Origin of the sequence: Alkalihalobacillus sp. R86527, from assembly GCF_042466185.1 — a bacterium.
Lineage (GTDB): Bacteria > Bacillota > Bacilli > Bacillales > Guptibacillaceae > Guptibacillus.
On record NZ_JAXHBW010000001.1, the window covers coordinates 2129402 to 2244744 of the forward strand.

Consider the following 115343-nt stretch of genomic DNA (forward strand, 5'->3'; position numbering starts at 1 on the left):
CTTTAGAGTTTACTATTATTTCACTGTAACGGTGGACATTACCTTATTATAAGGGGTTGTACGTATTTAAGCAATATGACTGTATGATGAAAAGAAATGAGGATGCACGTTACATCAATCGCCTCTTATCTCAAAACTGCTTCAGATCGACTTTCTACTACAGATTCAAGGTCAAATTCATTGATTTCTTCATCATCATAGAAAAACAGACTGCCGAGTTCGACAGTCTGAGACTCATTATAGAATGCCTATTTCTTTCGCTGATTTTTCAAACGCATCAAGTGCTTGTTGAAGCTCTTCTTTAGAGTGTTGAGCAGTTACGATCGTTCTTACTCGCGCTTTGCCCTTTTGAACTGTTGGGAATGCGATTCCTTGAGCGAATACTCCATTTTCAAACAACTGATCTGAGAACTTGTGCGTAAGAGCTTCGTCTCCAATAATTACTGGCGTTACAGGTGTTTCACTGATACCAGTATCGAACCCTAACTTCTCAAGCCCATCTTTGAAGAATTTCGTATTATCCCAAAGCTTTTCAATGAGCTCTGGCTCTTCAACGAGAACATCGATTGCTGCTGAGCACGCAGCTGTAACTGCTGGTGGGTGAGAAGTACTGAATAAGAATGGGCGTCCCTTATGAATAAGGTAATCACGAAGCGTTTTCGTACTCGCGATGTAACCACCCAACACACCGATTGCTTTACTCAATGTACCTACCTGAATATGAACTCGGCCGTTCAAATCAAAGTGATCAACAGTTCCACGACCATTGCTGCCAAGCACGCCACTTGCATGTGCGTCATCTACCATTACAAGTGCATCGTATTTCTCACATAGCTCTACAATTTCAGGAAGAGGCGCAATGTTGCCATCCATCGAGAAGACACCATCAGTAACAACTAGACGTGTGCGGTATTCTTGCGTTTCTTTCAACGCTTTTTCAAGATCTTCCATATTTGTATGTTTGTAAATACGGCGTCCAGCTTTTGTTAAGCGAATGCCATCGATGATTGAAGCGTGATTGAGCTCATCAGAAATGACGACATCTTCCTTTGTTAAGATTGCTGAAAGAACAGCCTGGTTCGTCGCAAAGCCAGATTGTAACACTAAAGCAGCTTCCGTATGTTTGAATTCAGCAAGTTTTTGCTCGAACTCTTCATGCATGGATAGTGTCCCTGCGATTGTACGAACAGAACCTGTCCCAGCACCATACTTCTCGACAGCTTCGATTGCCGCTTGCTTCATTTTCGGATGATCTGTCAATCCAAGGTAGTTATTTGATGAAAGCTGGATAACTTCCTTTCCTTTGATCTCAACGCGAGATCCTTGAGCGGATTCAAGAGGAATAAGATTGCGAAAGACACCCTCCTCTTGCATTTGATCAAGTTCTTCTTGGAGATATTCAAAACCTTTCATATGACCTGCCTCCTTCTAATTATGTAAAAGCTCAAATGAGCTTTATGGATGTAATACTACCTTACCACATTTTCCTTCAAGCATTAATTCAAAGCCTTTTTCAAACTCTTCTAATGGGAAATGGTGCGTAATCATCGGTTCAACATCGACTTGCCCTGACTGGAGTAAGCCAGAAACCTGACGCCATGTTTCGAACATTTTTCTTCCAGTTATCCCTTGCACGGTGATTCCTTTGAAGACAATATCGTTTGTTACATCGATTTCAACTGGGCGTACTGGTAAGCTTAAAATCGATACGCGTCCACCGTTTGTAACCATTTTGAAGCCCTGGTTCATTGCGATTGGGTGACCTGACATTTCGCACACGATATCTACGCCATGCCCGTTCGTCAATTCTTTCACTTTATCAAGCGGGTCTTCCTGACGGGAGTTCACAAGGCTAGTCGCCCCCATCTTTTCTGCAAGGTCTAGTCTGTAATTATTCAAGTCGAATGCGATGACTTGTGAAGCACCGGCTGCCTTCGCCACACCTACAGCCATGATTCCGATTGGCCCACAACCGATGATTGCAACAGTCTTACCCGCTACATCACCAGCAAGCACTGTATGCACTGCATTTCCCATCGGTTCTTGCACGGAAGCAACATCAAATGAAAGAGACTCTGGATTCTTCCAAATGTTTTGAGATGGTAGCGCAACATACTCAGCAAAACAACCGTTTGTGTCTACACCAATAATCTTTGTATTTTCACAAATATGGAACTGTCCTGTTAAGCATTGAGGGCATTGATTACATACGATGTGTGTTTCTGCAGAAACGTGATCTCCAACTTCTACGTTCGTTACTCGTTCGCCTTTTTCAACAACAACACCTGCGAATTCATGACCAAACACATATGGAGGATTCACTCGACTTTGAGACCACTCATCCCAAGCATAAATATGTACATCCGTTCCACAGATGGAAGTAGCTTTTACCTGAATTAGAACTTCATTCTCATCAATTTGTGGAATATCAACTGTTTGAAGCTGCGCACCTTTTGCACGCTCATGCTTAACAATCGCTTTCATCTTTCCTTCCACGACAAACACCTCTCTTTTTTCAAGCCTTCTCTAAACACTATTACCACAATCATAGTACCATTTTTCAGATTTATCGTAAAGAAAAAATGTCCACTATACGCGGACATTCATAGTTTTATTTCTGGACTATATCCTATCATAGTTTCAAAAGAAAAAATCCCCCGTTTTAAAAACAGGGGACATTCACCATTACATGAATTCTGACATCAATTCTGTAAACTTCTCTTCAGATAGCGTGAGGTTCTGCTTAGATAGAGGAGATTCACTATACCCTGACACAGATTCTTGATAAGAGGGCTTCTTTGGGTTGTGATAGATTAACCCTTTCACGAGTCCATTATGTTCCATGAGTGTTTGCATGGCGCTCATTCGATTCGTAGGATCATAGTTTTCGATATCTTTTAAGCTGATCAAATTCTCTTTAAACCAATCATACGTGTTTATTTTGTTGAATGTCACACAGGGGCTAAACACATTGATCAAAGAGAAACCTTTATGCTGGATACCTTGTTCGATAAGAGCAACAAGATCTTTTAAATCTGTTGAGAAACTTTGTGCTACAAACCCACAACCACTTGATAGCGCTAATTCCATTATCGATAAAGACGATTCGATGGAACCAGAAGGTGTACTCTTCGTTTTGAACCCTTCCGCACTCGTCGGCGATGTCTGGCCTTTTGTCAGTCCATAGATCTGGTTATCCATGACGATGTAGGTGATATCGATATTTCGTCGCATAGCATGAATCGTATGCCCCATGCCGATCGCAAAACCGTCACCGTCTCCTCCTGATGCAATAACAGTCAGATCTCTGTTAGCCATCTTTACGCCTTGAGCGATCGGTAGAGAACGACCGTGAATTCCATGAAAGCCGTATGCGTTAATGTATCCACTGATTCTCCCTGAACAGCCTATTCCTGAAACAACCGCTAAATCATCTGGCTCTAAACCAACGTTAGCTGCTGCACGTTGAATAGCAGCCTGCACGGAAAAGTCTCCACATCCTGGGCACCAGTTTGGCTTAACCTGATTTCGAAAATCTTTAAATGTTGCCATGGGTTAACAGCTCCTTGCATTGTTGATGAATATCACCTGGTAAGAATGGATTGCCATCGTATTTTAGGAGACTTTCAATCTTATCCGCATATCCTGCATTCATTTTCACTAAGCTAGCAAGCTGACCTGTTGCATTGTGCTCAACTATTACAACTTTTTTGGCAGCATCTAACATCGATTTAAGCTCATCGGTTGGAAATGGATGCACGAGTCGAATTTGAGCATGGTTTACTTTGTATCCATCTCCTTCTAAGCGAGGGATAACTTCTTCGATCGAGCCTCTAGTTGAGTTGAATCCAACCAATAGAACATCCGGTTCTTTATGCTTCTCATTCTTATAGACGGGTGTGTTGAACGATAACCCACTAACCTTTCTAAGGCGTTTCTCCATCTGATCTTTCCGGTTTTGTGGAACTTCCGATGGTTTACCAGTCTCGTCATGCTCTACGCCCGTCACGTGAAAAATACCATTTTTGGTGCCTGGTATAACGCGTGTTGAGACACCGTCTTCCGTTACTTCAAATCGCTTGAAATAGGATTTATCTTCTCTTTCAGCGATATCCTGAACGGATAACTTCCCTCTTCGAATCTGGATTTTCTCATAATCGAGAGGTTCTACCGTTTGTTTTCCGAGAGATAATTGAAGGTCCGAGAGCAAAATGACCGGACATTGGTATTCTTCCGCTAGATTAAAAGCTTCAATCGCGTCGTAGAATGCTTCTTCTACAGTGCTCGGTGCAATGACGATCTTTGGTATTTCACCATGCGTTCCATAAATCATCGCTAGAAGATCGGACTGTTCTTGCTTCGTTGGAAGCCCTGTACTAGGGCCACCACGTTGCGTATCTACAATCACGAGGGGTGTTTCAGTAATCCCTGACAGTCCGATGGATTCCATCATTAAGGAGAGACCTGGTCCTGCTGATGCAGTAAGGGTACGAACCCCTGCATAATTAGAGCCGATCGCCATGGTGGCGGCTGCTATTTCGTCTTCAGTTTGAATGACTGTCCCACCGAAATCAGGGAGTTTTTTGATTAAATACTCCATGATTTCCGAAGCTGGCGTGATTGGATACGCAGCCATCAACCTCGCTCCGCCAGCAATCGCGCCAAGGGCGATTGCGTCGTTTCCAATCATAAACATCCGGTTCTTTCCGTCAGCTTTTTTCAAAGAAAGCGTCTGAGGGTTAGCGCCTGTTGCTTCCTGAAACGCTTCCGCGCCCCGTTGAATCGCTTCCATATTACTGTTTACGACTTTATCACCTTTACGTCCAAATATCTCATCTACAACTGCCTTATATGTTTCAGTATCGATTCCAAGGGCTGCACTCGTAGCTCCAATCGCTACCATGTTCTTCATTAACGATGTACCGAGCTCTGTTGCAATTGCAGTAAAAGGAACAATGACGAGTGTTGCTTTGCAGTCTTCTGGTTTCACAGGCTTAAACTTCGCGTCGGCAATTATAATACCATCACTATGCAGTTCGTGGCCGTTCACATCGATTGTCTCTTGATCAAAAGCAATAAGCATGTCCAGGTCATCTGAAACAGCGCGCACTTCTTTTGTACTAACACGTATCTTATTATTCGTATGTCCACCTTTAATACGGGAAGAAAAGTGTCGATACCCGTATAAATAATACCCCATACGATTAAGTGCTATCGCAAAAATTTCCCCTGTGCTGTCTATTCCTTCCCCCTGCTGTCCGCCAACTTTCCATGAAAGTTGTTCGATCATAATGCCTCACCCTTTCTAGTCTAGTGAGAGAAACACTTGCATATATTACTAGTTCGAAATAGGAATGGAATTCCCTGCTCCCTAGTGCTCTAATTGCTAAATTCTACCTTTAGAAGGGATTCGTTCTAGCAAGTTCCTCCATAAAAAGCCTTCCACTTCCTTATTCGAATAACGACGCTCTAATTCCTCTATCAACTTTGGGTAATCTTCATAACTTCTTAAATTAGAAGGTACGTGATCGATTCCATCAAAATCAGATCCAAGTGCGATATTGCTTATTCCTCCGAGGGATGAAATATAGTCAATATGCTCAATAATATCTGCAATACTTGCATTTCGATCATTTCTAAGAAACTTCGGTACAAATGTGACACCGATCACAGCGTCCTTTTTGATGAGTGCTTTCAATTGATCGTCATCAAGGTTTCGTGGATGCGCACAAATCTTCTTCACATTGGAATGTGTTGCGATAACATGGTTGGCATGGTCCATCACGTCCCAAAAAGCCTTGACCGACAAATGTGAAACATCCGTCCATATATCATATTCATTATGTACATCCACAATCCGTTTTCCAAAGTCCGAAAGCCCACTACCTCGTGACTCCAGTATGCCATCACATGCAGCATTCCCATAATTCCACGTAAGTCCTACAGAGCGAACACCTAGTCTGATTAGCGCCTTCAATCTTGTAATCTCTCTACCTATCGCATCACAGCCTTCTAAGGTAAGCATCGCTCCGATTTTACCAGCTGGAAGCCTTTCTATATCTTCCTTTGAATACACCGCTATTACATCGTCATATGGTTTTACAATCCGTTCATAAAAGATTTCCACCATCTCTAGAGCGCAATCAAACTTTGCTGAATCCGGAACTCTTTCTGGTATATATATAGCAAACAGCTGCAATCCAGCTCCTGCACTTCTCATTTGCTTTAGATTGGTATGTAGATCCGCTCCATCGAGAAAAGAGAGAGTAGGATCATTCCACATCTTACTTAGGACATCACAGTGTGCATCGTATATTTTCATAGGTAGCCTCCAATTACTATTCATATGTATTTATCCAAAACGTATAAAAAAACCTGTTTGTAAAAACAAACAGGTTAACTTAACGGAATCACTTAACGCGGTTCAACTATTAACTTGATAGCCGTTCGTTCTTCGCCATCAATTTGAATATCGGTAAAAGCAGGGATACAAATGAGATCAACGCCGCTCGGTGCTACAAATCCTCGTGCAATTGCTACAGCCTTCACTGCTTGGTTAAGCGCTCCTGCTCCAATTGCTTGAATCTCAGCGTTACCTCTCTCTCGCAGGACGCCAGCGAGTGCACCAGCTACAGAATTTGGATTGGATTTTGCTGAAACTTTTAAGATTTCCATTTTGAAAGCCCCTCCTTAATTTGAGCATCCATTGCCACTCTAGACTATATTCCTTGTCATAAGCTTGTATTCCTGCTGATTCCGTTATTTTTTCAGGCCATCAAACCTATTCGTAGAATGGATGATCATCATTGATTGCGATGCGCTCAATATGTTTAGCTGTTCCAGTTTTTGGGTCAATTGTTAAAAAGACCCCACTAAGTTGTTCCCGACCTTTCGTGACTTCAAACCTTACAGGCATCGTTGTCAGAAATTTTTTGATAACGGCTTCTCGTTCCATTCCAAGGATGCCATCATACGGTCCTGTCATTCCTGCATCGGTTAAGTAAGCTGTTCCTTGAGGTAATACTCGCTCGTCAGCAGTTTGAACGTGTGTGTGCGTTCCGACAACTGCTGATACTCTTCCATCGAGATACCAGCCCATCGCTTGCTTCTCACTGGTTGTTTCAGCATGAAAATCCACGAAAATCACAGGGGTACGCTTTCTCATTTCATCTACAAGCTCATCCGCTTTTTTGAATGGATCATCGATAGCAGGTAGGAATGTTCTACCCTGTAAATTAATAACGCCTACTTCAGTTCCATTTATATTAACGATCGTAGAGCCATTTCCCGGTGTACCTTCAGGGAAGTTAGCTGGCCTAACAAGCTTTGGTGCACGATTAATGAATTCGAAGATCTCACGATTATCCCATGTATGATTTCCCATGGTGATTACTTGGGCACCTGACTCTAAGAAGTTACGATAAATCTTTTCTGTAATGCCTCGTCCTCCTGCAGCGTTCTCCCCATTTACAATAGTAAAGGTTGGTTTATACTTCCGTTTTAGGCGAGGTAAATAATGAGACACCATGTCTCGTCCCGGCGATCCTACTACATCTCCAATAAATAATATTTTCATAATACAACTCCATTCTGTCTCTACTCATTCTTACTTAGTTTATCAAATGCTCTGTCGCTTTTTAAGTGTAATAGAAATAAATAAAGCGATGCACGAGGCATCGCTTTATTATTTCGCATACTCTACTGCCCTAGTTTCACGAATGACCGTGACTTTAATATGTCCTGGGTAGTCGAGTTCATTTTCGATTTTCTTGGTGATTTCTCTTGCGAGTCTGTAAGATGTAACGTCATCTACGATGTCCGGCTTAACCATGATTCGAATCTCACGACCAGCCTGAATCGCAAATGATTTCTCAACACCATCAAATGACTCAGAAATTTCTTCAAGCTTTTCAAGGCGTCTGATGTACGTCTCGAGTGTCTCACGACGTGCACCTGGACGAGCTGCAGAAAGTGCATCTGCTGCTGCCACGAGTGTAGCGATAACAGAAGTTGCTTCTGTATCACCGTGGTGTGAAGCAATCGCATTGATTACGACCGGATGCTCTTTGTACTTCGTTGCAAGCTCAACGCCTATTTCAACGTGACTTCCTTCTACTTCATGATCAATTGCTTTCCCTAAATCATGTAGGAGACCTGCACGTCTAGCAAGCTGGACGTCTTCACCTAGCTCAGCTGCCATCAGTCCAGTTAAATATGCAACTTCCATAGAATGCTTCAATACGTTCTGACCATAACTTGTACGGAACTTCAAACGACCCAAGATCTTGATAAGGTCAGGGTGTAGCCCGTGTACGCCAATTTCAAACGTGGACTGCTCTCCGACTTCTCGAATGTATTCATCCACTTCCCTGCGAGATTTCTCGACCATTTCTTCAATTCGCGCTGGGTGGATTCTTCCATCCTGTACGAGCTTGTCCAGAGCATTTCGTGCGATCTCTCTTCGAATCGGATCAAAACCGGAAAGTATAACTGCTTCCGGAGTATCATCGATAATAAGATCGATCCCAGTCAGCGTTTCAAGAGTTCGAATGTTTCGGCCTTCACGACCAATGATTCGTCCCTTCATCTCATCATTTGGCAGGTTCACAACGGATACCGTTGTTTCTGCTACGTGATCTGCTGCACATCGCTGAATCGCAAGGGAAAGGACCTCTCTTGCTTTCTTATCAGCTTCTTCTTTCGCATTGTACTCACGCTCTTTCACCATCTGCGCCAGTTCATGCTCAAGTTCCTGCTCACTTTCACGCATGATGATCTGCTTCGCTTCTTCCCTTGTTAAACCGGAAATTCGCTGCAATTCACGCTGCTGCTCTTGAAGCATCTCCTCCACTTTGCTTTCCATCTCTTCAATATGTCGTTGTTTTTTGGCGAGAGCGTCCTCTCTTCTTTCAAGGGAATCCTCTTTTTTGTCTAGAGTCTCACTTTTTCGCTCAAGGACCTCTTCTTTTTGTACCAAACGATTCTCTTGTTTTTGTAACTCATTTCTGCGTTCACGAATTTCACGCTCAGCTTCTACACGAAGATTATGATTCTCGTCCTTCGCTTCAAGCAAAGCTTCCTTCTTCATAGCTTCCGCATCGTTTTTACCTTCTCTGATAATCCGTTGCGCTTCTAATTCTGCACTGGAGATCTTCGCTTCAGCAATCGTTTTGCGAACAAGAAATCCAACAACTGCTCCGACGATTACAGAGACAAGCACAGTGGAGATGATGATTGTTATATCCATCGAACTCACCTCCTCCTGCTATTAACTTGTTGGTTTGCTGTCATGTTAGTTCTTTGTACCACTTGCAAGATTTCAATCCAGCACATTTCATTTGTTAAAAGTAAAGTTATAATTTTGCTAGAAAATTATAATTATACACTTAATATTGTAGCTTTCACCATTGAGGTTGTCAAGAGAGTGTAAGAAGCCACTATTGCTTCAAATCCCTCTTTGTTACTCAATTTTTCGTTATCTTTTCCTGCTGTTTAGAAAGATAAGGTGATTCCTAGTATTGACAAAATCGGCATTTACTAGACATTAATTACTAGTTTTATTACGCATAATGAGTATAGGTTATTCAAATAACTCTAGCATCAATAAAGAGCCGATCGAATCCGATCGGCTCAAGCTATCTATTTCTCATCTTCAAGAAGAGAATCTTTTCCGGCAGCTGTTTCATTCACCTGCTTATCAGCATCTAAATTATGATGCGCACGAACGCGCGTGTTAATTTCATCCTGAATTGCCGGGTTTTCTTTCAAGAATTGTTTTGCATTCTCACGTCCCTGTCCAAGGCGTTCGCCTTCGAACGAGAACCATGCTCCGCTTTTCTGAACGATTTCAAGGTTAGATCCGATATCAAGGATTTCACCTTGCATAGAAATTCCTTCACCGTACATGATATCCACTTCTGCTTGCTTGAATGGAGGAGCTACTTTGTTTTTTACAACTTTGATACGGGTTTTGTTACCAACCATATCATTTCCTTGCTTAAGCGTTTCTGCACGACGTACTTCAAGACGTACTGAAGAATAGAACTTAAGTGCTCTACCACCAGGAGTTGTTTCAGGGTTACCGAACATAACGCCGACTTTTTCACGAATCTGGTTGATAAAGATAGCCGTCGTCTTAGACTTACTGATTGCACCAGAAAGCTTACGAAGCGCTTGGGACATCAAACGAGCTTGAAGACCAACGTGAGCGTCTCCCATTTCCCCTTCGATCTCAGCTTTAGGAACAAGAGCTGCTACCGAGTCAACAACGACCATGTCTACTGCTCCACTTCTTACAAGTGCCTCAGCGATTTCAAGTGCTTGCTCACCTGTATCAGGTTGAGAAAGCAATAGTTCATCTATATTCACACCTAGCTTTTCTGCATATACCGGGTCAAGCGCGTGCTCAGCATCTATAAATGCAGCCTGTCCGCCACCACGCTGAACTTCTGCAATTGCATGAAGGGCAACAGTTGTTTTACCTGAAGATTCAGGACCATAAACTTCGATAATACGACCTCTCGGATATCCGCCCACTCCAAGAGCAATATCAAGAGCAAGCGATCCACTGGATACAGTAGAAACACGCTGCTCAGCCTGTTCGCCAAGCTTCATAATGGAACCTTTACCGAATTGTTTTTCTATTTGTCTCAATGCCATATCTAAGGCAGCTTTGCGATCACTCACGAAAAATTCCTCCTCGTTATTAAACTATCACTATCATATCTCTTTTTGAACGTTTTGCCAATAGAAAACCGAACATTTATTCGTCTTTTTTTTATTTCACATACATTCAACAAAAAAATGTTCGTTCACATCTTATCACAGGGCTAAAAAAATGAAGAACGATCAGCTCTATTAAAATCGAGCTGATCGTGTGTTTTTATACTCTGCTTTTTTGAGGTTTAGCAGGTTCAAGATGAATCGACTTGCCGCTGACCCCTCCTGCTCGCAATGCTTCATATACGAACGGTGCTACGTCTTCTGGTACTTCAAAGAAAGAGAACTTTTCAAAGATATCGATTCGCCCTACTGACGTTGTATCAACTCCTGCAAGCGTAGAAAGTTCTTCAAGAAGCTTTTTCGGATGCAGATCAATGTTTCTACCAACGTTCAAGAAGAAACGAACCATACCATTTTGTCCACCCGTTTCACCAAAGTTATACTCTGAAGGTGTTGTGTTTTGTTTTTCTTCGATTGCGTTCTCAAGAAGTGACTGAACAACGCTGCGTGCTTCGTACTTAGAAAGAAGCAAGTCTGCTATTTCACTAGCTGTAGAGTCTGCCTTTTGAGTTTTAATTTGTTTTTCAACAGATTTAACGATGTTTTCAAGGTCGACCGACTCATCCTGCAGCGGCTCTGCTGAAAGGTTCAACTTAATTTTCGACTCGATCGACTGTAAGAAACGCATATCTTTTGGTGTAACGAGCGTTAGTGCAACCCCTTTGTTACCAGCTCGCCCAGTACGTCCGATACGATGAACATAACGTTCTGGATCTTCTGGGATATCGTAGTTGATAACATGACTCACATGCGCTACATCGATTCCTCGCGCTGCAATATCAGTAGCAACTAAGAAATTAAGTTGCGAGCGTCTGAACTGATTCATCACACGCGTACGCTGTTGCTGAGTAAGATCGCCATGTAACTCTTCAGCACGGTAACCACGCTTTTTTAGAGACTCAGTCAACTGAGATGCGCCTTTTTTCGTTTTCGTGAAGATAATACCAAGGCGAACCTGGTCATTTTTAATAACACGACAAAGCGTATCGAACTTCTCACTATCAAATGTTCTGTAATAAACTTGCTCGACCGTATCCGCCGTCACATCCCCTTTTGACACGGAAATCGTCAGTGGATCTTTCAAATACTTCCCGGAAAGCTTACGAATCGGTGCTGGGATTGTAGCTGAAAACAGGAGAGATTGACGTTTTTCCGGTAGTTGCTTAAGTATTAGTTCAATATCTTCGATGAATCCCATATCCAACATTTCATCAGCTTCATCAAGGATAGCTGTATGAACGTGATCGGTTCTTAAGGTTTTCCGCTTCAAGTGGTCGAGCATACGTCCTGGCGTTCCAACCACAATGTTAACGCCTTTCTTAAGGGCACGAATTTGATGATAGATCGGTTCCCCACCGTAAACAGCAAGAACATTTAACCCTTTATGACGAGAGATTTTCTGGAGCTCAATCGCAACCTGCATAGCAAGCTCTCTCGTTGGTGTTAGGATAATTGCTTCTGGTCCGCCTCTTTTGGACACTTTTTCAATAAGTGGGATGCCGAACGCAGCTGTTTTACCAGTTCCTGTTTGAGCCTGGCCAATCATATCCCTACCTTCTAAAATAGGTTCAAGAGCCTTTTCCTGAATAGGAGTAGCCTCCTTGAAACCCATTTCTAGAACCGCTTTTCTTACTTCTGGTGATAAATCAAAGTCTTCAAAATTCTTCATATGTCCGTAATTCACCTTTCTAACTTCAATAATGTATTAAATCCATATTTTACTGTTCGTTTTCGGATGGCATCTCGATTACCAGCAAGCTTTAAACAAATGACTTTCTCTCCTCGAGGAGATACCATTCCAATAAAAACAGTGCCGGCTTCCTTTCCTTCGATCGAATCCGGTCCGGCCACGCCGGTGAAACTAATGCCGATATCAGTTTTGTACGTATTCTTAATGCTTCTTGCTAGTTCTATCGCACATTCTTCACTTACAGCGCCATGAGAAGATAGCGTTTCAGATGACACGCCCACCTTCTGTTTTACTTCGTTAGAGTAACACACAATCCCCCCATAAAAAAGCGATGAAGCTCCCGGAATGCTCGTAAATTCTTGACTGAACATACCGCCTGTAAGACTTTCAGCAACTGAAATCGTCCAATTTTGCTTTTCTAGTAAAGAGAACGCTTCAACGGAGAGCGAGGTTTGGCCGTAACCGTAAAAATAGTCCCCTACACGCTTTTGTATGTCTTTCTCGGTTGAATCGATCAGCTTACTCGCTTCTTCTTCAGAAGCTGCTCTTGCTGTAAGCCTTAAAGTCACTTCCCAATCCCCTGCGAGCGGAGCAATCGTTGGATTAGTTTGTTGGTCGATCAGATCTTCAAGCTCCGTTTCAAGGCTCGATTCACCGATCCCAAAGAAACGAAGGACGCGTGAAATTATCCGCTCCTCCAGCTTCATTTCTTTTAGTAAAAATGGTTCTGCATACTTCGTAAACATTGGATAAAGCTCTTTCGGTGGACCAGGGAACAGCAAGTATGTACACCCATTGTTCGTGAATGCCATTCCAGGAGCCATTCCATTGTCGTTAGGAAGAACAGTAGATCCTTCGATAACTAGAGCCTGTTTTCGATTATTCTCAGACATGGTGCGACCGGTTTTTTTATAGTATGCTTCAATATTATCCATAGCTTCCTGATTGTAGACAAGCTGCTTGGAAAGCGCTTTTGCGATCGTTTCTTTCGTAAGATCGTCTTTCGTAGGACCGAGTCCTCCAGTGAACACCAATAAGTCTGAACGATTCTCTGCAACTTCGATCACTTGTTTAAGGCGATTGCTGTTATCTCCGACAGCCGTATGGTAAAAAACATTTATACCGAGATCAGCAAGTCGTCTCGATATAAATTGAGCATTCGTGTTAGCGATCTGTCCTAGTAATAGTTCTGAGCCAATTCCGATAATTTCTGCATTCATTAGCTAACGCTCCTTCTCAAAACTTTGCCATATATCTTTTATATGTTAATGGAGACAAAAAGGAACAGAATAGTCTGTTCCCTTTTTTCATCAACGAGACTTGAGTAGAATCTCTTTGTTCTTATTAAAATAATCCCAACCTGAGTATACCGTGATGATTAACGCAGCCCATAAGGAGATTGTAGCAAACGGAAGACCAAACGCTTCAAATGGAATATTATTGAGCAATAGTGCAGAAATAGCTACGATTTGAATCCACGTTTTGAGCTTTCCAAGGTTGCTGGCCGCTAGTACTTCGCCTTCAGATGCCGCTACGAGTCTTAATCCTGTCACCGCAAATTCACGGCTTAGAATAAAGACAACGATCCATGCGGGCGCTGAGCCGAGCTCGACAAGTGATACGAACGCTGACGTAACAAGCAGCTTATCTGCAAGCGGGTCAAGAAACTTCCCGAGATTTGTCACGAGGTCATGCTTTCTCGCAATATACCCATCGATCCAATCTGTTACGGAAGCTACAATAAAAATAAGAGCAGCAATCAACTGGGCGTTTAAAATGGTTGCTCCTGCAATCTCTGTTTCTCCAAGCGGTAATGGCGCGAGCAGAAAGAGAAGAAAAACAGGGATCAAAAATATTCGAGATACTGTAATTTTGTTAGGCAAGTTCACTTATGTTCCTCCTAGAGTTCATTTAGCACAATCGTTTTCTATTCTATCATTGTTCCCTTCCACCAAAAAGGAAAACCTATCCAGGTTGTTATGAATAGAAGCAGGGGCCATCTCGACTAAGATGCCCCCTAACTGCTACTCTGCTTTTTTGTAATTAAAGGTGACATTCTGGACTACTGGTTCATTTGGGATATCAATCTTCTCACCGTTTACAAGAACGGTAATGTTTGGCGAACTGCCAATCCGTAAAGAAGCAGAGGCTTCCTTTGTTAGGTCATGGGTTACTTTTTTGTCTTTCTTCAAGCTTTCATAAATATATTTCTTGTTATTTCCGCCAGTTAACCCAACCCAGCTACTTCCTTTTGTTTCTACAGTAATCTCAAACTTCTCGGCATTTGTAATTTCATAAGTGGAATTTGATGCATTGCCTTTTGTTTTTTTGATTTCCATTTTAGGAGCAGGCTTCTCTTCTGGCTCTTTTGTTTCTTCTGGTTCTTTTTCTTCATCTGAAGAAGCTGAATTCTCTTTGTCTTCCTCTTTAGAAGAATCATCTTTAGGTTTGTCAGAAACTTCATCTGAAGCAGGAGCATTCCCGCTGTTTTCATCGCTTGATACTTGTTCTTCAGCTTGATTCGATGTACTGTCTTTACTTGTTGTTGCATCCTTACCCTGTACAACGAACCAGATAATGCACGCCACCCCTATAATCAATAAGATAACAAGAACGGAAGGAAATACGGATGACCACCTATTCGGTTTACTTGGAACAGTTGGTCTCGTACGCCTAGGGGGGAGATTTTCTGGTACATCTGAATTTGTTTTTGGTATTTCTGAGGCATACTCCTCCAGCAGTTCTTCACCGTGAAGGCCAACTGCTTCCGCATAGTTTTTAATGAAAGCACGCGTATAAAAATTACCTGGAAGCAGTTCGTAGTTCCCTTCTTCTATTGCAAGAAGATAACGTTTTTGAATTTTTGTAATGGATTGAATTTCATCGAGCGATAAATCTTTATCGTTTCGAGCACTCTTCAATCGTTGACCTAGCTCTGTCAATGGAAAACACCTACCAATTAGTTAAAGTCAAAACCACCTGAAAATCCAGAAGCCTGATTTTCGATAACCTGATATGTAATCTCTTGCTCTGGATCGTCACGCAATTCAATTATATAATCAAAATCATTCATCGTATACTCTGTTTCTCTAACAAAAATATCTGGATGCTCTACAACTTTTGTTGCAGGTAACCTCATCATATCACGGAGCAATTGCCAATGCTTCTCAGAAGATCTTTTTGCAGATACAATTCCGTCGATAATAAAAATATGATCACTGTTCATTTCATCATCGGCGATTTGTTGGCGAACCGTTTGCTTTAACATTGTTGAAGAAAGAAATACCCATCTTCTATTCGCACAAACACTCGAAGCTACAATTGATTCTGTCTTTCCAACTCGAGGCATACCTCTTATCCCAACAAGCTTGTGCCCATCTTGCTTAAAGATTTCTGCAAGAAAATCAACAAGCAATCCGAGCTCGTCACGAATAAACCGAAACGTCTTCTTGTCATCTGCATCACGCTGTATGTATCGTCCGTGTCGGACTGCAAGACGATCACGAAGTTTTGGTTCGCGAAGCTTGGTTACTGTAATATTGTCCATCGTATTCAAAATCGATTCTAGCCGCTCGATCTGCTCAATTTGTTCCACGAGCAAAAGCATCCCTCTTCGCTGATCATCAACACCATTGATCGTGATGATGTTAATTCCGAGCATTCCTAATAGTGATGCGATGTCACCTAGAAGACCCGGTCTATTTTTGTGTATTTCGTATTCCAGGTACCATTCCTTTTTCTCCATATAGCAACTCCTTACGCTTTCACAATTTACCCATGTTTATTTAATCATAAATGATTTTTGTAAAGGTTAAAAGAGATGATTAAGGATTTTGTTTACTTTTCTTGTCTGTATTGGTAAATAAATTAAAAAAGAAGGGTGTCAACACCCCTCTTGCACCGCATTATTTATTTTGACCTTGAACAAGCTTCACCATCATGTTAGCAATTGCATGCTGTTCTTCTTCATCAGCAACATGCCATAGATCAGCTAGTAACTGTTCTTCTTCATTCTTTGCTTTTACACCGTCGGCTAAATAACCACCGATTTGATAAGCAACATCAGAGATTACTTCGTGAGAAAGTCCCTGCTGTTCGCCTTGAGATAAACGATCGTGCAGAAAACCTTTCCAGCTATCAAAGTTATCAAGTACAGACATCTTTGTCCCTCCTTTATTAGGTCATCACCTATATGTTGTCTAGAAGGGATTCTAATTATGCACCGATATCGTTAAATCCACGCACCGTCTACTGAAATAACTTGGCCGCTTATGTAAGAAGACTTCTCTGAATCGAGGAAAGAAATAACATGTGCCACTTCTTCTGGAGTGCCTGGGCGACCAAGAGGAATTTCACCAACCAATTCCCGTTCTTCCTCATCAGATAACGTCGCATTCATGTTTGTTGCGATATATCCTGGCGCCACAGCATTCACACGAATACCGCTTGGACCAAGCTCTTTCGCAAAGCTTTTAACAAATGCATTTAAACCGCCCTTAACTGTTGAATAAACCACTTCACACGAAGCTCCAGTATCGCCCCAAACAGAGGAAACCACGATGATACTCCCGCGCTTCTGCTTCACCATCCATTTTGAGAAATGTCTAGCGAGCTTCACTGAAGAGGACACGTGCAGAGTAATCATCTCATCGATGTGATCGTCATCCATATCGGTCAGAAGCCCAATAAAACTTGTACCAGCATTTAGAATCAACGTATCCACTTTTGCAGCAATTTGATAGATCTTCTGCAAGGCTTCTTTGTTTGTTAGATCAGCTTGAACCGGAATGACTTCTGCATCAGGAAAGGCATAAGATAATTCTTTTATGCTCTGATCATTGGAATGGTAATGAGCAAAGACTCGATCACCATTTTGTAAATACTCTTTCATGATCGCTTGGCCAATTCCACCACTCGCACCGGTTATTAAGACATTCTTCATTGTAAGCCTCCTTTCTCTTTAACATAAAGGAAAAAGCACCCCACGGGTGCTTTTATTACTTCGGAACAACCTGGCAAACTGTAAATGACTCTTCTTTAAAGTGACCTTTCACGGCACCTTCAACATCTTTTGCGGTAAGTTCTTCTAAAACCGGAACAACTTCAAACAAATCCATATCATTGAAACGATAACGTGTGAACTGGTTTGCTATAAATTCAGGAGAATTTAATGCCCTGAGGAAGCTACCGATCTTCTTCTTTCTAATGCGCTCAAGCTGATTCTCATCGATTGGATTCTTCGAGAACTCTTCTACCATAGAATATAACCGATCAGCTAGCTCATCAGGTGAACTCGTGTTACTTCCCATTACTGAAAAACCAAAATTCTCTTCTTCCGTAAAATCATAGGAAAAGCTCTGATCAATAAGACCTTCGTTGTACAATGTTTCATAATTCTCTGAGCTTTGACCGAACATGAGATCAAGAGCAAGATTAATTGAGAGTTCATGCTTAAGTAAATCCCTACCTTGACGTCCAGGATTAGGTTCTTTAAAACCAACAAGACATTTCGCAACTTGAACGGACATTGGTAGTACTTTCTTCTTCTCTGCAACGCTTTGTGACTCTTTATCAAAGAAACGTTCGATAGGTGGCTGATCTTTGTATGATTTGCCTGCCTGATTACTTTCCACAAACGACATGATTTCTTCTGGCTCTACATTACCCACTACGAAAAGCACCATGTTCGAAGGATGATAGAACGTCTCATAACATGTATATAGAGATTCTTTTGTAATCTTAGCAATTGACTCTACTGTTCCAGCGATATCGATTTTGACTGGATGTTTATGGAACATATTTTCAATTACGCCGAAATAAGCACGCCAGTCAGAGTTATCATTGTACATTTCAATTTCCTGACCGATAATGCCCTTCTCTTTTTCTACACTCTCGTCGCTAAAATATGGCGCCTGTACGAAATCCACAAGCGTCTCAAGGTTTTGCATAACATTTTGAGTAGTCGAAAACAGGTAAGCTGTCCTCGTAAAGGATGTAAAGGCGTTAGATGACGCCCCTTGTTTACTGAAATCTTGGAAAACGTCACGATCTTCTTTTTCAAATAATTTATGCTCTAGAAAGTGAGCAATCCCATCTGGGACCTTTACATCCTCTGATCCATTTAACGGCACGAAATGGTTATCGACAGAACCATATTTCGTAGTAAACGTAGCATAGGTTTTGTTGAAGCCTTTCTTCGGGAGCACATATACGTCAAGGCCATTGTCCATCGTCTGATGATAAAGTGTTTCTTGCAGCTGATTAAACGGGATTGTTCTCATCATTCAGCTCCCTCCCCTTTTAAGAAGTATACGGTGTCCAGCTTCACTTGATCTGCTACCTTTTTGACATCCTCTATTGTAACGGCCTCGACTCCATCCAACCATTCTTCTAGAGAACGAAGTTTTTGTGAAACAACACCATGATAAAGCAGTTCTACCATGCCTCTCGCATCGTCAACAGTCTCAAGTAGCTGATTTCGAATCATTGTTTTCGTCTGGTTCATCTCTTCATCATTAAAATCACCATTCTGCATTGCAGTTAACTGTTCTTTAATGATGTCTACTGTTTTATTGTAATTCTTGAATTCGATTCCTGACATCACGATGATCAAGCCTTTATGGCTTTCATATCTAGACGCTGCGTAGTAAGCAAGACTTTCCTTCTCTCGAACATTTCTAAAAAGCTTAGAGTGGGAAAATCCGCCAAACATACCGTTAAAAACCTGTAGCGCATAATAAGCATCATCAGCGTAGCTAACTCCTGAGCGGAACCCTATATGCAGCTTACCTTGTTTAATCTCTTGCTCTTCCTGCACTTCTCTTTCCTTCACTTCTAATGGCGCTTTTTCTGTAATATCTGATGAAGCCTCCGTTCTTTCTTTTAACGGAAATAGATCAGTTACTAAGTCTTTGATCGAAATGTGCTCAAGATCTCCTACGAAGTAAAGGTCGATTTCATCTTCATTACGTACTTTTTCATAATACTCATATAAATTCTTCGCATCGATTTGATCGATCTGGTCTTTCACACCATACACATGTAGGCCAAATGGCTCATTAGGAAACATTTCCTGAGTCAATCTCATGTTGGAATATCTCATTTTGTCATCATAAATCGATTGAATGCGTTGTTTTAGCGTGCGCTTTTCTTTATCAACGATCGAAGAATCAAATACTCCGTCAACTTTCTTAGGGTTCATCACCACATCAGCAAACAAACCTAATGCTTTCTTTAGAAGCGGCTTATCTTCAGAAAGGAATTTCTCATTAGCAAAATCCATTCTAAAGGTCATGATATGAAAGTCACCCTTCTTCGCTAAGTCTACACCTAACGTAGCACCATAAAGCTTCTCAAGCTCAGTGCGAAGAGCTTTAGAGGATGGATAATTCTCAGTTCCACTTTGAAGCACATAAGGCAGAAGCGCACGTTTCGTCACCGTTTCCTCGCTAAGACGAGACTTAAACTGCATGACCACCGTCGTCGTTTTATACTTATCAGTCTGAATTTTATGTAGCGTTAAACCGCCGCATGAGCTCTTCTCATGAGGGATAATTGCCATACAACTCACTCCTTTTCATCTCTCCATCGTTTTCCAACACAGGAAACCAATTCTTATTCCCTTTATACCATAGTATGTCTCAATGTGTAAGTAATTAACACTTGAAAAGCGGAAGTGACCGTTTAGGACCGACAAGCGCTGGAGCCTATAGGAAAGAACACGCTTTTTGTGTTCATTCCTATAGGCGAAGCGATCGAGGTCCTGGTCACTGCAGCTAGACAATGAAATGCGAAGGCGAGCGTTTAGAAACGGAGATATTGGAGCTCTTGAAAGAGAACACGCTTTTTGTGTTCTGTTGAAAGAGTGAAATATCGCAGTTTCTGCGAGTCGTAGCTGGACACTTGAAATGCGAAGGCGAGCGTTTAGAAACGGAGATATTGGAGCTCTTGAAAGAGAACACGCTTTTTGTGTTCTGTTGAAAGAGTGAAATATCGCAGTTTCTGCGAGTCGTAGCTGGACACTTGAAAAGCGAAGGTGAGCGTTTAGAAACGGAGATATTGGAGCTCTTGAAAGAGAACACGCTTTTTGTGTTCTGTTGAAAGAGTGAAATATCGCAGTTTCTGCGAGTCGTAGCTGGACACTTGAAAAGCGAAGGTGAGCGTTTAGAAACGGAGATATTGGAGCTCTTGAAAGAGAACACGCTTTTTGTGTTCTGTTGAAAGAGTGAAATATCGCAGTTTCTGCGAGTCGTAGCTGAACACACGAAAAGCGAAGGCGAGCGTTTAGACCCGAAAAGCGCTGGAACCATTTTGAAAGAACACGCTTTTTGTGTTCATTCAAAATGGCGAAGCGATCGAGGGTCTGCCCACCGCAGCTAGACAACGAAAAGCGGAAGTGACCGTTTAGGACCGACAAGCGCTGGAGCCTATAGGAAAGAACACGCTTTTTTGTGTTCATTCCTATAGGCGAAGCGATCGAGGTCCTGGTCACTGCAGCTAGACATACGAAAAGCGGAAGTAGCCGTTTAGAAACATATCTGAGCTCTTAACCTCTCCAAACTCCATTTTATTAGCCAAATGCAAAGTATATTATCTAAAATCCATTTTTATTGTCCAAAATAAGAATTTATTAGCCAAATTCACTTTTTATTGTCTAATTATACTTATTCTAAACGAGAATCCCCACCCTAACATAAAAAAACCCTCCACTGCAGTGGAGGGTCCATCGGTTATCTCTTTCCTTTTTCATACGGTTGACCGATTGCTTTCGGTGCCTCCGCTCGTCCAACAAGTCCAGCAAGTGCAAGGATTGTAAGAACGTATGGCGAGATCAGAAGATATACTTCTGGGATTTCTTTTAAACCAGGAATCTGTTGACCTGTAATGCTTAGTGACTGTGCTAGCCCAAAGAACAATGCTGCTCCCATCGCACCTAGAGGATGCCATTTACCAAAAATCATAGCAGCGAGAGCCATGAAACCTTGACCTGAGATCGTTGCATGGCTGAAGTTCCCTGCGATCGATGTTGCATAAACTGCTCCACCTAATCCAGCAAAACCACCACTTAGCATAACGGCAATGTACCGCATTCTTGTTACGTTGATTCCCATTGTGTCTGCTGCCATTGGATGTTCCCCAACGGAACGCAGGCGCAGACCGAACGGTGTTTTGTAGATAACCCACCAGACTAAGAATGCCAGAGCTATGGCGATATAGGATGTATAATACGCATTTGAGAAAAACAATGGTCCAATGAAAGGAATATCACTTAAGAACGGAACATTCGTTTTGTAGATACGCTCTTGAATAATTGGTGTTTGACCTGCATCAAAGATTTTCTTAACTAGGAAAATCGCAAGACCTGCCGCAAGAAAGTTAAGTGCTACACCACTTACAACTTGATCCGCGCGTAAAGAAATACTTGCAACCGCATGAATCAATGAAAATAATGCTCCGATAATGACGGCTACTATAAGTGAGAACCACGGTGATGCTGCTCCCATGCCCCACTGCTCACCAAGATACGTAAACACCGCTCCTGTAAATGCTCCCATTAGCATTAAACCTTCCAAGCCGATATTAACGACACCAGATCTTTCACTGAATACACCACCTAGAGCAGTGAATATCAGGGGAGCAGCTGAAAAGATAGCAGCAGGAATGACGATTTGTAGAATCTGCATGACATCCATTAAATTTTCCCCCTTTTGTTCACCTTGTTGCTGATCCAGTGAATGAGATAGCTTGATGCAACAAAGAAAATAATCATGGCGATAACGATTTCAACAAGCTGAGTCGGAACCTGGGCAACTGATTGCATATTCAATGCCCCAATTTTCAATCCACCGAATAAAGCAGCAGCTAAGACAACACCTAATGCGCTGTTTGCTCCGAGTAACGACACAGCGATTCCATCAAAGCCTACACCGGTAAAGTCAGGCATAACTGTCATATAGCCATATGTTCCTAACCCTTCCATAGCGCCAGCTGCCCCAGCAAATGCTCCTGAAACAACCATCGAGAGGATGATGTTACGGCGTACGTTGATCCCAGCATATTCTGAAGCATATTTATTGAAACCTACTGCTCGTAGTTCATAGCCTGTTGAAGTTTTCCATAGTAAGAACCACATGATGATTGCGCCTATGATCGCAACGACGATTCCATAATGAAGGCGCGAAAAATCTGTGATGCTTTCAAGAAATGCTGATTGGAGAGATGCTGACTGATGAATTTCTTCCGTTCTTTCTCCTGGAGCTAGCAAATACGTACGAATGATTGCATTTACAACATGAAGAGCAACATAGTTCATCATAATTGTTGTGATAACTTCATGTACATGATACTTAGCTTTTAATAATCCAGGTACAAATGCCCAAAGTGCTCCTGCTACACCTGCAGCCAAAATAGCGAGTGGAATATGAACAAATGGACTTAACCCTTCAAACTGAAGCCCTACGTATACAGCAGCTAACCAGCCTACCAACAGCTGCCCTTCTACTCCAATGTTGAAGAGCCCTGTACGGAAAGCAAATGCTACCGCGATACCTGATAGAATAAGCGGGGTCATTTGACGGATCGTTTCCCCTAGTACATAAGTATTAGAAAAAATCCCATTAAAGAGTGCCGCATACGCTACGATCGGATTGTATCCGCTCACGAGCATGATAATTCCGCCAACAAACAGACCAAGCGCTACTGATAGCAACGGAACTGATATTGCTGACCATTTTCCTCTAAGAATACTCAAGATGTCTCACCAGCCTTTTTCCGCTTTCCGCCTGCCATTAGTAACCCAAGTTCCTGCTCATTCGTCTCATCAGGTTTCACGACAGCTACGATCTTTCCTTCATAGATCACCGCGATACGATCGCTCACGTTCATAATTTCATCTAACTCAAACGAGATCAGGAGAACTGCCTTTCCTTTGTCTCTTTCTTCAATCAACTTAGAGTGAATAAATTCGATTGCCCCTACATCCAATCCACGTGTAGGTTGAGCAGCAATTAGGAGATTTGGACTACGATCGATTTCTCTTGCGATAATCGCTTTTTGCTGATTACCACCTGATAAAGCTCTCGCAGGTGTTGATTCACTAGGTGTACGTACGTCAAACTCGTTAATCAACGACTTCGCTTTATTGACGATTGTAGTAAAATTGAGGATGCCATTTCTTGAAAAAGGTCTTTTATAGTAGGTCTGAAGGACCATGTTTTCGCCAATTGAAAAATCCAATACAAGGCCATGCTTATGTCTATCTTGAGGGATGTGACCAAGACCACTTTCAGTGACACGTCGTGGTTTCCAATTCGTAATGTCTTTTCCCTTTAGCATAACGTTGCCGGATTTTGTTTTTCTGAGACCTGTAATTGCCTCGATCAATTCAGATTGTCCATTTCCATCAACCCCAGCGATCCCAACGATTTCCCCAGACTGCACAGAAAGATTTAGGCCGTTTACTGCTGGAACATGTCTTGAATCTTCTACTACCAAACTTTGAACCTCTAGAATATTTCCTTTTGGATCTGAGGATTTTTTCTCAACTGAAAAGTTTACTTCTCTTCCTACCATCATAGAAGCCAAATCATCTGGGTTCGTTTCAATTACATCGACCGTTCCGATTCCTACACCGCGTCGAATAACCGTACAACGATCACAGACTTCCATAATTTCTTTTAACTTATGAGTAATCAAAATGATTGATTTTCCTTCAGAGATCAACTTCTTCATAATCACGATTAGTTCTTTAATTTCTTGTGGTGTTAATACTGCCGTTGGTTCATCAAAGATTAATATATCTGCACCACGATAGAGTGTTTTGAGAATTTCTACACGTTGCTGCATTCCTACCGAAATATCCTCTATTTTTGCAGTTGGATCTACTGCAAGACCATATTGCTTTGAAATTGCTTCTACTTCTTTTTCTGCTTCTTTCAGGTTGACCTGACCTTTTTTTGTTGGTTCGTTTCCTAAAATGATATTTTCTGTGACCGAGAACTTCTCTACTAACATAAAGTGCTGATGCACCATTCCTATACCTAATTCATTCGCTATATTTGGGTCAGTAATATTAACCTTGTTTCCTCGAACATAGATATCTCCTTTTTCCGGTTGATAAAGACCAAATAAAACGTTCATCAAGGTTGACTTTCCGGCTCCATTTTCACCTAGTAGAGCGTGGATTTCACCTTTTTTAAGCTGAAGCGTTATATTATCATTCGCAACGATTCCAGGGAATTCCTTACGAATGTTCTTCATTTCAATGACATATTCCATATCGATTTCACTCCCTTGTGCGCTAACATAAAACAAAGGCTAGCCTATGAAAGTACTAGCCTTTGACATGCTATTTTCCAGATGAGATTGACTCCAGAACAGTTGATTCAATAAAGAACGACAGGATTGCCGATCTTATAAAGAGCTTTTGAACGTTTCGAATTCTTCGTCAGTCTTAGGAACTTCTAATTCGCCCTTCTGGATCTTCTCTTTATACTCTTCTACTTTTTTCAATGCTTCTTCAGAAACGTTTTCTTGAGTTTCAGCAATTCCTACACCGTCTTCTTCAAGACCAAATTCAGTAACTTTTCCACCAGGAAAGCTATCATCCATCGTTTGTTTTGATACTTCGATTACTGCAGTATCAACACGCTTAACCATAGAAGTTAGTGTTACGTTCTCAGGCATACCTTCTTCGTGCTGGTCACGGTCTACACCGATCACCCAAACTTCTTCACCGTTCTTCGCACGGTTTTTCGCTTCAGTAAACACGCCGTTTCCAGTTCCACCTGCAGCATGATAAATGATGTCTGCACCTTTATCGTAAAGAGTTCCTGCAATTGCTTGTCCTTTTTCAGCTGCGTTGAAATCACCAGCATACTGTTCGAAGATCTCAGCATCAGGATTTACAGATTTAACTCCTGCTTTAAAGCCATTTTCGAATTTCTTGATTAGCTCAGAATCAACTCCACCGATAAAGCCAACCTTATTTGATTTTGTTTGCATTCCAGCAATAACACCCACAAGGAATGAACCTTGGTGCTCTTTAAATGTAATACTCGCTACATTTTCAAGTGGGTCGCCACTCTCATTGACTGCTACACTATCTACTAGCGCAAGTTGTGCTTCAGGCTTTTGCTGTGCGATCGCTTGAATGTCTTGCTGCATTAGAAAACCAATACCGAAGATAAGATCATAATTATCACGTACAAGACCTGAAAGGTTTGGTTGATAATCACTTGCTGCTGTAGACTGAACATATTTGAAGCCTTTATCTTCTTCTAGGCCGTTTTCTTCACCAAACATTTGTAACCCTTCCCAAGCTGATTGGTTAAAGGACTTATCATCAACACCGCCAGTATCCGTTACCATAGCAACTTTGAAGTTGTTTTTGTCTCCTTCTTCGCCGCCGCTACCGCCACCTGAACTCTCATTGTTGGTGTCACCCGTACCACAAGCTGATAAAAGCGTACCTGCAGCTAGAACAGCTGACATCATAAAACCGTACTTCTTTTTCATCTCTTTAATCCCCCTAATGTTAGTTAAACTTAAGCTGTTCCTAGTAAACTAGAACTACTAAGTTTGAATGCGTTTTCATAGAATGTAAAATATTTTTGGACAATATATCCACCTATGAAAACAATTTGAAAAATAAGTCATTTTTCGACATAACTATACCATTATTAAGAAGATAAATAAATAGTTTTTTGAAAAAAAACTCGATTACTAATATTTAAAATCGGAGGTGAATTCACTTCATATGTTTACATTTTTTGCAATAAAAAAAGCACAGTCATTAACTCGACTGTGCTTCTTCCTCTTTAGTTATTAGTACTTCTCTTGGTTTGCTTCCCTCATATGGACCTACGATTCCACGAGCTTCCATTGCATCGATAAGCCTCGCAGCTCTTGTATATCCTATTCTAAAACGGCGTTGAAGCATTGATACAGAGGCGGTTTGCATCTCTGAGATAAGCTGAACGGCATCGTCATACAAATCATCATCGACTTCAGGTTGATCTTGTTCTGGCTTATCGCTCGGAATCATCTCTTCTTGGTATTGAGCTTTCTGTTGAGCTATTACGAAATCAACGAGCTCTTCCACTTCTTCATCCGATAAAAATGCACCTTGAACCCGCTTCGGTTTATTGGCTCCCACCGGTAGGAAAAGCATATCTCCTTTACCAAGTAGCTTCTCAGCTCCTCCCATGTCGAGAATCGTTCTCGAATCAGTTTGAGAAGATACACTGAAAGCAATACGAGATGGGATATTTGCTTTGATCACACCTGTAATAACATCTACGGAAGGTCTCTGAGTTGCGATGATTAAATGGATTCCCGCAGCACGAGCCATCTGTGCAAGCCTTGTAATCGCATCCTCTACATCACTCGATGCAACCATCATCAAGTCTGCAAGCTCATCTACAATCACAACGATATAGGGCAACGTTGGCTGCTTTGATTCAGATCCTTCGTTATGCTTCTTAATATAGTTGTTGTACCCTTCTATGTTACGTGTACCGCTGTGGGAGAAAAGCTCATAACGACGCTCCATCTCACTTACTACTTTTTTCAAAGCTTGTGAAGCCTTCTTAGGATCTGTCACCACTGGTGCTAGAAGGTGAGGTATGCCATTATACACATTTAACTCTACCATCTTTGGATCGATCATCATCATTTTCACTTCATGTGGCTTCGCCTTTAACATGATACTTGCAATGATTCCATTGATACATACACTCTTACCACTTCCTGTAGCACCAGCTACAAGAAGGTGGGGCATTCGCGAAAGATCAGAAATGACCGCTTCTCCAGAAATATCTCTTCCAAACCCAATCGCTACTTTGGAGTCATGAGATTGGTATTCCTTCGACTCCAAAACTTCTCTAAGTGTCACCATCGCTACTTCTGAATTTGGCACTTCGATTCCGATTGCAGACTTACCAGGAATCGGTGCTTCGATTCGCAAATCTCTTGCTGCAAGAGCAAGTGCCAAGTCATCTGTCAGATTTACGATTTTACTAACTTTCACTCCTGTGTCAGGATACACTTCATATTTTGTTACTGCTGGTCCAAGGTGGACCTTCATTACTTTAGCTTTTACACCAAAACTTTCAAATGTCTTTTCAAGCTTTCTTGCATTCGCTGATATTTGCTGACGTTCATTTTCTTGCGTGATCTTTTTCGGCGCTTGAAGAAGTGACAATGAAGGCAATTTATAATCCTTGTTTTCAAGTTCACCAACTGTGAGTGTTTGAAGAGGTTTGTTTTCTTTTGGTTCATCTGAATTCACCTTAGGTTCAGGCGCTACCTCGTTACTTGAACTCGCAGGCTCTTGATTCGCATACGCACTCTCAGTGAACGTCCGAATTTCAGGTTCAAATTCCTCGTCATCTCCTTCTTCCACAGCTGATACTTCGTGTGTCTTTTCTTCTTCTGTCGCTTCTTTCTCTTTATTAAGTGCTTCCTGACGCTCTTTTTTATCTTTTCTGGATTTTTTACTATCAGCCATAAGTGTTTTCGCTTCATCAAACGTATTAAGAACAAAGCCTTTGACCCACTCGATCGCTTTTCCAAACACATCGCTGAAGGACTTTCCAGTAATCAATACGAAGGAAAGGAGAATTAATAGAAAGGATATCACCTGTGTCCCAGGAGCATCAAAAAGTCTATAGCAGAACGCGAATAAAAGCGCACCGATCATCCCTCCACCTAGTGGAGCAGGATTAGCAGGGTCTGTTACGCCCATCTGGAAGAGTTCGTATGTATTGAGAATCACAGATGCATTCTTCCACTCTCCATTGCGCGATAACGTTTCGAATAACCCAACATGACTTAACAATAATAATGAAACGCTCAATAAATAAAACCCCGAAAGTCTTCTTGTCCAAAAGAGGGGTAGTTTTCGTTTGACGATTAAATAACAAGCGAATAGAACTAATCCAGCTACGATTAACCCATACCATTCCCCTGCAAAAAATCGGAACATATGATAGAACGCTCGACCAACGATTCCCATCTTCAATACACCTAGAATCGTAAATGCAAGAATAGTCAGACCGATAAACTCCATTTTTACTTGTGATTGCCAGGCCTGCTTTTTCTTAGTAGTCGTCTTCTTTCTTTTTTTTCTTTTTGCCATATTCTCACCTCGTTACAAGCCGTAGCTGGTGCGAAAAGCAGCCGTCTCCGGCTGCTTCTCTATCACCAATCTATTCCTAGTATACCACATGTTACCGTGGTGCTATAGGCTCTATTTTTGAGGCGGAGTTAAGGTCAGCATCTGCCCTGGTTGGGTGGATTCATTTAAATAATCCTGCGGGTCAGTGCTTAATACTTGTACAACTCTGCATTCACTATGCGCGGTGCGCTCTACAACAAGCTGAACACCATTCCAGTCGATCACCTGCTGTTGTTCAAATGCACGTTGTTCAGTAGGAAAGACAGCTTCATGAGGGAGAATCGTATATAGGATCATTGCACAACTTCTCCTTCCTGATTCCCCTTATATTCTTCGATGTACTGATTAAGCTTCTTCATTGCTTGACCAACTGCTCCTACCTCGTCGATCAATCCGTAACTCACCGCATCCTGACCAACAACATTCGTCCCAATATCTCTCGTAAGATTACCTCTAGAAAACATCAGCTCTTTAAACTTATCTTCTGTAATATTGGAATGACGAGTGACGAAACTCACGACGCGTTCCTGCATTTTATCCAAATACTCAAAGGTCTGAGGTACACCGATCACTAGACCTGTTAACCGTACTGGGTGGATCGTCATCGTAGCCGTTTCTGCAATAAAAGAATAGTTAGCAGCAACTGCGATCGGGACACCGATCGAATGCCCTCCTCCTAACACGATGGATACACAGGGTTTTGAAAGCGAAGCGATCATTTCTGATATCGCAAGTCCAGCTTCAACATCTCCACCTACAGTATTCAATAAAATCAAAACGCCTTCGATTTTTGGATTTTGTTCTATGGCGACGATTTGAGGAATCAGGTGCTCGTATTTTGTTGTTTTATTTTGAGGTGGTAACTGTACATGCCCCTCGATTTGACCAATAATCGTCAAACAATGGATATTGGAATGTTCCATGCTCGGTACATTCGTTTGTCCTAATTGCTGAATTTTATCGACAAGCGTTGATTTAGACTGTTCATCTTTTTTCGGTTCAGGTTGCTCTGCTGGATTTGGCGTTTCATTTTGTTCGTTGTTCATACTGAGTTCTCCTTCCTCACTCTGGTAATAGTAGTATGAACGTTGACATGTTTTTCAATTCAAGAACTCATTTATAGAAAAATAAAAAGCAGACGCAAAGCGCGCCTGCTTCCATACTTTTATTTATTTAGCTATGTTAAAGGTTATTGTTGATAATTGCACTTAAAAAATGGGAACCCCGCAACAGTGGGGTTCCCTTAGGTATTCAGCAATCGCTCCCTTTTATGGAGTAAGTTTTTAAATATTTGAATCGTATGTTTTTCAATTCTTTATTGAACTTCACTAACTATATCATAATCACCAAACTCTGCTTGAGGTGGATTTGAAAAGAAAACAACTCCCCCATATTCAACTTTTACTTCTTGCCCAATTCTAATTTCTTCTGGAGCACCTGAAAGCCATATGGATGTATCTTTATTTTCCGAGTCAACAATAAGGACTTTATCTCCCTCACGTTCTACTACAAAGCCAATAATACCTGCATTCTCTTCAATTTCTTGCTCTTCTTTTGAGTTGTTTTCTACTATTACTTTATATGAATTAATGTTAGAAACGGATTTAAGTTCTTCCGAATTCAATATTTCTTTCACAGTTTCCTCTATTTCACTTTTTAAAGCAGCAGCTTCATTATCAGAACTATTTATAAAGGTTTGTATCGTTACTGATTCTTGATAATTAGTATGTATATCTCCCACTACATCTTTATCTTTTAAACCTTCCATAACCTCCATTGTTATAAGAGCCATTTCTCTGCTTATATTTTCGGGGTCAACGAATTGGTTACTTTCAGGAAAAGTTCCTTTTTCATCGGAATAGTAATGGTAAATAAAATATGCACAAACAGCTATACAGCCAATTACGACAAGACCAATGATACTTTTTTTCAAATTGAACACCTCCTATTAGAGGTTATGTCCAAATTGAATCACTATGTCAAGTTGATTACTCCGTTATTCTACCTTAACCAACATAGAAAGCTTATTTTTTATCAAGCAAAGCTCCCTATTGCTGAATAACCCAAGATTCAAGACTTGGAAAATTCTGATAACCTAAGCTTATCATAGGTTTCATCCGTAGGGAACAGGCAACTATCTACAATCATTTTACTAACAGTCACATCGTTTTTCTTATGTTTAATCTGGTCTAAAAATAGAAACCAAATCAAATAGTGGTCGAGGTATTTACTCGCCACGCCATTAAATCGTCTTATCCAAGTTTTCAGACGGCTGTGATAGCTGTTAACGTTTTGAATATGGAAAACACCTTTTACACGTTCCTTACCATCTGATTTGAACCGATAATGCTCCAACCCTTTTTCTTTTGCATACGTCATAAACGCTCGCCAAGCGTCGGTACAGAGGACATTTGTTGCTGTTAATTTTGAGCCAACCACTTCATTCAAGCGAGATTTAACAATTCGTCCCTGACAGACAACTCTTGAAAACGTTTGTTTTTGGCGGTCTCTAGCAACAAGAACACAAACTTGCTCATTACTTATACCTCGCTTTTTAGAAGAGCCACCTCGCTCCCTGGGCTTTCGACCCTCTAGTTTGCGTTTGCCTTTCTCAGAGTACAAGAAATACGTCTCGTCCATCTCTACGATACCTTGAAACTGTTCGAAATCCATCCCCTTTAATGACGAGAGTAGTTTGTGTCTCCAATAAAACAATGTGACATAGTGAACTTCAAGCAGCTCTGAAGATTTCCGAAGGGAATATCCTTCGATCATACATTCCACAAAATCAAGCCATTTATGAGGTAAATGCGTCCGATATAGAGGTGTGTTGGTGACATCAGTAAACGTCTTTTTGCAATCTTTACAACGATAGCGCTGACGTTGAAGCTCTTGCATTCTCATTTTCACTTTATACGTACCGAAGCGAGTAACATTTATTGAATGGCAATGCGTGCAAGTGTACCCATCTTTATGTTTTCTTTCAGATACTTCTTTAAAGACAGGTTCACTTGCCGAATAGGAAGCCAAAGAAGACGTAAAATATTCCTTCAGACGATGTTGATCTGTTGGATTTAGCTTGCTTATCTCCTGGATGATCTCCTTCAAAGCCATTTGTATCCACTCGCTCTCATTCTTTTTTCATATTATAGAACAATTGTTCCTGGGATACAAATATCAACAGAGTTATTTAACATAGCTATTTATTTAATACACTAGCAAGGGAAGAACGTTCTTCAGCGGTAAGCGGGAGCATCGGTAGACGAACGCTACCAACATCGATACCACTTAGTTGAAGAGCTGTTTTTACCGGGGAAGGACTTGGAGCTTTGAAGAGCTCATTCATAATAGGAAGTATTTTCCTATGAATAGCTGCAGCTTCCTTTACTTCTCCCGAATGATAAGCATTAATCATGTCTTGCATTTCGTTGCCTAGTACATGAGATGCAACTGAGATGACGCCATCTCCGCCAATGGAAACAATTGGCAACGTTAGGCCGTCGTCCCCACTGTATACTGTGAACGAATCGTCTGTGCGACTAATGATTTCTGTAATTTGATCAAGATCACCGCTTGCTTCTTTAACAGAAACAATGTTTTCGATCTTAGAAAGTTCTACAATCGTATCAGCTGTCATATTTACGACTGATCTTCCTGGAATGTTATAAATCATAACTGGTAGCTTTGTTGCCTCAGCCACAGCTTTAAAATGCTCATAAAGACCTCGCTGACCAGGTTTACTGTAATATGGAGATACGATCATTACAGCATCAACGCCAGTTGCTTCAGCCTTCTTTGTAAGCTCAATCGTCGCGTGCGTATTGTTGCTACCTGTTCCTGCAATGATTGGAATTCTTCCGTTTGCACTTTTCACTGATTGCTTGAACAATGCAACCTTCTCTTCAGAAGATAGTGTTGGCGATTCACCAGTTGTACCTGCGACTACTAGACCGTCTGAGCCATTATTAATAAGGTAATTGATCAGTTGCTCTGTTTTGGTGAAATCCACATAACCTTTGCGGTCGAACGGTGTCACCATTGCTGTAAGTACTTTTCCAAAATTCACTACTACCACTCCTTGCTTTCGGGTTATCGCTGATCCATCATCGGTTCTACTTCTTCAGTACCAGGTTCCAGGTGTAAATAGAACGTTTCATGCAGGGCATTTACCGCTGCAGAAAGGTCGCTCTGTTTAACGAGTACCCAGATTGTTGTATGAGAGTCTGCCGATTGAAGAATATCGATGTTTTGCCCAGCTAGCGCCTCAACAATTTTCGACGTTACTCCTGGCACTCCACTCATCCCAGCTCCTACAGCAGAAACTTTGGCACAGTTTTCGACGATCACAGGATCATAACCCATTTCATTTAACGTTTTTACTGCTTTTTCTGTCATTTCTTCCATGACAGTGTACACAACACCTGTTGGACTAATGTTGATGAAATCGACGCTGATGCCTTCGATTGCCATTGCTTTAAACACTTTGGCTTGCAAATCATATTGCCCTTCTTTGGCAAATACTTTTATCTGTGAAACACCATTTACATGTGCGATTCCAGTAATCAGTCGGTCGACCACCTGTTCACCAGCAGGATTGCCTTTCATCGAAGTGACAAGCGTTCCAGTCGAAGAAGAATAAGTTGACCGGATTCTCATCGGAACCTTAGACTGCATAGCAATTTCTACTGCTCGGGGGTGAATGACCTTAGCCCCTTGATACGCCATATTGCACACTTCATTATAAGTAACGATTGAAAGAGGACGTGCTTTTTCCACTAATCGAGGATCAGCAGTCATAATCCCTTCCACGTCGGTAAAGATGTCTACCCACTCAGCAGAGAGTGCCGCTCCAAGAGCCGCAGCAGAAGTATCGCTTCCACCTCTACCGAGCGTAGTCACATCTCCTTTTTCAGTAATCCCCTGAAAACCGGTAACGACAACGACATCCATAGATTTTAATTCTTCGGATAGGCGCTCCGTTCTCATCTCAAGAATCCGTGCTTTACTGTGTTCAGCAGTTGTAATAAATCCAGCCTGACCTCCTGTATAGGCCGTCGCTTTCATGCCTTCTTCAAGAAGCAAATTGGAAAATACAACCGATGAAATGCTTTCGCCACACGAAACAAGTAAGTCATATTCTCTTGAAGTCACTTTTCGATTTCGATCACCAATTAGTCCGAGCAACGTGTCGGTTGCATAAGGATCGCCAAAACGTCCCATAGCTGAGACAACGACAACGACTTTGTAACCATCTTTCACTGCATCTTTTATATGATTTACTGCTCGATTTCTTCCGTCTTCACTTTTTAATGAAGTGCCACCAAACTTCTGGACGATGACTTTCATTTTCGCACACCTTCTTCAGTCTATTTCAATATATTTAGGGCCGCAAGACTTTCAGCGATTTGAACAGAGTTCCACGCTGCCCCCTTCAGTAGATTATCAGAGACAATCCACATATGAAAGCCATTTTTTCGATCAAGATCTTTTCTGATGCGTCCTACAAATACATCAGGCTTCCCAACAGCATCAAGAGGCATCGGATATACCTGATTCGTCGGATCGTCTTGAAGTGTTATACCGGGAGCATTACTTAGTAATTCTCTGATCTGTTCTACCGAAACATCATCATTGCCCACTTCAATATATACTGATTCAGCATGACCTGTTTCGATTGGAAGACGTACACATGTCGCTGCTACTTCAAGCTCAGCATCATGCATAATCTTCTTCGTTTCATTTATCATCTTCATTTCTTCGTAGGTAAATCCGTTTTCTTCAAAAACATCTATTTGAGGAATTGCATTAAATGCGATCGGATAGTGTTTCTTATCACCTTTGACTGGTAAGTACTCAGGTGTATGAGATTGTCCTTCTAGCATTGCTTTGGACTGTTCTTTCATTTCAGTTACGGCATCCGCTCCTGCACCACTTACAGCTTGGTACGTAGAAACGATAATTTTATTAAGACCATAAGCTTGCTTTAATGGTTCTAGTGCGGCAACCATTTGAATCGTGGAGCAATTAGGATTAGCGATGATTCCTTTGTGATCACTTAAATCTCTTTCGTTCACTTCTGGTACTACTAGCGGTACATCTTCGTTCATTCTGAATGCGCTCGTATTATCTACAACGATCGCACCATGTCTAACGGCTGCTGGCGCTAATTGCTTAGAAATATTTCCACCTGCGCTAAACAAAGCCAAATCGACGCCATTGAATGACTCAGGCTTTGCTTCTTGAACGGTTACTTCCTCGCCTTTAAATGATACTTTTGTTCCTGCTGAACGTGATGATGAAAGGAGCGTTAAGGTCGAGATCGGAAAATCTCGTTCTTCTAGTGTTTTAATCATTTGTTGTCCGACTGCACCTGTTGCTCCAACTACTGCTACGTGAAATTGTTTAACGCTCATTTTAATAAATCTCCTTCCATATTCCATTCATTACCCAGCACAACAGAAGGAGAAACCTACGTTTCTCCCCACATCTGGTGATTTTATTCTCTATTTTATCATAAACCTGTTTTAAAGAAAGAAAAACCCTTTCTTAATCTAAATATCGTTCTACTAAAACGGGTTGATGTTGTTTACCATTCATCGCATGTTCAATTGTTTCAGTTAGTGACGTCATCCTTGCAACTAAGGAATTCGGTTTTTTTACAGGATCATCCTGACCAAAAGGAATAAAATAGATATTCTTTGTCGACATCAGTCTTAATATATTTGTTCCATTCAAGCCGAGTCCATCATTCGTCGAAATACCAAGGACGACTGGATTTTCATTTCGTAATGTAGCTTTTGCTCCCATTAAAACAGGAGAGTCTGTCATAGCATTCGCAAATTTACTGATTGAATTGCCCGTAATCGGCGCAATAACCATGCAGTCAAGCGGCGTTCTCGGACCAAACGGCTCAGCTTTCACAATCGAATCAACCGCTTCGTTCCCAGTGATTTCTACAATCTTAGCAACCCAATCTTCACCTTCACCAAAACGAGTGTTTGTTGACGTAACGGTGTGAGATACAAAAGGCGTGACTTTTGCACCTAACTGAACAAGCTCTTGAATCTGCGGTACTACCGCATCATACGTACAATGAGACCCTGTTAAACCAAATCCAATGTGTTTCCCTTTCAAACTCATGGATTCTTTTCCTCCCCTTCTTTAAGCTGTTCAATAAGCAGTTGCGTCAGAACCCCTGCAATGATTTTCCCAGCTGTTTTTGGAGCGACGATTCCCGGTAATCCAGGTGCTAGAAGCGCTTTGATCCCCCGTTTTTCTGCAAATCGAAAATCCGTACCTCCTGGTTTTGAAGCAAGATCGATTATCAGTGTATGAGATGGCATTTTTGAGATGACTTCCGAAGTTACGATCTGTGCAGGAACAGTATTGATACATACATCTAGGTTCGCAACTTCAGTAGCAAGAGTTGATAAATGAAATGGTTTTAATCCCATTTCGGTTATCCTCGCGATATGCTCGGGTTTTCTTGCACCAACACTTATGTTTGCACCAAGGGCATCAAATGATCTTGCAACTGACATCCCAACTCGCCCAAGTCCTAGTACAGCGATATTTGATTGATGGATTGTGATATCAGTATGTTGAATGACCATCATGATCGTTCCTTCTACAGTAGGAATAGAATTGTATATTGCTATATCGTCTCTTTCAAATAATTTAACGAGTTTTCTGGACGCTTTCGTAGCCATTTCTTCAAGATGGCTATTACTGATTCCGCTATAAACAGTGCAATGCGAAGGGGTCTTACTTAGGTGCTCGGCAGTCAGTATCACTTTCTCGTTAGAAAAAATACTATCTACTTCACCTTCCATGTTTGTTCCAGCTACTGGAAGGACAATGGCATCAAGCTTCGTAAGGTCTACTTCATTAACCGAGCACTTTGTTGCTCCTGTAAAGCCATGATCAAGCTGATCAAAGCCGATTAAATATAAATCAGCGTTCATCTCTGTTAACTTTCGAATGATTTCAAGCTGGCGGGCATCACCGCCGATTACTGCGATATGTTGATTCGTTAGCATCGTTCCTCCCCTTTCTTTTTCCACGTCTACCTACGGGGATTATTGTAATTTCTCAACATTCTATGTGGTTGATGCCCGCTTGGTGAATTATCATTCTTGCTCAATTTTGCCTTCATTTTGATTTTGCACAATAATCATATCTCGACCTATCGTTTGGATATGATCCCAGGGGATTGAAATGGCATTTTCAGTTCGTTTAAGCCCACCCCATGAGGTCTTCGGTATGATCAGTGCCTTTAACGCACCATTTGTTTCATCGAATAGTAAATCTGTTTGGCCGAGTACTCCAAGCCTTTTTCCTTTTTCTACATCAACAAGCTCTTTACCACTCAACTGACTCAACCTCATTCAAAGCCCTCCCTAAGCAATTCATATACACTAGTCTATGATTAATTTAGAAGTAGAAGACATTTTATACAAAGAAGATAAGGCTCACGAGAGTATGGATTCCGCAAAAAAAAGCTGCCGAGATATACTCGGCAGCTTAGCTTTATTTTTTCATACCTTCTGGAAATGTTCCGTTCGGGCTAATCAATGAGCATGAGAAATCATCAGTGAACGTACCTTGGACCATGTTGTTAACTTTCTCATGGTCGACGTTTTCGATATTTTTGATGATGTCATCAAGCGTACGATGTTGATTGAGTAGCAATTCGTTTTTACCGTTACGACTCATTCTGCTATTCGTACTTTCGAGACTCAGCATCAAATTCCCTTTCAGCTGCTCTTTACAGTTCTGAAGTTCTTTCGTAGTGATTCCTTCACGTTTAAACTCAAGAAGCGTGTTTTGGATCGTGTCATAAAGTCGATCGAGCTGATTTTGGGCTGTTCCTGCATAAATCGTAAGCAGCCCGCTGTCCTGGTATGCTGAATGATAGGAAAATACTGAATAGGCGAGTCCCTGTTCTTCTCGAACTTTTTGGAAAAGTCTACTACTCATGCTTCCGCCTAAAACATTGTTCATCACGATCAAGCTATAAATGTCGTCTGTTCCAAATGGAAGACCTTCATAGCCGAGACAAAGATGAGCTTGTTCGGTTTCTTTCTTTCTTGCGATATGTCCAGGGTGAAAAGTTGGCGCATCAACTTTGGGCTTATCTGATGGTGTCTCCCAATGTTCAAATGCTCTTTCCACTTTGTCCATAAACGATGCGTCCACATTACCAGCAATCGAAATAACGATATTGTCTGGTGTATAGTGAGTTTGCATATACTCGCGAAGAGTGTCACCTGAGAACCCTTTTAACGTTTCTTCAGAACCAAGGATTGGCATAGCCAATTCATGATCACCGTAGCTCGCCTGACTCAGAATGTCATGTACGATATCATCAGGTGTATCTTCATACATCTTGATTTCTTCGTGAACAACGTTCTTTTCTTTTGCAAGTTCTCCAGCTTCGAACTGAGAATTGAAAAACATATCACTAAGAACTTCTAGTGCGTAATCCGCATGATCATCGAGGACTTTCGCATAATAGCACGTGTATTCTTTTGAGGTAAACGCATTTACCTGTCCACCGATACTGTCGAAAGATTCGGCAATTTCTTTTGCATTTCTCTTATCAGTTCCTTTGAAAAACATATGTTCAAGAAAGTGAGAAACCCCGTTGAGTTCTTTGGGTTCAAAACGCGACCCAGTACCGATCCAGATCCCAATAGCTACTGAACGTACCGTCGGAATATTTTCTAATACTACTCTTACTCCATTTTTGCAAGTTACTTTGTTAATCAAGCTTGTTCCTCCTGTAGTGTAACCTTGTCATACTGTTCCAAAAACACTATATCATTAAAATAGATTGGAAACAATTTTATGGAATCATAGAAATACGTTTGGAATCCAAAACTTGAGAAACCGTTCCTAAGTGATAGCCTCGTTCCTTTATCCCTCTAATCATGGCTTCTAAGCTTTGCTCAGTTGGTTCTGTCGGGTGCATCAGGACAAGTGCCCCCGCGTGAACTTTTTGTAGCACTCGTGTGGTAATCACATGTGGCGAAGGTTTTTTCCAATCAACGGTGTCAACACTCCAAAGCACAGTTTGCATCCCTAGTCTATGTGCAACTTCAACACTATTGTAGGCATAACTTCCACTAGGAGGGGCAAATACAGTCGGTTTTTTATCGATTGCAGCCTCAATCACTTTATTCGTATCTTCAAGCTCCTTATGAATCGAAGCATTATTCATTTGTTTCAAGTCAGGATGTGAATAGGCATGATTTCCAATTTCATGACCTTCTTCATTAATCATCCGAACAAGATCAGGGTTCTTCTTAGCCCACGATCCATCTAGAAAAAAGGTAGCATGAACATTCCCTTTCTTTAAATGCTTCAACATATCGGGTAAATATTCTTCTCCCCACGCGACATTGATCATCAAGGCGACCATCGGTTTATTCGGGTTCCCTTTATATACAGGCGATGGTTTAAGGTCCTCCAGCTGAATTTCAGGTTCAATTTCTTTCTTTACGAGCATTTCTTCATCAAATTTCTTTCCTTCCATCTGTTCAAGGGAAGCTTTCACTTCGACCTCAACACCGTTATAACCAGGAATTCCCTTCCACACCCGATCCACAACAGCGTTAATAGGTTTTATATCTAATTTTGCTTTTGCCTCTACTATGTCATTATGGAGTGACGAGTCACCACTAACCATAATCGCTTCTTCTTTTAACGAAGTTAAGTACATCGATGTATAGGGGTTTTGAATCGTTTCTGCTGTCATCGCCAGAATGATCACAAATACAAATAAGTGTATCCAGGTTTTCTTCATCAAATTGACCCCCTTTTGTACAAAGGTTATGTAAAAAAGGCAAGCCCTAGAACTAGTGTAGTTAACTGAAAGGAATAAAAAAAAGAATTCGGCTTAGCCGAATTCTTAGCTTTGTTGACTTTGTTCTTCTTTTTCACGCTCTTCTTTCAAAAGCGCTTTGCGAGAAAGGTTAACGCGGCCTTGTTTGTCGATTTCTTTAACCTTGACCATAATTTCATCGCCAATTGCAACGACATCTTCTACTTTGTTCGTACGCTCTTCAGCTAGTTCAGAAATGTGTACGAGTCCTTCTTTGCCTTGGAATAGTTCTACAAACGCACCGAACTTCTCAACACGCTTAACTTTACCAAGATATGTTGCACCTACTTCAACTTCTCTTACAAGATCTTCAATGATTTTCTTCGCTTTTGCGTTCATGTCTTGATCAGTAGAGGAGATGAAGATCGATCCATCTTGCTCGATATCAATCTTAACGTTTGTCTCTTCGATAATCTTGTTGATGATTTTCCCGCTTGGTCCAATCACATCACGAATCTTATCTGGTTTAATAGACATCGTTAGAATCTTAGGAGCATACGCAGAAAGCTCTGTACGTGGCTCGCTGATCGCGCTCATCATGTTCTCAAGGATATCTAGACGTCCTTTTCTTGCTTGCTCTAGTGCTTCACGAAGGATAGCTTCATTGATTCCTGAAATCTTAATATCCATCTGTAGAGCTGTAACACCTTGCTTCGTACCTGCAACTTTGAAGTCCATGTCCCCTAAAGCATCTTCCATTCCTTGAATATCAGTTAGAACGGTTACGTCTTCTCCGTCACTTACAAGTCCCATTGCAATTCCAGCTACAGGTGCTTTCAATGGAACACCAGCATCCATCATAGCAAGCGTACTTGCGCAAATACTCGCTTGAGATGTAGATCCGTTTGATTCAAGAACTTCTGAAACAAGACGAATTGTATAAGGGAAGTCCTTTTCTGTTGGAATAGCAGGCTCAAGTGCTCGTTCACCTAGTGCACCATGTCCAATTTCACGACGGCCAGGTCCTCTCATAGGTCCTGTTTCACCAACACTAAACTTAGGGAAGTTGTAATGATGCATGAATCGCTTGGACTCTTCTGTTCCGAGACCATCTAGAATCTGCACATCACCAAGTGCTCCAAGTGTACAGATGCTTAGCGCCTGTGTTTGCCCACGTGTGAACAATCCAGAGCCGTGTGTTCTTGGAAGAATACCAACTTCTGAGTTTAGTGGGCGAATCTCATCTACTCCACGTCCATCAGGTCTAACTTTGTCCTTTAGAATCAGTCGACGAACTTCCTGTTTTACGAAGCTGTTCATGATTGAACTCACTTCACTTGCAGAAACGTCTTCGTTTTCTTCGTATGCTTCAACCGCACGGTTCATAACACCATCGATCGCTTCTTGACGAGCGTGCTTCTCGACTACTTTCACAGCTTCTTTAACGTCAGCCAAGAACTTTTCACTAAGTTCAGCTTCAAGCGTCTCATCAGCTTTCTTCAGTACGATTTCACGCTTTTCTTTACCAGTCGCTTCAATGATTTCTTCTTGGAAAGTAATCAGGCGTTTGATTTCCTGATGTCCAAATAGAATTGCTTCAAGCATCGTTTCTTCTGGTACTTCATCAGCACCAGCTTCAACCATGTTGATCGCTTCTTTTGTCCCTGCAACTGTTAAGTTAATATCACTTTCTTCAAGCTGATCGACGCCAGGGTTCACTACGAACTCCCCGTTGATGCGTCCGATTACAACACCAGCAATCGGGCCATCGAATGGTAGATCACTGATACCTAAAGATAGAGATGAACCGAACATTGCAGCCATTTCAGAAGAACAATCTTGATCAACACTCATAACAGTACTAACAACCTGAACCTCATTACGGAAACCATCCGGGAACAATGGTCGAATCGGACGGTCGATCAGTCTGCTTGCTAAGATCGCTTTCTCACTAGGGCGACCTTCACGTTTGATGAATCCTCCTGGAATCTTACCAACTGCATATAGTCTTTCTTCATAGTTTACTGTAAGTGGGAAGAATGGAAGGTCCTTTGGTTCCTTGGAACCTGTTACTGTTGATAGTACAGCTGTATCGCCATAACGAATCATTGCTGCACCGCTCGCCTGTTTAGCCAATTGACCGATTTCTACAGTCAGCTGACGGCCAGCCCAATCAATCGAAAACACTTGCTTATCTTGTGCCATTACTGTGAGAACTCCTCTCATCCTATAAAATCATTTCTTTTAGTATACATTATACCCTAACCTTTTTACTTCTAAAAAGAAAGGACGAAATCTATGTATTTTTAACCTAATAAAAAAGCGGGAAAAAATCCCGCTTTTTAAATCATTATCTACGTAGTCCAAGTTCTTTGATTAGTTCACGGTAACGAGTAACGTCTTTGTTACGAAGATACGTTAAAAGGTTACGACGTTTACCAACCATTTTAAGAAGACCGCGACGAGAGTGGTGGTCCTTCTTGTGGAAACGAAGATGACCGTTCAAATTGTTAATTTCCTCAGTTAGGACAGCGATTTGAACTTCTGGAGAACCAGTATCATTCTCGTGAGTTTTGAACTTAGTGATAAGTTCTTGTTTACGCTCTTGTGTGATTGCCATCCTTTTCACCTCCTTCAATTCTTAATCCCCTGTTACCGCGCAAACGTCGGAGAGTCGATTGCCCAGTAAAGGTTGTGTACTTACTGTACAGATATTAGACTACATGTTTTTTAGGCAAAATGCAAGAGTAATCTATTCTAGGATTTTTCTTGCGCTATCCGCATCTTTGCCGATTTGCTCGATTAAGTCATCGACTGAGGAGAATTTCACTTCACCGCGGATCTTTTTATGAAATTCAACCTCAACTTCTTTCCCGTACAAGTTTTCTTCAAAATCAAAAACATGTACTTCAAGAGACGGTTTGTCGGGTGCTTCATCATAAAAAGTAGGCTTATACCCTATATTACATACGCCTTTTCTCCATTCTCCACCCGTTTTGAGCCTTACAGCATAAACACCTGTAGCAGGAACGAGATATTCTTTGTCCATTTCAATGTTCGCTGTAGGGAATCCGATTGTTCTTCCTCTCTGATCCCCTTTGATAACCGTACCCGTTACAACGTATCTGCGGCCTAGCACTTCTTTTACGTTTTCAACAGCACCTTCTCGAATATAAGAACGGATAAGAGTTGAGCTCACTTTTTCATCATCCTTTGAAACTTTTTCGACAACAGTCTGCTCAAATTTATTACGTGCATGGAAAGGCATCGAATCCATTGTTCCTCTACCCTTACTTCCATATGTAAAATCGAACCCTGCTACTACATGAACCACTGATAGGTTAATAATATAGTCATCTATAAATTGTTGTGGAGTTAATCCTGCTATGGTGGTGTCAAACTTCACAATATAGAGAACATCGATCCCCATCTCATCGATGAGGGTGATTTTTTCGTCTAAGGGGGTGATCGCTTCTATTTGTGGTGATGACTTTCCTAGCACGACAGAAGGATGAGGATAAAACGTCATGACAGAAGCAGCTATCCCTTTTTCATCTGCGATCTTCTTTGCAGTGGAGATAACCTTTTGGTGGCCTCGGTGAATACCATCAAAATACCCGAGCGCCATGACGGATGGTTTATTCGCTTCGATAAAATGCGGATGAGATAAATAAATTGTTTTCATAGCTTTCACCTTCTAACTTCATCTCGAGAACACTTTTTCAGGTTTCATCAGCCCTGGCTTTTCTGGATGTTTTTGATAAATAGCAATGGCAGTACCATCTAAACTATACATAACAAGCCGATCCTCTGTCATCGCTTCTACTTCTGGCAAAACAGCACCGTTTTGAAGCCTTGCTTCCATCTCTTCATCTACTGTAAGGGAAGGGATCGATGAGAGGGCATATTCCAGGGGAAAAAGTCTTAACGTTTCTTCCTCTATCATCTGTGTAATTTCATCAAATGTCAAACATTCTTCGAGCTTAAATGGCCCTGAAGCGGTCCTGATTAATGAGGACATATGAGCTGGATACCCAAGTGAAGCTCCTATATCCACAGCGAGCGTTCTTATATACGTCCCTTTACTGCATTCTATACGTACCGGAATGTCAACCGTATCATCCTTATAGACGATATCTCCAATTTGTTCGAGCTCATGAATCGTTACAACTCGTGAAGGGCGTTCGATCACTTTTCCTTCAAAAGCATATTCGTACAGTCTTTTTCCATTCACTTTGACTGCAGAGTACATCGGTGGAACTTGTTCGATTTCACCTTTGAACGCTTCAAGTACGGAGGCGAATTCTTTTGAATCGACTTTGTGTGTAATGCTTTTTTCTTCAATCTTTTCCCCAGTAGCATCTTCAGTAGAAGTCGTATAGCCAAGGGTAATGACGGCCTCATATGTCTTGGAGAAATCCGTCATATACTGTGCAACCTTTGTTGCCCTTCCGATACATAATGGCAAAACGCCAGTGACAGCAGGGTCAAGCGTTCCTGTATGCCCTACCTTTTTGGTCATAAGGATTTTGCGCACCTTGGCAACACAATCATGTGACGTCATTCCAGCAGGTTTCTTTAATGGTAATATTCCTTCCATCACTCTTCCTCCTTTCTAAACATAGAGAAAGGATAGACATTCCTGCCTATCCTAACGTTCTCTACTCATCTGATTGATTTAAATCCGCAAGAAGTCTCTCTATTTTGTTTCCGTAATCGATTGATTCATCAAATTCAAAATAAATTTCAGGTGTTTTGCGAAGACGAATTCTTTTTCCGATTTCGGAGCGAATGAATCCTGTCGCTTTCGCAAGGCCATTAAGTGTTGCCTCTTTCTTCTCGTCATCACCTAGTACGGTAATGAAAACTGTCGCCTGTTGAAGGTCATTTGTCACCTCAACAGCTGTTACTGTAACGAAACCTACACGAGGATCTTTTATCTTTCTACTAATGATATCCCCTAGTTCTTTCTTCATCTGTTCACCAACGCGGTTTGCGCGAACATTGCTCATCGTTACACCTCATTTCTTCCTAAAGCCATTCGTAAGTTGTCCGGGTAAGCTCAATGTCAGGATTTGCATCGATCAATGCAATAGCACGTTGCAACTCTCGCTCACAAGCCGTTTTACTAGAAGCGGTCGTTACGATTCCTATTACAGTCCTTTGCCACAAATCCTGATTATCAAGCTCAGAAACTGCTAAATTATAGTGCTTCAGCCGGCTTATCACCGACTGTAGCACTGATCTTTTTTCTTTAAGTGACTGCGCATCATATATTATGCATTCGCACTCAATGTATCCAATCACTTAGGTTTTACTTCAACCATTACATACGCTTCAATGATGTCGCCTTCTTTAACATCGTTGAACTTCGCAAGCGTGATACCACACTCATAACCTTTTGCAACTTCTTTTGCATCGTCTTTAAAGCGTTTCAACGTATCAACTTCACCTTCAAATACGACAATGCCGTCACGAATTACACGAACACCAGAGTTTCTAGTGATTTTACCTTCGATTACATAAGAACCTGCAATCGTACCAACTTTAGAAACTTTGAATGTTTCACGAACTTCAGCTTGACCGATAACTTTTTCCTCATATACAGGATCAAGCATACCTTTCATCGCCGATTCGATTTCTTCAATCGCAGTATAAATTACGCGGTGAAGACGAATATCGACTTGTTCTGCATCAGCGACTTTCTTAGCATTGTTATCAGGACGCACGCTAAACCCGATAATGATTGCATTAGATGCTGAAGCAAGGATGATGTCTGATTCAGTAATCGCACCTACACCAGTGTGAATGATGTTAATTTTAACACCTTCAACTTCGATTTTCTTAAGAGAACCTGCAAGTGCCTCGACAGAACCCTGTACATCAGCCTTAACGATGATGTTGATATCTTTTACATCTCCTTGCTGGATTTTCTCAAAGAGATCATCAAGATTCATCTTAGAAGATTCTTTACGCTGTGCTTCGATATGCTGCTGATTACGCGCCTCACCAACTTGACGAGCTTGTTTTTCATCTTCAAATGCAACGAAGCGATCACCTGCATGAGGAACATCACTTAGGCCCGTTACTTCAACAGGAGTTGATGGTTCAGCCGTCTTCACACGTTTACCAAGATCGTTGACCATAGCACGCACACGTCCAAACGTGTTCCCCACTACTACAGGGTCTCCGACTTTTAAAGTACCTTCTTGTACGAGTAGTGTTGCAACTGCCCCACGACCCTTGTCTAACTGAGCTTCGATAACAGAACCTGATGCAAGCTTATCAGGGTTCGCTTTGAACTCTTCAACTTCTGATACAAGACCGATCATTTCAAGAAGATCGTCGATTCCTTCACCTTTAATAGCTGAAAGGTTAACTGTGATCGTGTCTCCACCCCAAGCTTCTGGTACTAGTTGATACTCAGTAAGCTCCTGTAGGACACGGTCAGGATTTGCACCCTCTTTATCCATCTTATTAACTGCAACGATAATTGGCACCTCTGCAGCTTTAGCATGGTTAATCGCTTCAACAGTTTGTGGCATAATACCATCGTCAGCTGCCACTACGATTATCGCAATATCAGTAATCTTCGCTCCACGAGCACGCATTGTTGTAAATGCAGCGTGTCCAGGTGTATCGAGGAATGTAATCTTCTTATTTTGGTTTTCGATTTGGTAGGCACCGATGTGCTGCGTAATTCCACCAGCTTCACCTTGGGTTACCTTTGTATTACGGATGCTGTCAAGAAGTGTTGTTTTACCATGGTCAACGTGACCCATGATTGTTACAACAGCTGGACGCTCTACAAGCTTCTCGCTATCGTCTTCTTTTGTGTAATTATCCAGATCTGTAATTTCGAAAATTTCTTCTTCTTCTACTTTAACGCCATAGTCATCACAGATGAGCTCCATAGTATCTTTATCAAGTTCTTGGTTGATTGTTGCCATTACACCAAGACCCATTAGCTTCTTGATAAGCTCTGAAGCATCTTTACCTAGCTTCTCTGCAAGCTGTCCAACTGTCAATGATCCGATGAAAGTTACCTTCTCAGGCAATCTTCTTGGAGCTGCAGTGTTTTTAGGCGGTTGCCCTTTGCCACGACGATTTGGTCTTCTTCCACCACGACGGCCATTTGGCGTATTTTTGTTGTTCTTTTGATTTGAATTTGCTTTTGGGTTAGTTCTGTTGTTTTTATTTTCCATACTGTTTTTGTCGCTTCCCTTTTTGGATTGTTTCGAATTGCTTTTAAGCTTTTCCACTGTTGAGTCATCAATCACAGACATGTGATTCGTGACTTTTATATCCATGCTTTTTAACTTTTCGATAACATCCTTACTAGTTGTATTTTGTTCTTTTGCATATTCATAAATTCGCATCTTACTCATACGTTCACCCCCGAGTTATTGATCAAGAATAGCAAAAAGTTTCTTTGCAAATCCTTCATCAGTGACGGCTATCGTCACTCGCTGTGCTTTACCGATCGCATGCCCGAGTTCATAGCGTCCTGCTACAATACATACTGGGATTCCATAAGTAGCTGCTTTATCTGTGATTTTTTTCTTTGTATTGTCGGATGCGTCATCCGCTAACAGTACGAGACTCGCATGTTTTCGTCGAATTTCTTTAACTACTAATTCTTCCCCCGATACGAGTTTGCCTGCACGTTGAGCAAGTCCCAGAAGTGATTCCCATTTCCCTCTCATTATGAACGTAACTCTTCAAGATGGAGATAAACGTCATCTGTTACTTCTGCTTTAAGATGAGTAGAAAGAGAGTTTCTCTTCCTTGCGAGTGTAAAACATTCTTCACTATTGCAGAGGTAAGCCCCACGCCCGTTCATCTTTCCGGTTGGGTCAATAGCTATTTCCCCTTCTTTAGACCTGACAACACGTACTAATTCTTTCTTTGGCTTCATTTCTTGACAGGCTATACACTTTCGCATCGGAATCTTACGGTTTTTCACGATGGACACCTCTCCTGATCCTTATAACTATTCGTTGTCGTAGTCAGTATCTTCTTGTTCGAAGAGCGGAGTGTCGTCTTCAGTATAAAGACCTTCTTCTTCCGCATCTGACTGACTCTTAATGTCGATTTTCCAGCCTGTTAGTTTCGCAGCTAAACGTGCGTTCTGACCGCGTTTACCAATTGCTAGAGAAAGCTGATAATCAGGTACGATAACCTGAGTCATTTTATTTTCTTCGTCAACGTTTACTTTAAGTACTTTTGAAGGACTTAGAGCATTAGCGACATATTCAACGATATCTTCTGACCAGCGTACAATATCAATCTTCTCGCCTTTTAGTTCGTTAACGATAGCTTGAACACGCTGTCCGCGTTGTCCTACACAAGAACCAACCGGATCGATCTCAGGATCTTCAGCATGAACTGAAATCTTTGAACGATCGCCTGCTTCACGGGATATCGACTTCACTTCAACAGTTCCATCATAAATTTCCGGAACTTCAAGTTCGAAGAGGCGCTTTAATAGACCTGGGTGTGTACGTGATACCATTACTTGTGGTCCTTTAGTCGTCTTTTCGACTTTTGTAACGTACACTTTAATTCTATCATGCGATTTATATGTTTCGTTTGGCATTTGCTCACCAGTAGGAAGTAGTGCTTCAATCCTACCGAGATCAACGTAAATAAAGCGGTGATCTTGACGCTGTACGATACCAGTCATAATATCGTCTTCACGTTCAATAAACTCACTAAAAATAATGCCGCGTTCAGCTTCACGTACACGCTGAGTGACAACCTGCTTCGCTGTCTGTGCGGCAATTCTACCGAAGTTACGAGGCGTTACTTCAATTTCCACTACGTCCTCTACTTCGTATTGTGGATCCATATCCTTCGCATCTGCAAGAGAGATTTCTAGGCGAGAATCCTCTACTTCTTCAACCACATCTTTACGTGCGAATACACGAATAGAACCTGTGTCTTGGTTGAAGTCTACTCTTACATTTTGCGCCTGGTGGAAATTACGCTTATATGCGGAGATCAAAGCTGCTTCGATTGCCTCCACGATAATATCCTTGCTGATGCCCTTCTCCTTCTCGAGAACGGTCAGTGCATCCAATAGATCACTACTATTCATCTTCATTCTCCCCTTTAACTAAAAAACAACTGCAAGCCTTGCGCTTGCCACTTTGTCATAAGGTACTTCTACCGTTATTGTTCTCGTTTTAACCTTCTGCTCGACGACAACCGTTCCACCATCGAAGTTTACAAGCTTTCCTTCAAAGCTCTTTTCACCGTTGATTGGTTCATAAGTTGTAATGTAAATTTGCTTTCCTACCACCTTTTCGAAATCAGATGGTTTTTTAAGTGGACGCTCAGCACCTGGCGAGGATACTTCCAGAAAGTAAGGTTGTTCGATAGGATCTTGCTTGTCCAGTTGCTCGCTTAATTTCTCACTCACAACACCGCATTCCTCGATATCAACGCCCCGCGGTGAATCGATATAGACACGGAGAAACCAGTTGTTACCCTCCTGTGTGAATTCTACATCTACAAGTTCCAGGTTCATTTCATCTGCTATTGGTTTTACTAGTTCTTCTGTAACCGTGATCACATGTTCAGTCATTGGTTGTCCTCCTTTCTGATCCTGTCAAGCAGGGTCCCAATCGAAAACGAAAGAGTGGGTTAGCCCCACTCTTTCGCTGCGTGTGTATTCACTAGTATTTCCACAATTACTATACCATACTCATTTATCCAATTCAACAAAGAAGAGAACGAGTCTCCCATTAGAAAAGGCTGAGTTGGTTAGCATCCGGAAGACCTTCTAGACAGCCGTGCTCATCTAGATATTCTAAGACAGTCTTCGAAATTTTGCTTCGTTGCTGAAGATCTTCCTTAGAAAGGAACTCTCCCCCATCTTTAGCGCCTTCTATATTAATAGCAGCGTTCGTTCCAACTCCTGGTAGAGAGTTGAAAGGAGGGATGAGTGAATCTCCATCAACAATGAATTCTGTTGCTTTAGATCTGTAGAGATCGACCTTCTGCATACGAAGACCTCTTTCTGACATTTCGAGAGAGATTTCAAGAACTGTAAGCAGGTTCTTCTCCTTCGGCGATGCATCAAGGCCCTTTTCATTGATTTCTTCAATTTTCGATCGAATAGCATTTGAGCCTTTCACCATCGTATCGATATCAAAGTCATCCGCTCTTACAGTGAAGTAAGCAGCGTAGAATAGTATTGGATGATGGACTTTGAAATAAGCGATCCTCACAGCCATCAATACGTAAGCTGCGGCATGGGCTTTAGGGAACATATACTTGATCTTCAAGCAAGAATCGATATACCAATCTGGTACATCATTCTTTTTCATCGCGTCAACCCATTCTTCTTGAAGTCCTCTCCCCTTACGAACGAACTCCATAATCTTAAAGGCAAGAGAAGGTTCTAGTCCTTTATAGATTAAGTACACCATAATATCATCACGACACCCGATCACTTCACTAAGTGAACATGTGCCTGCTTGAATAAGCTCCTGTGCATTGCCAAGCCATACGTCGGTTCCGTGTGATAGTCCAGAAATCTGAACTAATTCTGAAAACGTACTCGGTTTTGTATCTTCAAGCATCTGACGAACAAAACGCGTACCGAACTCAGGGATTCCATACGTTCCTGTTTTACACATGATCTGGTCTTGCGTCACACCCAGTGACTCTGTTCCACTGAAAAGCTTCATTACTTCCGCATCATCAGTCGGAATCGTTTTCGGATCGATTCCACTTAAATCCTGAAGCATTCTGATCACTGTAGGATCATCGTGTCCTAATATATCTAGCTTCAAAAGATTATCGTGTATGGAATGGAAATCAAAGTGTGTTGTTTTCCATGCTGATGTTTTGTCATCTGCTGGAAACTGTATTGGTGAGAAATCATAGATATCCATGTAATCAGGAACTACGATAATACCACCCGGGTGCTGACCGGAAGTACGTTTAACACCCGTACAGCCCGATACAAGTCGATCGATTTCAGCACCTCTGAAATGTAGGTCGTTATCTCCCATATAGCCCTTTACATAACCGTAGGCTGTCTTTTCTGCAACGGTACCGATTGTTCCAGCTCGGAATACGTTGTCTTCACCAAAAAGTTCCTTTGTGTAGTTATGCGCTCTAGGCTGATATTCGCCTGAGAAGTTCAAATCGATATCGGGTACTTTATCACCCTTAAAACCAAGGAACGTTTCAAACGGTATATCATGTCCGTCCTTAATAAGTGGAACATGACACGTTTCACATTCTTTATCTGGAAGGTCAAAACCTGATCCTACAGAACCATCATCAAAGAATTTCGATTCTTTACAAGATGGACAAACGTAATGAGGAGGCAATGGGTTTACTTCCGTAATTTCCGTCATAGTAGCTACGAAAGATGACCCTACTGATCCTCGTGAACCTACAAGGTATCCGTCGTTAAGGGATTTCTTAACTAGCTTTTGAGAAATGAGATAGATGACAGCAAACCCATGTCCGATGATACTCTTCAGCTCTTTCTCTAGTCTTTCCTCAACAATCGTTGGTAGTTCATCTCCATAAATACTCCTAGCACGATCATAGCTCATTTGTCTCATCTCTTCATCTGCACCTTCGATTTTCGGTGTGAAGAGATCATCTTTGATCGGTTTGATATCATCGATAAGATCTGCTACATGCTGAGGTTTCTGAACCACGATTTCTTTCGCCTTTTCTGACCCAAGGAAATGGAAGCAATCGAGCATTTCGTTCGTGGTACGAAAATGCACCTGTGGTAGCGTTTGTCGATTCAATGGATTACCAGCCTGAGCTTTGATTAGTACTTTACGATAAATGTGATCTTGAGGATCTAGATAGTGAACATTTCCCGTCGCAACAACTGGCTTATCTAACTTTTCTCCTAGCTTTACGATGTTTCCGATAATATCTCTTAGTGCCATCTCATCTTGAACGAGCTCTTTCTCGATGAGGTGCATGTAATTCTGAGGTGGTTGCACTTCAAGGTAATCATAAAACTTCGCGATCTCCTCGACTTCTTCAGGAGACTTTTGCATCATTCCTGTGAACACTTCCCCTTTATCACAACCTGAGCCAATCAACAATCCTTCTCTGTACTTTTCAAGCTTTGAGCGAGGGATCCTTGCAGTACGATAAAAGTAATCTAGATGGGAAAGAGAAACGAGTTTAAATAGATTTTTAAGTCCTACATCGTTTTGAGCAAGAATGATCGTATGGGATGGTCTCGTTCTTTGAAACCCTGTTTGTCCCATGTTTTCATTGAGCTGATTATGATTTGTGATCTCCCTTTCAAGCGCATCTTTAACGAGTTTCCACATTAAGTAACCTGTCGCTTCGGCATCATAGATCGCTCTATGGTGCTGCGTCAGATTAATATCGAACTTTTTACAAAGCGTATTTAGACGATGGTTTCTCATTTCAGGGAATAAGAATCGAGCAAGCTCCAATGTATCAATAACTGGGTTTTTCGCTTCTCCTAAGTTAATGTTTCGAAAACCTACATTCAAAAAGCCCATATCGAAGCTTGCGTTGTGCGCAACTAGAATATCATCACCAATAAATTCATGAAAATCCTTCAAGACATCTTCAATTTCTGGTGCGTTTTCAACCATATCATCCGTTATGCCAGTTAATTCAATCGTCGTTGAAGATAGTGGATGATGTGGATTAGCAAAGCGCTCAAACTTATCAACGATTTCTCCATCCTTTATTTTCACAGCGGCAAGCTCAATGATCTTGTTATAAACAGCAGAAAGACCTGTCGTCTCGACGTCGAATACGATGTACGTACTCGTTTCAAGGTCTCGATCTGCTTCGTTATATGCAATTGGTACACCATCATCGACAAGGTCTGCCTCTAATCCATAGATAACCTTGATATCATTCTTTTGTCCTGCAGCATAAGCATCCGGGAACGACTGTACGACATTATGATCTGTGATTGCGATCGCAGGGTGGCCCCAATCTGCAGCTTGACTAATCAAACCGTTTACAGAACTAACTGCATCCATTTGACTCATTTGAGTATGAGCATGCAATTCCACGCGCTTTTCATCTTCAGGCGCTTCATCTTTACGAAGGTCTGGCGTAATTTGAGTAAGGTCGTTACCAATCATGACGAGGTCACGAACGAATGTATCGTTCTGTATACCACCTCTTACTTTCACCCAGATCCCTTTTCTAACTGCTTCAAGAATTGGAACATCTTCTTTATCACGTGAGAACATTTTCACTAAAATCGAATCAGTATAATCTGTTATTTTAAACGTTAATAACGTTCGACCGCTTCGCAATTCCTTCGTTTCGGCATGGAATACATAGCCTTGAACTGCGATGCGTCGTTCTTCATCCTGAATCGTCTCAATCGGAACTGGATCTTCCTTAATCTTATACCCAATTACAAGCGTATCTGGTGTCTGCCCCTTACTTTGAGCCGTGTCAGCTTTTTGTTTTTCGATCAACGCTTCCATCATCTTGGACTGGTCTTCTTGTTGCTTTTGCTCCATGAACTTCTGGTAATCTTGCTTTGATTCCTTCACTTTTAACTCAAGCATATACTTTGGAAAACCTGCAGCTTCGTAACATTCTGCTAGTGGACCTGATAGTTTCTTACGAGCAATCGTTGCTTCCGTCTCGTTACGAACATGTACGGTCAGCTTATTACCATTAATCTGCGGTGCTTGGTTTTTCAGAAGTGCAGTTAAGGAAGCAGAGTGATCTTGCATGAGTTCTACTACACTCTCCCAGTAACTAGCAGCAAGTTCTTCTGTTGCTTCACCATCAGTTGTTATCGAAAAGTTTACTTCTGCAATATGTTTAAGTCCTTCAATCAATCTACTTCTGAATAATTCATAAATATGAAATGGTAGGATTGCAGGTAAATGAAAATGGAAATGCCATTTCCTCGTTTCCTTGTACACGGTAAGTTTGGAAATATAGCCTTCTTTAAAGAATTCTTCAAACTTATCGGGAAACGATATCTGTTGAAGGAGCAGCTGAAGCCGTTCTTTTCTGATCGTTAACTCCTGATCCATGTCTTGACCCCCTTTTTTGACATCCGATGGGTAAACGAAAAAAAGGTGGAAGGACCCCCTCGAGGGTACCTATCCACAATTTAACCCAATTGTTCAAAGAGCTTCTGTAATTCTGAATTTAATTCATCCACAGCCACTTCGAAGGATTCACCTGTATCTCTACGCTTCACTTCTACGATGCCTTCTGCTGCCTTTTTACCGACAACAACACGAATTGGAACTCCGATTAAATCAGCATCTTTGAATTTCACTCCTGCACGTTCTTTACGATCGTCGTAAAGGACATCATAGCGCTCTTTACGAAGCGTTTCATAAAGGCGATCTGATAGCGCTTTTTGATCTTCATTTTTGACATTGATTGCAATTAAATGAACATGGAACGGTGTTACAGACATTGGCCAGTTAAGTCCGTTTTCGTCTGCATTTTGTTCAGCGATTGCAGCTAACGTTCTAGAAATCCCAATTCCGTAACATCCCATGATGATCGGCTCAGCTTTCCCACCTTCATTAAGGTACGTTGCTCCCATCGCTTCACTATACTTTGTTCCTAGCTTAAATACTTGTCCAATTTCAATTCCTTCAGCAAAAACTATTTTGCCTTTCTCATCTGGTGATGGATCACCTTCTTGGATAAATCTTAGATCTTCAAAACGTTCAATGGAAAGGTCACGCTCTGGATTCAGATTGTGATAGGCATTCGCGCCTTTAATACTCCCATTTACAATCGATTTGATTGCATTATCAGCAATGATCGTGCCATCGAATTCTTTAATGTCGATATCTTCTTTTACAGTTTCAACAAGGTCTGTACCGTATAAGTTTTTCACTTTAATTTCATTTAATTCATGATCGCCTCTAACAAGAACAAGAATCAATTCATCGTTCACCTTTAAAGGAGTTGCATGAATTTCACGGTCAGGAGATGTTTCACCATCGCCTTTGACTAAAGCTTCTTCTGACTCATCAGGTTTAGTGTACGCTACTGTTACTTCTGCCATCTCGATGTTCGCAGCGTAGTCTGATTCATCACTGTATGCAATCGTATCTTCACCAACACTAGAAAGCGCCATAAACTCTTCTGTATCTTTTCCTCCCATTGCACCTGAATCAGCAACTACAGGACGGAAGTTCAGTCCGAGCTTTGTGAAGATTTTGCTGTACGTTTCGTGCATGAGGTCATATGCATCATCAAGTTGCTCTTCAGAAGAGTGGAACGAATAAGCATCTTTCATAATGAACTCTCTACCACGAAGTAAACCAAAGCGAGGACGACGCTCATCACGGTATTTCGTTTGAACTTGATAAAGAATGACAGGCATTTGTTTGTACGAACTTAGCTCATCACGAACAAGGCTTGTGATAAGTTCTTCATGAGTCGCACCAAGTGCAAATGGTCGATCATGTCGATCCTTTAGCCTCATTAGTTCAGGACCATATACATCCCATCGACCTGTTTCTTGCCATAGTTCAGCTGGTTGAATCGCCGGCATAAGAAGTTCTTGTGCACCAGCATCGTTCAATTCTTCTCGAACAACACTTTCAATCTTCATCAACACTTTCTTACCTAGTGGCAGGTAAGAATAAATACCAGCAGCGTTCTGTCGTATGAAACCCGCTCGAACAAGCAGCTGATGACTTTTAATTTCAGCATCAGCTGGGTTGTCTCTGAGGGTCGGATTAAAATAGTTTGATTGTTTCATGACCTGCACCTCATTTCATTCTTCAAAAAGGACATTTGTCCCTACTCTTTTACAAAAAGAAACGTTGAATATCATTCCAGGTTACAACGAGCATGAGTAACATGAGGAAGGAGAATCCAATAAAATGGACCAGACTTTCTTTTTGTGGGTCGATCGGTTTCCCTCTTAACGCTTCTACCCCAATAAACAATAACCTACCTCCATCAAGAGCAGGTAAAGGAAGAAGATTAAATATTCCAAGGTTGATACTTAGAAAAGCAGCCCATCTCATCAAAACGTAAACGCCCTTTGATGCCGCTTCTTCGGTATAGCTGTATATTCCTACAGGTCCTGAGAAAGCGTCGATCGAAAGCTGTCCTGTTACAAGTTGACCAAGTCCTACAAAGATTGCTTTAGAGAATTCATATGTTGATGTGAATCCAAATGCAACTGAGTCTAGGAAGTTCACTTGATAAGCAGGTGCTACTCCAATTCGACCAACGGATTGGTTTTTAGTCAATTCTTGCTTTTCAGGAGTAATCGCTAATGATACCGCTTCTCCTTCACGATCGACCTTAAAGCTGAGTTGATTTTCTGCATTATCTTGAATAATAGAGGTCATTTTGTCCCAGCTCGTAATCTCTGTACCATTGATTTCAGTTATGACATCACCATTCATCATTCCAGCTTGTTCTGCAGGACTGTCTTCTACAACTTCATTAACTTGATTCGTAGGTGTTCCTTGAAGTAAACCAAGCAGGAAGAAAATAACGATCGCTAGTAAGAAGTTCATCACAGGTCCCGCAAATATAGCGAGGAAGCGATCCCATAGAGACTTAGATCCAAACTGGCGATCATATGGTGCAATCTGGAATTCCGAACCATCCATCACATAGTGCGACTGTTCATCCAACGGATATACAACCGCAGGGGCATCTTCACCTTCATACCCTTTTATAAAAAGCTTGTGCTCTAAATCAGCTTCTTCAACTGTGACTTCTTTTAAATTTGTGTAAGCAGATTTCTGATTGATAACGATTTTTTCTATTTTGTTGTTGGCATTAAATAATAGACCAACCCGTTGTCCAGGCTTTAATTCGATCATTTCCGGGTCTTCGCCGGCCATCCGAACAAACCCGCCAAGAGGCAATAGCCTTATGGTATATACCGTTTCGCCTTTTTTTATCGTGAAAAGCTTTGGGCCAAATCCGATAGCGAATTCACGGCATAATATTCCTGCACGTTTTGCAAGGAGCAAATGTCCCAGTTCATGGAAAAAAACTAGTGCTCCGAATATGATAATGATCGAAATCACAGTATTCATATCCACTTAACCACCTTTATTTAATTAATGACTGAACTCTCGACCTTGTTTCAGAATCAATCTGTAGTATTTCATCTAGTGATGCATTCTGAATAGAGTCGTGTTGTTCGAGCGCTTGTTCAACGAGCTCTTCAATCGTTAAGAAATCGATTTTGCCTTCTAGAAATGCAGCAACAGCCGTTTCATTCGCAGCATTTAACACCGCTGGCATAGAGCCGCCTGTACGACCAGCATCGTAAGCGAGTTTTAAACTACGGAAACGTTCAAAATTCACCTTTTCAAAGTGAAGCTTACCAACTTCCCACAAGTTTAACCGTTTTGCATTTCTGATTTCAAGCCGATCAGGATAGCTAAGTGCATATTGTATCGGAATTCTCATATCCGGAGTACCTAGATGGGCTATTACGCTTCCGTCTATGTACTCGACCATCGAATGGATGATGCTCTCTTTATGAAGAAGAACATCGATTTGATCATAAGGGGTGCCAAATAACCAATGTGCTTCGATTACTTCTAACCCTTTATTCATCATAGTAGCAGAGTCGATCGTAATCTTTGCTCCCATCGACCAATTTGGATGATTCAGCGCATCCTCAACGCTTACTCCTTGTAACTCTTCTCTCGTCTTATCTCGAAAACTTCCTCCTGAAGCAGTAAGAATCAGGCGATCCATCTGCTCCACTTTTTCACCGTGTAAACATTGAAATAATGCCGAATGTTCGCTGTCTACAGGTAAAAGAGCCGAGCCATGTTTTTTAGCCGCTTCTGTCACAAGATGTCCTGCCGTAACAAGCGTCTCTTTGTTCGCAATCGCAATTGTTTTCCCTTGTTCAATTGCAGACATCGTTGGAGAAAGGCCTATACTACCGAGAATCGCATTGACGAGTACAGTTGATTCAGGATGACAGGCTACTTCGAGCAAACCTTCATCTCCATAAACGATCTTGGTCCCTCGTGATACACTTCTTCTCAAGCTTTCTGCGTCTTCCCTCTGCTGAACCGAAAGTAATTTAGGTTGGAATTCTTCAACGATCTCCACTGCTTTTTCGATGTTTCTACCAACAGAAAATGCAACGAGGGAAAACAACTCAGGGTGCATTCTTATTATATCAAGAGTCTGGGTTCCAATTGACCCAGAAGCTCCCAGTAAGCTGATTTTTTTCAAACGACCTGTTCCTCCAATCCATTCTGCGTCTATTTAGACCAGGTGAAGCAAATGTAGAATAGGGAGTACGAAAATCAGGCTATCAAACCGGTCCAGTATCCCTCCGTGTCCTGGCAAAATGCTTCCTGAGTCTTTAACACCGTAGTGACGCTTAAACGCTGACTCTACCAGATCACCAATCTGTCCAAAAACAGAGGTTAGTATTGAGACGATAATAACTAAAGAAATTGATTCATAGACCGGATAGATCAATTGAAAAACAATTCCTACGATTAGGGCCATACCTACTCCACCAAGCGCACCTTCTACTGTTTTATTAGGAGATATATGCGGCCATAGCTTTTTCTTTCCTATTGCTCGACCAACAAAGTACGCACCAGAGTCTGATGCCCATATCAAAAAGATGATAAAGAACAGCTGAACCATGCCTTCTAAGCTGGAGTCTTCTAAATAACGTGTTGCAGTAAAATAATAAAAACCTAATCCGACATACAGCGATGCCATCAGGATGAAAGAACTTTCATCAAAACTATATTTATTCTTGGTGAGCACAGTCATTGCTAAAAGAATAAGCAGTCCAAAGAATAATAAATCAATTTTTGAAAAAACAGAAGATGTGAGCACAGCAATCCAATCTTCAGGCATGACGAGAATCCATGTACCAATTAGAGCCAGTAACCCTGGTAATGAAACGAGCGAAATCTTTTTCATCAATAATAGCTCGACCATACCAACTGTGGCTACTAACGTCATCAAGATAATAAAAGGCCAGTCTCCTACAATAATCATACCTAATAATATTACGCCGAAAATCACACCAGTAATAATACGTTGCTTCATAACGCTAATGTCCTCCTACAATTAAACCCCGCCATAGCGGCGACCACGGCGCTGATACTCTTGTACAGCCTCTACAAAGTGATGTTCTGTAAAATCAGGCCATAGTACCTCTGTAAACCAGAGTTCGGTATAAGCGAGTTGCCATAGCATAAAATTGCTCAGACGTATTTCCCCGCTTGTCCTAATCAACAGGTCAGGATCTGGGTATTGACTACTAAGAAGATACGATGAAATCTTTTCCTCTGATATCTCATCTTCTGACAGTATCCCCTTTTGTACGTCACTTAATAACCGCTGCATCGCAGTCTTCATTTCATGCCTGCTTCCATAATTCAATGCGAAGTTAAGAATAAGGCCGGTATTGTTTTTTGTATCTTCAACTGCCTTCGAAATAGCTTTAAACGTGTGAGAGGGCAGTTGCTCTCGTTCTCCCATAATCCTTACTTGAACGTTCTGCTCGATTAATTCAGGCAGATGACTAAGTAAAAATTGTTCAGGGAGCTTCATCAAGAAGTCTACCTCTTCTTTTGGCCGCTTCCAATTCTCAGTTGAGAAGGCGTATAGCGTTAAATAGTTAACACCCATGTCATTTGCTTTCCTGACGATTTTCTTAACTACTTTAACTCCTTCGCGGTGCCCAGCCACTCGTGGCAGACCGCGTTTCTTTGCCCAGCGTCCATTGCCATCCATTATGATCGCAATATGCCTCGGAATAGTAGCAGATGTGTTAATGTCTAAATGTGCTTCATCTTCATTCTTTCTCATCCAGTTTGAGAACTTCCCAAGCATTGCAAATCCTCCATTGTGTCACTTACTTAACAAAAAAACCCCCTGTGGGAAAAGAGGGTCCTTTTATTATCTTATTTTACCTGTTATTTAATTAGACTTCCATGATTTCTTTTTCTTTGTCTGATGCAATGCTGTCTGCTTCAGCAACAAATTTATCTGTAAGCTTTTGAACTTCATCTGTATTACGACGGAGCTCATCTTCAGTAATGTCGCCTTCTTTTTCTTTCTTCTTTAGTTCGTCGTTTGTATCACGACGGATGTTACGGATAACAACCTTACCATCTTCAGCATACTTCTTCACTAATTTGACAAGCTCTTTACGACGCTCTTCAGTAAGTGCAGGAATGGTAATACGAATCACATTTCCATCATTAGAAGGAGTAAGCCCAAGGTCTGATTTTAAGATTGCTTTTTCGATATCTCCGATAGCTGACTTATCATAAGGCTGAATAAGAAGCATACGTGCTTCAGGAATTGAGATTCCAGCTAGTTGATTCACAGGGGTCGGAGCGCCATAATAGTCAACTTGTATCTTATCAAGTAAAGAAGCATTAGCTCTTCCAGCTCTTAGTGTTGCTAGCTCTTTCCTTAAGCTAGAAATTCCGTTCTTCATACGTTCTTCAGCATTTTTCAAAATTTCTTCTGGCATCTTAATTTCTCCCCTTTACAACTGTTCCAATTTCTTCGCCACAAACGGCACGCTTAATGTTTCCTTCTTCCATAATGGAGAAGACCACAAGCGGTATATCATTATCCATACATAGTGAAGAAGCAGTAGAATCCATTACCGCTAATCCTTCTTTAAGTACATCAAGGTATGATAGAGTCTCATATTTCTTCGCCGTTGCATCAACAGTAGGGTCTGCTGAGTAAACACCATCTACGTTGTTTTTCGCCATTAGAATCACTTCAGCCTCGATCTCAGCTGCACGCAATGCTGCAGTTGTATCTGTAGAGAAGTATGGGTTTCCTGTTCCAGCTGCGAAAATCACAACGCGTTTTTTCTCAAGATGGCGAATTGCTTTTCTACGAATATAAGGTTCTGCTACCTGTCTCATCTCAATTGATGTTTGAACTCTTGTTTCTACACCTATCGTTTCAAGGCTATCTTGCATAGCTAGAGAATTCATTACTGTTGCTAGCATGCCCATATAATCCGCAGTAGCACGGTCCATACCCATTTCGCTACCTACTTTACCACGCCAGATATTGCCACCGCCTACTACGACTGCAACTTCTACACCCATTTGGTGAATCTCTTTAATCTGGGTAGCAATCGACTGAACGATGGAAGGTGAAATACCAAGTCCTTCTCCACCGGATAATGCTTCACCGCTTAATTTTAACACAACGCGTTCATACTTGGCTCCGCTCATATTAACCCTCCAGCATGTTTATTCTATCCTTGTTCTTGAAAAATAGGGAACACATCGTGTTCCCTAACGGTATTACTTCTTCACTTGAGACATAACTTCTTCAGCGAAGTTATCTTCACGTTTTTCCATGCCTTCTCCAACTTCATAGCGGATGAATCCTTTTACAGAACCACCTTTAGATTGAACATACTTCCCAACTTTTTGGTCAGTATCTTTAACGAAAGCTTGATCTACTAGGGAGATTTCCTCGAAGAATTTGTTTAGACGGCCTTCTACCATCTTTTCAACAATCTTCTCTGGCTTTCCTTCGTTAAGCGCTTGTTGCTTTAATACTTCACGCTCACGTTCAATCTCTTCAGCAGGGATTTCTTCGCGAGATACGAAGCGAGGGTTTACAGCTGCTGCGTGCATTGCAACGTCTTTCGCTACTTCTCCGTCAGTTGTACCTTCTAGAAGAGTCAATACACCGATACGGCCACCCATGTGAAGGTAAGAACCGAATGCATCAGCATCAGTTTTCTCAACAATTTGGAAACGACGAAGTGAAATCTTTTCACCAATCTTAGCGATTGCGTTGTTCAAGAATTCTGTAACAGTTTGTCCGTTTTCCATTTTGCTTTCAAGAGCTGCTTCTACAGACTCAGGGTTAACTTTAAGGATGTGAGAAGCGATGTCGTTGATAAGAATTTTGAAGTTATCGTTCTTTGCAACGAAATCAGTTTCAGAGTTGATTTCTGCGATTACAGCTTTGTTTCCTTCAACCACGATCGCCGCAAGACCTTCTGCTGCTACGCGATCAGCTTTTTTAGCTGCTTTAGAGATACCTTTCTCACGAAGCCAGTCGATTGCCTTGTCCATGTCACCGTCGTTTTCAGTTAGTGCCTTTTTGCAATCCATCATACCTGCGCCTGTTTGGTCGCGCAATTCTTTTACCATTTTTGCTGTTACTGCCATTAGAAATTCCTCCTTGGATTATGATATGTAAACATACTCTGTTGGTTAAAAAAAGGTGATAAAGGGGTCGAGTTCCCCTTTATCACCCCTTTGTGTTCTTATACAGATGTTTCTTCAGTTTCAACTGCTTCTGCTGCTGCCTCTTCTTCTTCTACTTTGCTAACTTCGATAACAGCGTCAGCCATTTTAGCAGTAAGAAGTTTAACAGCGCGGATAGCGTCGTCGTTACCAGGGATCACGTAATCAATTTCATCAGGATCACAGTTTGTATCAACGATTGCAACGATCGGAATGTCAAGGTTGCGAGCTTCCGCAATTGCAATACGCTCTTTACGAGGGTCGATAACAAACAGTACGTCCGGAAGGCCGTTCATGTCCTTAATACCACCAAGGAATCTTTCAAGACGGTCCATTTCCTTCTTAAGAAGCATAACTTCTTTCTTAGGAAGTACTTCGAACGTTCCATCTTCTTGCATTTTTTCAAGGCTCTTAAGACGGTTGATACGCTTTTGAATTGTTTCAAAGTTCGTAAGCGTTCCACCTAACCAACGTTGGTTGATGTAGTACTGTCCAGCACGGATCGCTTCATCTTTAACAGATTCTTGCGCCTGCTTTTTAGTTCCTACAAATAGAACTTTACCGCCGTCTTGAGCGATATCGCGTACAAAGTTGTAAGCTTCCTCAACTTTCTTCACTGTTTTTTGAAGATCGATAATGTAGATACCGTTTCTTTCAGTGAAGATATAAGGTTTCATTTTTGGGTTCCAACGACGAGTTTGGTGTCCGAAGTGTACCCCAGCTTCTAGAAGCTGTTTCATAGAGATAACTGCCATGATAAATCCTCCTAATTGGTTTTTTAGCCTCCGCTTGCATCGTCTTCAGGAAAAACTGCAGATGCAGCACCGTTTCCTAAATCAACAAGCGTGTGTGTTTAACACCGTTGATTAATATACCATATTGTTTTCATTGCCGCAAGCAAGAAATCAAAATTTCCGCATATGTCATGGTCTTTCCTCGTTCAAATGCTTACTTGCATCAAAAAACTCCGGCAAAGCCGGAGTCTAACCATTATTGAGTCTTAAGTTTTGATAACTCAACTAAGAACTTATCGTTAAGAACTTTAATGTAAGTACCTTTCATTCCAAGAGAACGAGATTCGATTACACCAGCACTTTCAAGCTTTCTTAGAGCGTTAACGATAACCGAACGAGTAATACCTACTCTGTCCGCAATCTTACTAGCAACTAGTAAACCTTCGTTACCTTCAAGCTCTTCAAAAATATGCTCAATCGCTTCAAGCTCACTATAAGATAGAGATGAAATCGCCATTTGAACAACCGCTTTGTTTCTTGCTTCTTCTTCGATTTCTTCCGCTTTCTCGTGAAGGATTTCCATACCTACTACCGTAGCACCGTATTCTGCTAGAAGTAGATCGTCATTCGAGAATGAATCGCTAAGGCGAGAAAGAATCAATGTACCAAGACGCTCTCCACCACCAACGATCGGTACGATCGTCGTTAAGCCTTTTTCAAAAAGGTCACGGTTTTCAACTGGGAATGCAGTATACTCACTTGTGATATCCAAGTTTGAAGACGTCTCGGTAATATTAAATAGATTCTGAGTGTACTCCTCAGGAAACTGTCTTTCTGAGAACATTTTCTTCATACGCTCGTTTTCGATCTCCTGGTTGATTGCGATACCAAGAAGCTTTCCTCGACGACTAACAACATAAACGTTCGCAAGGATTACGTCACGAAGCGTTTCTGCCATATCCGTAAAGTTCACGGGCCCTTCTGATTTTTGTAGCATTCCGTTAATTTTTCTTGTTTTTTCTAGTAAGTTCATCTCTTTGTCCTCCTGCGTGTGTTATAAGATATATTGACTTAGGTCACGGTTTTTAGCTATAGTCGCTAATTTCTCTTCAACGTATTCTGGTGTAATTGTAATGCTTTCTAAATTAATATCAGGAGCCTCGAATGAAAGATCTTCAAGAAGCTTTTCCAGAATCGTATGAAGTCTTCTAGCCCCAATATTATCAGTATCCTGATTTACGTCGGCTGCAATTGTTGCAATTTTATAAATAGCATCGTCAGAAAATTCAACTTTAATACCTTCAGTTTCTAATAATGCTGTGTATTGCTTCACAAGTGCATTATCAGGCTCTGTTAAGATTCGTTTGAAATCATCTACGTTCAAGCTCGATAACTCTACACGAATCGGGAATCTACCTTGTAGCTCAGGTATTAGGTCTGATGGTTTTGTCATGTGAAACGCACCGGCAGCAACGAATAGAATATGATCTGTTTTAACAGGGCCATACTTTGTCGTTACGGTCGATCCTTCCACGATTGGAAGTATATCACGTTGCACTCCTTCGCGGGAAACATCGGCAGATTGCTGACTCTTTCCTGCAACCTTGTCAATTTCATCAATAAAAATGATACCCGTTTGTTCCGTCTTCGAAACAGCATCCTGAGATACTTCATCCATATCGATCAATTTAGCCGCTTCATCCTGCGTCAAAACCTTTCTGGCTTCAGCTACTGTAAGCTTACGTTTCTTCTTCTTCTTAGGCATTATATTACCCAGCATATCCTGCATGTTCATGCCCATTTGCTCCATACCCGAGCCCTGGAACATATCCATCATTGATTGATTCTGCTCTTCTACTTCAACAGTAATCATTCTGTCTTCTAGTTCACCTAGAGCTAGCTGATGTGCAATTTGCCTTCTCTTTGTCGCGATCGTTTGGTCTTCAGATGACTGCTGTTCACTGCCGTCATCCTGACCTTGATTACCGAAAAACATTTCAAGTGGGTTTTTGTACTGCGATTGTTTCTTAGCAGAAGGTACGAGTAATTCAACGATTCGTTTGTTCGCATTTTCCTCTGCCTTATCTTTCACTTGCTCCATTCGATCTTCCTTCACAATTCGGATCGACGTTTCAACGAGATCTCTGACCATCGATTCAACATCCCGACCAACGTACCCTACTTCAGTGAATTTCGTCGCTTCTACTTTTATGAAAGGAGCATTTACAAGTTTCGCAAGGCGTCTAGCGATTTCGGTTTTACCAACACCTGTTGGTCCAATCATCAAGATGTTTTTCGGATTCACTTCATCTCGTAACTTATCGCTCAAAAGACCTCTACGGTATCGATTTCTTAATGCAACAGCGACTGCCTTCTTAGCATCGTTCTGTCCTACTATATATTGATCTAGCTTCTCGACAATCTGGCGAGGTGTTAATGGATTAGACATATGATCGCCTCCAATGTTACTAATTTATAACTACAAGGATTCAACGATAATCTGATCATTTGTATAGACACAAATTTCTGCAGCAATTTGCATCGAAGCCTTCGCGATTTCTTCAGCACTCTTGCCTTCACTATATCGTTTCAAAGCTCTTCCTGCTGAAAGAGCATAGTTTGACCCAGAGCCAATGGAGAGAATACCATCGTCAGGCTCGATCACTTCACCAGTACCTGAAATAAGCAATAGCTGCTCTTTATTCATTACAATCAACATCGCTTCAAGCTTTCTTAATACCTTGTCGCTTCTCCACTCTTTGGCAAGTTCAACCGCGGCTCGCTGAAGATTACCACCGAACTCTTCTAACTTACCTTCAAACTTCTCAAAAAGTGTAAACGCATCGGCTACTGATCCAGCAAAGCCGGCTACTACCTTACCATGGAAAAGGCGTCTTACCTTCTTAGCAGTATGCTTCATGACAACTGCATTTCCAAACGTGACCTGGCCGTCTCCAGCCATCGCGCATCCTCCATTATGTTGAATAGCAAATATCGTGGTTGCGTGAAAGTCTCCCATAAGTTCCTCCTCCTGAGCATTCAAGCTCTTGGGTGATGGTTCATATAAATATTTCGCAAACGATCGCCCGTCACATGGGTGTATATTTGCGTAGTCGAAAGGTTCGCATGCCCTAACAGCTCTTGAACTGATCTAAGATCAGCTCCTTCATTAAGCAAGTGAGTTGCGAAGGTATGCCTCATAACGTGCGGACTAATATGTACATGCATCGAAGCTTCTTCAACAATACGATTCAAGATTGTTCTGACCCCACGCGCGGTTAAACGCGCTCCTCTAAAGTTCAAGAAAAGAGCTCTAGTAGCGTCTTTCTCTTTGGAAAGGAGTTTATTGCGGCCATCGTTAATGTAATGATTGATGGCATCAATCGCAAAACTTCCAATCGGAACATATCTTTCTTTACGACCTTTTCCGATGACAAAAATTGTGCCAATAGAAAAGTCGATATCTTCTATATCAAGTGCCACACATTCACTGACCCGAATTCCACATCCGTAAAGCACTTCAAGCAACGCTCTGTCTCTTTGTCCTAATGGAGTCGTGGAATCTGGAGCATCAAATAGTTGATCGAGCTCCTGTGTGTATAAAAATTGCGGAAGTCGTTTCTCTTGTTTCGGAAGTGAACTCATTGTAAAAGGATTAACTTCTACAATCTCCTCTCTCAAAAGAAAACGATAAAGGCTGCGTAATGTAGAAATTTTCCTAGCTGCGGTTTTTCTTGCAAAGCCATGTTCATGCAACTGAGTCAGATAAATCCTAACATCTGCATAAGAAACAGCAGCAAGGACATCAATAGTCTGCTGCTTCATGAAGTTCTGAAAGTGTTCTATATCCTGCAAATAACTAGAAATCGTATGAGGCGAACAATTCTTTTCAATCTGAAGATACTCTGAGAAAGACTGAACATACCTCTTTTGATTATTATCCATCCTTTATCACCTCAAAAGGCTTCTAAATCGTATCACAATTTAGAAGCCTAAGCAATAGAAATTTACAATGTTTTTTTAAAATTCTGAATTGTTTCCAGTGCGCGATTAGCAATCGCTTCGTTGCGTTCTTTTTTGTTCTTAATGCGATTTACAAGCGGTGGAAAAAGACCGAAATTAGCGTTCATCGGCTGGAAATTATCTGGATTCGCAGTTGTGATGTAGTTCGCTAAACTTCCTAGAGCTGTTTCCTCCGGGAATACGAGTGTTTCTTCCCCACTCATCAACCTCGCAGCGTTAAAACCTGAAATGAGTCCAGCTGCTGCTGACTCGACATATCCTTCTACACCCGTCATTTGACCGGCGAAGAAAAGATCATCTCGATCTCGATATTGATAAGTTGGTTTTAATAGATTCGGTGAGTTAATAAACGTATTGCGATGCATCACGCCATAACGCACGATATCTGCATTCTCTAATCCTGGAATCATGCGGATCACCTCTTTTTGGGGTCCCCATTTTAGATGCGTTTGAAAACCAACAATATTATACAGCGTGCCTGAGGAATTATCTTGACGAAGTTGGACGACCGCATATGGGCGCTTTCCTGTTTTAGGATTCTCGAGCCCTACTGGCTTTAGTGGTCCAAACGTCATTGTCTTTTGCCCTCGTTGTGCCATTACTTCAATCGGCATACAACCTTCAAAGAAGATTTCTTTTTCAAACTCCTTCAAAGGAACGGTTTCTGCAGATATAAGAGCTTCATAGAAACGATTGAACTCTTCTTCTGTCATCGGACAGTTCAAGTAAGCTGCTTCACCTTTGTCATAACGTGACTTTTTGTAGACTTTGTCCATGTCGATGCTCTCAGTTTCGATAATCGGAGCTGCTGCATCGTAAAAGTACAAATATTCCTCGCCCGTTAATGCTTTAAGCTGATCTGACAGATCTTTTGATGTTAGTGGTCCAGTAGCAATAATCGCAGGTCCCTCAGGAATCGTTGTGAATTCATCCGAAAATACGGTAACATTCGGATGGCCTTTAACATACTCCGTTACCTTAGCCGCAAATTCATGACGATCAACCGCTAAGGCACCCCCCGCTGGTACTGCACATTCATCAGCAGCTTTGATGATAACAGAATCCATTTCACGCATCTCTTCTTTTAACACTCCAACAGCATTTGTTAGTGTATTTGCTCGAAGAGAATTACTGCAAACAAGTTCTGCAAATTTATCTGTGTGATGCGCTGGCGTTTGCTTCTTCGGTCGCATCTCATACAAATGTACATTTACCCCTTGTTTGGCAAGCTGCCAGGCCGCTTCACTTCCCGCGAGCCCAGCACCTATCACCGTCACGTGCTTACTCATTCCTAAAACCCCTTATTAATTTTCTTCTTCAACGAAATCACAGTTTACGCACTTGATTTCTTTCTTCTTCTTCGTTTTCTTCTCAACAAGCATGTCTCCACATTTTGGACACGGTCGCTTGATTGGCTTATCCCACGACAAGAAATCGCATTCTGGAAAGCGGTCACATCCATAGAATAGACGATTCTTTTTACTCTTTCGTTCTACGATGTTTCCTTCTTTACATTTCGGACAATCAACGCCAATTTCTTTTAATATCGGTTTAGTGTTACGACATTCAGGAAAGTTAGAGCAGGCCATAAATTTACCGTAACGCCCCATCTTGATCACCATCGGCGAGCCGCATTTTTCGCAATCTTCACCTGCTGGTTCATCTTTAATCTCAACTTCCTGCATTTCTTCTTCGGCAACTTTTAGACGCTTACCAAAGTTCTGATAAAATTCGTCTATTACAGAAATCCATTCTGCCTCTCCATCCTCAACTTTGTCAAGGTCATTTTCTAGAGCAGCAGTGAATTCGATGTTGATGATGTCTTCGAAAAACTCCAGGATGAGCTTAAGAACAATTTCACCTAGCTCTGTAGGTACGAATTTACGATCATCTAGCGCGACATACCCTCTACGTTGAATCGTATCTAGAGTAGGGGCATACGTAGAAGGTCTTCCGATTCCTAGCTCTTCCATCGTCTTAACGAGACGTGCTTCAGAATAACGTGGTGGTGGTTGTGTAAAGTGTTGTGTCGGATCGATATCTGAAGATGATACATCCATTCCTTCTTCTAAATCAGGAAGCATCTTATCATCTTCTTTTTTGTTATCATCGTTTCCTTCCACATATACCTTCATGAAACCTTTGAACTTTACTTTTGAGCCAGTGGCACGGAACGTTGCACCGTTGTTATCTAGATCCACGCTCATCGTATCCATGATCGCAGGAGCCATTTGACTCGCAACGAATCGTTCCCAAATCAATCTATATAAGCGAAGTTGATCACGTTTTAAGTATGGCTTCATATCAGTTGGGTTTCTCATTACAGATGTAGGCCTTACTGCTTCGTGAGCATCCTGGGATTTTCCGGATTGCTTCTTAGTAGGCTTTTTACCTGCCAAGAATTCCTTACCGTACTTTCCTTCGATATACTCACTCGCTTCGCCCTTGGCAGTTTCAGAGATCCGTGTTGAGTCTGTTCTCATATATGTGATCAGACCGACAGTTCCCTGTTTCCCTAGTTCGATTCCTTCGTATAACTGCTGTGCGAGCATCATTGTTTTCTTTGCTCTGAAGTTAAGTTTTCGAGCAGCTTCCTGTTGAAGAGAAGAAGTAGTAAACGGTTGAGCTGGGTTTCGCTTCCGTTCCTTTTTCTGAACCGATTGGATACGGAACTGATCTCCTTCAATACGATTCAGAACGTTATCAACTTCTTCACGAGATGAAAGATCCGTTTTCTTACCTTCGATTCCGTAGAATCCAGCCTCGAAGTTTTCGCCATCTTTTTCAAATGCGGCTTTGATCTTCCAATATTCTTCAGCCTCGAAATTTTGTATTTCTTTTTCTCGTTCTACGATCAATCGTACCGCTACAGTTTGAACTCTTCCCGCGCTTAGTCCTTTTTTTACTTTCTTCCAAAGTAAAGGACTGATATTGTAACCTACCAGTCGATCTAGAACTCTACGTGCTTGTTGTGCGTCGACAAGATCCATATTGATAGCTCTTGGTCGTTTAAATGCATCCTTTACCGCATCTTTTGTAATTTCATTAAATACTACTCTGCATTCTTTATCTTCATGAATTTTTAAGCTGTGTGCTAAATGCCATGCAATCGCTTCCCCTTCGCGATCGGGGTCGGCCGCAAGATAAACTTTCTTAGCCTTTTTTGCAGCATCTTTGATTTCTTTCAGCACAGGCCCTTTCCCGCGTATTGTAATATATTTAGGAGTATAGTCGTTTTCAACATCAACGCCCATCTGACTTCTTGGTAAGTCGATCACGTGACCCATCGATGCTTTCACTTTATATTTCTTCCCTAAATATTTTTCAATTGTTTTTGCTTTAGCGGGAGATTCAACAATAACTAGATAATCTGCCACAGTAAGTTTCCTCCCCCCATTGAGGTAATTTTAAAATCTTCACCATTATTAAATATTCAAAACTCTTTTGTCAAATAGTGCTAGCTACTTTTTCTTGAAATTCATCATATTCACAAAGAATATCTTCACTATTTAATATTAGTTTTGCACCTTGTTGAATTAAGCGGTTCGTCCCCTCCGAATGTAGGTCTGTCAACCTTCCAGGTAGACAAAAGACATCCCGACCTTGTTCAATTGCTTGGTCTGCAGTGATGAGGGATCCACTTTTCTTTCTCGCTTCAACAACAAAAGTACCTTTTGATAATCCACTTATAATCCGGTTTCGTTCTGGGAACTGAGTTCTTTCCGCTACACGATGAGGCGGATACTCTGTTAAGAGTAGTCCATTCTTCGCGATGACTGTTGCGAGCTCTATGTTTTCTTTAGGATAAATATGTTTGAATCCAGAACCTAATACTGCAATTGTTCCTGATTGGTGACGAAGCGCTAAACGATGAGCTAGTGTATCCACACCACGAGCTAATCCACTTACCACTGTGATGTTATATTGTACGACAGGCGTCAAAACATGAGCCATACAACTCTCTGCATGTGAAGATGGATGACGCGTCCCTACTACGCTTAAGCTTGGTGTGTTAAGTAATCGAAGATTGCCCATACAGTAGATGACCCACGGTGCATCATAAATATGCATCAGACGTTCAGGGTATTCTTCATCGTAACGTGTGATTACTCTCATTTCGCCCAGTCCATTAGTCTTCCATGGTTTTGTTACATGCAAGTCATGATAAAAGCGAGATGCTATACGAAAATCAAGCCCAAACTTCGTTAACGTAACAGCAGACATATCATATATGCTTTGAAGCGTGGGGTCAAATGTTAAAAAAGATTGTATGACTTTCCAATTTACGCCTTCACAATGATGTAGTTGGATTAACCTGCTTCTGAACGTCCTCACTACACTTCTCTCCAATCAAGGAATTTATACTGTTTTTTTATGTATAAGAGAAATAGCTCCCGACCGGGAGCTATTACCTTTACGCTTTATGTGTTGTACATTTCTCTAGCATGCCTTTTTCATCTAAAACTGAAATCAGTGTCTCTCCCATTACTGCAGGAGTAGGAGCAACTTTGATACCCGCTGATTCCATCGTTTTGATCTTCTCTTCAGCAGTACCTTTACCACCAGAAATAATGGCACCAGCATGGCCCATACGTTTTCCTGGAGGCGCTGTTTGACCACCGATAAAGCCAACAACAGGCTTAGTCATGTTTGCTTTAACCCACTCTGCCGCTTCTTCTTCAGCAGTACCGCCGATCTCGCCGATCATAATAACTGCATACGTATCTTCATCTTCATTGAATGCTTTCAAGACATCGATAAAGTTCGTACCGTTAACCGGGTCGCCGCCGATTCCTACTGCAGTTGATTGTCCAATTCCTGCTTCAGATAGTTGATGTACAGCTTCATACGTCAACGTACCAGAGCGGGAGACAACTCCTACATGGCCTTTCTTGTGGATATAGCCAGGCATAATCCCGATCTTGCACTCATCCGGCGTAATAACACCAGGACAGTTCGGTCCAACAAGACGGGTTTTCTTACCTTCCATATAACGACTTACTTTTACCATATCGATTACTGGAATACCTTCTGTAATACAGATCGCAATGTCCATTTCAGCATCAACAGCTTCCATGATTGCATCTGCAGCAAATGCAGGTGGCACATAGATTACTGACGCCGTAGCACCTGTTTGATTAACAGCTTGCTCAACCGTGTTGAAAACCGGAACGCCTTCGATTTCTGTTCCGCCTTTTCCTGGTGTTACCCCACCTACGATTTTGGTACCGTACTCTAGCATTTGCTGAGTATGAAATAAACCAACTGAACCGGTAATACCTTGAACGATAACTTTTGTATCTTTATTAATGTAAACGCTCATTCCTAGTCCCGCCTTTCTACTTAACTAATGAAACAATTTTTTCTGCGCCGTCTGCCATTGATTCAGCAGCAGTAATATTTAAACCTGAATCTTTAAGGATTTGTTTTCCTAGATCAACGTTTGTACCTTCTAGTCGAACGACAAGCGGAATTTCAAGTCCAACTTGCTTAGTAGCTTCGACTACACCTTCAGCAATCACATCACACTTCATGATTCCGCCGAAGATATTTACGTAGATACCTTTAACATTCTGATCAGAAAGGATGATCTTGAATGCTTCTGTAACTTTCTCAGCAGTCGCGCCGCCCCCAACGTCAAGGAAGTTAGCAGGATCGCCGCCATAATGTTTGATAATATCCATTGTAGACATAGCAAGACCTGCGCCATTAACCATGCAACCGATATTACCTTCTAGAGCAATATAGCTGAGCTCGTATTTGGAAGCTTCAATTTCCTTCGTATCTTCTTCATCAAGGTCACGTAGCTCAAGGATATCCTTATGACGATAAAGCGCATTTGGATCAAAGTTAAGCTTCGCATCAAGCGCCATTACATTACCATCACCCGTCGTAACTAATGGGTTGATTTCAGCAATGGAAGCGTCTTTTTCAATGAAGGCAGTGTAAAGACTAAGCATGAACTTCACTGTCTTATTCAACATTTCTTTTGGAATGTTAATGTTAAATGCCAGTCTTCTAGCTTGGTAGCCTTGAAGACCTACAGCAGGGTCGATCACTTCTTTGAAAATCTTTTCTGGAGTCTTTTCTGCTACTTCTTCAATTTCAGTACCGCCTTCTTCAGAGGCCATCATCACTACGCGAGAAGTCGCTCGATCGACAACTAGTCCAACATAGTATTCATTCTTAATATCGCAACCTTCTTCGATAAGTAAGCGCTTTACTTCCTTACCTTCAGGACCCGTTTGATGAGTAACGAGTGTTTTACCGAGGATTTCCTCAGCGTATGTACGAACTTCGTCGAGGTTTTTCGCAATCTTTACCCCACCGGCTTTGCCTCGACCACCAGCATGGATTTGAGCTTTCACTACATAAACGCTGCTTTCTAATTGTTTAGCAACATCCACCGCTTCTTTTGCGGAGTAAGCAACTTGTCCATTTGGGACTGAGACCCCATAATTTCTTAGGACTTCTTTTCCCTGATACTCATGGATATTCATTCTCTTGTCCTCCTATCCTACTCAATCAAGTCATTGACGACGTTTTCATTGTATAGAAAATTCCCACCGCTTGTCTACCCCTTTGCACAAAGTACCTATTCTTTACAATTAATTAAAACAGAAAAATAACTTCTATAAACTACTTAAAAACCTGATTATGGCGCCTTCTTTTAGCGTTTTAACGCGGTTTACAAGCAAAAAAACTGCCGAGATTCTCTCGACAGTTTCAACTGCGTATTATCTGCGGTCTTCCTGCTCTTTTTCACCAGGCGCCTTTTTTTCCTGCTCACGTTTCTGATGATCAGTCACAGTTAATTCCCTTGCTGCAGCAGGCGTGTAGACGCCGAATTCTTCACCAGCTTCTTCATAATACGAGTCACTTTTTTCAGGATGCAATCGATCATTCACTAGGCTCTTCTCCTTCACAGTAGAATAACCATAGTATCATCAATTCAGAGGGTTTCATTCATCAAAGCATACCCAACCGTTCTCTAACAGGCGCAAATGTTTTTCGATGCACCTTTGTGACACCGTGCCGATCTAGAGCAGTTAAATGTTCTTTCGTTCCATACCCTACATGTCTTTCAAATCCGTACTCTGGATATTGGCAAGCAAGCTTTGCCATCATCCGATCTCGAGTAACTTTCGCTACGATTGATGCAGCTGCGATACTAATACTCCTCGCATCCCCCTTAATAAGTGATTCTTGCTCTACTGGGATTGGAAGTTCCATGGCGTCCACTAGTATAAAGTCAGGTGAGTGAGAAAGTGCGGCTACCGCTTTTTGCATAGCCTTTTTTGACGCCTGATATATATTGAGCACATCGATTTCTTCGGCACTCATCACACCTACTCCGACAGAAATAGACTTTTCAAGAATGGCGTCGTACAGTTCATTGAGCTTTGCTGTGGAAAGCTTCTTTGAGTCTTGGAGACCAAAAATCGGTTTGTCTACATCTAATATCACCGCAGAAGCTACTACAGGCCCCGCTAGCGGTCCTCTTCCCACTTCATCGACTCCTGCTATTGCCTTAAAGCCAGAATCGTTGTATCGCTTCTCAAAGACGCTCATTTCTTTATGTAACTGCATGACTTTTTGGATTTGATCTTTCTTTTTGAGCTCTTTTGCTATAAGGTCTTTCACACCTTTTCGCTCATCACTCTTAAATTCCATCCATTCTTCTTCTGAATACTGTTGATCTAAGATGATCTTTTTTATTTCGCTAATCGTTTTCTTGGAATTTCCGCTCACATCGTTCCCTCTTTCTGAAAATAATAAAAAGGCAAGGCATCGCCTTACCTTTCCTCCTCGGGCGTCTCAAGAGTCAGATCACCAAGTTTTCCGCTTCTTAGTTCTCTTAAAACTGTTTCAGCGGTCTTGTCATAGTCGACCCATCCACCGCCTAATAAAAATCCTCGCTTTTTACCGATTTCATCGAATAATTCAACGACATCATCAGGAATATCATCTAACTTATATCGTTCCATCAATCTCTTTGGATAGTGTTCACTGAGGAAATTAAGAGTAAATACGGCAATATCTTGAAAGTCCAAAATTTCGTCTTTGATCGCACCGGTTGCAGCAAGCTTATAACCGGTTTTCTGATCTTCAAACTTCGGCCATAGTATTCCTGGTGTATCGAGAAGATCCATTTCTTTGCCTACTTTTATCCACTGTTGTTTCTTAGTAATACCAGGTCGATCACCTGTTTTGGCGATTTTCTTCCCTGCCATTCTATTAATCAGTGTAGACTTCCCAACGTTCGGGATACCAAGAATGAGTGCTCGCACAGCGCGTGGCTTCATCCCCTTCTCAACCATACGTTCGAGTTTCTCACTAACGAGCTCTCTCGCTGCAACGGGAATAGATTTCACTCCCTTACCCGTCTGAGAATCAATCGGCAACGCTTTGTGACCTAGCTTTTGGAAGTATTCCTTCCATTCAGCTGTTTTCTGATCATCTGCCATATCGGCTTTATTCAGAAGAATAAGCCTCGGTTTTGAAGAAACGATCTCATCGATCATTGGGTTACGAGAAGCTAGCGGAATGCGCGCATCCACAAGTTCTATTACAACATCAATCATTTTTAGTTTTTCGGTAATCTCCCGACGTGCTTTGGCCATATGACCGGGAAACCATTGAATCGTCATGCAATCTCCACCTATTCCATTACTTGAATATCTGTTAGAGGCCAGAAAATGATGTTCGCCTCACCAATTACTTTATCTTTAGACACAAAACCTATTGAACGACTGTCCTTACTATGCTGGCGGTTATCTCCCATAACGAACAAATGCCCCTCTGGAACAGTAGTTTCACCCGTTAAACCGTTCAGGTCAAAATCATACGTTAAATTACCAGAGAGTAAATCATTCTTGGCTGTATCAAGGTACGGTTCCTTCACTAACTTACCGTTCACATATAGATCGTCGTTTTTATATTCAATCTTGTCTCCTGGTAAACCGATCACCCGCTTAATATAATCTCTTCCCTCAACAGCTTCAAAGACAATGATATCAAAACGTTCTGGTTCACCAATATTATAGCTTATCTTGTTAACAATCATTCGATCACGATCATGAAGCGTCGGCATCATGCTCTCTCCATCTACAACGATGGGAGCGAATATAAAATAACGAACAGCTCCAGCGAGAATAAAAGCAATCACGAGCGCTTTTATCCAATCCCAAGAATCTTTTTTCTCTCCTGTTTTCTGCCTGCTCATGTTCGTTCTCCTCCTATGGTGGATATTTCGGAATTACCATTTCCTTTTCATAACCGCTCACAAACTTACTCGTATATAACGTTTATTTTACCACAGCAAAATGTGCGAGGACATCCAATAGAATAGAAAAAAGGAGCTTGACAAAGCAAGCTCCTTTTTCATAGATAAATTATTATCGAATCTCTTTAATACGAGCGGCTTTACCACGAAGTGCACGCAAGTAGTATAGCTTAGCACGGCGAACTTTACCGCGACGAACTACTTCAAGCTTAGCAACTTTTGGTGAATGTACAGGGAATGTACGCTCAACTCCACAGCTGTAAGAAATCTTACGTACTGTAAACGTTTCGCTAATTCCACCGCCACGTCGTTTAATCACAACACCTTCGAATACCTGAATACGCTCACGAGTGCCTTCGACAACTTTAACGTGAACTTTAACAGTATCCCCTGGTCGGAAATTAGGAAGATCCGACTTAAGCTGTTCTTTTGTGATTTCCTGGATTAACTTGTGCATCAAGTAACCCTCCTTCCACACAGATGCTCTTATAAATAATGGTGCATTACAGCGGAACATCGTAATTCATGACTAATGCCACAAAAAATATCATAGCATAGCAGATTTTAGATTACAAGGGAGAATCATTCAGATTCTTCTTTAATTCCACTGAGAATTTCAAGCTCTTCTTTTGATAGCTCCTTTGATTCTAAGAGGTCAGGCCGCCTTGTCCACGTTCGCCTGAGCGATTCCTTCAAACGCCACTTCTCGATAGCCGCATGGTTTCCAGAAAGAAGCACGTCTGGAACATCATGACCTTCATACGATGCAGGGCGCGTATAATGAGGGTGCTCGAGCAATCCACTGCTGAATGAATCCATAGGTGCTGAACTTTTATTGCCTAGGACACCCGGTAGTAGTCTTGTTACACTGTCGATCACAACCATGCTAGCAAGCTCTCCGCCTGTCAACACAAAGTCACCAATCGAGATTTCGTCTGTGATAAGGTGCTCTCGAATTCTCTCATCGTACCCTTCATAGTGGCCACACACAAAAACGAGATGCTCTTCACTAGCCAGTTCCTCTGCTTTTGCCTGAGTAAACCTCTCACCCTGCGGGCACATCAGAACGACGCGTGGTGGCCTTTCTGAGGCTTCTGTAAGAGACGAAACTGCATCGAACACAGGCTGAGGGGTCAGAACCATACCAGCTCCACCCCCATATGGATAATCATCAACGTTCTTATGCTTATTCGTACTGTACTCTCTGAAGTTGGTTACCCGGTATGAAACAGCGCCACTATCCTGAGCGCGTTTCAAGATGGAGTGATTGAACACTCCCGTAAACATCTCAGGAAACAAAGATAGCACATCGATCTTCATCTTAATCACGAAGTCCTTCCATTAAATGCACAATCACTTCTCCCTTTGTGAGATCGACGCTTTTCACAACTTGGGAAATGTATGGAAGAAGCAAATCTTTTCCTCCATTCGATTGTTGCACGACCCAGACGTCGTTTGCGCCCGGCGATAGAATTTCTTTAATCTTTCCAAGGTATTCCCCTTCGTCCGAATGAACTTCTAGTCCGATAATATCACGATAATAAAACTCATTATTATCTAATGTGCCAAGCTGTTCTTCTTTGATTTTCAGAATTCCCTCTCTCAAATGTTCAACTTCATTAAGAGAGTTAAACCCTTCAAATGTAAGCAGATTAAATTGCTTGTGCTTGCGGTGAGAGCGAACGACTAATTTAATCGGCTCTTCGCTCTCCTTAAATAGATAGAGCGTATTTCCTTCTGCATAGCGTTCTTCAGGAAAGTCAGTCCTTGAAATGACGCGCACCTCTCCGCGAACCCCATGTGTATTCACGATTTTTCCAACGTTTAACCATTGTGTCATGATGTATGTCCTTTCATATAAGCTATGGAGTTATGCTTTGCACAATCCCATCTTTTATTATAATTTTACCTTTTTGCTCAGCAGCTTTCCACTCGTCTCCTACCTCGATGCTTTGAATCGCATCGACTTCACCTTCGTGAATTTCACTTTCAGGAGGTAGCTGCTCGATTTGTTCTACTTTATATTCAAGAATCGATATTTTCTCATTTCTTGAATGTAGTTCTTTCTCAAATTGTTCAGCGATCCATTCTTTATCAGACGGCCGCTTCTTCTGTAATCGCTTCTTCTCAAATTGTATTTGTTCACACTCTTGCAAAAGGATAGCGATTTCTTCTTTCCACTTATTTATATAAAAACCTCGACTTGATTCTGTCAACAGCTGCTTCACTTCGAATTTTTTTATGATGTTCATTTCAACTAACCTCCATGGTATAGAGGGATTTTAAACAAGTTAGATATGTAGAACATGCATTTATCCTAACTTCATTTTGAAACAACAAAAAAAGGGAGTACGACTCCCCCTTATACGATTTCAAGCTGTACACGCGTGCTTGATTGGACTGCTGCTGCATTCATAACAGTTCGAATGGATTTAGCTACCTTACCGTTCTTACCTATCACTTTGCCAGTGTCACTCGTATGAACATGGAGCTTATAAGTGACTTCGTTATCTCTAGGCAGTTCCTCAACCACTACCTCATCAGGATAATCGACAAGGGCTTTAACAATTGTTTCAACTAGATCCTTCATTTGCAACCCCACCTTTGTTTAAGATGATGGAAAATGATACACCAAAGGAGGCTTTACTATAAAGCCTCCTTCACGGTGTCATGTTACTTTTGTTTTTTTGCGTTGTGTAGTTTTTCCATAAGACCTTCTTTAGAGAAAAGGTTACGTACTGTATCGGAAGGCTTAGCGCCTTTTAGCATCCAATCAAGAGCTTTTTCCTCGTTAAGTTTAACGTCAACAGGATTAGCAACCGGATTATAAGTTCCGATTTCCTCGATGAAACGTCCGTCACGAGGAGCACGAGAATCTGCAACAACTACGCGGTAATAAGGGTTTCTTTTTGCACCCATACGCTTTAAACGAATTTTAACTGCCATGTGTTTCACCTCCAAAAAATACTCACATAAGTCAATATAATATCATAAATTATCACTCTTGTAAAGAGGTAATTTATTTCATTTTTATTGCATGAATGGGAAATTCATGCCCTTGCCTTTTTTCTTGCCACCTTTAGACATGTTGGTCATCTGTTTCATCATTTTCTTCATCTCTTCAAATTGCTTCAAGAGACGATTGACGTCTTGTACAGATGTTCCACTACCGGTAGCAATTCTTTTCTTGCGGCTCGCATTGATCACATCAGGCTGTTCTTTTTCAAGAGTGGTCATCGATTGAATAATCGCTTCAACCCGACCGATTTGTTTTTCATCAACGCTGACGTTCTTCATCGCCTTCTTGTTCATTCCTGGAATCATATCCATCAATTCATCAAGAGGACCCATACTACGAACCTGTCCAAGTTGGTCGAGGAAATCATCGAACGTAAAGCTCATCGTTCTCATTTTCTTCTCGAGCTCTTTCGCTTTGTCTTCATCCACTGAAGTTTGTGCTTTTTCAATAAGAGATAGCACATCTCCCATCCCTAATATTCGGGATGCCATCCGTTCGGGATGAAATGGTTCAAGAGCATCAAGCTTTTCACCCATACCAGCAAACTTAATCGGTTTGTCAGTGACTGACTTTATCGAAAGTGCAGCACCTCCACGCGTATCACCATCAAGCTTAGTAAGAACAACACCAGTGATATCTAGTGCGTCATTAAAGTTTTCGGCTACGTTGACCGCGTCTTGTCCAGTCATCGAGTCTACTACTAAGAAGATTTCATCAGGAGTTACTGCTTCTTTTACGTCCTTTAATTCTTGCATCAGATTTTCATCGATATGCAGTCGACCTGCCGTATCAATCAGTACATAATCCAAATGTTCTTCTTTCGCTTTTTCGATCGCTTTGCTAGCTATTTCAACAGGACTAACTTGGTCGCCCATGGAAAATACGGGCATACTTAGCTGTTTCCCGATCGTTTCAAGCTGATCGATCGCAGCTGGACGATAAATATCGGCAGCAACGAGTAAAGGTTTGCGATTGTGCTTCTTTCGTAAGTGGTTTGCAAGCTTCCCGACGGTCGTCGTTTTACCCGCACCCTGTAAACCAGCCATCATAATAACAGTTGGCGGACGGTTTGATACTGCGATCTTACTTTGCTCTCCGCCCATAAGTGCAGTCAGCTCTTCATTAACTACCTTAATGACCTGCTGACCTGGCGTCAGGCTTTGCATTACTTCCTGCCCTACAGCCCGCTCTTTCACCTTGTTAATGAATTGTTTCACGACTTTAAAGTTAACATCCGCTTCAAGTAAAGCTAGTCTTACTTCACGCATCATTTCTTTAACGTCTGCTTCAGTAACTTTTCCTTTGCCGCGAATTTTCTGCAGGGTACCTTGCAGTCGGTCGGCTAAACCTTCAAATGCCATGTTTGCCGCCTCCTAATCCAGTTTTTCGAGAGATTTAATCAATGTTAGAGCGTTCGAGTTTGCATCCTCTAGCTTGATTACTTCTGTAAGTTCTTCAAGCAGCTCTTGTCGTTTGTTGTACCTCTCGAATAGCAACAGTTTTGCTTCGTATTCTTCTATCATTTGTTCCGTTCGCTTAATGTTATCATAGACAGCCTGACGGCTAACTTGAAATTCTTCTGCGATTTCACCAAGGGAGTAATCATCCAAATAATACAATGCCATGTAATTCCTTTGTTTCGGCGTTAAAAGCGACTGATAAAAGTCGAATAACGAATTCATACGCATTGTTTTTTCGAGCAATGGTAGCACCCCCTCGTGTTAAGGCAATCACCTTTACGTTAAATATACTACTATGCGTAAAATCATTTGTCAAGATTTTTTCTTAACACAATATCTTAGTGGTTTTACTCTTCTTTTTCACTGTCTTCCTCCATGATCGAAGAGAAGAGTCCATAGACGAATGTATCAGCGTCAAACTCCTGTAAATCGTCCATTTGCTCACCGAGTCCAACAAGCTTAACAGGGATATCGAGCTCGTGTCGAATCGCTAATACAATTCCACCTTTTGCTGTTCCATCAAGCTTCGTCAACGCAATACCTGAAACATCAGTCGATTGACTAAACTGTTTCGCCTGGCTCATCGCATTTTGACCAGTTGTTGCATCAAGCACAAGAATTACTTCATGCGGTGCGTTCGGTATTTCTCTTTGAATCACGCGCTTAACTTTTTCAAGTTCATTCATTAGGTTCACTTTGTTCTGCAAGCGGCCCGCCGTATCACAAAGCAAGATGTCGGCTTTACGTGATTTCGCAGATTGAACAGCATCAAACACAACAGCCGCTGGGTCCGAGCCTGCCTGGTGCTTTACAACATCTACACCTACGCGTTCTCCCCATACATCAAGCTGTTCGATCGCACCTGCTCTAAACGTGTCACCCGCTGCTAAAAGAACCTTCTTGTTCTCTTGCTTAAATTTATGAGCAAGCTTTCCAATCGTAGTCGTTTTACCTACTCCGTTTACGCCCACGAACAAGAAGACAGTTAATTCATCTTCTTGCACATTCAACGTATTGTCTTCATCTTTATGAAGAAGCTCAGCAAGTTTTTCAGAAATTACGCTTTGTAGCGCTTCTGTGTCTTTGATGTTTCTTGTTCTTGCTTCATCCTTTAACACATCGATCAAATCCATCACAGTCGCTACACCAACGTCAGCACTGATCAGAAGTTCTTCTAGTTCTTCAAAGAACTCTTCATCAACTTTCCGATAATTTTTTACTAGATCATTCATCTTAGTAGAAAAAGAGGTTCTAGTCTTCTCGAGTCCGTCTTTAAATTTCTCAGATACATTATCCGATTGCGTCGTAAACTTGTCCTTTAACTTTTTGAAAAAGCTCATTGAAATACCCCCACTGTCTTATTGCGAAATTAATTGTTTTGATTCTTCAAGCCTAACTGATACGAGCCTTGAAACACCCGACTCTTGCATGGTGACACCATAGAGTACGTCAGACTCCTCCATGGTACCTTTACGGTGTGTGATTACTATGAACTGCGTTCTCTCACTGAATTGCTTTAAATACCTAGCGAATCTGTTTACGTTGGCATCGTCGAGCGCAGCTTCTACTTCATCTAAAACACAGAATGGAACAGGGCGCACTTTCAAGATTGCAAAAAGCAGGGCGATTGCAGTAAATGCCCGTTCTCCGCCAGAAAGTAGCGCAAGATGTTGAAGCTTTTTACCTGGTGGTTGAGCAAGGATATCGACACCAGTCGATAAAAGGTTTTCCGGATCTGTCAATACGAGATCCGCCTTCCCACCTCCAAATAATTCTTTGAACACTTGTTGAAATTGCGTACGAATCTTAGAATACGTTTCTTCAAAACGCTTCTTCATTTCCTGATCCATTTCATCTATTACAGTATATAGTGTATCTTTCGCCTGTAACAAATCCTTCTGTTGTTCTGTGAGGAACGTGTAACGCTCATTCACGCGATCAAATTCATCGATCGCTCCAAGATTGACCGTACCTAGTTCATCTATTTCTAACTTGATTAACTTCAACTTCTTCTTTGCTTCATCCGCTTCTATGGTAAGCACATGCTTATTTTTCGCTGCTTCGTATGTTAATCCATATTCTTCGCTTAGCATCGTTAGGCGATTTTCAAGTTCTACATCAAGGCGGTTCACTTGTACTTCAGCAGCTTGTAACAGCCCAGCTAACTGCTTTTCTTCAGCTATTAATGATTCATGAGCAGTACTAACTTTCTCGATGTTCATTTGACGAGATGTTTTCACTTCTCTTTCATCTTGAAGTGACGTCAACAGCCCATCCTTTTCATCTCTTAGCTTTTGTATATTCTCATCGAGCTTTTCTTCGCCTGTTGAATTAGAAGACATTGCCTCATTGAGAAGTTCGTGTTCTTCCATCGTTTCATTCAACTGTGCCGTTGTATCCTGTTGTTCTGAAGAAAGCCTATCGAGCGTTTCTTTCTGGTTTTGGAATGACTGCTGATGTTCAGCCACCTTCACTTTTAATTCCGTGATTTCCGTTTGGATCGTTTCTTTAGAAGTTTGTTGAGATTGCTTCTTGAGTGTTAATGCTTCAATTTTCTTCTCAAGCACTTCTGCTTGCTCTGTGATTGCTTCGAGGCGTTCTGATAAGAAGTAACTACGCTTTTCATGGCTTTCTTCTTCTTCCACAATCGCACTTTTCTCACGGTCATACAATTGAAGACGTTCGTTCGTGTTGCGTTCTTCCCCTTCAATTCCTCTATAATCTCCTAGAAGAGACTGTTCTTCTAAACGAAGATTTTCACCATGTTCTCTCATCGATTCAAGCTCAGATTCAAGCTTCTCAAGTTCAGCTTTATCTCGTTGAATTTCTTTCTCAACGCCTAGTGTTTTCTTCTCCATCTCAGCTAACTTACTTTCTAATAGATCCAGATCACGCTGCCTGCTTAGAAGGGAAGTCGACTTCTGCTTCACGCTACCTCCACTCATCGAACCGCCTGGGTTCACAACGTCGCCTTCGAGAGTAACGATTCGGCTTTTGTACTGAACTAGTTTTGCTAGTTCGTTCGCACCTTTCAAGTCACTCGCTACGAGGACAGATCCTAACAGGTTTTCCAATACGTTCGAATATTTCTCCTCGAATTGGATCAAATCCGATGCTACACCTACAAACGCGTCATGTTTTTTCACTCGTTCTAAATCATAACCAGAAATTTTTCTAGATTTAATAACTGTTAATGGTAGAAAAGTCGCTCGTCCAGATCGATTTTTCTTTAAGAATGCAATCGCTCCTCGACCAGCTCTTTCATCAGAAACTACAACGCTTTGCATTGCTCCACCAAGAGCTGTTTCAAGGGCAGTCTCAACTTGCTTAGGTACCGTGATCAGTTCAGCGACAGCACCTTCTATTCCTTCAATCTCTTTTCTTGCCTTCAGTACTTCTTTTACACCTTGATAAAACCCAGCATAATCTTCCTGCATTTCTTCAAGCATTTGCTTCTTCGAGCGGTGCTGTTGAATATATTGATAAGCTTGATAGAGCTTAGACTCTTTTTCACCGAGAGCTTTTTTCTTTTCTTCAACATCATGCTTGCTTTTATAAAATGAAGAAACGTGCGCTTCAAGTTTCTTTTTCGAATCCTTAAGTTGATTCGAAATCTCTTTCTTCTTATCATCAACATCTGTTCGTTGTTGAATGAACTTATGATTATCATCATCCAAACGTTTCTTACGCTGCGAAAGAACAGTAAGCTGATCTTGTAGGTAACGATTTTCGTTCCGAATCGATGCTTGCTCGTTCAACAGCTCGAAGTAATCTGACTTCATCCGGTCTAGCTCTTGTTCGATGTCTTGTTCTACATCTGCAAGAAGCTCAGTTTCTTTCTTTAGCTGATTTTTCAAATCGGCTAACTCACTCTTCTGTCCTTCAAATCGACTCCTGTGCTGAGCGATTTCTTTCTCATAATAACGTTTCTTTTCTTGAAGAAAACTAATTCTTTCTTTAAGGTTCTCTCTGTTTTGGTGTGCATTCTTCTTGCGTTCTTTCAATACTTCTCTTTTACCTTCTAGCTTTTCAAGCTCTTCGCTTGTATCTAAAAGGGTTTGTTGGTAACGTTCGATGTTTGTTTCGGCAGAAAGAAGTTCTTGTTTCGCTTCTTCAAGTTCTTGCTTCTTTACTTGAACAGATTCTGAAACCTCCAGTTCTTTCTGTTTCAGATCGTCCAATTCAGCAGATTTCTTCTTCCATGCGCCATGAAACTCCTCAATCTCGTGAACGGTAAGAGCGGCTTCGATTTTCTCTAGTTCTTCCCTTTTCTCAAGGTAGTCTTTTGCAATCGACGCCTGAATTCTTAAAGGCTCCACCTGATCTTCTAGTTCATAAAGGATATCTTCCACGCGATAAAGATTGTCCGCTGTTTCTTTTAACCTTGCTTCCGCTTTATGTTTTCGAGTCTTGTATTTCAAAACTCCTGCTGCCTCTTCGAATATTTTTCTTCTCTCTTCAGACTTACTGCTTAGGATTTCTTCAATCCTTCCTTGTCCAATAATGGAGAACGATTCTTTCCCGAGACCTGAGTCCATAAATAATTCGATGATATCTTTGAGTCTGCACGTCTGGTTGTTCAACAAATATTCACTATCACCAGAGCGGTAAACTCTCCTTGTTACGCTAACTTCGTTGTACTCTATAGGAAGGTATTGATCATGGTTATCTAAAGTTAAGGTTACTTCAGCAAGGTTCACAGCCTTACGTGATTCACTGCCTGAGAAGATGATATCTTCCATCTTCGATCCTCTGAGTGACCTGGCTGATTGCTCTCCCAGCACCCATCGAATGGCGTCATTTATATTACTTTTGCCGCTCCCATTAGGACCGACAACTGATGTAACTCCTGGAACAAACTCAACTGAAATTCGATCGGCAAAGGATTTAAAGCCGACTACATCTAATCGTTTGAGGAACATCAATTTTTCCCCCTCATCTGTTTCATATCTATGTAAGTATAATAGTTTTGCTATGCCTAGAACTAACTGTCTTATTTTATCATAAATTCCGATAGCCTACGATACTAGGCCTTATCCATGTTACAATAAGAAAAGCTCAAAAGGACCTTCTCTTAAGAGAAGGGAGTAGAGCAGACAGATTGTGCAAAAAGGCAGGTGGTACGAATGGATCTATCTAACAAGACAGAAGAAAACCTGGCGTTCATGGTTGAAGGCATTAAGGAGAAGCTTCAAGTTATTAACTCCTCCATGATCAAACCAGAATCTTTTGACCTCTCTACTTATGATGACATTCACGAAATCTATATGATGGTCAATAAGAAAGATTCCTTAACACCAGGTGAAATGCAAGCGCTACTAGCAGAACTAGGCAAACTACGTACTGCGTAAATTGAAAACAGCACATAAGTAAAAAGAATCCTGTTAATCAGGATTCTTTTTCATTTCGTTCTTTTAAGTTAAGAAGCGCTTGTTGTGCAGCCTTTTGTTCAGCTTCTTTTTTCGAACGACCTATACCAAGTCCCAGGTCAGCTCCGTTAAGAGTTACTTTGGACGCAAATTCACGATTATGTGCTGGTCCTTTTTCATCTGTAATAACATAGTCTATAACCCCAAGGCTTTCACGCTGAATGACTTCTTGTAGTTGACTTTTATAATCCATCACATGAGAAAAAGCACCGGCGTTAATCTTCGGATAGACGAATTTCTCTAGAAAGTCAAAGACGACTTCTATGCCTTGATCAAGATACAATGCACATACAAATGATTCGAACACATCGGCAAGAAGTGCTGGTCTTGCTCTGCCACCCGTCATTTCCTCGCCCTTACCTAGAAGAACAAGGTGTCCGAAATTGAGATCGTTAGCGAACTGAACGAGCGATGGCTCACACACGATGGCAGCTCTTAGCTTCGTTAATTCTCCCTCACTCATATTCGGATATTTCTCAAACAGGTACCGTGATATTGTAAGTTCAAGTACAGCATCACCTAGAAATTCTAGACGTTCATTATCCATCTGCGGATGCAGTCGATGCTCATTCACATACGATGAATGAGTAAATGCCTGGTAGAGAAGTTGTTCATTGTTAAAGGAAACGTCGATTTCCTTAAGAAACAGAGCGAACTTTTCTTTCTCAGTGTCCCCAACCACGAGTTGTCGTGAATGCTTAGGCTTAAAACGTCTTTTGGTTTTATGTGAATGTTTGTGTGATTTGGACATAGATACCTCCACGACTAATCAAAATCTTCTAAATACAAAGGGAATAAAGCCCCGCATATACGAGGCTTAATCCACAAGTCCAGGAAGCCTGAACATTAATTTTGGCTATTTATGTAATCAATTACATCGCCAACTGTTACGATCTTCTCAGCGTCCTCGTCTGAGATTTCCATGTCAAACTCATCTTCAAGCTCCATAACTAATTCCACTACATCCAGGGAATCGGCACCAAGGTCATCTTTAAAAGAAGCTTCAGGCTTAACTTCAGCCGCATCAACTCCAAGACGATCAACGATGATTTTTGTTACACGCTCTAGTGTATCTGCCATTATACTCACCTCCCCTCAAGCTATTATAGGATATATAAAGTAAAAAAACTAGATGTACAATTTTTCTCTTACGTTACATCACCATTCCGCCATCGATATGAAGAGTCTGACCGGTGATATAGTTTGCATCATCTGAAGAAAGAAACTTAACGGCTTTTGCAATATCTTGTGCAGCACCAAGTCTTCCTAGTGGAATTTGGCCTTTCATTCCACTCTTCACTTCTTCTGATAAATCGTCTGTCATATCTGTTTCAATAAATCCAGGCGCAAGAGCATTAACTGTAATGTTACGACTCGCAAGTTCTTTCGCCGTCGTTTTCGTCAATCCAATCACTCCAGCTTTCGCAGCTACATAGTTAGCCTGTCCAGCATTTCCTGCAACGCCAACTACAGATGCCATGTTAATGATGCGACCATAACGTTGTTTCATCATTTGGCGAGTAACGGATTTCGTACAGTTAAACACACCTTTTAGGTTTGTGTTGATTACATCATCCCACTCTTGTTCCTTCATACGCATCAACAAGTTATCCCTCGTAATACCGGCGTTGTTCACTAATACTTCGAGGCTTCCAAATTCAGAAATAACTTCCTTCACCATACCCTGTACTTCATCCATATTACCAACGTTTGCCTGGATTGCAATGGCATTGCCTCCAGCTGCTTTAATTTCGTCTACAACTTCGTTTGCTTTCGCTTCACTTCCAGCATAGTTCACAGCTACATTCATCCCTTGGGACGCGAGTTCAAGCGCAATTGCACGTCCGATCCCGCGAGAGCCGCCTGTTACAAGTGCCGATTTTTTCTCTGCCATATTTATTCCTCCCCTAGCTTTTCTACTAATTGATCAAGTTGTTCCGGTGTACTAACAGCATGAACAAAAGCGCGACGATTAACTTTCTTCACAAGGCCTGACAATACGTTCCCAGGGCCTACTTCAATAAATCGGTCCACACCTAAATCCATCAATTTACGAACCGTATCTTCAAAAAGAACTGGTGAATAAATCTGTTGCAGTAAATTGGTTTTGATTTCTTCAGCTGATGTACTAGGTTCTGCAGAAACGTTTGCAATCACTGGAACTGAAGCATCTGAAATCGTAATAGAATCAAGGATTGCAGACATTTTATCAGCAGCAGGTTTCATTAAGCTCGAATGAAACGGTCCACTTACTTGAAGAGGAATTACTCTTCTAGCTCCTTTTTCTTTCGCTACTTCTGAAGCCTTCTCCACGCCGGCTTTTGCACCAGAAATAACAATTTGTCCAGGGCTATTCAAGTTTGCTAGCTGAACAGTGTCTGTCGTTTCTGATACGTTTTCTACGATTGCTTGTAGCTCTTCACGATCCATACCCATAATGGCTGCCATAGCACCTTCACCAGCAGGAACTGCTTCCTCCATGTAAAGACCTCTGTTTCTAACGGCATAGACAGCATCAGAAAACGATAGCGCGCCAGATGCTACAAGAGCTGAATACTCACCAAGGCTATGACCAGCGGTGTAATCTGCAGTAACCCCTTTCTCTCGTAGAGCTTCTAAAACGGCAATACTAGCTGTTACGATCGCAGGCTGCGTGTTCTCTGTTTTCGTTAAGGTTTCCATCGGTCCATTCATGATTAGCTTTGTTAGATCATAGTCAAGGCGGTTGTCTGCTTCTTTGAAGATAGTTTCTGAAGATGAATACACTTCACGGAATTCGCTCCCCATTCCTACCGTTTGTGCTCCTTGACCTGGAAATAAAAATGCTGTTTTTCCCATTACTGATCTCCTTCCTGCTTCTCTTCAAGAGAAGATTTAATTTCAGTTACGACATTCCCTGTTACCATCATTCTAGCCTGTTTTATTGCACTGAAAACTGCTCGTCCATTTGATGAGCCGTGCGCTTTAATCACAGGAGCTCGCAGGCCAAATAAGCCAGCTCCACCATATTCTGAATAGTCGAGCTTATTCTTAAGGTTTTTCAATTTAGGTTTTAGCACTCCTGCCGCCATTTTACTCGTGAATGAGCTTGTAAGCTCTTCTTTCAGCATCGTAAACATGGTTAATGCCGTACCTTCAATTGTTTTTAAAACTAGATTTCCTGAGAAACCATCGCATACTACAACGTCAGCTGCATTACTTAGAATGTCTCGAGATTCAACGTTCCCAACAAAGTTCAATCCACTATCTTGAAGTAACGCGAAGGCTTGTTTACTTAATTCATTCCCTTTACCTTCTTCTGTTCCGATATTCAATAGGCCGATACGCGGAGAATCGATTCCGCGCACTTTCTCAGCATAAACTGCACCCATCTGTGCATATTGAAGCAAGTGCTCAGGCTTAGAATCCATATTTGCCCCAACATCGAGTAGTAAGAATCCTTTTTCATCGATCGTTGGAAGGGTAGGGGCAAGACCTGGCCTTTCGATCCCTTCAATGCGACCAATATACAATAAACCAGCTGCCATAAGAGCTCCTGTATTTCCTGCAGAAATACAAGCATCTGCTCTTCCTTCCTTCACTTCATTTACTGCAAGTACCATCGATGCTTTCTTCTTTCTTCTAGCAGCACGTACTGGTTGATCTTCTGACGTTATGTATTCATCTGTATGTAATACGGTTAATCGCTCTTTACTGTCCGTAAGTAAGGGGTTGATTTGATTTTCATCTCCAACGATGGTGACAGATAGATCTTTATACATTTCGAGTGCTTCATGTACACCATCGATGATTGCTTGCGGGGCGTTGTCCCCACCCATCGCATCTATTGCAAGTCTCATGTTAGTTCAGCATCCTTTCAGGGTTTGGTAGAGCGATACATTACAAACTCACCGGAAAATACGGTTTCGTTTTGAACGAAGCTGTTGACCTCTACTGTCGTTCTGCCTTTACTATTATCTGATACGCTTGCTTTTGCTACAACTCGCTCTCCTTCGTTCACCTGTCTAGAAAAACGGATGTTCGCTTTCGCAGTTAAGGCAAGTTCGTCGTTAATAATAGCGACTGCTAGTGAATTCGCTTGCGCAAACAGATGATGACCTCTAGCAATCTTGTTTCTAGAAAAAACATGTTCTGGTCGAATATCCAGGATCGAAATGGCACTTTCATCAAGCTGCAAATCAATAACCTGACCAATCACTTCTTCCATAGGAAGAGCTTTAACTTCATCTAATTGCTGCTGTGCAACATACTTGATTCGCTCTCGTAATTCCGGGATCGAAAGCTCAAGTCTGTCCAACCTTATCGTTTGAATGCTCACACTAAACTTATCAGCTAGATCTTCATCCGTAATAAACGGTGTGTTTTCAATGGTTTCTTTCAATAAGCTTTGACGCTCTCTTTTGCTCCTTTTCATTCTCTACCGCCGCCTATCTAGCATTAATAAACGGATAAAGAGGATCGAATGATCCTCTTTATCTCAGTCTTATGACTAGGTCCTAAAACGTAGTATATAATGCTAGGCGTGATTTTGCAAGCTAATCAAGTTTTTCCCCACTCAAAACCCCTTCATTCATTAAATAGGTCCTAAGACGACGATAAGCATCATCCTCCCAGAAAGCAGTAGATTCAACAAGAGCACTCGCATCGTTACGAGCAACTTCAAGGACACGATAATCATGAACGAGATCTGCTACCTTGAATTCAGGTAGACCACTTTGTTTTCTTCCAAAGAAATCTCCAGGCCCTCTGAGTTCAAGGTCACGCTGAGATAGAACAAAACCATCGTTCGATTCAGTCATAATCTGCATCCGTTCCTTCCCTACTTCGGATTTCGGATCAGCAAGTAAAATACAATATGATTGATCTTTTCCTCGACCGACTCGCCCACGCAGCTGATGAAGCTGAGCCAATCCAAATCGTTCAGCATCATAAATAACCATAATTGTCGCATTCGGTACGTTTACACCGACCTCCACGACCGTTGTGGATACTAACAGCTGCACGTCATTTTGACTGTAGGCTTCCATGATAGCTTCCTTTTCATCAGAAGTTAGCCTTCCGTGCATTAATCCTACCTGATAATGAGGCAATGCCGTTTGCATTTGAGCATGGACATCGATGGCATTTTGGACGTCAAGCTTCTCTGATTCCTCAATCAGAGGACAGATTACATAACCTTGACGACCTTGATCAAGTTCTTTCGTTACAAAATCGAGCACGCGCGAAAGCATATCCGGTTTCGCCCAGTATGTCTCGATCGGCTTTCGGCCAGCTGGCATTTCATCGATCGTCGATACATCCATATCTCCAAAAACGGAAATCGCGAGCGTTCTCGGTATCGGTGTTGCCGTCATATATAGGACATCAGGGGTCAAGCCTTTTTCTTTTAATACCCTTCGCTGCTTAACTCCAAAACGATGCTGCTCATCAGTGATGACTAAACCTAGGTGCTTAAACACTACTTCGTCCTGTATGAGCGCATGTGTACCGATCAATAGATCAACCTCACTTGTTGCTAACCGTTCAAGTAGCTCTCTTCGCTTCTTCCCCTTTACAGATCCAGTCAATAGCTCTACGTTCAGCGTGTTCCCTACAAGATCCTCAAAAGACTCAAAGTGCTGTTCTGCAAGGATTTCTGTAGGTACCATCAGTGCCCCTTGATTACCAGACAAATACGTAGCATACAGCGCAATCGCCGCGACTACAGTCTTACCTGATCCAACGTCACCCTGTAGCAAGCGATTCATGCGGTATGGACTTTCCATATCTTTCAAAATTTCTTCTACGACTCGATCTTGCGCACCGGTTAAAGGAAATGGAAGACTACTGATAAACTCATCTAAATCACTTCTTTTATATACGTGAGAGGAGCCCTTTGTGTTTTCCCTTTCTCTCTTTCGAAACAACTGCATTTTCAACTGAAATTGAAGTAATTCTTCGTAAACAAACCTTCTTCTCGCCTGTTTCAAATGATCATGTGATTGTGGAGCATGCATCGTTTGAACAGCTTCTCTTTTATCCATAAGCTTGTACCTTTCAAGCATCTGAGGTGGAAGGGACTCTTCAATTTCATTCGCGAATTGTTGAAGTGCAAGTTGGATATACCGTTTGATTGCTTTTACAGTAATGTCTCCACCAACTGGATACACCGGCTCGATTGTACCTTCCGGGTCATGACTTGCAAACGCAATCTCAGAAGCAGAAAGAGTCATCTTATGCTGGTCCCACTTTCCAGTGACGGTAACTGTCTGGCCCAGTGAAAATTGTTTTTTTAGAAATGCACGATTAAAAAAAACGGCTGTAATGAGGAACCTTCCCACTAACAGCCTTACAGACAGTCGAGATTTCTTCTTTCCATAGTATCGAACGACAGGTTCACTATGAACTTTCCCTTCGAGCGTAGCCCGTTCTTCATGCTTAACGTCAGCTAGATCTTTCAATTCATAGTCTTCGTATCGAAAAGGGAAATACTCTAGTAAATCGGAGACGCTATTGATCCCGATCGATGATAGAGAAGCAGCTTTCTCATCACCTATACCTTTTATTTTTGTGACTTCGCTCACTATCCTTCACTCATTTCTTATCTAGAGATACTCCAAAAATCCTGGCTTCTAATTCTCTTCCTGTCGGGGTTGCTGCTAAGCCTCCTTGCGCAGTTTCACGCAGCGCAGATGGCATCGTTTGTCCAATCTTATACATCGCGTCGATCACTTCATCACAAGGAATACGGCTAGTTATACCTGCGAGTGACATATCCGCCGCCACAAGAGCGTTCGATGCTCCCATTGCATTTCGTTTTACACACGGCACCTCTACGAGACCAGCTACTGGATCGCACACTAATCCAAGCATGTTTTTAAGTGCAATAGCAAAAGCATGTGAAGACTGCTCAGGAGTACCGCCCATGAGTTCAACAATTGCAGCAGCGGCCATCCCAGTTGCTGAACCTACTTCAGCCTGACATCCACCAGCTGCTCCTGAAATGGAAGCATTGTTTGCAACAACGAATCCAAAAGCACCTGATGTAAAGAGATACCGAACCATTTGCTCTTTTGTTGGGTTGATTTTTTCTCTAATCGCAAATAATGTTCCTGGTACAACTCCCGCTGATCCTGCTGTAGGTGTTGCGCAAATTGTTCCCATCGCAGCGTTCACTTCATTCGTTGCCATCGCTTTACTTACTGCGTCTAACATCGTTTCACCTGAAAGTGACTTTCCTGACTTCAGATAAGTTTGAAGAAGAACAGCGTCTCCACCTGTTAATCCAGAATGTGAGCGAACGTCTTCAGTAATGCCTCGCTCAACCGCTTGTTCCATAACCTCCAGATTTCTTTCCATCTGACCAACGACTTGTTCACGAGTTGAACTTCTTACGTCCATTTCTTGTTCAATCATAATTTCTGAAATTGGTACATTTCTAGATTGGGCAAGCTCAACTAATTCTGCTACATTACGAAACATAACTATTCCTCCTATACAGGTTATTCGCTTATTTTTGCTACTTGAATAATATTTGGAAGCGATTCGACTTCATCAAGAACGACTTGAGGAATGTTTTGGTCAACTTCAATCGTCATGAGGGCTTCTTTCCCTTTCTCTTTCCTTGAAACATTCATATGACCAATATTGATTTCGTGCTTCGCTAGTAAGTTTGACACTCCTGCAATTGCCCCAAAACGATCATTATGAACGACGAGTATCGCAGGACTATTACCAGATAAGCCAAGTGCAAATCCGTTTAATTCGATTACTTCTATTTTCCCTCCACCGATCGAGATCCCTACTAGTTCGAGTTCACCCTTCTCGTCTTTCAAATGAACTCTTGCAGTATTCGGATGATCAGTGACTGCATCTTCTTCAATGAACCGTACTTTTATCTTTTTCTCTTTCGCTATTGTAAGCGCATTCACAATTCGTTCATCAAACGTATCAAAATCAAGTACGCCACCTACTAATGCCACATCTGTGCCGTGACCTTTGTATGTTTTTGCGAATGAACCATATAAAGAAATCGTAATACTTTCTGGCTCTCGACCAAAAAGGTGTCTAGCAACTCTTCCGATTCTAGCTGCACCAGCTGTATGAGAACTTGAAGGGCCAATCATTACTGGACCAATAATATCAAAGACGCTGCGAAACTTCACATCGACTCCACCTTTCATTATGTACACAGTGTGAACACGTTGTTCATAGATTACAGAAAAAGAAAACCTGGCATCTGCCACGTTTCTTTTTCTGATATATTGAGATTTGCTCTATTCTACTGAAACAATGTAAGGATAGATTGGCTGCTTGCCTTCATGAAGCTCAACTTCCACATCTTCATAGTGCTCTTCAATGAAAGTAACAAGACTTTCAGCTTCTTCCTTATCAGTATCTTCTCCATAGATAATCGTAATGATTTCATCATCTTCACCGATCATTGATTGAAGGAGTTCTTTAGCTACTTCAAATCGAGATGATTCAGATACCATGATCTTTCCATCAAAAATTCCCATAAAGTCATCTTTGGATATTGAAACCCCATCAATTTGAGTGTCTCTTACCGCAAACGTGACTTGACCTGATTTCACTTCAGACATGCTATCTTTCATCGCTGTGCCGTTTTCCTCAATTTCAGCTGATGGATTGAATCCAAGTAAGCTTGCGATTCCTTGAGGAACTGTTTTAGAAGGGATGACTACAACATTCTCTTCAACTACTGAAGCAGCCTGTTCTGCTGTCATTACAATGTTACTGTTGTTCGGCAGAATGATAATATTATCAGCGTTTACTTCTTCGATCGCCTTTACGATATCTTCTGTACTAGGGTTCATCGTTTGACCGCCAGAGATTACATAACTTGCGCCTAGACTAGTGAACAAGTCTGCAATTCCATCACCCATAGAAACCGTAATAATGCCATACTTCTTCCGCTCAGCCGGAACTGGGTTAGGAGAAGATTTCTCTTCGTTAAGAATAGCAGAATGTTGCTCACGCATATTCTCTATCTTAATTTTGATTAAGCTTCCGAAGTTCTGTGCATATGTCATGATGTTACCAGGGTATTCCGTATGCATATGTACTTTGACAAGATCTTCGTCTGAAATGACAAGAAGAGAATCTCCATGTTTGTCTAATTCATTTCGAAACGATTCTTCATCGAAAGGAGATTGTTTGAGTTTAGAATCTTCTAGATGCACCATAAATTCAGTACAATACCCGAATTCGATATCTTCTGTTTTCATATGGCCCTGAGCGCCTTTATGATGTTCAGCACGAACAAGCTCGTCCATCTTTTCTTCTTCAAGTGAAACATCAGGAGCTTCTTTGCCTTCAAGTACAGCAAGGAATCCTTCATAGATAACAAGTAGGCCTTGACCACCAGAGTCAACAACTCCAACTTCTTTTAGAACAGGAAGTAAGTCAGGCGTACGTTGAAGAGAAGCTTTTGCTTCTTTCACGACCACTTGCATAAACTCGATCATATCTTCCGTTTGCTTAGCGGATTTTACTGCTTTTTTGGCAGCATCTTTCGCTACAGTTAGAATTGTTCCTTCAACAGGCTTCATAACGGCCTTATAAGCCGATTCTACGCCGTTGTCTAGTGCCGCAGCAAATTCTACTGTCCCGATTTCACTTTTGTTATCGATCGCTTTTGAAAACCCTCTGAATAATTGTGAAAGAATTACTCCAGAGTTTCCGCGCGCTCCCATTAACAAACCTCGTGCAAATAAAGATGCGACATCTCCAACTTTCAGAGAGCTGCTTTTCTTTACCTCGTTTGCACCAGACGTAATGGTTAAATTCATATTCGTTCCCGTGTCACCATCAGGTACAGGGAATACGTTTAGGGCATCAACCATTTTTGCATTCTTTGATAGGTTGTTTGCACCTTCAATAACCATATGCGCAAACCGCTTACCGTCAATCCTCTTAATTGTCACAGACTGTTCCTCCTAACTCCACTTAAGGGTTCGTAACTCTGACCCCTTGTACGTAGATGTTTACAGAATCTACAGATAGTCCGAGCATTTGGTCAAGCTGGTACTTTACTTTTGTTTGAACGTTATGAGCAACTTCTGAAATTTTTGTACCATAGCTCACGATAATATACATATCGATATTTAGTTCCTCTTCTTCTCTGCGAACTACTATCCCTCTGCTAAAGTTATCTTTTCCCAACAATTCTGTAATACCGTCTTTTAATTGCTTCTGCGAAGCCATACCCACGATACCATAACAATCTATTGCTGCGCCACCTGCAATTGCAGCGACGACCTCAGTAGAAATATCGATTTGTCCATATTGGGTTTTCATTTCGATTGACATATTTGTTCCTCCCTTAGCGATTTGGGTGCTGACCAATGTTCCATTCTATCTTTACTACTAACTCTTGATGCTAAATTATTAAAGAATACATCCAGTATAGAGCTAATGTTATTTTACTACAATATTACTTAATTTAAAAGTTTATCCTTGTAAAACACTAGTATCATCACACTTAGGTGTTAAGTTTTTTTCTTGATAACCCTTGTTCTTTGTCTTGCATTCACTACACCCTCGTGATACTATAGTGGAGGATTTATCCTGCACTTCTTGTGCAATGTAGGACAGTAAGGAGGTTGAAATAATGGCTAAATGTGCAATCACTGGCAAAAAGACTGCGTTTGGTAACAAGCGTTCTCACGCGTTGAATACAACAAAACGTAAATTTGGTGCTAACCTTCAAAAGGTACGCGTCATGGTTGATGGTAAACCGAAAAAAGTATATGTTTCTGCTCGTGCCCTTAAATCAGGGAAAGTAGAACGCGTATAATTGACACAAAAAAGCACCCAATCGGGTGCTTTTTTTGTTTCCTATTCATTTTTACGAAGAGATCCAAGAATTGCCCTAACAAACCCACCAAGAAACTTAGGTAGTTTAATCGTATAGAACTTCATACTTCCCCCTCCTCAAAAGTCAAAAATGGAGCCCAGGATAAAACAATATGAGATTATAATATTCTTTACTATTATATTCGCCGAAAATAAAATATACCCTAATCCTGGTGTTCGGCGTCCGAACTTCTTACCACCATAAGTATGCCTTCAGTAAATGAATAAGACCCATTTTCCTCGACCAATTCATTACTGATACACAAACTCGAACCCCATTTCAATCTTTTATCAGTTAGCGGAAACTTAAAACCTTCAAGCGTTAAACCTTTCACTTCAGGAGTGAAAGATAAAAATGAAGCATATGGGTAACGCACTTCTTTTTTTAATGAATAGTGACCTGGTGCTTTTAGCTGAAGTCTGTTCTGTCGATCTTCAAGCTTCACGCTTACACCTGTTTTCAACCCTTTGATCAACATCTGTACATTCATCCAACTATGATCTAACCTTCCACCGGTAACTCCATACAGAATGATTTCTTTCGGCTGTTGATCAATCGCCCAATCAAGCGCAAGCTCAAGGTCCGTATGATCCTTCTCAGAAGGATATACATTAAATGAGAGGTTATGAGTTTCCATCCACTCTCTTTCACTGGGGCTCACAGAATCAAAATCCCCAAAGCCTTGTTCTGGAATAACACCGTGCTTCAATAGCGTATATACTCCCCGATCAACTCCGATCCATCGAACGTCGGGGTTATGTTTAAGTAGATTTTGTGGCAAGTCAGATAAAGGCCCACCCGCTACTAGATAGATAACATCATTCTTCATGGATGATGAACCATCTTTGGTGAGGTCGATGATAATAGTGCTAACACGATGATCGATACAGCTGCAGCTGGAAACAGGTAAGAAGCATTATAAAGAAATGAGTACAGTGCAACGGGCGTTCCTTCTGGCGCCATATCACCAAACCAAATGACTCCTGAAGTGAAATGGGTTACTAACCTGAATAGTGATCCAATGAAACAACCGATTGCAATTTTCACAATTCGTTTTTTCTTTGCTTCATCTACAGATACACTAAATAGTCCAGCTAAACCAACAACCATGAAAGCAACAGGGTAATCTAATAGAAATTGAATTGGATGTACGTAGAAAGGCGCAACGAGTAAAGGCTGCAACAACCCTACAAGTAAGCCTGTAACAACACCCGCTCCTACACCTCTCCTAAATGCGATTAAAAAGATTGGAACCATCGCTAGTGACACTGAACCACCATTTGGCCATAAGCGAATAGAAAACAAGTCAAGGATAACCCCGATGCCTGCCATAAGGGCAATCTCAAGAAGTAAAACAAGTCGATTATGATTCATGAACATCTACTCCTACTAAATAATTCGTTTATTCTCATTTTACAAAAAAACAGCGGGCGTTGCGCCCGACTGTTTTATGATTGACGAAGCTTATCGATCGCTGCTTTTCGATCTTCTTGGTTGTAAACGGCTGAGCCTGCAACAAGTACAGTAGCACCTGCTTCGATACACTTCCTTGCTGTCTCGGCGTTCACGCCACCGTCGACTTCAATTTCAGGAGAAACTCCTAATTCGCTCGCAAGCTTTGCTGTCTCAGCAATTTTGCCAACCACTCTTTCAATGAAAGCTTGTCCACCAAATCCAGGATTAACCGTCATTAAGAGAACAAGGTCTACGTCTTCAATCACATGTTTGATCGCTTCCACTGGTGTTGCTGGGTTAATAACAACTCCTGCTTTTACCCCTTTACTCTTGATCAACTGAATCGTCCTGTGAAGGTGAGGGCATGCTTCAGCGTGGACAGTAAGAATGTCTGCTCCCGCATCTGCAAACTCTTCAATATAGTTATCAGGATTTTCAATCATAAGGTGAACGTCAAGCGGTAGATTCGTTACAGGTCGAAGCGCTCGAACAATCGGTGCTCCTATCGTAATATTTGGAACGAAGTGTCCGTCCATTACGTCTACATGGATATAATCTGCTCCACCTGCTTCAACATCCTTCACTTCTTCTCCGAGTTTTGCAAAGTCTGCAGAGAGGATTGATGGTGCAATCTTTATCATATTAATACCTCCGTTTTTGATCCTTAATCTCAGTGAAGAATGAGGAATAATGGTCGTAACGATACGCCTTTATTTCTCCATCCTCTACAGCGGCTTTTACTGCACATCCAGGTTCTTTCATGTGGGTGCAGGCTCTAAATTTACACTCGTTTGTTTTTTCTCTAATTTCAGGGAAATAGAGCCATAAATCATCTGCTTCGATCCCTCTGAAATCTAGAGAACTAAAGCCAGGCGTGTCAGCAACTAATCCAGAACCAAACGGAATTAACTCAACATGCCGAGTCGTATGCTTTCCACGACCGAGGTGAGTCGAAATATCACTTGTATCTAAGTCTAATTCAGGATTGATCGCATTGAGGAGCGAAGACTTACCAACACCGGATTGTCCCGCAAACACAGTGACTTTATCAAAAAAGTGTTGTTCGATTTCTGAAATTCCCGACAAACTCTGAGCCGAGTTCATCAATACATCATAACCGATATCACAATAGTCCTTGCTGTAATTCTGTATTACTTCTTCTTCAGATTCTGAAACAAGATCCATTTTCGTAATGCAGATGACTGGCTTTATATCACTCGCTTCGATGTGAACAAGAAACTTATCAAGTAGCTGTGTATTGAATGTAGGTTGTGTAGCTGAAAAAACGAGAAAAGCCTGATCGATATTAGCTATTGGTGGTCGGACTAGTTCATTCTCTCTTTTCTTTACTTCAAGTATATAGCCATCTGTTTTATTCTCCGCTTCGTATACAACGTCATCTCCAACTAAGGGAGTGATTTTACGTTTTCGGAAATTCCCTCTACCTCTGCACTGATAGATTTCTTTGTTCACTTCATCCTGCACGTAATAAAAGCCACTTAACGCTTTAATAATTCTTCCATCTGCCATGTAGGACTCCTTACTCATTTTTTGCGTATTTTTGTTTTGCTTCATCATACGTAATATTCTTTGATTGGACTTCTTCTCCATTATCAAAAACTTTATATGAAGCGTAATCTCCAGGATTAATCGTCAATTCAAATTCAAACTTACTATTTTTCGTAACTTCTTCAACAATTTCTGCATTCTCAGTTTTCGAGTCTCGATAGATAATCTCAATTTGATGTTTTTCTTTGTCCTTCACTTCTACTTTCACTTCTTCAGTAAAAACAACCGGCTCTTCTTCTGGCTCAGGTTCAGGCTTTGGCTCAGGACCTTTAGATAGAGTAACGGTAACAGTTTCACCCTCTTCTATGCTAGTTGCCGTATTTGGTGATTGATCCATGACAAGGCCTTCCTTTACCGAATCACTGAACTGAGCCTCATTATAGGCAATTTTCAAATTTTCGTTCTGGGCGAAAGCTTCTACTTCTTGTTTCGTTTTGTTCGTTAGGTCTGGTAATACAACGGGCTCAGGTCCCTGGCTATACCAAAGGACGATACGATCTTCTGTTGGAAGAACCATCTTCCCAGCTTCAGGACTCTGATCATAGATTTCCCCAGCGGGTTCATCACGAAACTCGTCCTCAAACTTAACATTTTTGAAACCAAGTTTTTCTAATTCAGCTTCCACTTCTTTCTGCGATTTACCTATATAATTACCAAGCTCGGTTTTTTCTGCGCCTTTACTTACATATAAGGTGACCTTACTATTTTCTTTCACCATCGCTCCTGATCTAGGACTTTGATTGATCACGTCATCCTCATCCACATTTTCGTTAAATTGCTCTTCTTTCACTGCATTGAGGTTATTTTCAATTAGGGTTGTCCTAGCATCTTCGTACGACATTCCAGAAACATCTGGCACTTCAACATCTGGCACATAAAAAAGATCCGGCATAAAAATGAACGCAAGTGCTCCTGCACCACCTAAAAGAAGTAAGATCAAGAATACAATCATTAGAACTTTTCTAGCTTTCTTCTTTTTCTTTTTCGGCTTAGTATCTTTGTCTTCACTTTCACCTGTAGGCTCAGGTTTCACATTCTTACTCTGTGAAGGTTCATTCGGTACAACTGGTGCTAAAACTTTTGTTGCTTCATCATCTTCATTACGAGAAGACAGAGGCGCGTCATACACTTTTGTCGGATCAAGCGCGTTGTCTAAGGCATCATATAACTCATGTGCGTTTTCATAGCGCTGATGAGGTTCTTTCGCCATTGCTTTCAAAATGATCTGTTCAACATTTTTCGGTAAGGATGTATTGATTAAACTCGGCTTCGGAAAACGATCCTGTAAATGTTTCAATGCAACAGAAACAGGTGAGTCACCTGAGAACGGCAAAACTCCTGTAACAACTTCATAAAGCACGACCCCAAGGGAATAAATATCTGACCGTTCTGTAGCAGCTCCACCACGAGCCTGTTCAGGAGAAAAATAATGTACAGAGCCAAGAACAGAATTGGTATGTGTAATGGTAGCTGATGTCATAGCCATCGCTATTCCAAAATCTGTTACTTTCGCATCTCCGTATTCATTGATCAAGATATTATGAGGTTTAATATCACGATGGATGATCTGGTTATCGTGTGCATGTTCGATCGCTGAAGCAATTTGCTTAATAATATCAATCGCTTCTACAATTGGAAGGGCACCTCTGTCGCGAATGCTTTGCTTTAAGGTTTTTCCTTCCACATACTCCATCACGATGTAATGATAATCTTCATCTTCACCTACGTCGTAAATCGAGACAATATTTGGATGATCAAGGCTTGTTGCGGATTCTGCTTCTCGTCTAAATCGCTTAATAAATTCGTCGTCCTTTGAGAATTCAGGTCTCAGCAATTTCACAGCTACAATTCGATCTAGAATTAAATCACTAGCCTTATACACGATTGCCATACCACCATCACCGATGACTTCTAGCAATTTGTAACGGCCATTTATATGTTTTCCTAGCATCAGCTTTCACTTCCTGAAGACATAGAATTTTCTATGACTGCAACTGTAATATTATCTTCACCACCTGCTTCATTCGCAAGCGTAATGAGTGTTGTTGCTTTCTCCTGTAGTGAAGTGCCAGAAGACATGATTTCTTTAAGCGTTTCATCTGATAGCTTATTCGTTAAGCCGTCAGTACAAAATAATGCAGCTTCGTTCTGAGTCCATTCAAATGTATGAATATCGACTTTCACTTTATCATCTGTACCTAATGCACGTAGTAATACGTGCTTTCTCGGATGGTCCTCTGCCTCTTCTGCTGATAATTGTCCATTCTTCACAAGTTCATTCACGAGGGAATGATCGCTTGTTTTCTGATTGAACTCTCCATCTTGAATCAAGTATGCCCTGCTATCACCAACATGTCCGATTGTTATAAAATCTTCTGTACATATAGCAGCGACTAACGTAGTTCCCATGCCTGCATACTCTGGGTTGTCGTTCGAATAAGACAATATCGTTTCATTCGCTTCTTTAATGGTATGTAAAAGCCAAGCTTCCGCTCTTCCCGGACGAAAGCTTGCTTTCTCTTTTTGCCAATTAGTTTGTAGGCATTCTACTGCCATAGAGCTGGCAATATCCCCTGCACGATGGCCGCCCATCCCATCTGCCACAATCACAAGGTACTCACCAAGATTATTTTGTATAGCATTGGTACTGTCTTCATTGTATGTTCTGACCTGTCCGCGGTCTGTCAATGTTACAGCTTGCATGTGGTCACCCCGTCTCTTTTATCCACTTAATAGGTTTTCATACAGCAAAATGCCTTTAGCTATCTTTAATCAAAGTTGCAATATAGAAACCATCTGTTCCAAAGTAATGAGGTAGTAGTTGGAGCTCCCCTCCATCAACATACGGCTCTACTCCATTTGGAAGTCGTTCTATCATTGTGTTATCCATCGAAAACTCTGGATGGTCTTTAAGAAATGCAGCTACGATTTCCTGATTTTCAGCTTCTTCTATTGTACACGTACTATAAACCAATTTTCCACCAGGTTTTACAAGAGAAGCCTGCGAATCCAGAATTCCCCATTGAACAGAAGTGATTCTCTCGACATCCTCAGGTTTTTTTGACCATTTTATATCCGGCTTTCTTCTCAGTACACCAAATCCGGTACATGGGGCATCAACAAGAACGCGATCAAACGAGTTTTCTTCGAATTTGTCAGTTACAAGACGACTATCGAGTGCCATTGCTTCCACATTCGTAAGTCCTAGACGTTCTGCTTGTTTCTTAATAAGCTTGATTTTATGCTCATGAAGATCAAGCGATTGAACATACCCTTCTCCTTGCAAACGTTCAGCGATATGGGTAGTTTTTCCTCCTGGAGCAGCACAAGCATCGAGAATTGCTTGACCAGATTCAACATCGAGCGCTCGCGCCACTAGCATCGAGCTTTCATCTTGAATCGTTACTTCCCCACTTTTGTATACATCTGTTTCGATTAAATGACCTTGAATCACTTTAATCGCATCTTCAGAAAGATCTCCCTTAATGACATCTAAACCTGCTTCAGATAACTCATGTAACACCTGCTCAACTGTCGTCTTCATCGTGTTAACTCTAGCTGTTACATAAGGTGCTTGAAGGTTCTCTTCACACATCGCTTCCGTCTCAGCTAGTCCAAATTGCTCGATCCATCGCTTGACTAGCCATAGTGGATGGCTTTTCTCTATTGAAACTCTTTCAGCACTATCTGAAATGGAGCTGAAATCTTTAAGACCTTTTCGCTGAACGTTACGAAGGACGCCGTTCACCATACCTGTGATTCCTTTATGCCCTCGTTTTTTTGCAATTTCTACCGCTTCATGAATGACCGCTCGATCTGGAACACGATCAAGATAGATCATTTGGTAAAGTGATAAATGCAAAAGGGAAATGACCCATGGTTGAATTTTTTTTCGGTTCGTTAAAAAGTCATCCAGATAGAAATCGAGCGTTTTCTGGCGCTGAATCGTTCCATACACAATCTCAGTGAGCAGCCCGATATCCTTTCGAATCAACTTATGCTTGTTAATGGTTTCATTCAACAGTAAGTTACTGTATGCCTGGTTTTTGTTAATCTTTTCGATGACGTCTAGTGCCGCTTCTCTCACATTAGTCATGTTGCTCACCAAATAGAGAGCCTTTTTCAAACGTTCGACCTTGTAGATATTGTGAAGCGGTCATTCGCTTCTTACCTGCCGGCTGTATTTCCGTAAGTTTAATTGCAGTCGAATTTCCAGTTGCTACTACCGGCCCATCAGCATCAGTATAAAGAACTGTTCCTGGAGTTGCTTGCTCATCAGCTTCCTCTTTCTCGCCCCACCATATCTTCATCACGTTGCCTTCGTATTGTGTAAATGCCACCGGCCAAGGATGAAGTCCACGGATCTGGTTATAGATTTCTTCACCAGGTTTATGCCAGTCAATTCTTTCAAGATTCCGTTTAATATTTGGTGCAAACGTTGCTTCTTCATCGTTTTGTTTAACTGGAGTAATGTTTCCTTTTAATAACTCAGGAATCGTTTCTTTCAAGAGCTGTGAACCTGCCACACTTAGTTTATCATGGAGGATACCAGTATGATCGCGTTCTTCAATCGGTACAACAGATTGCGTAAGGATATCTCCAGCATCTAATTTCTCAACCATATACATGATAGTGATGCCCGTTTCCTTCTTTCCTTGAAGGATGGAATAATGAATCGGCGCACCGCCTCGAAGCTCAGGTAATAACGATGCATGCACATTGATACATCCGTGTTCTGGTGCATCAAGCAACTCTTTCGGTAGAATCTGTCCGAATGCAGCAGTTACAATTAAATCCGGCTTTAGTTCAAGAATTTCCTTTAGTTGATCAGGTTCCTTTACTTTCTCAGGTTGCAGAATCGGCAATCCGTGTTTTTCTGCAGCTACTTTCACAGGGGGTGGAGTCAGCGTGCGCTTTCTTCCTTTTGGTCGATCAGGTTGGGTAACAACGCCTGAAATGGTATACCCCTCTTCAACCAACATATTTAAAACAGGTACTGAAAAATCTGGTGTTCCCATAAAAACGATATTCATACTATTCCTCACTTCCTTCCGCCTCTAAATCCACGTATCTTATCACTTTTTCAGTAAATAGAACGCCGTGAAGATGGTCGATCTCATGCTGTATGGCTCTCGCAAAGAAGCCCTCTGCTTTTAGTTTGAATTCTTTCCCGTTTCGATCCTGCGCAGTTAGAACGATGCGATAAGGGCGTTCCACTTCACCGAACAACCCCGGAAAGCTTAGGCATCCCTCGAGACCCACATCGCCTCCTGTTGCTTTTTGAATCACAGGGTTTATGATTTCTAACGGCTCTTCTTCCCGAGTATCAATCACTGCAATTTGCTTTTCGATGCCGATTTGTGGTGCAGCAAGTCCGACACCTTCTGCATCGTACATGGTTTCAAACATATCATCTAATAGGTAATGGAGATCCTCATCAAACGCTTGGACAGTCTCACATTCTTTTTCTAGTACTTCATTTGGGTGTAATACAATTTTTCTTATAGCCAATTTTTTTCTTCCTTTCGAACATTTCTACATCATCATGTAGGGCTGTGTATCTATCGTAATCTGAAGCTGCCCGCGAGTTATTTCTTTCGCATAATGCTTTTGAATTTCTTTTAAAGTGTGATGCAAGTTTGGTTCAGTTTTGTATTTTATCATGCATTGATAGCGATATCTATCTTTGATCCTTGGTATAGCTGAAGCTACAGGGCCTAGAACAACACTTTCTTTAGACAGGTTTGATTTAAGAAAGTCCGATATTTTTTCTGTTACATCGACTGTTTTTGTTAGTTCTTCATGTGACACGTTTACCATCGCAAGGAAATAGAAAGGTGGATATCCATATTGTTTTCTCATAATCATCTCTCGCTGGTAAAAAGAGTGATAATCGTGTTTGGAAGCTAATTCGATACTATAATGCTCTGGCGTGTAAGATTGCACAACAACTTCCCCAGGTAAAATATGACGTCCAGCACGACCACTTACTTGAGTAAGAAGTTGAAAGGTTTTTTCAGATGCACGAAAATCTGGGATGTGGAGCATAGCATCTCCCGCTAAGACACCAACGAGTGTCACATTAGGAAAATCAAGTCCTTTTGCAATCATTTGTGTTCCGAGCAAAATATCGGCTTTTCCTTCTCCAAAATGCGTAAGAAGCTTCTCATGAGAGCCTTTTCGCCTGGTCGTATCAACATCCATCCTCACTACACGTGCTTCTGGCAAGATCTTTGTTAGTTCCTCTTCCACACGTTGCGTACCTGTCCCAAAAAAGCGAATATGCTCGCTTTCACATTCCGGACATGATGAAGGCAGTGGTTCTTCAAATCCACAGTAATGACAACGCATCGTCCCATTGATCTTATGATAAGTTAAACTGATATCACAGTGAGGACACTCTACAACAAATCCACAGTCGCGACACATGATAAAGGTCGAATATCCTCGCCTATTTAGAAAAAGAACACTTTGCTCTTTCTTCATCAGTCGATCTTGCAATTTATCAAAAAGCTCATTAGAGAACATAGATCGATTACCTGATCTGAGCTCTTCTCTCATATCAACGATCGATACTTCAGGCATTTGTTGATTATTGACGCGATGAAGAAGCTCAAGTAAAGAATATACTCCCTTAGTCGCTCGTGCATATGATTCAAGTGATGGTGTAGCACTTCCTAATACAATCGGGCAATTATGATTTTCGCCACGTTTAATCGCAACATCCCTCGCATGATACCGAGGGTTTTCTTCCTGTTTGTAGCTTCCCTCATGCTCTTCATCAATAATAATGATACCGAGGTTTTTGAACGGAGCGAACACAGCAGATCGCGCACCAACGACTACTTTTACTTCACCACGATGAATTTTCCTCCATTCGTCGTACTTTTCGCCTCGAGACAGCCCACTGTGCAAAACCGCAACATTGGACCCAAACCGACTCTTAAATCTATTTACCATCTGTGGGGTAAGTGAGATTTCAGGGACTAGCACGATCGCTTCTTTTCCATCATTTAGGACTCTGTGTATGGATTGAAGATAGATTTCAGTTTTCCCACTACCCGTAACACCGTGAATTAAGAACGTGCGATGCTGATTATTTTCGATGCTGCTTAAGATCGGTATGATTGCTTGTTGCTGTATATCAGTTAATTCTAACGGTTTAGAAGGAGCAAAGCTTCTTCCTTCATATGGATCTCGATAAAGCTCAACTTCTTCTTCTTTAAGAATGGCTTTTGAAACAAGAGCTTTGATGGTTGAACGAGTTGTATCCAACGTCCCCATAAGCTCCTTGTAGGAAACGGCTCCTTTATGATCAATAAAATATTGAATAATTTCTTGTTGTTTTAACGCTCGGTTACCCATCTTTTCTTTTTCGATTGTTAGGTCATCCCCACTTAATTGAGCGGAAATAGCTAATTGTGTCTTTGGGGCCGTTTTTTCTTTCACATCATACCTTACTTCTAGCTCATCCTTTTTGATCGCTCGATTTAAGTCTTTATGAGTAAAGTGAGACAAAAACGCATCCCATTTCATTCCCTTTGAGGAGGTGAACATTCTGCCCCAGGCTGCTGATTCGTCAAAGTTTTGACCCGGAACAACTGATTTCGTTACATTAGCTTTCATCGCTGCTGGCAACATAGCCTGAAACGCAGAAACAGCATAACAAAGTGTTTTTTCTGTTAACCAAAACCCTAAATCTAAAAGTTCTGGCGTTAAAACAGGTGTAACGTCTTTTATTTCATCTAATTCTTTTAGTTTGTCCAATTCCGATTCCTGTTCAACGCTAATAACAAACCCTTGGATTTTTCTTGGTCCAAATGGCACGACCACTCTCATCCCAGGTTCAATAAGGTCTTCTAACGCTTCGGGAATCGCATAATCAAACAGGCGATCCGTTTGATTGGAAGGAACATCGACAATTACCCTTGCAATCATTTAAGCTCGCCATCCAGTCGTTTCGCTTCATCGAGAATTTTGTTTGCTACATCATGTTTCGATTGGAGAGGGAGATGAATATGTTCACCGTCTTTTCTAATCAACGTCATGATGTTGGTATCTTTATCGAACCCAGCACCTTCGCTCGTGATGTTATTTGCACATACAAGATCGAGGTTTTTCTTCTCAAGCTTCTTCCAAGCGTATTCCTCGACTTTTTCTGATTCAGCTGCAAAGCCAATAAGCACTTGATGGTCTTTCCTCTTTCCTAATGAAGACAATATATCTTTCGTCCGTTCCATCTCGATCGCAATCGAGTCGTCTGATTTCTTAACTTTCTCTTTTGATACCATAATCGGTCGATAATCAGCTACGGCTGCTGCTTTAATAATGATATCTGCTCCATCTGCTTCTTCCATAGCAGCTTGATACATTTCTTGTGCAGTTAACACATCGATTCGCCTCACACCTGAAGGCGTCGTAAGCTGCACAGGGCCTGCGATTAATGTAACTTCCGCACCTCTTTTTGATGCTTGTTCAGCTAGCGCAAAGCCCATTTTTCCAGAAGAATAATTAGTAAAGTACCTTACCGGGTCAACAGGCTCACGTGTAGGACCTGCAGTGATTAGGACGTGCTTCCCAGTCAGGTCTCGTGTATCTTCATTAAAATACATTTGTAGTGTAGATAAAATGTCCTCAGGTTCTGCCATACGTCCTTTACCTACATACCCACAGGCTAATAACCCTTCACCAGGCTCGAGAAAATGACAGCCAAATTCTTTTAATACATCCATATTACGTAATACAGCGGGATGCTCATACATATGTACATTCATTGCTGGCGCGACAAAAATCGGAGCCTGTGTAGCTAACAGGGTTGTTGACATCATATCGTCTGCAATTCCATTTGATAACTTTCCAATTATGTTTGCTGTTGCTGGTGCTATGAGAACTAGGTCTGCCCAATCAGCTAGGTCAATATGAGCAACAGAGGATGGATCTTTTTCTTCGAACGTGTCGTTATAAACATCATTCCGGGATAGGGTTTGAAATGTGAGAGGAGTAACAAATTGAGAAGCTGAATTTGTCATCAAAACCTTTACCTCTGCACCTTCCTGATATAGTTTGCTCGTAAGTGCAGCTGCTTTAAAAACCGCGATGCCGCCACTCACACAAAGCATTATTCTTTTTCCTTTCAGACTCATTCCATTTCACCTTCCAACATTCTAGTTAACATAATAATGTTACGGTATATTAATGATGTTTGTCATCTTTTATGAAAAAAATAACAACCTATTCTCATAGGTTGTTACTTCTACTAGTCGTGTATCATTCCATCGGCTAACAATTTGCCATCCATTACTTCTTCTAGCGCTTTACCCACTGGTTTCTCAGACTTAGGGTGGTCAACATAGACATTCTCAGTTTGCTGAATGATACGAGCTCGTTTTGCCGAAAGGGTTACGAGCGTGTATTTGGAGTCAATTCTCTCCATTAATGAGTCGATTGATGGATATAAGATCATGTTTATACCTCCGTTACATTTTTGTAATTGTGTGCAATTCGATCACGTCTTAAATGCTCTGCAGTAATGATTGCTCTCATTCTCTCACAAGCGAGCTCAACGTGATCGTTTTCGACGATGTAATCGTACTGATCAATCAGTTCAATTTCTTCTTTCGCAACGCCCATTCGATTGTTTATCACATCATCTGTTTCTGTACCACGATTGACAATGCGATTTCTAAGTTCAGTAAGACTCGGTGGCATTAAGAAGATAAAGGCACCTTCAGGAAAATGCTTTCTTACCTGCTTGGCTCCTTGAACTTCGATTTCTAGTAATACATCTTTACCAGAATCAAGCGTTTCTTCTAAGTAATCGACAGGCGTTCCGTAGTAATTGTCTACGAACTGAGCGTATTCAAGTAGTTTATTGTTTTCAATCATCTCTTCAAAATCGGAGTGTGATTTAAAGAAGTAGTCCACTCCATCCACTTCGCCTTCACGCGGTTTACGAGTCGTTACAGAAATTGAATACTGCACTTCCTCTGCATCCTGCATGAACGCCTTTCTCACTGTTCCTTTTCCAACTCCTGACGGGCCAGAAAGAACAATTAGTAATCCGCGATCTTTATTCATACTAACCTCCACTTTCTAAATCCTACTCATCTGATAGTTCGTCTTTGTTTATCAGTCGTTGGGCTACTGTTTCTGGCTGTACCGCTGATAGAATAACATGGTCACTATCAGAGATGATAACTGCACGTGTTCTCCGTCCGTATGTTGCATCCACCAACATATTACGATCTCTAGCTACTGTAATAATACGCTTAATTGGTGCTGATTCTGGACTAACGATTGATACAATTCGGTTGGCGTTGACGATATTGCCAAAGCCTATGTTAATCAGTTTAATACTCATTGTCTTTCCTCCCGGGAATCACGATTCTATTTTTACACAGTTCATGTGAATTTAAACGATGAATATCGTGCAGACTATTCGATATTTTGAACTTGTTCACGAATCTTTTCCACTTCACTCTTCAGGTCAACCACGTACTGACTGATGCTATGATGAGTGGATTTGGAACCGATCGTATTGAGCTCTCGATTCATCTCCTGCACTAAGAAGTCAAGCTTTCTTCCGATTGCACCATCTGTAGTAAGAATATCATGGAACTGAGTGAGATGACTACGAAGTCTTGTAATTTCTTCATCGATACTTGCCTTATCGGCAAGGAGTGCTACTTCTGTTAAGACTCGTCCCTCATCTACTTTCTCTAGTTCATTAAATTCAGCTAATTTATGCCGAATTCGCGCTTCAAAAGCTTTTGTGACATCGTTAGTCATTCCTGATATCAGCTCTATTTTCTCCTTCATCTCATTTAACTTCGAATGAATATCTTCATTCAAGGTGAGTCCCTCAGAGCTTCTCATAGAGAGTAAAGCATTCACAGCTTCTTCAAGAGTACCAATTATCCCCATCTCTACTTCATCTACAGTTGTTTCCCGTTGTTGCACATGAAAAACATCCTCAAGTTTGATTAGTTGAGAAATAGAAAGGTCATTTTTTAACTCGTACCGTTCACCGGCTTTTTTTAACAATGTTATGTATTGATCAAGTAACTCCCAATCAGCATGCAGCTCATTTGAATTCATAGCGGAGCCTTCTAACTGGATGTACACATCTACTTTACCGCGATGAACATTTTGCTGCACTATTTTCTTGAGTGTTGCTTCCATTTGCAGTAGAGATTTGGGCATACGAAAGGATACATCGAAGTATCGATGATTTACAGATTTTATTTCGACAGTTACTTGAACACCGTTACATTCTGTAGATGCTCTTCCATACCCTGTCATACTCATAATCATAATATCACTTCCAATAGCTATTCTATCCAATTGTACCACTTCATAAAGCTGAAACAAAGTCATAACTTCTTCTCGATTTCCGATTCAAGCATTTTCGATAAATGACAGTAAATTCAATTAAAAAACAGAGGGATGAATCACCCTCTGTTCAAACGGATATTTCTTTTGAAGAAAACTGAACCTGCAAGGAGAAAGGTCGGAATACTTGAGAAAACAAGAATGAGCATCCACTCTCTCATCGATAGATATGTTGTATGGAAGATCGGCTGTAGCGGCTCGTAATAAATAACCGCAAGAAGCAAACCGACCGATGATAATACTGCTAATACGAGAGCTTTGTTCTCGAAAGGATTTCTATGAAACACAGATCGCTCGCTTCTGCAATCGAACACATGTATTAGTTGAGCAAGTACAAGAGTAGAGAATGCGACTGTTTGAGCTTTTACAAGGTGATCTGGATTTTCACCGTAGCAAATCATAAACGCAGCAAGAGTACAGATCCCAATCATAATTCCCCGTGAAATAATCTTCCAACCTAAACCTCTTGCAAAAACCCCTTCCTTAGGGTGACGGGGATTTCTCCTCATCACATTACCTTCTGCTGGATCAAGACCTAACGCCATTGCTGGTAGTCCATCCGTAACTAAATTCACCCACAGAATCTGAATGGGCACTAACGGCAATGGAAGTGCCAGAAGGATGGCAAACAACATGACTAGGATTTCTCCAACGTTTGAAGCAAGAAGATAGCGAATAAACTTACGAATGTTCTCGTAAATATTCCTACCTTCTTCAACAGCTGCGCGAATCGTTGCAAAATTATCGTCACTCAAGATGAGGGATGATGCTTCTTTTGCTACATCTGTACCGGTTTGCCCCATCGATATCCCGATATTCGATGCCTTTATAGCTGGAGCATCATTCACCCCGTCTCCCGTCATTGCGACGATATGCCCCTTCTTTTGAAGAGCTTGAACGATTTTTAACTTATGTTCAGGAGATACTCGAGCAAATACGTATATTTCTTCAACGATACTTTCTAATTCTTCAACTGTATAAGTAGATAACTTACTACCTTCCATTACCTTACCATCTTCTGGCATGATGCCAAGGTTCCGAGCGATTGCAGTAGCTGTTGTAACATGATCACCCGTTATCATAACCGTCTTGATACCTGCTGCTTTACAATCTTCTACTGCTTGCTTCACTTCTTCTCTCGGAGGATCAATCATCCCTTGTAAGCCAACAAACGTGAGCCTTGATTCTGCCTGTACGCTATGTAGAAGCCTCTCTTCATTTTGAATCGGCTTAAAAGCGACGGCAATCGTTCTGAGTGCATTGTTTCCAAACGAAGCGAGTTCATCTTGTATTTGCTTTTCATAGCTTTTTCGAAGTGGTGCCTGGCGTTCATTCCAAAGGACAGAACCACATTGCTTTAACACGATATCAGGTGCACCTTTTGCAATGACATATCGTTTCCCGGTTTGATCTTCTACGATCACACTCATCATTTTACGATTTGAATCGAATGGAAATTCCTGAATGATCGTAAATTCCTCTTCTCGAATTTCTTCGGTCAAACCAGCCTTCATCGCAGCCGCAACAAGTGCTCCTTCAGTAGGATCTCCATCCAGGTAGTAGTCTCCATCTTGTTCATGGACTCGAGCATTGTTGCAAATCAGTCCGAACGTTAAAAGCTGTTTTAAGGATTTTTCATCATCAGAATAAACCCTCGTATCCCCTTTGAAAAAGTCTCCATAAGGAGAATAGCCAGATCCCGTCACATTCCACGTTTGGCCACCAGCCCAGAGCTTTGTTACCATCATTTTGTTTTGAGTTAATGTGCCTGTCTTATCCGAACAGATGACCGTTGCACACCCTAACGTTTCTACTGAGGGTAATTTTCTCACGATTGCTTTTCGTTTGATCATCTTTTGCATACCTATCGCTAAGGCAATCGTAACAATTGCAGGAAGACCTTCTGGAATCGCTGCAACAGCTAGTGATACACCTGCAAGGAACATGTCATAGACGTCTCGTCCCTGAAAAATACCCAGCAACACGACGATTGCAGTTAAGAATAGAGCTCCCGCAATCAGAATTTTTCCTAGTTGCTCCAATCGATGTTGTAACGGTGTTTCAAGGGTATCAGCAGTTTGGATCAAGTGAGCGATCTTCCCCATCTCTGTATTCATACCTGTAGCTGTAACGATACCGATTCCTTTTCCCTTCGTGACAAGGGTCCCCATAAACCCCATATTCAGCTGGTCACCTGGTCCTGCTCCTTCATCACGTATAGGCTCAGGGTGTTTGTTAGATGGAACCGATTCTCCTGTTAATGCTGACTCTTCAATCTGAAGCTCCTGGCAATGGATGATCCTGAGATCTGCTCCGATCCGGTCTCCACTTTCAATTCGAACAACATCACCTACGACTGCTTCACGAGCAGGTATTGAAATCCACGAAGCATCACGCAACACTTTCATGTGTGGAGATGATAGTTGCTTCAAGGCTTGTAACGATTTTTCAGCTTTTCGTTCCTGGACAAACCCGAGAATACCATTAACCAGTATAATGAGGATGATCGCGATCGCATCCAAGTATTCTCCGAGAAGTCCCGATATTAGCGTTGCTGCAAGCAAGACAACGACCATGAAGTCTTTAAACTGCGATAGAAATATGAGAAATAGTGATGGCCGTTCTGCTTCATCAAGCTCATTAGGACCAAAGACTTTACACCTTTCGATCGCATCCTCTTTGCTGATACCTGTTTCAACATTCGTTTCTAATTCTTCTGCCACCTCTGGTTCTGTCATGTTATACCAACTCATGTCCAACACTCCGATCCTGCACAATGTCACTCTAATAGTCCATCTATATTCAGACAAGCCACAAAAAATGCTATACTGTACAAGATGTCTATTGATAGAAATGTAGGTGAACAGTATGTCATTTGACGGTATGGTCACAAGAGCCGTAGCGCATGAAACAAATGAAGCTTTAAAAGGAGGTAGAGTAACAAAAATCTATCAGCCTTATTCAGCAGATTTACTCCTAGTCATTCGTTCAGGAGGTAAGAATCATCAGTTATTACTATCTGCTAATCCTTCGTATGCAAGGGTTCATATTACGGAAGAATCCTATGCGAATCCTAAAGAACCACCGATGTTTTGTATGCTATTAAGAAAACATTTGGAAGGTAGTATTATCGAAGAAATCAATCAGGTTGAAAATGAGCGAATCATCCATATTACGTTCAAAGCTCGTAACGATCTAGGAGATATGACAACTAGAACGCTCGTGGCAGAAATTATGGGGCGTCATAGTAATGTGATGCTTCTAAATGAAAATTCGATGATCCTTGATAGTATCAAGCACCTATCTCCTTCGGTAAACAGACATAGAACTGTCATGCCAGGGCAGGATTACGTTGCACCACCTGAACAAAATAAAGTTTCACCATTTAAGTTGTCTGAAGAAGATTTTCTTAAACAGATTGATTTTAATGCAGGAAAACTCGGAAGTCAGCTTGTGCAAGCATTCTCAGGAGTTTCTCCTTTGATTGCAAACGAAGTTATGCATAGAGCTGGACTTGCCACGAGGTCTACACTACCAGAAGCATTTCGTGCTATTTTTGAAGAGTTCTACCACCATAACTACACACCACAAATGGTCTTGTCTTCAAAAGAAAACTTCTCTGTCGTTTCATTGACCCATATTAATGGCGAAAGCAAATCGTTCCAGTCAGTGAGTGAGCTACTTGACCGTTTCTATTACGGTAAAGCGGATCGAGATCGTGTCAAACAGCAAACGAATGATCTAGAGCGTTTTCTCTCGAATGAGCGGAAGAAAAATGAAAAGAAAGTTAAGAAGCTATCAAAAACGATTCAAGAAGCAAAATCGGCAGACAAGTACCAGCTGCTTGGAGAACTATTAACTGCTAACATGCATATGGTGAAGCGCGGTGACGCCGAAGTCGAAGTTCAGAATTACTATGATGAAGAAGGCGGAACAGTGACGATTGAGCTAAACCCTCAAAAATCACCTTCAGATAACGCGCAGCAGTACTTCAAAAAGTACAACAAAGCAAAAAACTCAATTGAAGTTTTAGAAGAACAAATCGTGAAAGCACACGAGGAAATAGCTTACCTCGACCAGCTTCTACAGCAACTGTCTTCCGCATCTCCACGTGATATTGAAGAAATTCGTGAAGAGCTTGAAGAAGAAGGCTATATTAAGAAGCGATCTAGAAAGCAAAAGAAAAAGAAAAATTCAAAACCTCAATTAGATACGTATGAATCCACTGATGGCACTGAAATTCTTGTTGGGAAAAACAACAAGCAAAATGAATATTTAACGAACAAATTGGCAGCAAGAAGTGAAACGTGGCTTCACACGAAAGATATACCAGGATCACATGTTGTGATTCGAAACAGAGACTATTCTGAGCAAACACTACTAGAAGCAGCCAACCTT

110 protein-coding genes (1 of these 110 cut by a window edge) are annotated in these 115343 nt (G+C 41.4%); 3 read left to right on the top strand and 107 right to left on the bottom strand.

What is annotated here, in order from left to right:
• Window positions 1-237 precede the first annotated feature (237 nt).
• From SJY16_RS10900 to smc, 79 genes are all read right to left on the bottom strand, one after another.
• On the bottom strand, window positions 238-1413 hold the full coding sequence (locus SJY16_RS10900) for a glycine C-acetyltransferase (protein ID WP_377889167.1): 1176 nt from the start codon (window positions 1411-1413) through the stop codon (window positions 238-240).
• A gap of 42 nt (window positions 1414-1455) precedes the next feature.
• A complete protein-coding gene (tdh, locus tag SJY16_RS10905) occupies window positions 1456-2496 on the bottom strand; it encodes an L-threonine 3-dehydrogenase (protein WP_377889168.1) in 1041 nt (346 codons plus the stop codon).
• 189 nt (window positions 2497-2685) lie between these two features.
• Window positions 2686-3552 carry a 2-oxoacid:ferredoxin oxidoreductase subunit beta gene (locus SJY16_RS10910; RefSeq protein WP_377889169.1) on the bottom strand — a complete coding sequence of 289 codons (867 nt, stop codon included), beginning with the start codon at window positions 3550-3552 and terminating at the stop codon, window positions 2686-2688.
• Window positions 3539-5290 (bottom strand): 2-oxoacid:acceptor oxidoreductase subunit alpha, encoded by a 1752-nt coding sequence (locus tag SJY16_RS10915; RefSeq protein ID WP_377889170.1) that lies wholly within the window; start codon window positions 5288-5290, stop codon window positions 3539-3541. Before SJY16_RS10915 ends, SJY16_RS10910 begins: the two co-directional genes overlap by 14 nt.
• A gap of 96 nt (window positions 5291-5386) precedes the next feature.
• The gene (locus tag SJY16_RS10920) at window positions 5387-6322 is read right to left on the bottom strand and encodes a dipeptidase (RefSeq protein WP_377889171.1); all 936 of its coding nucleotides are present in this window, start codon (window positions 6320-6322) and stop codon (window positions 5387-5389) included.
• Between the two features lie 92 nt (window positions 6323-6414).
• Window positions 6415-6675: a stage V sporulation protein SpoVS gene (spoVS, locus tag SJY16_RS10925; RefSeq protein WP_066231967.1), complete on the bottom strand. Its 261-nt coding sequence runs from the start codon at window positions 6673-6675 to the stop codon at window positions 6415-6417.
• Between the two features lie 106 nt (window positions 6676-6781).
• Complete coding sequence (locus SJY16_RS10930; RefSeq protein WP_377889172.1) at window positions 6782-7576, bottom strand: TIGR00282 family metallophosphoesterase; 795 nt, start codon at window positions 7574-7576, stop codon at window positions 6782-6784.
• Between the two features lie 108 nt (window positions 7577-7684).
• Window positions 7685-9247 carry a ribonuclease Y gene (rny, locus tag SJY16_RS10935; RefSeq protein ID WP_377889173.1) on the bottom strand — a complete coding sequence of 521 codons (1563 nt, stop codon included), beginning with the start codon at window positions 9245-9247 and terminating at the stop codon, window positions 7685-7687.
• Between the two features lie 392 nt (window positions 9248-9639).
• Complete coding sequence (recA, locus tag SJY16_RS10940) at window positions 9640-10686, bottom strand: recombinase RecA (protein ID WP_377889174.1); 1047 nt, start codon at window positions 10684-10686, stop codon at window positions 9640-9642.
• Between the two features lie 196 nt (window positions 10687-10882).
• Window positions 10883-12451: a DEAD/DEAH box helicase gene (locus SJY16_RS10945; protein ID WP_377889175.1), complete on the bottom strand. Its 1569-nt coding sequence runs from the start codon at window positions 12449-12451 to the stop codon at window positions 10883-10885.
• An 11-nt stretch (window positions 12452-12462) separates the two neighbouring features.
• A complete protein-coding gene (locus SJY16_RS10950) occupies window positions 12463-13692 on the bottom strand; it encodes a competence/damage-inducible protein A (protein ID WP_377889176.1) in 1230 nt (409 codons plus the stop codon).
• A 90-nt stretch (window positions 13693-13782) separates the two neighbouring features.
• Entirely contained in the window at window positions 13783-14361 is a 579-nt protein-coding gene (pgsA, locus tag SJY16_RS10955; protein WP_377889177.1) for a CDP-diacylglycerol--glycerol-3-phosphate 3-phosphatidyltransferase, read from the bottom strand.
• Between the two features lie 135 nt (window positions 14362-14496).
• The gene (locus tag SJY16_RS10960) at window positions 14497-15414 is read right to left on the bottom strand and encodes a helix-turn-helix domain-containing protein (protein WP_377889178.1); all 918 of its coding nucleotides are present in this window, start codon (window positions 15412-15414) and stop codon (window positions 14497-14499) included.
• A gap of 17 nt (window positions 15415-15431) precedes the next feature.
• Window positions 15432-16217: a DUF3388 domain-containing protein gene (locus SJY16_RS10965; RefSeq protein WP_224882204.1), complete on the bottom strand. Its 786-nt coding sequence runs from the start codon at window positions 16215-16217 to the stop codon at window positions 15432-15434.
• Between the two features lie 160 nt (window positions 16218-16377).
• On the bottom strand, window positions 16378-16632 hold the full coding sequence (locus SJY16_RS10970; RefSeq protein ID WP_377889179.1) for a DUF3243 domain-containing protein: 255 nt from the start codon (window positions 16630-16632) through the stop codon (window positions 16378-16380).
• Window positions 16633-16703: 71 nt separating this feature from the next.
• Window positions 16704-17414 (bottom strand): elongation factor P 5-aminopentanone reductase, encoded by a 711-nt coding sequence (ymfI, locus tag SJY16_RS10975; protein WP_377889180.1) that lies wholly within the window; start codon window positions 17412-17414, stop codon window positions 16704-16706.
• A 55-nt stretch (window positions 17415-17469) separates the two neighbouring features.
• On the bottom strand, window positions 17470-18753 hold the full coding sequence (gene yfmH / locus SJY16_RS10980; RefSeq protein ID WP_377892187.1) for an EF-P 5-aminopentanol modification-associated protein YfmH: 1284 nt from the start codon (window positions 18751-18753) through the stop codon (window positions 17470-17472).
• Window positions 18753-20033: an EF-P 5-aminopentanol modification-associated protein YfmF gene (gene yfmF / locus SJY16_RS10985; protein ID WP_377889181.1), complete on the bottom strand. Its 1281-nt coding sequence runs from the start codon at window positions 20031-20033 to the stop codon at window positions 18753-18755. Before yfmF ends, yfmH begins: the two co-directional genes overlap by 1 nt.
• A 1168-nt stretch (window positions 20034-21201) precedes the next feature.
• On the bottom strand, window positions 21202-22164 hold the full coding sequence (locus SJY16_RS10990) for an ABC transporter permease (protein ID WP_377889182.1): 963 nt from the start codon (window positions 22162-22164) through the stop codon (window positions 21202-21204).
• On the bottom strand, window positions 22164-23216 hold the full coding sequence (locus SJY16_RS10995) for an ABC transporter permease (RefSeq protein ID WP_377892190.1): 1053 nt from the start codon (window positions 23214-23216) through the stop codon (window positions 22164-22166). Before SJY16_RS10995 ends, SJY16_RS10990 begins: the two co-directional genes overlap by 1 nt.
• A gap of 2 nt (window positions 23217-23218) precedes the next feature.
• Window positions 23219-24748, bottom strand: coding sequence for an ABC transporter ATP-binding protein (locus tag SJY16_RS11000; protein WP_377889183.1), 1530 nt, complete (start codon window positions 24746-24748; stop codon window positions 23219-23221).
• A gap of 135 nt (window positions 24749-24883) precedes the next feature.
• The gene (locus tag SJY16_RS11005; protein WP_377889184.1) at window positions 24884-25987 is read right to left on the bottom strand and encodes a BMP family lipoprotein; all 1104 of its coding nucleotides are present in this window, start codon (window positions 25985-25987) and stop codon (window positions 24884-24886) included.
• Window positions 25988-26264: 277 nt separating this feature from the next.
• Window positions 26265-28610: a DNA translocase FtsK gene (locus SJY16_RS11010; protein WP_377889185.1), complete on the bottom strand. Its 2346-nt coding sequence runs from the start codon at window positions 28608-28610 to the stop codon at window positions 26265-26267.
• 111 nt (window positions 28611-28721) lie between these two features.
• Entirely contained in the window at window positions 28722-28946 is a 225-nt protein-coding gene (locus tag SJY16_RS11015; RefSeq protein ID WP_377889186.1) for a YlzJ-like family protein, read from the bottom strand.
• On the bottom strand, window positions 28943-29695 hold the full coding sequence (locus SJY16_RS11020; protein ID WP_377889187.1) for a ClpP family protease: 753 nt from the start codon (window positions 29693-29695) through the stop codon (window positions 28943-28945). The genes SJY16_RS11015 and SJY16_RS11020 overlap by 4 nt, the downstream gene beginning before the upstream one ends.
• Window positions 29696-29964: 269 nt before the next feature.
• On the bottom strand, window positions 29965-30582 hold the full coding sequence (locus SJY16_RS11025) for a hypothetical protein (RefSeq protein WP_377889188.1): 618 nt from the start codon (window positions 30580-30582) through the stop codon (window positions 29965-29967).
• A gap of 137 nt (window positions 30583-30719) precedes the next feature.
• On the bottom strand, window positions 30720-31763 hold the full coding sequence (locus tag SJY16_RS11030) for an IS1595 family transposase (protein WP_377889189.1): 1044 nt from the start codon (window positions 31761-31763) through the stop codon (window positions 30720-30722).
• Window positions 31764-31848: 85 nt separating this feature from the next.
• Window positions 31849-32724 (bottom strand): 4-hydroxy-tetrahydrodipicolinate synthase, encoded by an 876-nt coding sequence (gene dapA / locus SJY16_RS11035; protein WP_377889190.1) that lies wholly within the window; start codon window positions 32722-32724, stop codon window positions 31849-31851.
• A gap of 14 nt (window positions 32725-32738) precedes the next feature.
• Entirely contained in the window at window positions 32739-33995 is a 1257-nt protein-coding gene (gene dapG / locus SJY16_RS11040; protein WP_377889191.1) for an aspartate kinase, read from the bottom strand.
• A 20-nt stretch (window positions 33996-34015) separates the two neighbouring features.
• A complete protein-coding gene (asd, locus tag SJY16_RS11045; protein ID WP_377889192.1) occupies window positions 34016-35062 on the bottom strand; it encodes an aspartate-semialdehyde dehydrogenase in 1047 nt (348 codons plus the stop codon).
• A gap of 133 nt (window positions 35063-35195) precedes the next feature.
• Window positions 35196-35789, bottom strand: a complete 594-nt coding sequence (locus SJY16_RS11050) for a dipicolinate synthase subunit B (RefSeq protein ID WP_377889193.1) — start codon at window positions 35787-35789, stop codon at window positions 35196-35198.
• A complete protein-coding gene (gene dpaA, locus SJY16_RS11055) occupies window positions 35786-36688 on the bottom strand; it encodes a dipicolinic acid synthetase subunit A (RefSeq protein ID WP_377889194.1) in 903 nt (300 codons plus the stop codon). Before dpaA ends, SJY16_RS11050 begins: the two co-directional genes overlap by 4 nt.
• A 90-nt stretch (window positions 36689-36778) precedes the next feature.
• Window positions 36779-37036, bottom strand: a complete 258-nt coding sequence (locus tag SJY16_RS11060) for a YlmC/YmxH family sporulation protein (protein ID WP_377889195.1) — start codon at window positions 37034-37036, stop codon at window positions 36779-36781.
• 142 nt (window positions 37037-37178) lie between these two features.
• Entirely contained in the window at window positions 37179-38420 is a 1242-nt protein-coding gene (locus tag SJY16_RS11065) for a M16 family metallopeptidase (RefSeq protein ID WP_377889196.1), read from the bottom strand.
• A gap of 76 nt (window positions 38421-38496) precedes the next feature.
• Window positions 38497-39456: a polysaccharide deacetylase family protein gene (locus SJY16_RS11070; protein WP_377889197.1), complete on the bottom strand. Its 960-nt coding sequence runs from the start codon at window positions 39454-39456 to the stop codon at window positions 38497-38499.
• A gap of 105 nt (window positions 39457-39561) precedes the next feature.
• Window positions 39562-41679: a polyribonucleotide nucleotidyltransferase gene (locus SJY16_RS11075; protein WP_377889198.1), complete on the bottom strand. Its 2118-nt coding sequence runs from the start codon at window positions 41677-41679 to the stop codon at window positions 39562-39564.
• A gap of 145 nt (window positions 41680-41824) precedes the next feature.
• Entirely contained in the window at window positions 41825-42094 is a 270-nt protein-coding gene (gene rpsO, locus SJY16_RS11080; RefSeq protein ID WP_270181877.1) for a 30S ribosomal protein S15, read from the bottom strand.
• Between the two features lie 132 nt (window positions 42095-42226).
• Window positions 42227-43159: a bifunctional riboflavin kinase/FAD synthetase gene (ribF, locus tag SJY16_RS11085; RefSeq protein ID WP_377889199.1), complete on the bottom strand. Its 933-nt coding sequence runs from the start codon at window positions 43157-43159 to the stop codon at window positions 42227-42229.
• Window positions 43160-43177: 18 nt separating this feature from the next.
• Entirely contained in the window at window positions 43178-44074 is an 897-nt protein-coding gene (gene truB, locus SJY16_RS11090) for a tRNA pseudouridine(55) synthase TruB (RefSeq protein WP_377889200.1), read from the bottom strand.
• 61 nt (window positions 44075-44135) lie between these two features.
• Window positions 44136-44486, bottom strand: a complete 351-nt coding sequence (rbfA, locus tag SJY16_RS11095; RefSeq protein ID WP_377889201.1) for a 30S ribosome-binding factor RbfA — start codon at window positions 44484-44486, stop codon at window positions 44136-44138.
• Between the two features lie 19 nt (window positions 44487-44505).
• Window positions 44506-44781: a DUF503 domain-containing protein gene (locus SJY16_RS11100; RefSeq protein ID WP_377889202.1), complete on the bottom strand. Its 276-nt coding sequence runs from the start codon at window positions 44779-44781 to the stop codon at window positions 44506-44508.
• Window positions 44778-46862: a translation initiation factor IF-2 gene (gene infB, locus SJY16_RS11105; RefSeq protein WP_377889203.1), complete on the bottom strand. Its 2085-nt coding sequence runs from the start codon at window positions 46860-46862 to the stop codon at window positions 44778-44780. The genes SJY16_RS11100 and infB overlap by 4 nt, the downstream gene beginning before the upstream one ends.
• Window positions 46863-46877: 15 nt before the next feature.
• Entirely contained in the window at window positions 46878-47180 is a 303-nt protein-coding gene (locus SJY16_RS11110; protein ID WP_377889204.1) for a YlxQ family RNA-binding protein, read from the bottom strand.
• Entirely contained in the window at window positions 47180-47440 is a 261-nt protein-coding gene (gene rnpM, locus SJY16_RS11115; RefSeq protein WP_377889205.1) for an RNase P modulator RnpM, read from the bottom strand. The genes SJY16_RS11110 and rnpM overlap by 1 nt, the downstream gene beginning before the upstream one ends.
• A gap of 27 nt (window positions 47441-47467) precedes the next feature.
• Window positions 47468-48574, bottom strand: coding sequence for a transcription termination factor NusA (nusA, locus tag SJY16_RS11120; protein WP_377889206.1), 1107 nt, complete (start codon window positions 48572-48574; stop codon window positions 47468-47470).
• A gap of 18 nt (window positions 48575-48592) precedes the next feature.
• A complete protein-coding gene (gene rimP, locus SJY16_RS11125) occupies window positions 48593-49063 on the bottom strand; it encodes a ribosome maturation factor RimP (RefSeq protein WP_377889207.1) in 471 nt (156 codons plus the stop codon).
• A gap of 160 nt (window positions 49064-49223) precedes the next feature.
• Complete coding sequence (locus tag SJY16_RS11130) at window positions 49224-53516, bottom strand: PolC-type DNA polymerase III (protein WP_377889208.1); 4293 nt, start codon at window positions 53514-53516, stop codon at window positions 49224-49226.
• Between the two features lie 80 nt (window positions 53517-53596).
• On the bottom strand, window positions 53597-55216 hold the full coding sequence (locus SJY16_RS11135; protein WP_377889209.1) for a proline--tRNA ligase: 1620 nt from the start codon (window positions 55214-55216) through the stop codon (window positions 53597-53599).
• Window positions 55217-55265: 49 nt separating this feature from the next.
• Window positions 55266-56519 (bottom strand): RIP metalloprotease RseP, encoded by a 1254-nt coding sequence (gene rseP, locus SJY16_RS11140; protein WP_377889210.1) that lies wholly within the window; start codon window positions 56517-56519, stop codon window positions 55266-55268.
• A 16-nt stretch (window positions 56520-56535) separates the two neighbouring features.
• Window positions 56536-57684, bottom strand: coding sequence for a 1-deoxy-D-xylulose-5-phosphate reductoisomerase (locus SJY16_RS11145; protein WP_377889211.1), 1149 nt, complete (start codon window positions 57682-57684; stop codon window positions 56536-56538).
• A gap of 33 nt (window positions 57685-57717) precedes the next feature.
• Window positions 57718-58524: a phosphatidate cytidylyltransferase gene (locus SJY16_RS11150; protein ID WP_377889212.1), complete on the bottom strand. Its 807-nt coding sequence runs from the start codon at window positions 58522-58524 to the stop codon at window positions 57718-57720.
• Window positions 58525-58545: 21 nt separating this feature from the next.
• Window positions 58546-59313 (bottom strand): undecaprenyl pyrophosphate synthase, encoded by a 768-nt coding sequence (locus SJY16_RS11155; RefSeq protein WP_377889213.1) that lies wholly within the window; start codon window positions 59311-59313, stop codon window positions 58546-58548.
• Window positions 59314-59404: 91 nt separating this feature from the next.
• Window positions 59405-59926, bottom strand: coding sequence for a ribosome recycling factor (gene frr, locus SJY16_RS11160; RefSeq protein WP_377892192.1), 522 nt, complete (start codon window positions 59924-59926; stop codon window positions 59405-59407).
• Between the two features lie 37 nt (window positions 59927-59963).
• Complete coding sequence (pyrH, locus tag SJY16_RS11165; RefSeq protein WP_377889214.1) at window positions 59964-60689, bottom strand: UMP kinase; 726 nt, start codon at window positions 60687-60689, stop codon at window positions 59964-59966.
• Window positions 60690-60761: 72 nt separating this feature from the next.
• On the bottom strand, window positions 60762-61643 hold the full coding sequence (gene tsf, locus SJY16_RS11170) for a translation elongation factor Ts (protein WP_377889215.1): 882 nt from the start codon (window positions 61641-61643) through the stop codon (window positions 60762-60764).
• 98 nt (window positions 61644-61741) lie between these two features.
• Window positions 61742-62476 (bottom strand): 30S ribosomal protein S2, encoded by a 735-nt coding sequence (gene rpsB, locus SJY16_RS11175; RefSeq protein ID WP_377889216.1) that lies wholly within the window; start codon window positions 62474-62476, stop codon window positions 61742-61744.
• A gap of 235 nt (window positions 62477-62711) precedes the next feature.
• A complete protein-coding gene (codY, locus tag SJY16_RS11180; protein ID WP_377889217.1) occupies window positions 62712-63488 on the bottom strand; it encodes a GTP-sensing pleiotropic transcriptional regulator CodY in 777 nt (258 codons plus the stop codon).
• Between the two features lie 21 nt (window positions 63489-63509).
• A complete protein-coding gene (gene hslU / locus SJY16_RS11185; protein WP_377889218.1) occupies window positions 63510-64904 on the bottom strand; it encodes an ATP-dependent protease ATPase subunit HslU in 1395 nt (464 codons plus the stop codon).
• A 30-nt stretch (window positions 64905-64934) separates the two neighbouring features.
• Entirely contained in the window at window positions 64935-65474 is a 540-nt protein-coding gene (gene hslV / locus SJY16_RS11190) for an ATP-dependent protease subunit HslV (RefSeq protein ID WP_377889219.1), read from the bottom strand.
• Between the two features lie 20 nt (window positions 65475-65494).
• Entirely contained in the window at window positions 65495-66400 is a 906-nt protein-coding gene (gene xerC / locus SJY16_RS11195) for a tyrosine recombinase XerC (RefSeq protein WP_377889220.1), read from the bottom strand.
• A 62-nt stretch (window positions 66401-66462) separates the two neighbouring features.
• Window positions 66463-67767, bottom strand: coding sequence for an FADH(2)-oxidizing methylenetetrahydrofolate--tRNA-(uracil(54)-C(5))-methyltransferase TrmFO (gene trmFO, locus SJY16_RS11200; protein WP_377889222.1), 1305 nt, complete (start codon window positions 67765-67767; stop codon window positions 66463-66465).
• 15 nt (window positions 67768-67782) lie between these two features.
• Complete coding sequence (topA, locus tag SJY16_RS11205; RefSeq protein ID WP_377889223.1) at window positions 67783-69855, bottom strand: type I DNA topoisomerase; 2073 nt, start codon at window positions 69853-69855, stop codon at window positions 67783-67785.
• Between the two features lie 70 nt (window positions 69856-69925).
• Entirely contained in the window at window positions 69926-70813 is an 888-nt protein-coding gene (gene dprA / locus SJY16_RS11210; protein ID WP_377889225.1) for a DNA-processing protein DprA, read from the bottom strand.
• Window positions 70814-70892: 79 nt separating this feature from the next.
• Entirely contained in the window at window positions 70893-71801 is a 909-nt protein-coding gene (gene sucD, locus SJY16_RS11215) for a succinate--CoA ligase subunit alpha (RefSeq protein ID WP_377889227.1), read from the bottom strand.
• Between the two features lie 16 nt (window positions 71802-71817).
• Entirely contained in the window at window positions 71818-72978 is a 1161-nt protein-coding gene (gene sucC, locus SJY16_RS11220) for an ADP-forming succinate--CoA ligase subunit beta (protein WP_377889228.1), read from the bottom strand.
• Window positions 72979-73215: 237 nt separating this feature from the next.
• Window positions 73216-73386, bottom strand: coding sequence for a hypothetical protein (locus SJY16_RS11225; RefSeq protein WP_377889230.1), 171 nt, complete (start codon window positions 73384-73386; stop codon window positions 73216-73218).
• Window positions 73387-73447: 61 nt separating this feature from the next.
• Window positions 73448-74230, bottom strand: coding sequence for a ribonuclease HII (locus SJY16_RS11230; protein WP_377889232.1), 783 nt, complete (start codon window positions 74228-74230; stop codon window positions 73448-73450).
• A gap of 44 nt (window positions 74231-74274) precedes the next feature.
• Entirely contained in the window at window positions 74275-75129 is an 855-nt protein-coding gene (gene ylqF / locus SJY16_RS11235) for a ribosome biogenesis GTPase YlqF (RefSeq protein WP_377889234.1), read from the bottom strand.
• An 11-nt stretch (window positions 75130-75140) separates the two neighbouring features.
• On the bottom strand, window positions 75141-75704 hold the full coding sequence (lepB, locus tag SJY16_RS11240; RefSeq protein ID WP_377889236.1) for a signal peptidase I: 564 nt from the start codon (window positions 75702-75704) through the stop codon (window positions 75141-75143).
• Between the two features lie 172 nt (window positions 75705-75876).
• Entirely contained in the window at window positions 75877-76221 is a 345-nt protein-coding gene (rplS, locus tag SJY16_RS11245; protein WP_377889238.1) for a 50S ribosomal protein L19, read from the bottom strand.
• A 125-nt stretch (window positions 76222-76346) separates the two neighbouring features.
• Window positions 76347-77084 carry a tRNA (guanosine(37)-N1)-methyltransferase TrmD gene (gene trmD, locus SJY16_RS11250; protein ID WP_377892193.1) on the bottom strand — a complete coding sequence of 246 codons (738 nt, stop codon included), beginning with the start codon at window positions 77082-77084 and terminating at the stop codon, window positions 76347-76349.
• A 1-nt stretch (window position 77085) separates the two neighbouring features.
• Complete coding sequence (gene rimM, locus SJY16_RS11255) at window positions 77086-77604, bottom strand: ribosome maturation factor RimM (protein WP_377889240.1); 519 nt, start codon at window positions 77602-77604, stop codon at window positions 77086-77088.
• Window positions 77605-77626: 22 nt separating this feature from the next.
• A complete protein-coding gene (locus SJY16_RS11260; RefSeq protein WP_377889242.1) occupies window positions 77627-78016 on the bottom strand; it encodes a YlqD family protein in 390 nt (129 codons plus the stop codon).
• A gap of 110 nt (window positions 78017-78126) precedes the next feature.
• Window positions 78127-78354, bottom strand: coding sequence for a KH domain-containing protein (locus SJY16_RS11265; protein ID WP_377889244.1), 228 nt, complete (start codon window positions 78352-78354; stop codon window positions 78127-78129).
• Window positions 78355-78437: 83 nt separating this feature from the next.
• Window positions 78438-78710, bottom strand: a complete 273-nt coding sequence (rpsP, locus tag SJY16_RS11270; RefSeq protein ID WP_377889245.1) for a 30S ribosomal protein S16 — start codon at window positions 78708-78710, stop codon at window positions 78438-78440.
• Window positions 78711-78794: 84 nt separating this feature from the next.
• The gene (gene ffh / locus SJY16_RS11275; protein ID WP_377889247.1) at window positions 78795-80144 is read right to left on the bottom strand and encodes a signal recognition particle protein; all 1350 of its coding nucleotides are present in this window, start codon (window positions 80142-80144) and stop codon (window positions 78795-78797) included.
• A gap of 12 nt (window positions 80145-80156) precedes the next feature.
• Entirely contained in the window at window positions 80157-80471 is a 315-nt protein-coding gene (locus SJY16_RS11280; RefSeq protein WP_377892194.1) for a putative DNA-binding protein, read from the bottom strand.
• A 119-nt stretch (window positions 80472-80590) separates the two neighbouring features.
• A complete protein-coding gene (ftsY, locus tag SJY16_RS11285; protein ID WP_377889249.1) occupies window positions 80591-81583 on the bottom strand; it encodes a signal recognition particle-docking protein FtsY in 993 nt (330 codons plus the stop codon).
• A gap of 18 nt (window positions 81584-81601) precedes the next feature.
• Window positions 81602-85165: a chromosome segregation protein SMC gene (gene smc, locus SJY16_RS11290; protein WP_377889250.1), complete on the bottom strand. Its 3564-nt coding sequence runs from the start codon at window positions 85163-85165 to the stop codon at window positions 81602-81604.
• Window positions 85166-85369: 204 nt separating this feature from the next.
• Here smc and SJY16_RS11295 point away from each other — a divergent pair, with 204 nt between their 5' ends.
• Window positions 85370-85594: a DUF1128 domain-containing protein gene (locus SJY16_RS11295; protein ID WP_377889252.1), complete on the top strand. Its 225-nt coding sequence runs from the start codon at window positions 85370-85372 to the stop codon at window positions 85592-85594.
• A 37-nt stretch (window positions 85595-85631) separates the two neighbouring features.
• Here the strand turns inward: SJY16_RS11295 and rnc are convergent, their stop codons facing one another.
• The 11 genes from rnc to SJY16_RS11350 all read right to left on the bottom strand — a co-directional run bounded on the left by rnc (window position 85632) and on the right by SJY16_RS11350 (window position 95983).
• A complete protein-coding gene (gene rnc / locus SJY16_RS11300; RefSeq protein WP_377889254.1) occupies window positions 85632-86423 on the bottom strand; it encodes a ribonuclease III in 792 nt (263 codons plus the stop codon).
• 95 nt (window positions 86424-86518) lie between these two features.
• Window positions 86519-86752, bottom strand: coding sequence for an acyl carrier protein (gene acpP, locus SJY16_RS11305; RefSeq protein WP_377889256.1), 234 nt, complete (start codon window positions 86750-86752; stop codon window positions 86519-86521).
• A gap of 73 nt (window positions 86753-86825) precedes the next feature.
• Window positions 86826-87566: a 3-oxoacyl-[acyl-carrier-protein] reductase gene (fabG, locus tag SJY16_RS11310; RefSeq protein ID WP_377889258.1), complete on the bottom strand. Its 741-nt coding sequence runs from the start codon at window positions 87564-87566 to the stop codon at window positions 86826-86828.
• Between the two features lie 2 nt (window positions 87567-87568).
• Complete coding sequence (gene fabD / locus SJY16_RS11315) at window positions 87569-88510, bottom strand: ACP S-malonyltransferase (protein ID WP_377889260.1); 942 nt, start codon at window positions 88508-88510, stop codon at window positions 87569-87571.
• Window positions 88510-89511, bottom strand: coding sequence for a phosphate acyltransferase PlsX (gene plsX, locus SJY16_RS11320; RefSeq protein ID WP_377889261.1), 1002 nt, complete (start codon window positions 89509-89511; stop codon window positions 88510-88512). Before plsX ends, fabD begins: the two co-directional genes overlap by 1 nt.
• Before the next feature lie 17 nt (window positions 89512-89528).
• Complete coding sequence (fapR, locus tag SJY16_RS11325; protein ID WP_377889262.1) at window positions 89529-90086, bottom strand: transcription factor FapR; 558 nt, start codon at window positions 90084-90086, stop codon at window positions 89529-89531.
• 121 nt (window positions 90087-90207) lie between these two features.
• Window positions 90208-92235, bottom strand: a complete 2028-nt coding sequence (gene recG, locus SJY16_RS11330; RefSeq protein ID WP_377889264.1) for an ATP-dependent DNA helicase RecG — start codon at window positions 92233-92235, stop codon at window positions 90208-90210.
• A 10-nt stretch (window positions 92236-92245) separates the two neighbouring features.
• Window positions 92246-93133, bottom strand: coding sequence for an L-serine ammonia-lyase, iron-sulfur-dependent, subunit alpha (gene sdaAA, locus SJY16_RS11335; RefSeq protein WP_377889266.1), 888 nt, complete (start codon window positions 93131-93133; stop codon window positions 92246-92248).
• A gap of 20 nt (window positions 93134-93153) precedes the next feature.
• Window positions 93154-93816, bottom strand: coding sequence for an L-serine ammonia-lyase, iron-sulfur-dependent subunit beta (gene sdaAB / locus SJY16_RS11340; RefSeq protein ID WP_377889269.1), 663 nt, complete (start codon window positions 93814-93816; stop codon window positions 93154-93156).
• A 111-nt stretch (window positions 93817-93927) separates the two neighbouring features.
• Entirely contained in the window at window positions 93928-95598 is a 1671-nt protein-coding gene (locus tag SJY16_RS11345) for a DAK2 domain-containing protein (protein WP_377889270.1), read from the bottom strand.
• Window positions 95599-95620: 22 nt separating this feature from the next.
• Window positions 95621-95983, bottom strand: a complete 363-nt coding sequence (locus SJY16_RS11350) for an Asp23/Gls24 family envelope stress response protein (protein WP_224882043.1) — start codon at window positions 95981-95983, stop codon at window positions 95621-95623.
• Between the two features lie 298 nt (window positions 95984-96281).
• Here SJY16_RS11350 and rpmB point away from each other — a divergent pair, with 298 nt between their 5' ends.
• Entirely contained in the window at window positions 96282-96470 is a 189-nt protein-coding gene (gene rpmB / locus SJY16_RS11355; RefSeq protein WP_377892196.1) for a 50S ribosomal protein L28, read from the top strand.
• 41 nt (window positions 96471-96511) lie between these two features.
• On the opposite strand, the gene spoVM is transcribed toward rpmB, so the two are convergent.
• The 17 genes from spoVM to SJY16_RS11440 all read right to left on the bottom strand — a co-directional run bounded on the left by spoVM (window position 96512) and on the right by SJY16_RS11440 (window position 113698).
• Entirely contained in the window at window positions 96512-96595 is an 84-nt protein-coding gene (spoVM, locus tag SJY16_RS11360; RefSeq protein ID WP_224882999.1) for a stage V sporulation protein SpoVM, read from the bottom strand.
• Between the two features lie 98 nt (window positions 96596-96693).
• Window positions 96694-97359 carry a thiamine diphosphokinase gene (locus SJY16_RS11365; RefSeq protein WP_377889272.1) on the bottom strand — a complete coding sequence of 222 codons (666 nt, stop codon included), beginning with the start codon at window positions 97357-97359 and terminating at the stop codon, window positions 96694-96696.
• Window positions 97356-97904, bottom strand: a complete 549-nt coding sequence (gene thiT, locus SJY16_RS11370; protein ID WP_377889274.1) for an energy-coupled thiamine transporter ThiT — start codon at window positions 97902-97904, stop codon at window positions 97356-97358. Before thiT ends, SJY16_RS11365 begins: the two co-directional genes overlap by 4 nt.
• A 74-nt stretch (window positions 97905-97978) precedes the next feature.
• Window positions 97979-98626, bottom strand: coding sequence for a ribulose-phosphate 3-epimerase (gene rpe, locus SJY16_RS11375; RefSeq protein WP_377889276.1), 648 nt, complete (start codon window positions 98624-98626; stop codon window positions 97979-97981).
• 1 nt (window position 98627) lies between these two features.
• Window positions 98628-99515: a ribosome small subunit-dependent GTPase A gene (gene rsgA, locus SJY16_RS11380; RefSeq protein WP_377889278.1), complete on the bottom strand. Its 888-nt coding sequence runs from the start codon at window positions 99513-99515 to the stop codon at window positions 98628-98630.
• Window positions 99516-99525: 10 nt separating this feature from the next.
• Window positions 99526-101505: a Stk1 family PASTA domain-containing Ser/Thr kinase gene (gene pknB, locus SJY16_RS11385; protein WP_377889280.1), complete on the bottom strand. Its 1980-nt coding sequence runs from the start codon at window positions 101503-101505 to the stop codon at window positions 99526-99528.
• Entirely contained in the window at window positions 101505-102257 is a 753-nt protein-coding gene (locus tag SJY16_RS11390; RefSeq protein WP_377889281.1) for a Stp1/IreP family PP2C-type Ser/Thr phosphatase, read from the bottom strand. Before SJY16_RS11390 ends, pknB begins: the two co-directional genes overlap by 1 nt.
• Window positions 102258-102312: 55 nt before the next feature.
• Window positions 102313-103650 carry a 16S rRNA (cytosine(967)-C(5))-methyltransferase RsmB gene (rsmB, locus tag SJY16_RS11395; protein ID WP_377889282.1) on the bottom strand — a complete coding sequence of 446 codons (1338 nt, stop codon included), beginning with the start codon at window positions 103648-103650 and terminating at the stop codon, window positions 102313-102315.
• Window positions 103643-104587 (bottom strand): methionyl-tRNA formyltransferase, encoded by a 945-nt coding sequence (gene fmt, locus SJY16_RS11400; protein ID WP_377889283.1) that lies wholly within the window; start codon window positions 104585-104587, stop codon window positions 103643-103645. The genes rsmB and fmt overlap by 8 nt, the downstream gene beginning before the upstream one ends.
• A 1-nt stretch (window position 104588) precedes the next feature.
• Window positions 104589-105065: a peptide deformylase gene (gene def, locus SJY16_RS11405; RefSeq protein ID WP_377889285.1), complete on the bottom strand. Its 477-nt coding sequence runs from the start codon at window positions 105063-105065 to the stop codon at window positions 104589-104591.
• 24 nt (window positions 105066-105089) lie between these two features.
• Window positions 105090-107492 carry a primosomal protein N' gene (priA, locus tag SJY16_RS11410; RefSeq protein ID WP_377889287.1) on the bottom strand — a complete coding sequence of 801 codons (2403 nt, stop codon included), beginning with the start codon at window positions 107490-107492 and terminating at the stop codon, window positions 105090-105092.
• Window positions 107489-108697: a bifunctional phosphopantothenoylcysteine decarboxylase/phosphopantothenate--cysteine ligase CoaBC gene (coaBC, locus tag SJY16_RS11415; protein WP_377889288.1), complete on the bottom strand. Its 1209-nt coding sequence runs from the start codon at window positions 108695-108697 to the stop codon at window positions 107489-107491. Before coaBC ends, priA begins: the two co-directional genes overlap by 4 nt.
• 113 nt (window positions 108698-108810) lie before the next feature.
• The gene (gene rpoZ, locus SJY16_RS11420) at window positions 108811-109014 is read right to left on the bottom strand and encodes a DNA-directed RNA polymerase subunit omega (RefSeq protein ID WP_377892199.1); all 204 of its coding nucleotides are present in this window, start codon (window positions 109012-109014) and stop codon (window positions 108811-108813) included.
• Window positions 109015-109019: 5 nt separating this feature from the next.
• A complete protein-coding gene (gmk, locus tag SJY16_RS11425) occupies window positions 109020-109631 on the bottom strand; it encodes a guanylate kinase (RefSeq protein ID WP_377889290.1) in 612 nt (203 codons plus the stop codon).
• A 22-nt stretch (window positions 109632-109653) separates the two neighbouring features.
• Window positions 109654-109914 (bottom strand): extracellular matrix/biofilm regulator RemA, encoded by a 261-nt coding sequence (gene remA, locus SJY16_RS11430; RefSeq protein ID WP_224881992.1) that lies wholly within the window; start codon window positions 109912-109914, stop codon window positions 109654-109656.
• Between the two features lie 74 nt (window positions 109915-109988).
• Window positions 109989-110897, bottom strand: a complete 909-nt coding sequence (locus SJY16_RS11435; protein ID WP_377889293.1) for a YicC/YloC family endoribonuclease — start codon at window positions 110895-110897, stop codon at window positions 109989-109991.
• 107 nt (window positions 110898-111004) lie between these two features.
• A complete protein-coding gene (locus SJY16_RS11440) occupies window positions 111005-113698 on the bottom strand; it encodes a calcium-translocating P-type ATPase, SERCA-type (RefSeq protein WP_377889295.1) in 2694 nt (897 codons plus the stop codon).
• 115 nt (window positions 113699-113813) lie between these two features.
• Between SJY16_RS11440 and SJY16_RS11445 the strand changes: the two genes are divergently transcribed.
• A protein-coding gene (locus SJY16_RS11445) for an Rqc2 family fibronectin-binding protein (protein ID WP_377889297.1) crosses the window boundary here: on the top strand, window positions 113814-115343 show its 5' portion. The gene runs 171 nt beyond the window's last position; 1530 of the gene's 1701 nt are visible here — the first part of the coding sequence; it begins with the start codon at window positions 113814-113816; its stop codon lies off the right edge, out of view.

Coding starts and splice junctions, on each gene's coding strand:
- SJY16_RS11280 (WP_377892194.1), bottom strand. CDS start 80,471: ATGCGTATGAATTCGTTATTCGACTTTTATCAGTCGCTTTTAACGCCG.
- SJY16_RS10915 (WP_377889170.1), bottom strand. CDS start 5,290: ATGATCGAACAACTTTCATGGAAAGTTGGCGGACAGCAGGGGGAAGGA.
- SJY16_RS11260 (WP_377889242.1), bottom strand. CDS start 78,016: ATGAACATCATAAAAAAATTCGAAGTGAAGCAGCTGTTGACAGAATCA.
- rimM (WP_377889240.1), bottom strand. CDS start 77,604: ATGACACAATGGTTAAACGTTGGAAAAATCGTGAATACACATGGGGTT.
- trmFO (WP_377889222.1), bottom strand. CDS start 67,767: ATGAGTAAGCACGTGACGGTGATAGGTGCTGGGCTCGCGGGAAGTGAA.
- rpsP (WP_377889245.1), bottom strand. CDS start 78,710: ATGGCAGTTAAAATTCGTTTAAAGCGTATGGGTGCAAAAAGAAACCCT.
- fabG (WP_377889258.1), bottom strand. CDS start 87,566: ATGGCAGAGAAAAAATCGGCACTTGTAACAGGCGGCTCTCGCGGGATC.
- SJY16_RS11155 (WP_377889213.1), bottom strand. CDS start 59,313: ATGCTTGGGAAGTTCTCAAACTGGATGAGAAAGAATGAAGATGAAGCA.
- rbfA (WP_377889201.1), bottom strand. CDS start 44,486: ATGAGCAATGTTCGCGCAAACCGCGTTGGTGAACAGATGAAGAAAGAA.
- rplS (WP_377889238.1), bottom strand. CDS start 76,221: ATGCACAAGTTAATCCAGGAAATCACAAAAGAACAGCTTAAGTCGGAT.
- fmt (WP_377889283.1), bottom strand. CDS start 104,587: ATGAATATCGTTTTTATGGGAACACCAGATTTTTCAGTACCTGTTTTA.
- ribF (WP_377889199.1), bottom strand. CDS start 43,159: ATGAAAACAATTTATTTATCTCATCCGCATTTTATCGAAGCGAATAAA.
- SJY16_RS11075 (WP_377889198.1), bottom strand. CDS start 41,679: ATGGCACAAGATAAGCAAGTGTTTTCGATTGATTGGGCTGGCCGTCAG.
- dapG (WP_377889191.1), bottom strand. CDS start 33,995: ATGAAAGTCATCGTCCAGAAGTTTGGTGGCACTTCATTAAAAAGTGAA.
- ylqF (WP_377889234.1), bottom strand. CDS start 75,129: ATGACGATTCAATGGTTTCCCGGTCATATGGCCAAAGCACGTCGGGAG.
- SJY16_RS11350 (WP_224882043.1), bottom strand. CDS start 95,983: ATGTCAATCGAAATGAAAACCCAATATGGACAAATCGATATTTCTACT.
- SJY16_RS11070 (WP_377889197.1), bottom strand. CDS start 39,456: ATGAAGAAAACCTGGATACACTTATTTGTATTTGTGATCATTCTGGCG.
- asd (WP_377889192.1), bottom strand. CDS start 35,062: ATGAGCGTTAAACAATTTCACGTAGCAGTAGTTGGAGCAACAGGTGCA.
- rpsO (WP_270181877.1), bottom strand. CDS start 42,094: ATGGCAATCACACAAGAGCGTAAACAAGAACTTATCACTAAGTTCAAA.
- yfmF (WP_377889181.1), bottom strand. CDS start 20,033: ATGGCAATTATCCCTCATGAGAAGAGCTCATGCGGCGGTTTAACGCTA.
- truB (WP_377889200.1), bottom strand. CDS start 44,074: ATGGAAGGAATATTACCATTAAAGAAACCTGCTGGAATGACGTCACAT.
- sdaAA (WP_377889266.1), bottom strand. CDS start 93,133: ATGTTTCGTAATGTAGCAGAATTAGTTGAGCTTGCCCAATCTAGAAAT.
- SJY16_RS11265 (WP_377889244.1), bottom strand. CDS start 78,354: ATGAAGGATCTAGTTGAAACAATTGTTAAAGCCCTTGTCGATTATCCT.
- pyrH (WP_377889214.1), bottom strand. CDS start 60,689: ATGAGCGGAGCCAAGTATGAACGCGTTGTGTTAAAATTAAGCGGTGAA.
- SJY16_RS11295 (WP_377889252.1), top strand. CDS start 85,370: ATGGATCTATCTAACAAGACAGAAGAAAACCTGGCGTTCATGGTTGAA.
- hslU (WP_377889218.1), bottom strand. CDS start 64,904: ATGTCTAATCCATTAACACCTCGCCAGATTGTCGAGAAGCTAGATCAA.
- infB (WP_377889203.1), bottom strand. CDS start 46,862: ATGAGTAAGATGCGAATTTATGAATATGCAAAAGAACAAAATACAACT.
- rsmB (WP_377889282.1), bottom strand. CDS start 103,650: ATGACTAATGTGAGAGAAGCGGCACTAGACGTCATCGAAAAGATTAAC.
- pknB (WP_377889280.1), bottom strand. CDS start 101,505: ATGCTAGGAAAACATATAAATGGCCGTTACAAATTGCTAGAAGTCATC.
- spoVM (WP_224882999.1), bottom strand. CDS start 96,595: ATGAAGTTCTATACGATTAAACTACCTAAGTTTCTTGGTGGGTTTGTT.
- rny (WP_377889173.1), bottom strand. CDS start 9,247: ATGGATATAACAATCATCATCTCCACTGTGCTTGTCTCTGTAATCGTC.
- coaBC (WP_377889288.1), bottom strand. CDS start 108,697: ATGAGTCTGAAAGGAAAAAGAATAATGCTTTGTGTGAGTGGCGGCATC.
- SJY16_RS11010 (WP_377889185.1), bottom strand. CDS start 28,610: ATGGCAAAAAGAAAAAAAAGAAAGAAGACGACTACTAAGAAAAAGCAG.
- spoVS (WP_066231967.1), bottom strand. CDS start 6,675: ATGGAAATCTTAAAAGTTTCAGCAAAATCCAATCCAAATTCTGTAGCT.
- SJY16_RS10945 (WP_377889175.1), bottom strand. CDS start 12,451: ATGAAGAATTTTGAAGACTTTGATTTATCACCAGAAGTAAGAAAAGCG.
- SJY16_RS10920 (WP_377889171.1), bottom strand. CDS start 6,322: ATGAAAATATACGATGCACACTGTGATGTCCTAAGTAAGATGTGGAAT.
- ftsY (WP_377889249.1), bottom strand. CDS start 81,583: ATGAGCTTTTTCAAAAAGTTAAAGGACAAGTTTACGACGCAATCGGAT.
- hslV (WP_377889219.1), bottom strand. CDS start 65,474: ATGGGAGACTTTCACGCAACCACGATATTTGCTATTCAACATAATGGA.
- sucC (WP_377889228.1), bottom strand. CDS start 72,978: ATGAATATCCATGAGTATCAGGGAAAAGAAGTCCTAAGAAATTATGGG.
- codY (WP_377889217.1), bottom strand. CDS start 63,488: ATGAACTTACTAGAAAAAACAAGAAAAATTAACGGAATGCTACAAAAA.
- rimP (WP_377889207.1), bottom strand. CDS start 49,063: ATGACTGAACATGTGATCACGGTTACAGAAGAACTAGTAAAACCAATA.
- SJY16_RS10965 (WP_224882204.1), bottom strand. CDS start 16,217: ATGGAGAAAAAGGAATGGTACCTGGAATACGAAATACACAAAAATAGA.
- SJY16_RS11020 (WP_377889187.1), bottom strand. CDS start 29,695: ATGAACAACGAACAAAATGAAACGCCAAATCCAGCAGAGCAACCTGAA.
- remA (WP_224881992.1), bottom strand. CDS start 109,914: ATGAGTATTAAACTGATTAACATAGGCTTTGGCAATATCGTCAACGCC.
- SJY16_RS11050 (WP_377889193.1), bottom strand. CDS start 35,789: ATGAGTTTGAAAGGGAAACACATTGGATTTGGTTTAACAGGGTCTCAT.
- xerC (WP_377889220.1), bottom strand. CDS start 66,400: ATGGATAATAATCAAAAGAGGTATGTTCAGTCTTTCTCAGAGTATCTT.
- SJY16_RS11110 (WP_377889204.1), bottom strand. CDS start 47,180: ATGAGAGGGAAATGGGAATCACTTCTGGGACTTGCTCAACGTGCAGGC.
- SJY16_RS10910 (WP_377889169.1), bottom strand. CDS start 3,552: ATGGCAACATTTAAAGATTTTCGAAATCAGGTTAAGCCAAACTGGTGC.
- SJY16_RS11150 (WP_377889212.1), bottom strand. CDS start 58,524: ATGAAGCAACGTATTATTACTGGTGTGATTTTCGGCGTAATATTATTA.
- SJY16_RS10950 (WP_377889176.1), bottom strand. CDS start 13,692: ATGAATGCAGAAATTATCGGAATTGGCTCAGAACTATTACTAGGACAG.
- SJY16_RS10990 (WP_377889182.1), bottom strand. CDS start 22,164: ATGGATGTCATGCAGATTCTACAAATCGTCATTCCTGCTGCTATCTTT.
- SJY16_RS11130 (WP_377889208.1), bottom strand. CDS start 53,516: ATGGATCAGGAGTTAACGATCAGAAAAGAACGGCTTCAGCTGCTCCTT.
- rpe (WP_377889276.1), bottom strand. CDS start 98,626: ATGATAAAGATTGCACCATCAATCCTCTCTGCAGACTTTGCAAAACTC.
- smc (WP_377889250.1), bottom strand. CDS start 85,165: ATGTTCCTCAAACGATTAGATGTAGTCGGCTTTAAATCCTTTGCCGAT.
- SJY16_RS11365 (WP_377889272.1), bottom strand. CDS start 97,359: ATGAAGAATGATGTTATCTATCTAGTAGCGGGTGGGCCTTTATCTGAC.
- fabD (WP_377889260.1), bottom strand. CDS start 88,510: ATGGGAAAAACAGCATTTTTATTTCCAGGTCAAGGAGCACAAACGGTA.
- rseP (WP_377889210.1), bottom strand. CDS start 56,519: ATGAATACTGTGATTTCGATCATTATCATATTCGGAGCACTAGTTTTT.
- rsgA (WP_377889278.1), bottom strand. CDS start 99,515: ATGGCAGATGGAAGAATTATTAAAGCGTTAAGTGGCTTTTATTACGTG.
- SJY16_RS11005 (WP_377889184.1), bottom strand. CDS start 25,987: ATGAAAAAGAAGTACGGTTTTATGATGTCAGCTGTTCTAGCTGCAGGT.
- fapR (WP_377889262.1), bottom strand. CDS start 90,086: ATGAAAAGGAGCAAAAGAGAGCGTCAAAGCTTATTGAAAGAAACCATT.
- lepB (WP_377889236.1), bottom strand. CDS start 75,704: ATGAGCAGGCAGAAAACAGGAGAGAAAAAAGATTCTTGGGATTGGATA.
- SJY16_RS11030 (WP_377889189.1), bottom strand. CDS start 31,763: ATGGCTTTGAAGGAGATCATCCAGGAGATAAGCAAGCTAAATCCAACA.
- gmk (WP_377889290.1), bottom strand. CDS start 109,631: ATGAATAAAGATCGCGGATTACTAATTGTTCTTTCTGGCCCGTCAGGA.
- SJY16_RS11440 (WP_377889295.1), bottom strand. CDS start 113,698: ATGAGTTGGTATAACATGACAGAACCAGAGGTGGCAGAAGAATTAGAA.
- frr (WP_377892192.1), bottom strand. CDS start 59,926: ATGAAGAACGGAATTTCTAGCTTAAGGAAAGAGCTAGCAACACTAAGA.
- SJY16_RS10900 (WP_377889167.1), bottom strand. CDS start 1,413: ATGAAAGGTTTTGAATATCTCCAAGAAGAACTTGATCAAATGCAAGAG.
- trmD (WP_377892193.1), bottom strand. CDS start 77,084: ATGAAGATCGATGTGCTATCTTTGTTTCCTGAGATGTTTACGGGAGTG.
- ffh (WP_377889247.1), bottom strand. CDS start 80,144: ATGGCATTTGAAGGTTTAGCCGACCGACTGCAAGGTACCCTGCAGAAA.
- priA (WP_377889287.1), bottom strand. CDS start 107,492: ATGATTGCAAGGGTAATTGTCGATGTTCCTTCCAATCAAACGGATCGC.
- tsf (WP_377889215.1), bottom strand. CDS start 61,643: ATGGCAGTAACAGCAAAAATGGTAAAAGAATTGCGCGACCAAACAGGC.
- SJY16_RS11390 (WP_377889281.1), bottom strand. CDS start 102,257: ATGCAAGCTGTAACATTGACAGACCGCGGACAGGTCAGAACATACAAT.
- SJY16_RS11135 (WP_377889209.1), bottom strand. CDS start 55,216: ATGAAACAATCAAACTATTTTAATCCGACCCTCAGAGACAACCCAGCT.
- rnc (WP_377889254.1), bottom strand. CDS start 86,423: ATGTCCAAATCACACAAACATTCACATAAAACCAAAAGACGTTTTAAG.
- SJY16_RS11060 (WP_377889195.1), bottom strand. CDS start 37,036: ATGAGGTTGAGTCAGTTGAGTGGTAAAGAGCTTGTTGATGTAGAAAAA.
- thiT (WP_377889274.1), bottom strand. CDS start 97,904: ATGAATCATAATCGACTTGTTTTACTTCTTGAGATTGCCCTTATGGCA.
- SJY16_RS11015 (WP_377889186.1), bottom strand. CDS start 28,946: ATGATCCTATATACGATTCTCCCTCATGAAGCTGTCTTTCCTACTGAA.
- ymfI (WP_377889180.1), bottom strand. CDS start 17,414: ATGAAGAATGTCTTAATAACCGGTGCGAGTGGTGGAATTGGCCAAGCG.
- sucD (WP_377889227.1), bottom strand. CDS start 71,801: ATGAGCGTTTACATTAATAAAGATACAAAAGTTATCGTTCAAGGTATT.
- dpaA (WP_377889194.1), bottom strand. CDS start 36,688: ATGCTAACGAATCAACATATCGCAGTAATCGGCGGTGATGCCCGCCAG.
- SJY16_RS11000 (WP_377889183.1), bottom strand. CDS start 24,748: ATGGAATATGTCATTGAAATGAAGAACATTCGTAAGGAATTCCCTGGA.
- SJY16_RS10930 (WP_377889172.1), bottom strand. CDS start 7,576: ATGAAAATATTATTTATTGGAGATGTAGTAGGATCGCCGGGACGAGAC.
- acpP (WP_377889256.1), bottom strand. CDS start 86,752: ATGGCAGATACACTAGAGCGTGTAACAAAAATCATCGTTGATCGTCTT.
- yfmH (WP_377892187.1), bottom strand. CDS start 18,753: ATGAGAACAATCCCGTTTAATCAGCTGCAAGAAACACTTTATCATCAG.
- SJY16_RS10970 (WP_377889179.1), bottom strand. CDS start 16,632: ATGTCTGTACTTGATAACTTTGATAGCTGGAAAGGTTTTCTGCACGAT.
- nusA (WP_377889206.1), bottom strand. CDS start 48,574: ATGAATAGTAGTGATCTATTGGATGCACTGACCGTTCTCGAGAAGGAG.
- rpsB (WP_377889216.1), bottom strand. CDS start 62,476: ATGGCAGTTATCTCTATGAAACAGCTTCTAGAAGCTGGGGTACACTTC.
- plsX (WP_377889261.1), bottom strand. CDS start 89,511: ATGAGACTTGCAATAGATGCGATGGGTGGGGACAACGCCCCGCAAGCA.